Raw genomic sequence first — 110,154 nt, forward strand, 5'->3', positions numbered from 1 at the left:
CGATCGCGGACAACCACACGGTGGCGTCCATGGCGAAGCTCGCCGTCATGTCCGAGCGGACGTTCGCGCGCAAGTTCGTCGCGGAGACCGGCACCACCCCGAACAAGTGGCTCTCCCTGCAGCGGGTGCTGCACGCGCGCAGGCTGCTCGAGGAGACCGACCTGGACGTCGACGCCGTCGCCGCCAGGTCAGGCTTCGGGACAGCCGCTCTCCTGCGGCACCACTTCCATCGGGTCGTCGGCGTCGCACCGAGCGATTACCGACGCACATTCGCCTGTCGTTAGGCGCGTGAAGACCTTCTCGGAGATCTCCCGCAACGTCTCGACCTCGGCGTCGGAGAGCTGGTCGAACACCAGCGCCCGCACGGTCTCGGCGTGCGCGGGCGCGGCCGCCTCGATCGCCGAACGGCCCAGGTCGGTCAGCACCACGAACGAGCCGCGTCCGTCGCTGCGGCAGTTCTCCCTGCGCACCAGTCCGCGCTTCTCCATCCGGGCCACGTGATGTGAGATGCGACTCTTCTCCCAGTGCAGGGACCGTGCGAGCTCCAGCACCCGGACGCGTTCGTCCGGCGTGTCCGTGAGCTGCACCAGCACGGCGAAGTCGGCCATCGAGATGTCCGAGTCGACCGACATCTGCCTGCTCAGGTGCGCGTTGAGCTCCCCCTGCATGCGGACGTAGGCACGCCACGCCCGCTGCTGCTCAGGTTCCAGCCATCGTGTCACGTGTTCAGCATACGGGAATAGTTGACACATCATCCACGTTCGGGCAAGGTGGATGACACTTCAACCAAATCGACCGACCGAAGGACTGACCACCATGACCACCGCCACCAACCTCTCCGAGCTGACCGGCGCCTACGTCATCGACGCCTCGCACTCCCGCATCGGTTTCGTCGCCCGCCACGCGATGGTCACCAAGGTGCGCGGTGCGTTCAACGAGTTCGACGGCAAGATCAACATCGATGGTGACAAGCCGGAGAACACCACCGCCGAGGTGACCCTGAAGGTCGCGAGCATCGACACCCGCAACGCGCAGCGCGACGGTCACCTGACCACCAACGACTTCCTCGACGTCGAGAACTACCCGGAGATCAAGTTCGTCTCGACCTCCGCGAAGCAGATCGACGACGACAACTTCGAGATCACCGGTGACCTCACCATCAAGGGCGTCACCAAGAGCATCACCATCCCGTTCGCCTTCGAGGGCGTGGCCGTCGACCCGTTCGGCAACACCCGCGTGGGCTTCGAGGGCTCGCACACCATCAACCGCAAGGACTACGGCGTGACGTGGAACGCCGCGCTGGAGACCGGCGGCGTCCTGGTGAGCGAGAAGGTCGTCCTCGAGTTCGAGATCTCGGCGATCAAGCAGGGCTGAACGACCACCACTGGGCACGGGGCGCGGCGACTTCGCCGCGCCCCGCTCGCATTTCGCGAAAAGTAAGCCCGATCGTCGTAGTGTGCCGCGTGCCGTTGGTCCCCTCGGGTCAGGGACTTTGGGCTACCGTGACCCAATGGCGACGCGTGTTTTCCTCGTCGACGACCACGAGATCGTCCGCCGCGGCATCGCGGACCTGCTCGGCGAGGAGTCCGATCTCGAGGTGGTCGGTGACGCGGCGTCGGTCACGGAGGCGCTGGCCAAGGTGCCAGGAGCCCAGGCCGACGTGGCGGTGCTCGACATCAGGCTCCCCGACGGCAACGGCATCGAGCTGTGCCGCGAGCTGCGCAGCCGCCTCCCGAACCTCCAGTGCCTGATGCTGACGAGCTTCGCCGACGACGAGGCCCTGTTCGACGCGATCATGGCGGGGGCGTCCGGCTTCGTGCTGAAGCAGATCCTGGGCGCCGACCTGGTCAACGCCGTGCGCACCGTCGCGGCAGGACAGTCGCTGCTCGACGCCCGCACGACGTCGGCCCTGCTGAACCGCATCCGCCGCGAACGCGAGGAGGGCGACCCGCTGCGCATGCTCAGCGAGCAGGAGCGCACGGTCCTCGACCTCATCGGCGAGGGCCTGACGAACCGGCAGATCGCCGAGCGCATGTTCCTCGCGGAGAAGACCGTCAAGAACTACGTCTCGCACCTGCTGGCCAAGCTCGGCATGCAGCGCCGCACCCAGGCCGCGGTGTTCGCGTCGCAGTTCCGCAAGGACGGCGAGAAGCCCCGTTAGTTCAGCGGCACACGCCAGACCACGCAGGCACCGCCTCCCTCGGTTCCGCGCGCCGCGAGCGTGCCGCCGAACTTCTCCGCGCGGCGAGCGAGATTGCGCAGACCGCTGCGCGCCGCGTCGGGCGGGATGCCGATCCCGTTGTCCTGCACGGTGATCACGACGTCCTCACCGGCGTCGATCAGCACGGTCAACTCGGTGGCCTGAGCGTGCCGGACGGCGTTCGTCACGGCCTCGCGCACCACGGCCTCGACGTGCTCGGCGAGCTCCGGCGGCACCGAGTTGTCGACGGTGCCGGACATCCGCACGGACGGCGACAGGTGCGTCGAGGCGGTCAGGCCCGCCACGAGGTCGAGCAGCCGGCGGCGCAGTGACGTGTTGTCGGCCGAGTGCAGGTCGAAGATCGACGTGCGGATCTCGCGCACGGTCTCGTCGAGCTGTTCCACGGCTGTCCGCAGGCGTGCGGCGATCTCGGGCTCGGTGATGCGCCGCATCGTCGCCTGCAGCGTGAGGCCGGTGACGAACAGCCGCTGGATGACGTGGTCGTGCAGGTCGCGGGCGATGCGGTCGCGGTCCTCCAGCACGTCGAGCAGGCGCTGGGAGCGTTGCTGCTCGGCGAACTCCAGCGCGACCGCGGCCTGGTCGGCGAACGACGCCAGCACCGGCACCTGGTCGGGCAGGAACCGCGTCTCGCCGCCCTTGCGCAGCACCACCAGCGCGCCGGTGACGACCGCGCCCGACCGCAGCGGGACGGCGAGCGCCGGTCCGAACCCCGAGCCCAGGTCGTCGACCAGCTGCGGGACACCGGACCGGATCACCTCGGCCACCGCGTTGTCGGAGGCGTTGAAGTCGTCGACCCTGGTGCCCGCGCTCGCCGCGACCGTCAGCGGCTCGTGCTGGCCGTCGCCGAGCACGACGAGGGCCGAGTCGGCGTTCGCCAGCTCCACCGTGCGCTGGGTGATCAGGCGCAGCGCGTACTCGCCGGACGCGCCGCCGAGCAGTTCGGAGTTGACCTCGCCGATCGCCTCCAGCCACCGCTCGCGCATCCGCGACTTCTCGAACAGCCGCGCGTTCTCGATCGCGATGCCCGCGGCCGCGGCCAGCGCCTGCAGCACGGCCTCGTCGTCCGCGGTGAACTCGGCGGCGTCGATCTTCTCCGTCATGTAGAGGTTGCCGAACACCTCGTCGCGCACGCGCACGGGCACGCCCAAGAAGCTGTGCATGGGTGGGTGGTTCGGCGGGAAGCCGACGGACATGTCGTGCTTGGCCAGGTCGCGCAGCCGCAGCGGGGTCGGGTCCTTGATCAGCAAGCCGAGCAGGCCCTTGCCCTCTGGCAGGTGGCCCATCGTCGCGCGCGTTTCCTCGTCGACGCCGACGTAGACGAACGCGGCCAGGTCGTCGCGCGTGCCGAGGACGCCGAGCGCGCCGTAGCGGGCGCCAACGAGGTCCACGGCGGCCTGGACGATGCGCTGCAACGTCGAATCGAGCTCCAGCCCGGACGCGACCGCGAGCACGGCGCCGAGCAGCTCCTGCATGTGGTCGCGCGTGGTGACGATCTCGTCCATGCGGTCGCGGACCTCGTCGAGCAGCTCGTCGAGGCCTCGGCGACCAAGCGCGTCAGACACGCGGACTAGATTCGCACATTTTCATCCGTCGCACGGGGCTGACCGCCCGTCGCGCCGTGACGACCGCCCATCGCACGGCCCTATGAAGTGGGGACCTTCGGCCGTGGACGGCTCCCCGCGTCCGACCGGACAGTGTGGGCATGACGATCGCCGTGCCCGACTCGCTCGGACTCGCGGGTGAGGACGTGCGCGGCGTCCTCGCGCTCGCGAGAGCCTCCGCGCCGGGCGTGCGCTTCGAGGTTCGTCCCGAGCAGATCGAGCTGCACACCGCCGGCCCGCACAGCAGGGACACCCGGATCGCCTGCGGTGTCGTCCTGCTCAACGTCCGGCTGGCGTTGCAGGGCCACGGAATCCGTCCACTGGTGACGCTGTTGCCCGGCCAGAGCGCCAACGACGCCGCCGCGGCCGTGCGGCTCGGCGGCTACCAGGAGCCGGATCCGGACGTGCTGGCGTTGCTGCACGCGTTGCGGACGAACCGTCGCACGTGGACGACCTACCCCGAACTTTCGTGCTGGCGCGGACTCCTGTCGCGCGCGGCCGAGGTGGAACGCGCCTGGCTGCACGTGAAGGACGGCGCCGAGCTGGTGCTGTGCACGTTCAACCAGGGGGCCGCGGCGGAAATCCGTGCGGGGCAGGCGATGCAGCGCGTGGCGTTGACGGCGGGAACGATGGGGATCGCCGTCGGCCCCGCACTGGACCCGATCAGCCTGTCCGCGCTGCGCGCGGACCTGCGCCCGTGCCTCGGCAACACGCTGGTGCCGCAGATGGTCCTGCGGCTGGGTGCGGGGATGAACACGTGCCCGTCCCGGGCCGCGCGGGGGTCATGACTCGCGACGCGGGACGGGCACGGTTCCCCTCTACCCGGAGGTCGTGATGAACTTCGTCGGGTCGGCGACCGGTGACTCGACGACCAGGTCCTTGTACTCGTCCTCGATGCCCTTGTTGTGGATCTGGATCGCCACCGGCGCCTCGCGGCCGGCTGGTTCCTTCTTGTCCTCGAACTTCAGGACCTCCTGCGCCTTGCACCTGGCCGCGCCGTCGGGCAGCGGACAGCACGCCATGCGCGCGATTCCGGTGTCACCGTTGGCGAGGATCTCGCACTGCGCCCACTTCTTCACGTCCCAGTTCGGGTGCGGGTACTTGGTGAAGAGGCCCTTGCCGCCGTTGTTGTGGCCCGGCCGGTAGTCCCACGCGCCACCGTTGGGCGGCTGGAACTGGATCGCGCCGAGACCGTTCAGCGGCGGTGTCTGGATCTTGCCCCAGATCAGCACGGTCGGCTTGTGGTTGCCGGAGACCTGACGCACCTTGAAGATCCAGCGGAAGCTCTTGTACTGCTGCTTGTTGTAGTAGATCCAGCCGCGCGAGGCGTTCTTCTGGCTGTGGATCGCGCCGTTCTTCACGACGAACGCGTCCTTGGCGTGCATGGTCCAGCCGTCGAGGGTCTTGCCGTCGAAGATGGGCACCAGCACGGGATCCGCGGCTCTGGCCGGGGTCATCCCCGCGACGAGCGCCAGCACGAAGGCAGCGACTATCCACAATGGACGACGAAGCATCTGTTACCGTCCTCGGCTCCGAGGTTTTCGGCAGCGACGGTGCACTCACCGTAGAACCGAGTCATCGGAGCAGTCAACGGAAACGCGTGTTTCTGAAAACGGACAACCCTAGCGCGACAACACCGCCCTCCACAGCAGCCGGGCCAGTTCCGGGTGACAGATGTCGTTGTGGGCACCGGCGATTCCGTCGATGCGGCGGATCACCGACGTGCAGTCGACGTTGTGCACCTGCCCCCTGGTCAGTTCGCCGGGAGATCCGATGTTGTGGCCGTGGGCGTAGGTGCCCTGCACACCGTGCGCGCCGATGGCGCCGTACTTCGGGTACTCGTCCAGGTCGACCTGCCGCCCCGACCGCGCGGCCAGCGGGTAGAACCGTCCGATGGCGTAGTCGTGCGACGAGGTCGTGACGATGATCGGACCCGGCACGCGGCCGAGCACGCCGCGGAAGTAGCCGGAGCCGGGTTCACCCGGCAGCCGTTCCGCGAACGACCAGAGCGACATCGCGCCCTGCACCAGGGTCAGCGTCGCGGGCTGCACCGCGTTCGCCATCGCGGCCGCGGTGATGCAGCCGAAGCTGTGGCCCATCAGGTGGATGCGCGCCTGCGGGGCGGCCTGGGCGACCTCGCGGGCGATCCGCGCCGCGCCGCTCTCCCCGAACACCTTCGCGCGGCGCTTCATCTTCCAGAACGTCAGGATCCGCAACGGCGACAGGATCCCGCCCAGCGCCGGATCCTCCAGGCACGCCCGGTAGAGCTGCTCGGCGTCGAAGGCCATCCCGTCCTCGCCCGGCAGGTCGGGAACGGAGCTCTCCAGGTAGTCGTAGGCCTGCTTGACCGCCGCCGACATCCGGCACGGGTGCTGCCGCGCGGCTTCGACGATCGTGCGCACCGCGGCGGTGCGACCGGCGCCTCCCCCGAGCCGCTGAGCCTGCGCCTTGATGAACTCGTCGGAGCGGACGTCCTCGTCGCCCCACGCCTTCGACGGCCAGTGCAGGCCAACGAGCAAGGCCTTGAAGCCGCCGGGAAGCCGGTGCGCCGCCTCGCGTTCGGCGCGGCAGTCGGCCATGGTCTTCACCCACTGCCCGTACTGCTGCCGGGCGGCGGGCACGTCGCCGTTCCACCCGTGGATGAAGAAGAACACGTCGGTGACGCCGCGGCGGGCGTCGTACAGGACGTCCGCGCTGTCGCGCCCCCGCTCGTTGCCCGTCTCGTCGAAGCAGACGAGGTGATAGCTGATGTCGTGGCCTGGCACGGATTCTCGGGACATCGCGGATCACCACCACACAAAAGCGCGCCCTACTGTTCTCCGGTTATCGGAACTGAGGCGGCTCATGTGTAGCCTCTGCGATCAGGAAAACCCGTTCGGACCAGGGGATTCACCCCGATTGCGCCGGTAGTGTCGTGCCGCGCGGACCCTGTTGCCACACGCCGGCGAGCACCACTCGCGCCGCGGGTGGTCCTTGACGAAGTACAGCACGCAGCCCGGCGCATAACAGGCGCGCAACAGCACCCGGTTGTCGCCGGTGAACAGCTCCACGGCCTCGGCGGCGATGGCAGCAAGCGCTTGCCGGGCGAGCGGACCCTCGCTTGCGTTGTCCCGCAACAGTTCCCCGTCGCTCACCGCCAGCTGAGGCCACTGCCGCGCACTCCTCGCCGCGCGGTTCACCTCGGCCACCGCGCGCTCCAGGTCACGATTCCGCGCGATCGCACGCGTGTCCTCGGTGAGCACGCCGGCGAGATCGCGGAGTGCTTGCCGCAGCGCCCGGAACGCCGTGAGGTCGTCCTCGTCCGCGGGCACGCCCAGGAAGTCGCGAAGCCCACGGACCGTGGTCAGGTCGTCGTGCACCTGCGACCGGTTGGCCCAGATGGTGTTCATCAGCAGGACCGGACGTGGTTCGTCGGGCGTCAGCACATCTAACGGTAACACAGGCTTGCATCCGTTAGGCATCCGTTCTAACGTTTGCAGCGTCGCCCAACCGTTGGAAGGACTCCCGTGAATCTCGTCCCCCCGTTCGACGCCGACACCGCCCGGCTCAAGGTGCAGGCGGCCCAGGACGCCTGGAACACCCGCGATCCCCAGCGGGTTGCCCGCGCCTACACCCCGGATTCGGTGTGGCGCAACAGGTCCGAGTTCATCCGCGGCACCGGCGAGATCATCGCGTTCCTGACGAAGAAGTGGGAGCGCGAGCACGAGTACGCGCTGCGCAAGTCGCTGTGGGCCTACGGCGACAACCGCATCGCCGTGCGCTTCCAGTACGAGTGGCACGACGACGAGGGCCAGTGGTGGCGCAGCTACGGCAACGAGAACTGGGAGTTCGCGCCGTCGGGCCTGATGAGCCGCCGCGAGGCGAGCATCAACGACGTGCGGATCTCGGCGGAGGACCGCCGCATCGACCCCAGCTCGACCTACGACCTCCCGACGGAGTGACGAGATGCACGTCGAAGCGCTGTGGCGCTACCCGGTGAAGTCACTGGGCGGCGAACCGCTCCAGCAGGCCGAGTTCACCACCGACGGCGTGGCGGGCGACCGGCTCGTCCACGTCCGGGGCCCGCGCGGGGTCCTGACCGGACGCACCCGGTACGGCCTGCTCACCATCCCGGCCTCCACCGGCCCCGACGGCCCGCTCGTGGACGGACATCCTTGGGACAGCTGGGAAGCCCACGCGCTGGTGCTCCCCCACGGCGGCCGGCTGACCCGCTACACCGGGCCGGAACGCTTCGACGTGCTCAACGTTCTGGTGGCCACGGACGGCCAGGTCGAGGCGGCCGGCGTCGACGTGCGGCGGCTGCGGCCCAACATCCTGATCGGCGGTGTGGAGGCCGGCGAGGAGGACGGCTGGCCGGGGCACGCGCTGGTGATCGGTGACGTGGTCATCGGGATGTTCCAGAAGCGGGCGCGGTGCGTGGTCACGACGATCGACCCGGACACCGGGGCGCAGGACCTCGACGTGCACCGGCGGATCCGGCGCGAGTTCGGCGGGGTGCTGTGCCTCGACAGCTGGGTGGTCCGGCCGGGCGTGGTCGACGTGGGTGACACCGTGGAGGTGGTGCCGACCGACGAGCTGCCCGACCGCGTCGGCGGGTGGATCGTCGGGGCTCCTTACGCCGTCTGAACCTCCAAATGTCCGATTGAGGAACATCGGAGCACTTGCCAGCCTGGCGACCGGGGAAACACTTCGTCGCCTTGGGGGACTTCGTGCTGCGTCACCGGCCACGGTTGATACCGGCGAAATCGCACCGCGGCCGGCGAGGCTTGTTCGTGGCCTTCGCCGGCCTCGGCCTGCTCGCAGGCTGTTCCACCGCACCGGACACCGGCGCGGACGCTCCGCGCGCCGCGGTCGACGCCTACGTCCAAGCACTCAACGCCCGCGACGCACAGGCTCTGTCCCGTCTGGCTCCGCCGGGCAACGACGCGACCGACGACATCCGCCGGCGAATCGACACCAACGGCGGCCGGGACATCCGTCTCACCAACGCCGACATCTCCAGCGAGACCACCCCGGACGTTGCAGCGGCGCGGCTCACCGGCACCAGCTCGGCCGGTGACTACAGCGAGCGCATCACGTTGGCCCGCACGGACGGCCGCTGGTACGTCGTGCTCGGCGAAGCGCGCCAGAACCCGTCGAAACAGCCCGCCGGCACTGAACCGTAAGCCGCCGGACCCCCGCGGTGAGTCGAAGATCTCCGTACACTCCGGACCGTCATCCGGACTTGGGGGATTGGGGGCCGCCGTGAGCGGAAGCAGGGTGTTGGTGGCGGGGGCGAGCATCGCGGGACCCGCGCTCGCCCACTGGCTGCGCAGGCGCGGAGCCGAGGTAACCGTCGTCGAGCGCGCTCCCGGGCTGCGGCCCGGCGGTCAGGCGGTGGACGCGCGCGGGGTGGCCAAGGAGGTCATCCGGCGGATGGGGCTGGACGCGGCGGTGCGCGCGGCGTGCACCGACACCGCCGGCGCGCACACCGTGGACATCGACGGGAACGTGGTGCAGACGTTCAGCGCCGAGGACGACGGCGGCGACGGGTTCATCGCGGACATCGAGATCCTGCGCGGGGACTTCGCCCAGGTGCTGTACGACGACACCCGCGACGGCGTCGAGTACCTCTTCGGCGACCGCATCGCCGAGCTCGGCCAGGACGCGGACGGGGTCGACGTGACCTTCGCGAGCGGCGGACGGCGGCGCTTCGACCTCGTGATCGGGGCCGACGGGCTGCACTCGTCGTTGCGCGCGATGGTCTTCGGGCCGCACGAGCGGTTCATCCGGCACCTCGGGCTCGTGCTCGCCTTCTACAGCGTGCCCAACGAGTTCGGGCTCGACCGGTGGTACGTCGAGTACCAGGAGAAGGGGTCCGGGCGGTCCGCGGCCCTGCGGCCCATCCAGGACGCCACCAGGGGAATGGCCCTGTTCTCCTTCCCCGCGGCCGAGTTCGACGTCGACCACCGCGACGTCGAGGCTCAGAAGCGGTTGCTGCGCGAGCAGGTGGCCGACCTCGGCTGGCTGACCCCGCGCATCCTCGCGCACCTCGACGACGCCCCGGACTTCTACCTCGACCAGGTGGCCCAGGTGGTGATGGACCGCTGGTCGGACGGACGGGTGGGGCTGATCGGCGACGCGGCGTTCTGCTCGTCGCCGATGTCCGGGCAGGGCACCGGCCTCGCCCTGGTCGGCGCCTACCTGCTGGCGGGCGAACTGGCCGCCGCCGGGTGGGACCCCGCGGCCGGGTTCGCCGCCTACGAGGCGCGGATGCGGTCGTTCGTCGAGGACAACCAGGAGATCGGCCGGCTGCACGTGCAGATCCGCGGCGGCGCGGAGCCCGACATGGAGACGCTCATGCCGCTGGTCGACCGTGCGATCAACGGCATGGAGCTGCCCGAGTACGCCTAGACGTTGCGGCGGTACTGGCCGCCGACCTCGAAGAACGCCTCCGTGATCTGACCGAGCGTGCAGACGCGGGCGGCGTCCATCAGCACGGCGAACACGTTCTCGTTCGTCTGCGCGACCTCGCGCAGGCGGGCGAGGGCCTTCTGCGCCTCGTCGCGGTGTGCCGACTGGAACGCACGCGTGCGCTCGACCTGCGACGCCTTCTCCTCCTCGGTGGCGCGGGCGAGCTCGATCTTCACGACCTCGCGCTCGCCGCCCTCGGGGAGGAAGGTGTTGACGCCGATCAACGGCAGCGAGCCGTCGTGCTTGCGCTGTTCGTAGAGCATCGACTCGTCCTGGATGCGGCCGCGCTGGTAGCCGGTCTCCATCGCGCCGAGCACGCCGCCGCGCTCGGAGATGCGGTCGAACTCCATCAGCACGGCCTCTTCGACGAGGTCGGTCAGCTCGTCGATGACGAACGAGCCCTGCAACGGGTTCTCGTTCGCGGACAGGCCCCACTCCTTGTTGATGATCATCTGGATGGCCATCGCGCGGCGGACCGACGACTCCGTGGGAGTGGTGATCGCCTCGTCGTAGGCGTTGGTGTGCAAGGAGTTGCAGTTGTCGTACAACGCGCACAACGCCTGCAGCGTCGTGCGGATGTCGTTGAAGTCCATCTCCTGCGCGTGCAGCGAACGGCCCGAGGTCTGCACGTGGTACTTGAACTTCTGCGAACGCTCGGCGGCGCCGTAGCGGTCGCGCATGGCCACGGCCCAGATCCGCCTGGCCACGCGGCCGATGACGCTGTACTCGGCGTCCATGCCGTTGGAGAAGAAGAACGACAGGTTCGGCGCGAAGTCGTCGATGTGCATGCCGCGCGCCAGGTACGACTCGACGTAGGTGAAACCGTTGGCGAGCGTGAAGGCGAGCTGGCTGATGGGGTTCGCGCCGGCCTCGGCGATGTGGTAGCCGGAGATCGACACCGAGTAGAAGTTGCGGACCTGGTTCTGGATGAACCACTCCTGGATGTCCGCCATCATCCGCAACGAGAACTCGGTGGAGAAGATGCAGGTGTTCTGGCCCTGGTCCTCCTTGAGGATGTCGGCCTGCACGGTGCCGCGCACGTTCGCCAGCGCATAACGGCGCAGCTGCTCGTACTCCTCGGCGGACGGCTCGCGGTCGTGCTCCGCGCGGAACTTGTCGACCTGCTGGTCGATCACCGTGTTCAGGAAGTACGCGAGGATCGTCGGCGCCGGGCCGTTGATCGTCATCGACACGGACGTCGTCGGCCCGACGAGGTCGAAGCCGTCGTAGAGCGCCTTCATGTCGTCCAGCGACGCGATGGAGACGCCGGAGGTGCCGATCTTGCCGTAGACGTCCGGCGGGGTGTCGGGGTCACGGCCGTAAAGCGTCACCGAGTCGAACGCGGTCGACAGGCGGGTGGCCGGGCTGCCCTTGGACAGGTACTTGAAGCGGCGGTTGGTGCGGAAGGCGTCGCCCTCGCCCGCGAACATGCGCGCCGGGTCCTCGCCCTCGCGCTTGAACGGGAAAACGCCCGCGGTGTACGGGAAGTAGCCCGGCAGGTTCTCCTTGCGCAGGAACCGCAGCAGCGAGCCTTCGTCGTCGTAGCGCGGCAGGCTGACCCGGCGGACCTGGTTGCCGGACAACGTCTCCCGCGTCAGCTTGGTGTGGATCTCCTTGTCCCGCACCTTGAACACGAGCTCGTCGCCGGAGTACTGCTCGCGGGTCTTCTCCCAGCCGCTCAACAGGTCGGCGGTGTCGCGGTCGACCCCGCGCTCGGCCTCCGCCGCCAGTTCCGCGATGTCGGCGGTCGCCTTGCCGGCCGCCTCCAGCGCCTTCTGCGCGGCGGTGAGCCGGGTGTGCGCGCGGACCGCCTCGACCTGCTCCTCGGTCCTGCGGTGGTAGGCGCGCACGGTGTCCGCGATGTCGGACAGGTAGCGGGCACGCGACGCGGGCACGATCGTGGACGCCGACGTCGACGTCTTGCCGTTGACCTTCGGCAGCGAGCCTTCCTCCACGGCCAGGCCGTGTTCGACGAGACCGTCGCGCAGGAACTGGTACAGCGCGGTGACGCCGTCGTCGTTGAACGTCGCGGCGGACGTGCCGAACACCGGCATGTCCTCCCACTTGGCGCCGAACGCCTCGCGGTTGCGCACCATCTGCCGTGCCACGTCGCGACGCGCGTCCTCGGCACCGCGGCGCTCGAACTTGTTGATCGCCACGGCGTCGGCGTAGTCGAGCATGTCGATCTTCTCGAGCTGGGACGCGGCACCGAACTCCGGCGTCATCACGTACAGCGAGAAGTCCACGAACGGCACGATGGCCGCGTCGCCCTGACCGATACCGGGCGTCTCGACGATGACCAGATCCGCACCGGAAGCCTTGCACGCCACGATGGCCTGCTCCAGACCGTCCGGGATCTCGCTGCCCGCACGGCGCGTGGCCAGCGAACGGAAGAACACGCGGTCGCCGTCGAGGCAGTTCATCCGGATGCGGTCGCCGAGCAGCGCGCCACCACCGCGGCGCCGGGTCGGGTCGACGGCCAGGACCGCGATGCGCAGCTTGTCCTGCTGGTCGAGCCGGAAGCGGCGCACCAGTTCGTCGGTGAGCGACGACTTGCCCGAGCCACCGGTGCCGGTGATGCCGAGAACCGGGACCTTGCGGGTGGTCTCGATCGGGCCCGCGATACCGGCCTCGATGTGCGTGATCGCGCGCGCCAGGGCCTCGTCGGCACCCGTCAGCAACGCCTCGTGGCTGAACGGCTCGGTGAGCGCGTGGTCGCACTCCTCGATCATCAGGTTGATCATGCGCGCGAGACCCAGCGTCTGCCCGTCCTGCGGCGAGAAGATCCGCGCGACACCGCGCGAGTGCAGCAGCTCGATCTCCTCGGGGACGATGACGCCGCCACCGCCGCCGTAGACCCTGATGTGCCCGGCGCCGCGCTCGTTCAGCAGCTCCACCAGGTACGAGAAGTACTCGACGTGCCCGCCCTGGTAGGCGCTGATGGCAACGCCCTGCACGTCCTCCTGGATCGCGGCGGTGACGACCTCCGCCACCGACCTGTTGTGGCCGAGGTGGATGACCTCCGCACCCTGCGACTGCAGGATGCGCCGCATGATGTTGATCGCCGCGTCGTGGCCGTCGAACAGGCTCGACGCGGTCACGAAGCGGACCGGGTTCACCGGCCGGTGCAGTGAGGTCGCCATGAGAATAGTTTGACTTCCTACTATTGGACGTGCAACCGAGGGTGGTTCACGTCTCTGAATCGAGCAGGAACGCCCGGCCCCGCCCACCCTGCACCAGCGGTCTCGACCAGGAGTCGACGACGACTGCGCCGAACAATTCCATATGTTCGAGAAAACGAAACCGCGCGTATCCGAGAATGCGCTCCGCACTTATGCACCCCTGCCGGATCCAGCAAGCACGAATGTTTTGGATTCCACCACACGGGTATGCGCACGCGCGCGTAGCGACACCCTCGGCAACAGGGCCGAAAGTCCCGGAATCGAACCGGATGGCCGCCATCGGCAGCACTCGTCTCGTACACCCCCACCTGCACTGAAGTAGTCCGTTCGGACCCATACGTTGCTCCCGTGAAGGCGCCCGTTTCGCACGAAACGAGGTACCGCCCGGCAACTTTTCGCCATATCTTTTGCTTCGCGCCGACAGGGGGAGGTCACCCGCGCAATCCCGGTTGACCGCATTCAATCCACCACACAAACCGCTGCTGGAGCGCGGACGGTGCCGCGCGCCCTGAAACCCTGGGAAACCGCCATGGCCGCACGTACGAAGTGGATCGCGTCCGTCCTCGCCACGCTGACCGCGGTGGCGTTCTCCGGCGTCCTACCCGCCGCAGGAGCCGCGGAGGACGCAGCCAGACCCGGACACAGACACGGGCTGATCAGAGGTGACGTCGCCCGGCCGACACCACCGGCACCACCGAAGCTGCGGGTGGTGAACGGTCCGATCAAGCCGCGAACATCGCTCACCGCCGCCACCGACGAGGTGGCCCTGCGCGTGCTGGTGATCGCGCTCGACTCAGCGGACTTCGGCCTGCCCACCTGGAAGGCCGTGCTCGACCGGATCGGCAGCCCGTACGACGTGCTCACCGCACGAACGGAGCAGCTGACCGCCGCACGCCTGGTGCGACCGGACGGCACCGGCCGCTACAACGCCGTCCTGCTCACCGACAACGCGCTGCTCCAGCCCGACGGGTCCGGCGGCTACGTGAGCGCGTTCGACCCCGCCGAGTGGCAGGCGCTGTGGGACTACGAGCGCACCCACCGGGTTCGCCAGGTGTCGCTCTACACCTCCTGGGGGACCTTCCCCGAGGACTACTGCCTGCGTCCCGGGATCGAGGGCGGCGTCGGCGCGAGCGGGCTGAACGCCACGCTCACCGGGTCCGGTGTGTTCGACCGGCTCGCCCCCGACGCGGTCGTACCCATCACGTTCTCCTATGTGTACCGCTCGACCCTCGCACCCGGTTGCGCGGCACAGCCGACGCTGACGGTGGACGACCACGTGCTCGGCGTCGTCAGCACCTCGACGGACGGACGTGAGCGCGCCGCGTTGACGTTCTCCTCCAACGAGTTCCTGCCGCAAACCGACATGCTCGGCTACGGGCTCGTCCGCTGGGCCACGCGCGGCGTGTTCACCGGCGAGCTGCGGCACTGGATCAACGTCGACGTCGACGACTGGTTCAACAGCACCGACCACCTCTACCCGGACGGCCACCTGGAGACCGATCCCGGCTTCCGGCTGAGCGGCACCGATGCCGCCGGAACCAACGCCCAGCAGAACGCGGTGCGCTCCGGCTACCCGGCAGCCGCCGGCTTCACCCTGAACCTGCCCTACAACGGCGGGGACCTCACGCCGAACGCGCCGTCCCGCTGCTCGGTCACGGGCACGCCGGACGCGCTCACCAGCTACTCGAAGTGCCTCGCGAGCAACTTCCGGTGGGTCAACCACACCGTGACGCATCCCGAGCTGAACTTCACCGACTACGCCACGAGCCGCCGGGAGATCGCGGACAACCTCACCATCGGCAGGCAGGCCGGGCTCACCGTCCCGGCCGACGTCCTCAAGACCCCCGCCTACTCCGGGCTCGGCGTCTACAACCCGGACCCGGACGCACCGGACACCGAACCGCCGGTCGACTTCGGCCTGCGGGCATCCAACCAGGCGATGCTCACCGCCGCCGCGGACGTCGGTGTCCGCTACCTGCACGGCAACATGTCGTTCGCCAGCCACCGCCCCTCCTGCTTCAACTGCGGCATCCGGCACCCGCTGCGCCCCGAGCTGCTCGTCGTGCCCGACTGGCCGACCAACATCGGCTACCAGGTGACGACACCGGCCGAGGAAACGTTGCTGTACAACAGCCTCTACGGCCCCAACGGCCGATTTCCCTACCACGACCACGACCTGAGCTACCCCGAGCTGCTGAGCTACGAGTCCGAGGTGGCGCTGCAGCACGTGATGACCGGGTCGGCCTACAGCCACACGCTGCACCAGGGCAACCTGCGCCAGTTCTCCTCCGGCCGCAGCCTGACCTTCGACTGGCTGCGGGCCGTCGTGGACCGCTACAGCGCCAGGTTCGCGGTGCCGCTGCGCAACCCCGACTGGCCGTCGCTGGCACGGTACGTCGACGCCCGAACGAGCCACTTCGCCGAGATCCGCGGCGGCGCCGACGCCGTGTGGGACCGCTCCACCAACACCGTCACCAGGACCAGCACCACGACCGGGTCGCTGTTCCTGACCGGCGTCACGCATCCGTCCGGGACCACGGACCGCTACGGAGCCGACGTCATCACCCAGCTGCCGATCACGGCAGGCCGCACGATCGTCGCCACGGCGGTGCCCAGACCATGACCTCGAAGGTGATCGGTCCGCTGCTGGCGGCCATCGCGCTCGCCATCACGACCATCACGGTGCTCAGCCCGCCCGGCACCGACCGGGCGGGCGGTGCGCCCGAGCCCGCGAGCCCCGTGCCGTATCCCCTGCCCGCCAAGCGGTTCGTGCCCGTCCGCGCGGCCCAGGCACCGGCGGGCTCCGGCCGCCGCGGCGACCTGGTGGCGTTGCGGCAGCTGGTGATCACGACCGGCAAGGGCGACTTCGGCCTGGACACGTGGAAATCGGTGCTGGACACCATCGGCACGCCCTACGACGTGCTGAACGCGAGCGCCGAACCGCTGACGCCCGACCGGCTGGTCCGGCCGGACGGCACCGGCCGGTACAACGGCGTGCTGCTCACGAGCAGCGCGCTGCTCAAAGCCGCGCCGGACGGGACGTACGCGAGTGCGCTGAACCCGGGACAGTGGGAGGTCCTGTGGGACTACGAGCGCACGTACGGCGTCCGGCAGGTGTCGCTGAACACCCACCCGAGCACGTCCCCCGAGGACCTCTGCCTGCGGGTGGGTGACGAAGGCCCCGTCGGCGACACCCCGGTCGAGATGGCGCTGTCCCCGGCGGGCAGCGCCGTCTTCGACCACCTCAGGCCGGACGCCCGGATCCCGCTCGTCCGGGCGTATGTCCACCGGACCCGGCTCGCGGCCGGGTGCGACGCCGAACCGGTGCTGCTGGCCGGGGACGCAGTCGTCGGCGTGCGGAGCAGGGCACCGGACGGCAGGGAACGGCTCGCGGTGACGTTCTCGATCGGGCCGGACGACACGACCGCGGCCCTGCTCGGTCCGTCACTCGTGCGGTGGGCGGCGCGCGGTGTCCTGCTCGGGGAACAACGGCACTGGTTCACCGTCGACGTCGACGACTGGTTCAACTCCACCGCGCGCAAACATCCCGACGGCAGGACCGACATGTTCCGGCTGAGCGGCACCGACGCGAAGGCGGCGAGCACACAACAACGTGATCTCCGCCAGCGCCACCCGGTCGCCGGGGAGTTCACGCTCACGTTGCCGTTCAACGGAAGCAGGCTGAAGACGGACGCACCGGCGTCCTGCGACGACCGCACCACACCGGACTCGCTCAGCAGCTGTTCCCGCGAGCTGGTGCGGGAGTTCCGCTGGGTCAACCACACCGCGACCCATCCGCAGATGAACGACACCTCCTACGAGGTGAACAAAACCGAGATCACGCAGAACCTCGCGATCGCCGCCGAGGCCGGGCTGCCCGTTCCCGCGAGCGTCCTCAAGACGCCCGAGTACTCGGGACTGGGCGTGTACACACCGGATCCGAACTCGCTCGACGCACCGACCGACTTCGGCCTGACCGGGTCGAACCGGGCGATGCTCGACGCGGCGCACGACTCCGGCGTGAAGTACGTGCAGGGCAACATGTCCTTCGCCGGTCATCGGCCCAAGTGCGGCAACTGCGGGATCTACCACCCGTTGCGGCCGGAGCTCCTCGTCGTGCCGGACTGGCCGACGGCCATCGACTTCGAGGCCACGACACCGGACGAGCAGATCGCCCTCTACAACCGCCAGTACGGCCGCGACGGCAAGGCGCCCGACCACCGCGACCACGACCTGACCTACGAGCAGGCGGTCGACGCGGAGGCCGAGGTGGCGGTGCGCCACCTGATGAGCGGCTCGGTGTACGCCCACACGCTGCACCAGGGCAACCTGCGGGAGTACGCGCCGGGACGGTCGCTCGCGTTCGACTGGATCAACGCCACCGTGGCGAAGTACGCGGCCCTGTACCGGGTTCCGCTGCTGGGTCCCGACTGGCTGACCCTCGCCCGGTACGTGGAGGCGAGGACCGCGCACTTCGCCGCACTGGGATCGGGACGTGACGCGGTGTGGGACCGCAGCACCGGCGCGATCACCTACGTGCCGAGCGCCGCGGGAAGTCTCTTCCTCACCGGAGTCCGGCAACGCGAGGCGACCGAGGCCGACCAGAGCGGCGAGGACGAGAGCGACACGTACGGGGCCACGTCGGTGGCGAAGATCGGCTTGGCGGCGAACCGGACCGCGGTGCTGATGGCGAGTCCACGCCCATGACGGAACCGTTGCGCGTCGCTCTCGTGTCCGAGGGGTGTTACCCGTTCCACCCCGGCGGGGTGAGCCTGTGGTGCGACCAGCTGATCAGGGGCATGCCCCAGCACGCCTTCACCGCCGTCGCGCTGACCGTGGACGGCACCGAACGCCCGTGGTGGCCCTCCCCCGCCAACCTCACCGAGGTGGTGACCATGCCGCTGTGGGGTAGACGCCCCCGGCGCGCGCGACGCAGGCCCGCCGGGTTCGACGAAGTGCACGAGGCCTTTCTGAGGTCGTTCATCCCGCACACCGACGACAGCCCCGAGAAGTTCGCACGGGCGTTGCGCCGGATCTTCGAGCTGGCGCAGACGTCGGACGTCGGCGCGGCGCTGGTGTCGAACGACTCGGTGGCACGGCTGGTGCGCGCCGTGCAGGACTGCGGCGAAGGCCCGATCTCGTTGCGGGACGCCGTGATCGCGACCGACCTGCTCGAACACTCGTTGCGGCCGTTGGTGTACCCGCCGATCCGCGTCGACGTGTGTCACCTGGCGATGAACGGGCTGAGCGCGTTGGTGGGCATGGCGGCCAAGTGGGCGTACGGAACGCCGTTGCTGATGTCCGAGCACGGCGTGTACCTGCGCGAGCGATACCTCGGTGCGATCGGGGAAACGCTGGCGCTGCCCGCCAAGGTCGTGCTGCTGAGCTTCCAGCGAGCGCTCGCCGGTGCCGCCTACCGCGCCTGCGACATGCTCACGCCGCACTCCGACTACAACCGGCGCTGGCAGCGGCACAGCGGCGCGGACGACAGTCGCATGTGGACGATGTACAACGGCATCGACCCGGCCGAGTTCCCGCCGGCCCCGGGAGAACCGGACGTGCCGACGATCGTGTTCGTGGGCCGGATCGACCCGCTCAAGGACCTGCACACGTTGATCAGGGCGTTCGGCGAGGTCCGCCGCGCGCTGCCGGAGGCGCGGCTGCGCGTCTTCGGTCCGGTGCCAGAGGCCAACAAGGACTACCACGCGAGCTGCGTGCGGCTCGTCGAGCAGCTCGGGCTGGCGGGCAGCGCGGTGTTCGAGGGGCTGGTGCCGAGCCAGGTCGACGCCTACCACGCGGGTCACGTGGTCGCGCTGACCAGCGTGTCGGAGGGCTTTCCCTTCACGGTTGTCGAGGCGATGTCCACCGGCAGGCCACCGGTGTGCACCGACGTCGGCGGGGTCAGCGAGGCGGTGGCCGACGCGGGACTCGTCGTGCCGCCACGGGATCACGAGGCGGTCGCGCGGGCGTGCGTGCGGCTGCTCACCGACAACGTCCTGCGCCGCCGGCTGGGCGGGCTCGCGCGGCAGCGGGTGGTCGAGCGCTTCACCGTCCAGCGCTGGAACGACAGCTACCGCGCGAGGTACGCCGAGCTCACGGGGATCACGCGATGATCATCGACGAGCTGGTGGACCGCGTGGCCGGACTGCTGCCGGACCCGGTGGACGAGCTGCAGGTGGCCGCACTGCTGGAGAGCCAGGGCATCACCGACCAGGTCGCGGTGGACCGCTACGGGCGCACCGACGTGTTCGCGCTCGGGCAGGAGGTGTTCGAACGGCTGCCGCGTGGCAGCGTTGCCGTGCAGGACGACGCCCCGACTGGAACGTGGCTGCACGCCGTGCGCGGACCGCTGTACCTGTTGCCCACGACCGCCTTTCCCGCCGTGGCCGCCGTGCTGGGCGGTCCGGCCGCGGTGCGCGCGATGGTCGTCGCCACCGTCGTGAGCTGGGTGTGGGGATCGGGCGCGAGTGCCGTGGCGCACCGGCTGCTCGGTGGCGGAGCCGCGGCCACCGCGACCCGGTCGTTGCGGTGGCTCGGTGCCGCCGGAACCGCTGTCGCGACCACGACGGCGACCGTCGCGCTGGGCTGGCGGTCGGCGTTGTTCGTGCTGGCGTTGTCCGGTCTGCAGTTCGCGATCGGCGTGCTCCTGTTCCACCGCCGGGAGAAGCTGCTCGCCGTCGCCGTGCTGCCCGCCGGTGCCGGAGGAGTGATCCACCTGGTCTCCGGTGCAACGGCGGCGGTGCTGGTGCTCGGCGGCACGACGGTGCTGCTCGCGGTCGTCGGTGCGTGGCGGGCGGGACGCGGCACGCGCGATGCCGGTGGTGTGCGGCTGCCACGGGCCCGCACGCTGCTGGGTGCCGCGGTGCCCAGCAGCGGGTACGCGGCGTTGTGCGCGACCCTGTTGCTGCACACGGATTCCCGGTACGCGCTCAGCGCGCTGGACCTGGCGGTCGCGGCCGCCCCGCTCGTGCTCGGGATGGGCGTGGTCGAGTGGCGCGCCAACCGGTTCTTCGAGGTGGCATCGGAGGAACTGCGTCGCTGCGCGCTGCCGCACGACTTCGCACCGGCCGTCCGCCGCCGGCTGGTGCGGGAACTCGGTTTGTGCCTGCTGGCACTCGGTTCGGCCGCGCTGGTGCTGCTCGTGGCACTGCGCTGGGCAGGCGAGCTCACGTCGTCGGGTGCCCTGCTGATCGACGGGCACGTGCTGCTCGGCGGCGCGTTCTTCCTGGGGTTCGTGCTCGTGCGGACGTCCGGCGCGGCGACGGCGCAGCTGATCGTGGCGGCCGCGCTGCTGGGCAACGTGGCGGCGGTCGCGCTGGGCGCCGATCCCGTGCCGGTCTTCCTGCTCACCTGCGCCGCGTTGTCGATCTTCTTGCTCATGGCGCTCCGCGGGAGCGCCGGACAGGTCCGCCACTACCGATGAGGAAGTGATCCCCCATGCATGCGGTGATACTCGCCGGAGGAAGAGGAGTGCGGCTGCGGCCGTACACCACGGCACTGCCGAAGCCGCTCGTGCCGATCGGCGAGGAGTACGCGATCCTCGACATCATCCTGCAACAGCTCGCCAGGCGGAACTTCGACCGCGTGACCCTCGCGATCGGCCACCTCGGCTCGCTGATCCGCGCGTTCGTCGGCGACGGGTCGCGGTGGAACATGCGGGTGGACTACGCGGAAGAGAAGGCGCCGCTGTCCACCATCGGGCCGTTGCTCAACATCGTCGACCTCCTGCCGGAGCACTTTCTGGTGATGAACGGCGACGTGCTCACGGACCTCGACTACACGGCACTGCTGGACCACCACATCGAGTGCGGTGCTCCGCTGACGGTGGCCACCTACCAGCGAAAAGTGAAGATCGACTTCGGCACTCTGTCCACTGAGGAGGGACGCATCGTCAGCTTCGTCGAGAAGCCCGAGCTGTCCTACGGCGTGAGCATGGGCGTGTACGCGATGACCCGCAAGACGCTCACCCCGTATCCGCGCAACGTCCCCTTCGGACTGGACGAGCTGGTGCTCGACCTGCTGGCCCGCGGCGAGGAGCCGGCCGCGTTCGAGTTCGGCGGGTACTGGCTCGACATCGGCCGCCCCGACGACTACGACGAGGCCAACAGGAACTTCGAACGGCTGCGACCGGCGCTGCTGCCGGAAACCGTTCGCACCAGGGCGATGGACGTGACGTCGTGACGGTGCTGCTGTTCGGCGCGTCCGGGTATCTCGGTCGTGCGGCGGACGTTGCCCTGAGCGAGCGCGGCGCTCGGGTGGTCCGGGTCGGCAGAACGGCGCCGCGCGAGGACGGCTGGGTCCGGCACGACCTCGTGCACGGCAGCACCGACGAGCTGCTGGGTCTGCTGCGCTCGGCCGAGCCCGACGTCGTCGTCAACTGCACGGGCCTGCTCGACGGCCCGGCGGCCGAGCTGGTCACCGCCAACGTGACGCCGACAGCGGCACTGCTCGACGCGATCCCGCAGGCGGTGCCCCGCGCCCGGCTCGTCGTGCTCGGGTCGGCCGCCGAGTACGGGAAAGTCCGCGAGGGCGACGCGGTGGCCGAGGACGCGGCGACGAACCCCGTGTCCGCCTACGGGATCACCAAGCTCGCGAGCACGTTGCTGGTGCGGGACGCGGTGGCGGCCGGACGGCTCGACGCGGTGGCGTTGCGGGTCTTCAACCCGATCGGCCCCGGCCTGCCCGCCGGCACCGTGCTCGGGCGGGCGGCGGAGAGGATGCGCGCGGCGGTGCGGGAGGGCAGCGACGTCACGCTCGGCCCGCTCGGCTCGTACCGCGACTTCGTGGACGTCACCGACGTGGCGGCCGCGATCGCGGACGCCGCCCTGGCGCCGGAGGTGCGTGAGCCGGTGCTCAACGTCGGCAGCGGGCAGGCGGTGGCGGTGCGTCAGGTGGTGGCGATGCTGGCCGAGGTGGCGGGGTTCCGGGGTGAGGTGCGTGAGACCGCTCCGGTTCAATCGCGGTCGGGCGCCGTCACGTGGATCGCCGCGGACACCACCCTCGCCCGCCGGGCCCTGGGCTGGTCGCCTCACCACGACCTGACCGCCTCCGTCCGCGCCCTGTGGCAGAACTGATGTCCCGCAACGCGAAAAGCACGTCCGGGACCGTCCCGGACGTGCTCCTCGTGCCGGACTCAGGCCTGGTTGGCGCGGTACCAGTCGAACGTCCGGCGCACTCCCTCGTCGAGGGAGACCTTCGGGCGGTAGCCGGTCAGACCCCGCAGCAGCGTGAGGTCGGGGCAGCGGCGGGCGACCGATCCGGGTGGAGCGTCGGCGCGGTGCACGACGGGCGCGTGGCCGGAGATCTTGAGCACCAGCTCGGCCAGCTCGCCGATGTTCGTCTCGGCGGTGTCGTCTCCGATGTGGACGATCTGGTTCACCGCCTCGTCGGTGCGCATCAGTCCCACCACCGCTTCGACGGCGTCGTCGACGTGGCAGAACGCCCGGAACTGGTCGGTGCCGTAGACGACGAACGGGTCCTCGCGGCGCAACGCGCGCAGGCACAGCTCCGGGATGACGTGGTCAGCGCCCATCCGCGGCCCGTACACGTTGTGGAAACGCCCGATGACGACACCGACGCTCTTCGCCCGGCCGGCGTGCACCACCGCCGCCTCCCCCAGCATCTTGCTGATGCCGTAGGCGAACCGGGGCGCGGTGACGTCCTCCACGACGAGCGGCACGGTCTCCGGCGTGGGCACCGGTACGAGCCCGGTCCCGACGCCGCCCGCGTAGGTCTCGCTGGTGGAAGCGAAGAACAGCTTCTGGGGCGGCGTGATCCAGTCCAGCGTGTTCAGCACGGCGAGCGTGTTGATCCGCACGACCCGCGCGGGATCGCGTTCGACGTTGCGCACGCCCACCACCGCGGCGAGGAGGTACACGTGGTCGAAGTCGTGCGGCAGCGCGGCGAACGATGCCGGGTCGGTGAGGTCGGCGGAGATCACCGGCACGTCCAGCGCGGCGAGCTCGGGATCGCGGCGGCCGCGGGAGAAGTCGTCGACGACCGTCACCTCGTGGCCGTCGGCGAGAAGTCTCCTGGCGAGGTGCAGTCCGATGAACCCGGCGCCGCCGAGCAGCAGGTTCCTCATCGCGCCACCGCCGGCTCGTACCCGAGGGCGGCGTAGTGGACACCGTGCGCGGTCACCTGGCTCTCGTCGAGCACTCGCCACGAGTCGTAGACGAGCCGCACCCCCGATCCCGGCAGCAGCCGGTCGACGTCGAGCTGCCGGTACTCGGGGTGGTCGGTGATCACCAGCACGGCGTCCGCGCTCGCGAACCCCGTCGCGAGGTCCACCGGGTCGCCGCCGAAGTTCCTGATCACCTCGCCGCCGACGAGCGGGTCGTGCCCGAGCACCCGCACGCCGGCCTTCGCGAAGCCGGGCATCATCGACGCGATCGGGGTGCCGCGCATGTCGTCGGTGGGTGGCCAGCCCTTGTAGGCCCAGCCGAGCACGAGCAACCGCTTGCCCTGCGGATCGCCCATCAGCTCGACGACCCGTTCCGCGACGTGCACGGGCAGGTCCTCGTTCACCTCGCGGGCCGACCTGATCAACGGCGGCACGTAGCCGGCCTGCTCGGCGGCGGACAACAGCAGGTACGGGTCCTTGGACAGGCAGCCGCCGCCGACGTAGCCCGGCTTGCAGATGTCGGGACGCGGGTAGTCGGCGTTGGTCGCCCTGATCACCTCGAGCGGGTCGAGCCCGAGCCGTTCGGTGAGCCGCGCGACCTCGTTGCCGAACGAGTAGATGACGTCGGTGTGGCAGTTGTTGACGAGCTTCACCAGCTCGGCGGTCTCCAGCGTCGACACCGGCACGAGCTGCGCGGACAGCCCGCCGAAGAGCTGCAGCCCCAGCCGCAGGCTCTCCTCGTCGAGACCGCCGACGACCTGTGGCAGCTCGACCAGCTCCCGCAACGCCTGCCCCTGGATCGTGCGCTCGGGTGCCATCACCAGCCGTGCCGACCCCCACGCGTCGGCCAGCCGGGGCAACACCACCGACCGCGTCGCGCCGACCGGGACCGTGCTGCGCACGACCACCAGCGTGTCCGGCGAGCACTTCTTCGCGATGTGCTCGGCCGCCGCGGCGAGGTTCAGCAGGTACGGATCGCGGCCGGTCTCCCCGACCGGCGTGGACACGCAGATGATCGCCGCGTCCACACCGGAGTCCGGCAGGTCGTGCGACAGGAAGATGCGTTCGCCGACCCAGCGCTGGAACACGTCCTCGACGCCGGGTTCGAAGATGTGCGGCCGCCCGGCCCCGAGCGTCTCCAGCAACGCCGGCTGGGTGTCCACGCCGTGCACCTCGTAGCCGCGGCCCGCCATCGCCGCGGCGAGCGTGAGCCCGACGTACCCCATTCCGATGATGCCCACCTGACGGAATTCCTCGCCTGTCACGATCGGCTCCTCCCTGCGGTCAGTCGCACGGCGCCGCGATGGTGTCGAGCGCGCGCACCGTGACATATCCTTCGAATCCTTCTTCGCGATAACGACGGCACGCTTCGGAGACGTTCTCCGCGCGTGTCGCGTAGTCGACCGCCAACACGGTCTTCCCGGCTTCCTTCAGCTTCCGCGTCGCCGCCAGGTTCTCGGCGCAGAAGTCCGCGGTGCACGGTTCGTCGGTCGCCCGGAAGAAAAGCTCTTCCACCCCGATGCCGTCGATCGCGCCTACGTAACCCGAATACTGGCGCAGTTCCGGAGAATTCTGCGGATAAACCGCGAACGCCGGGTTCGCCCGCTTCACGTACCCGCTGATCCGCACGATCAGGTCGACCATCCGGCGCGCCAGTTCCGCACGGTCGGCCGCGGGCACGAGCGCGAGATCGATCTCCTCGTACGCGAGCGGCGTGTCGAGGTAGATCCCGTCGAAGCCGGCACCCAGAGCCCGGTCGAGCCGAGGCCGCACCGCCAGCTCCCACCAGCGCGGTTCCCAGTAGCGGACGAAGTGCTCGCCCGGCCAGCTCTGCCACTCGTTGAGCAGCAGCGCCTCGGTGCGGATCGCGGCGAAGTCGGGCCGGAACTCCTCGATCGAGCCGATCTCGAAGTACGCCAGCACCCGTTTTCCCGACGCCTTCAGCGCCCCGATCTCGTCGGCCCGGAAATAGGACGACCCGCCGTCACGGGCGAGGTCGACAACCGCGGTCCGGAACGGCGCGGCGGCCAGCGCGTCGAGCCGCCCGTCCGGATAGCCCTGCAACTGGTAGACAAAACCACCGACACGCGCAGAATCACCCGAACAGCCGGTGAAAACGAGTGCGCACATCATCAGCAAAACGACGACGAGCGCTCGGAAAAGACGGCGCCTCACACGCCCACAGTACCGATCCGCTTCTCTTCATCAATGCGCCGCCCGGGCTATTCCGGGCGGCCACCCGAGAAAGTGGACAAGCCGGGAGGAATATCGCCGTGAATTTTCCGAACGGTCAGCGAGCCGCTCCCCACTCGTGAGCCAGCGCGGCCGCCTCACCACGGGAACCGACCCCGAGCTTGTCCAGGATGTTGGCCACGTGGAACTTCACGGTGGACTCGCTGATGTGCAGGTCGGCAGCGATGTCGCGGTTGCGCCGCCCGCGCGCCAGCTGCCCCAGCACCTCCAGCTCCCGCGCGCCCAGCACGGTCAGCGGGTCCTCGCGCGGGCTCTCCGGCGACCCGAGCGGGATCTCGATCGTCACGATCGTGCCCCAGCCGGGCACGGCGTCGATCTCCCCGCGGCCGCCGAGCGGTCCCAGGCGTTCGGCGATGCGGCGCGTGTCGAGGTTGCCGCAGGTCAGGGTGCCGGGACCGTCGTCGCGCACGGTCGCGCGGAGCACCGTCGCGGTGACCTTCCAGCCGACGTGGACGCGGTGGACGCCGCGCTGGTCGTCGAGCATCGCGTGCACGGTGGAGCGGACCACGGCACGGGCGGTGGAAGCGACGTCGGCCGGCAGTACGCGGTCGGCCCCCTCCTCCGCGCCCGGTGTCCCCAGGTCCAGTCGCACGCCCCGGCCGCGCAGGACCCTGCGCAGGGACTCGGCGAGCCGGTCGAAGGCGTCGCCCGCCCGTTCCTCGGAGAGCGACCGGTCGAGTTCGGCGCGCGAACGCAGTTCGACCAGGGCGGTGACGGCGAGGTCGATGGCGCGAGTGCGGGCGGAGAAGTCGTCGGCGGAACGGTCGCGCAGCACGCCCAGCAGGGCGGTCAGCGCGGTGCCGTAGACGTCGCCGAGGTCGGAGATCGCCACGGCACGGGCCGCCGCGGCCGCCCGCGACACGGCGAGCGTGGCGGGCACCGCCTCGTTGCGCAGACCCTCTCGGTGTGCGGTGACCAGGTCCCACAACGCCTCGGCCGCTTTCAGGTGCTCCTCGGGCACCGGGGTGTCCTCCGTGCGCACGAGGACCATCAACGCCGCCGGCTCGCTCGCGTCGCTGGACACCGCCAGCACGGGCACCTCGACACCGGCCATGACCGCCCTGCCCTGCCAGCTTCCCCGTGCGGGCACGAGCGGCCGCAGTGCGGCGAGATCCGCGATGCTCACCGACGAACCGGGCGGGCCCGGCGACACGCCGCGGACCTTGAACGGCGCGAACGAGCAGTTGGCGGAGAGTTCGGCGAGCGCCTGGTGGGGCACGGGCCCGGCGAACGCGGCGGACAGCCGCGGCAGGGTCTCGCTCAGCGGTGCCCGGATCACCTCTACGGCCGTCAGCAGGTCCATGACCCCAACGTAGTCCGTGCGGGGCAGGACGCGGCTAGTCGTTCGGCCAGTGGGAACTAGCTGAAGTGATGGCCATGACCTGATCTCTCGCTCTCCAGGATGAGAACCACATCCCAACAGAGGAGCGAGAAGATGAAGGCGATCACGTACGCCGAGTTCGGTGGCCCGGAAGTCCTGCGCCTGGAGGACGTCCCGGACCCGCACGCCGGACCCGGACAGGTGCGGGTGAAAGTCGTGGCGGCCGGGGTCAACCCGCTCGACTACAAGATCCGCAACGGGTGGATGCCGCAGCTGGCACCCGTGTTCCCGGTGATTCCCGGTGTCGAGGCAGCCGGTGTAGTCGACGAGGTGGGGGAGGGCGTCACCGGGGTCTCCGCGGGTGACGAGGTGCTGATCCAGACCTTCACCGGCACGTACGCCGAGTACGCCCTGGCCACCGACTTCGTGCTCAAGCCGGCGAACCTCGACTGGGACGTGGCCGCCGCGCTGCCCGTGGCCGTCGAGACCTCGGTCCGCGTGCTCGACGCTCTCGAGCTCGGGGCGGGCGAGACGCTGCTGCTGCACGGGGCCGCGGGTGCGGTCGGCGCCGTCGCGGTGCAGCTCGCGGTGGCCCGCGGCGCCACGGTCATCGGCACCGCCTCGCCGGGCAACCACGACTACCTGCGCTCCCTCGGGGCGATCCCGGTCGCCTACGGTGACGGGCTCGCCGACCGCGTCCGCGCCGCCGCCCCGCAGGGCGTCGACGCCGTGTTCGACGCGGCCGGGCAGGGAGACCTGGAGGTCTCGATCGAGCTGCGCGGCGGCACCGGCCGGATCGTCACGATCGCCGATCCCCGCGCCGCCGAGTTCGGCGTCCCGTTCTCCGCGGAAGGCCGCCCGTTCGGCGCGGAGTTCGCCGAGCACGTGCGCCTCGCGGCCGACGGCGGCCTCCAGGTGCGGATCGCGCAGAGCCTCCCGCTGGAGGACGCGGCGAAAGCGCAGGAGCTCAGCGCGAGCGGGCACGCCGGAGGGAAGCTGGTGCTGCGGTTGTCGTCGTGAGGCGATAATTGACGCATGACTCAACGTGTCGCGGTGACCGGAGGCAGCGGCAAGCTCGGGCGTGCCGTCGTGGCCGACCTGATCGAGCACGGGTGGGAGGTCCACAACCTCGACCAGGTCGCGCCGCCCGCGCACCAGGGCTGCGAGTTCACCCGCGTCGACCTGACCGACTACGGCCAGGTCGTGGAGGCGATCAGCGGCATCGACGACAGGTACGCCGGGCTGGACGCCGTGGTGCACCTCGCGGCGATCCCCGGTCCTGGCGTCGCGCCCAACGCCAAGACGTTCCACAACAACGTGACCAGCACGTACAACGTGTTCGCCGCGGCACGGCTGGCGGGCGTGCGCAACGTCGTGTGGGCGTCCAGCGAGACGGTGCTGGGCCTGCCGTTCGACACTCCCCCGCCGTACATCCCGATCGACGAGGAGTACGCGGGACGCCCGGAGACGTCGTACTCGCTGGGCAAGCTGGTCGACGAGACGCTCGCCCAGCAGTTCTGCCGCTGGGAACCGGAGATGAAGATCATCGGTTTGCGGTTCTCGAACGTCATGGAGCCGCACGACTACGAGCGCTTCCCGTTCGACGCGGATCCGTTGGCGCGCAAGTGGAACCTCTGGTCCTACATCGACGCACGCGACGGTGGTCAGGCCGTGCGCAAGGCTCTCGCGCACGACGCGACGGGCTTCGATGTGTTCATCATCGCCAACGCCGACACGTGCATGACGACACCGAACGACGAGCTCGTCGCGAAGGTCTATCCGGGCGTGCCGCTCAAGAGGGAGTTCGGTCCTCACGAGACGCTGCTGTCGATTGAGAAGGCACGGCGGGTGCTGGGGTTCGAGCCCGTTCACACCTGGCGGTCGTGACGGCCCTGGCGAGCTCGGCCAGCTCTTCCGCCGCTCGCGCCCTCGGCCGCGCCTGACGAAGGTGGCCCAGGGCGCGGGCGAGCAGCAGTTCGGCCTGCTGTTCGCACCACTTCCGGCCGCCCGCCTGCTCGACGCGGGCGGCCAGCTCGGAGGGCTGTGCGTCGGTCGCGTAGACGTCAACGCCCGCGTTGATCGCGGCGACCACGGGCAACGTGCGGCGGCGGTGCGCGAGGTCGTCGTAGAGCGGGCGGCCGCTGACGGGTGCGCCGCCCCAGATGGCCTGCACGTCGTCGACGTGCTTGCGGGCGAGACCGACGTCGTCGCCGAACTGCCTGAGGTGGTCGGCCTGGCTGCGGGACGCGCCCGCGGCGAGCGCGCCGAGTTCGCACGCGCAGGCCGTCAGCGCCGAGTTCTTCGCCGCCGCCACGCCCAGGTACTCGGCTATGTCGACGTCGTCCCGTTCGTCCATCTCGACTTCCTGGACGTAACCGTCCACAACGGACAGCAACGCGGCGTTGAGGATCATCACCTCGGGCTTGGCGAGGTGCGCGAAAGCCAGTGAGATCAGGGCGTCCGCGGTCGAGACGACCCTGTCGTCGCCGAACTCCACCCACGCGCTCGGCTGGTGGCCGCGGCTCAGCGCACGTGTCATCAGGTCGGCGTGCAGCTCTTCGTGCCGGTGGGCGAGTTCGAGCGCCAGCGCCACGTTGATCGCTCGGGTGGCATCGCCGATGGCGTCGGCGGCGAGCAGCGCGAGTGCGGCGGTCGAGCAGTCGGACCGGTGGTACTCGACGACCTCGCGGGTCTCGCCGGGCAGCGTGGCGAACGCGGCCTTGAGCGGCGTGTCGATCATGGCGCGGCTCCACGCCAGTACGTCCCGCGGCGGCGCCACCACGTCGATGCTCGTCATGCGCTTCCTCTCAAAAGGCAGGAATGACGCTAAACCCGCAGCTCAGGCGTGGAGGCGGAATTGCCACTGTCGTGTTGAGAAGGGGCACGATCCGGCGAGCGCGACTAGGTTGATGTTGAACGGGTTGTCGCCACCATCACCCGATGAGTGACCGTCGTTTTCCTGAGGGGCTGACCGTGCGTTACACCAAGCTCGCCGGCATGGACGTGTCCGAGATCTGCCTGGGCATGATGAGCTACGGAGATCCGTCGCTGGGGACCCATCCGTGGTCGATGCCGGAGGACGAGTCCCGGCCGTTCATCAAGGCCGCGATCGATGCCGGGATCAACTTCTTCGACACCGCGAACGTCTACTCGGCCGGTTCGTCGGAGGAGATCACCGGGCGTGCGTTGAAGGACTTCGCCCGGCGCGACGAGATCGTGCTCGCAACCAAGGTGCACGGCCGCATGGGCCGCGGCCCGAACGGCGCGGGATTGTCGCGCAAGGCGATCTTCGCCGAGATCGACGCGTCCCTGCAGCGGCTCGGCACCGACTACGTCGACCTGTACCAGATCCACCGCTTCGACAAGACGGTTCCGCTGGAGGAGACGCTCGAAGCGCTGCACGACGTGGTGAAGTCCGGCAAGGCCCGCTACATCGGTGCCTCGTCCATGTACGCATGGCAGTTCGCCAAGGCGTTGTTCACGCAGAAGCAGAACGGCTGGACGCGGTTCGTGTCGATGCAGAACCACTACAACCTCCTCTACCGCGAAGAGGAGCGCGAGATGCTGCCGCTGTGCGCGGACCAGGGCATCGCCGTGATCCCGTGGAGCCCGCTGGCCCGCGGCCGCCTGACCCGTGACTGGGACGCCACGACGGCCCGCACCGAGACCGACGAGTTCGGGTCCACCTTGTACGTCGAGTCGGACCGCGCGATCGTCGAGCAGGTGGCGTCCGTGGCCGCTGCCCGTGGCGTGTCGCGTGCTCAGGTCGCGCTGGCGTGGCTGCTGCGCAACCCGGTGGTCACCGCGCCGATCGTCGGCGTGACGAAGCCCCACCACCTCGACGACGCGGTGGCGGCACTGGACTTCGAGCTGACCGACGACGAGGTGCGGCTGCTGGAATCGGCGTACGAGCCGCACCGCATCGCCGGGCACGCCTGAGGAAGCTCAGGCCGGCTGCTCGCGCAGCTGGGCCAGCAACTCGTTCTGGCCCACCAGCAACTCGGTCAGGATGCGTCTCGCGGCGGCGAGCAGCTCCGCCACGTCGGCACCCGCGAGGGCGTACACCACCGTCGATCCCTCGCGGGTCGCCGTGACGATCCCGGACCTGCGCAGCACGGCGAGCTGGGCGGACAGGCTGGACGGCTCCACCCTGATCTCGGCGAGCAGCTCCCACACCGCCTTCGGCCCGTCCTGGAGCAGCTCCAGCACCCGGATGCGCACCGGGTGCCCGAGCATCCGGAAGAACTCGGCCTTCGCCTGGTACAGCGGGACCGACACGGGTCACCGCACTCCGTGCTCGGCGGCCAGGCGCCGGAGGTTGGCGAGGTCGGCACCGTGCACCTCGGCGGCGTACGCGTCCTGCCGTTCCACCGCCTGGCGCACGGCCTCCTCCGCCTGCTCGATGCGGGCGAGGAGGTTGTCCCTGAACTCGTTCACGCCATCACGACCTGTCGAATTGAAGAAGTCTTCAAATCAGCAGGTTACCCCAGTGCTGAGACCTCGATGAAGTCCGGGATCTGGGCCTTGAGCGCCCCGTTCGGCTGGAACCGGTAGAACAGCACCGCCGTGCTGCACGCCGAGTTGCCGAACCAGGCGTGGTCGCAGGTGATCTGCGGGCCGAGGAAGCTGTCGAGGTTCTTCACCGCCCGCAACGCCTTCTCCGGCGTACCGTCCGAAGTGGACAGAACGCGGGCCAGCGTCATCACGTCCGCGAACGAGACCACCGCGCCCGCGACGGGTTCGTCGTGGCCGGCCTCCTTCATGGCCGTGCGGTATTCCTCGATCTCCGCCCGGTTGGCCGGCGGCGCGGACAGCGGGTCCGTGGGGTGCCAGAAGTCGGCGGACAGCTCGACGCCGATCGCCTGGTTCCCGACGGACTTCGGCAGCCCTGTGCACGACGCCGCGAGGATCCGCCCGGCGTAACCGGCGTCCCGCAGCGCCCGCACGATGTGCGTGCACTGCTCCTCGGTGGCGGCGATGCTGCCCGACGCCTCGGCGGTCCGCACGGTCTGCGCGAGGCCGCTCCAGTCCGGGTGGTCCGCCGGGTAGTAGACCGACCGGTAACCGAGCCCGAACCGCTTGGCGGCAGGGACGAGCACGGTGTCGGTGAAGGCGCGGGTGGCCGGCGACTCCGGCAGCAGCCACGCGACCGTCTTCACCTCCTGGTCGGCGTAGTACTTGAGCGCCGCCGTCCCGTACGCGACCGCGGCTGCGCCGAAGAAGAAGGCGTTCTTGTGGGTCATCAGGCCAGGCGTGAACTGCACGTGCCCGACCAGCGGGATGGCGGCCTCGTCGAGCGTGGGCATGGCGGCGTCGGCGCCGGTGTCCACGCCCTGCACCACCACCTGCACCTCGTCGCGGACGAACTTGTCGGCGCACCGCGCGGACTGCTCCGGCGTGCCGTCGGTGGGGCAGGTGACGAGCTCGAACGGGCGGTTGCGGACCCCGCCCCCGCGGTTGAGGTGGGCGACGGCGACCTCGGCGCCGATCTGCAGCTCGGGCACGGCGAACGCGCCGGAGGAGTTGTTGAGGTAGCCGATTTTGAAGGGTTCACCGCTGGGACCGGTGTGCGGCTCGGCGGCGCATCCGGTGACCAGCAGGAGGACGGCGGCAACGGTCCGTGAACGCATGGCCGCTGATGTTCACCAGGTGAGACGCCACCGTTAAGTCGGGTTCCCTCGACAGCTACGGCGGGCGTGGTTGAGAGTTCCGCAGACGCGGATATAAGCTCCAATTCGTGCCGAATCTGCGGATCAGCGAAGCCGCCGCGTTGCTCGGGGTCAGTGACGACACCCTGCGCCGGTGGATCGACCAGGGGCGTTTGCGGTCCGTGGTGCTCGACAACGGGCGCAAGGGCGTCAGCGGGACGGAGCTCGCCGAGTTCGCCCAGCACATGACCGAGGTGGCCGAGCCGGGCACGACGGTCGCGGCGTCGGCGCGCAACCGGATGAAGGGCATCGTCACGCGGGTCATCAAGGACGGGGTCATGGCGCAGGTCGACATGCAGGCCGGGCCGTTCCGCATCACGTCGCTGATGAGCCGCGAGTCCGCGGACGAGCTGGGCCTCGAGGTGGGCAGCGTCGCGGTCGCGTCCATCAAGTCCACGCACGTCGTCGTCGAGATCCCGGAGGCCTGAGGTGAAGAGGGCGCTTGCGCTCGTGCTGGTGCTGGCGGGCTGCTCGACCGCCCAGCCGAGCGCGTCGACCGGCGAGATCACGGTGTTCGCGGCGGCGTCGCTGACGGAGTCGTTCCAGAAGCTGGGCCAGGAGTTCGAGGCGGCGCATCCCGGCACGAAGGTCGTCTTCAACTTCGGTGGCAGCTCGGCGTTGGCGCAGCAGATCAACCAGGGGGCGCCGGCCGACGTGTTCGCGTCCGCGGCGCCCGCGAACATGAAGCAGGTGACCGACACCGGGGCGATCACGGCGGCGCCGGTGACGTTCGCGAAGAACACGCTGCAGATCGCGGTGCCGCGGGGCAATCCGGGCAAGGTCACCGGTCTCGCGGACTTCGCCAAGCCGGACCTGAAGATCGCGTTGTGCGCGGAGCAGGTGCCGTGCGGGGCGGCGGCGAAGAAGGTGTTCGCCGCGGCAGGCGTCACGGCCGCACCGGACACGCTGGAGCAGGACGTGAAGGCCGTGCTGACCAAGGTGTCGCTGGGTGAGGTCGACGCGGCGCTGGTCTACCGCACGGACGTGAGGGCCGCGGGCGCGAAGGTCGAGGGCGAGGACTTCGCGGAGGCTGCCGGCGCCGTCAACGACTACCCCATCGCGCCGCTGGCCAAGGCACCCGCCGCGGCCAAGGACTTCGTGGACTTCGTGCTGTCGGAACGGGGTCGCGCGGTGCTGACCGAGGCGGGCTTCGCGGCGCCGTGAGGTCGAGGCTCCCGGTCGTCCTCGTCCTGCCCGCGGTCGTCGGGCTCGCGTTCCTGCTCGTGCCGCTCGCGGGGCTGCTCGTCGAGGCGCCGTGGACCTCCTTGCCCGCTCAGCTCTTCAGCACGGAGGTTGTGCAGGCGCTGCGGCTGTCGTTGGTCTGCGCGTCGCTCGCCACGGTCGTCTGCCTCGTTCTCGGTGTGCCGCTCGCGTGGCTGCTCGCGCGCAGCGAGCTGCCGGGACGCGGGCTGCTCCGCGCGCTCGTCACGGTTCCGCTGGTGCTGCCGCCCGTGGTGGGTGGTGTGGCGTTGCTGCTGGTGCTCGGACGCCGCGGGGTGGTCGGTCAGCACCTCGACCAGTGGTTCGGGATCTCGTTGCCGTTCACCACGGCCGGTGTCGTGCTCGCGGAGGCGTTCGTGGCGATGCCGTTCCTGGTGATCTCGGTCGAAGGCGCGTTGCGGGCGGCTGATCCGCGCTACGAGGAGGCTGCCGCCACGCTCGGCGCGTCCCGCTGGCTGACGTTCCGCCGGGTGACCCTGCCGAGCGTCATGCCGGGAGTCGTCGCGGGAACGGTGCTGTGCTGGGCGCGGGCGCTCGGCGAGTTCGGCGCGACGATCACGTTCGCTGGCAACTTCCCCGGCAGGACGACGACCATGCCGCTGGCCGTGTACCTGGCGCTGGAGACCGACCCGGACGCCGCGATCGTGCTCAGCATCGTGTTGCTGCTCGTGTCGGTGGCGGTGCTGGCCGGGCTGCGGGACAGGTGGATCCGCACATGACCCTGCACGCCGCACTCCGCGTCCAGCGCGCCGGTTTCCGCCTCTCGCTCGACCTCACCGTCGAGCCGGGCGAGGTCGTGGCGCTCCTCGGCCCCAACGGCGCCGGGAAGACCACCGCACTGCGTGCCTTGGCGGGACTGGAGGCCGGGGGTGCCATCAGCGTCAACGGGTCCACTTGGGACGGTCTGCCCGCCGAGAAACGGCCCGTTGGCGTGGTTTTCCAGGACTACCTGCTCTTCGCGCACATGAGCGTGCTGGACAACGTCGCGTTCGGGCTGCGTGCTCGCGGCACCCGCAAGGCCGAGGCCAACGCGATCGCGCTGCGGTGGCTCCACCAAGTCGGGCTCACCGAGTTCGCACGGGCCAAGCCGCGCACGCTGTCCGGCGGCCAGGCCCAGCGCGTGGCCCTGGCCCGCGCGCTGGCCACGTCACCTCAGCTGCTCCTCCTCGACGAGCCGCTGGCCGCCCTGGACGCGAGCACCCGGCTGCGCGTGCGGTCGGAGCTCGGCAGGCACCTCATCGACTACCCCGGCCACACGCTGCTCGTCACGCACGACCCGTTGGACGCGATGGTGCTCGCCGACCGCCTCGTCATCCTGGAGAACGGTCGCGTCGTCCAGCAGGGCGCGCCGCGTGACGTGGTCCGGCAGCCGCAGACCGACTACGTGGCGCACCTGGTCGGCCTCAACTTCTACCGGGGTGTCGCTGATGGCACCGAGGTCCGGCTGGACGACGGCGGCACCCTCACCATCGCCGAACCCGCGGAAGGGCCGGTGCACGTGGTGTTCCCGCCGTCCGCGGTCAGCCTGTTCCCCTCGAAACCCGCCGGCAGTCCGCGCAACACCTGGCAGGCCGTGGTTTCGGGGATCGAGCAGCACGCCCACACCACCCGCGTGGACCTCGACGGCTCCCCCGCCGTGCTCGCGGACGTCACCACGGCGACAGTCGCCGAGCTGCGGTTGCAGCCCGGCGACTCCCTCTGGGTTTCTCTCAAAGCGACCGAGATCCACACCTATCCGCGGTAGCTCACACGAACGCGCTCTGCCCGGTGATCGCCTTGCCGACGATGAGCGTGTTCATCTCGCGGGTGCCCTCGAACGAGTAGATCGCCTCGGCGTCGGCGAAGAACCGCGCGACGTCGTAGCCGAGCACGATGCCGTTGCCGCCCAGGATCTCCCGGCTCCAGGCGACGACCTCGCGCATCCGGGAGGTGACGAACGCCTTGGCGAGCGACGAGTGCTCGTCCTGGAAGATGCCCGCGTCCTGCAGCCTGGCGAGCTGCACGAGCATGCCCCACGAGGCGGTGATGTTGCCCAGCGACTTCACCAGCAGGTCCTGCACCAGCTGGAAGCGGGCGATGGGGCGGCCGAACTGCCTGCGCTCCCCCGCGTAGGCCAGCGCGAGCTCGTAGGCACCGATCATCACGCCGAGCGCCTGCCAGGCGACGCCGCCGCGGGTGGCACGCAGGATCTCCGCGACGTCGCGGAACGAGTTGATGCGCTGCAACCGGTTCGCCTCGGGGACGCGGACGTCGGTCAGGGTGATCTCGGCGTTCTCGACGATCCGGAACGCGATCTTGCCCTCGATCTTCTCGGCGACGAAGCCGGGCGTGCCCTTTTCGACGACGAAGCCCTTGACGTTGTTGTCCTCCTCGTCGCGGGCCCACACGATCACGTAGTCGGCGAAGGTGGCGTTGCCGATCCACTTCTTGGCGCCGTTGAGGATCCACGTGTCGCCCTCGCGGCGCGCGGTGGTGCGCATGCCGCCCGCCACGTCGGAGCCGCCGAGCGGTTCGGTCATCGCGAACGCGCCGATCTTGTCCATCGCGGCCATGGCGGGCAGCCAGCGGTCGCGCTGCTCCTGGTCGCCGCCCGCGTAGATCGAGTACATCGCGAGTCCGTTGTGGACACCGAAGAACGTGGCGACCGACGCGTCCGTGCGGGTCAGCTCCATCGCCAGCATGCCGGTGAGCAGGTTGCTGACGGCGGCCGGGTGTTCGCCGTAGCCCTCGTACGACAGCGCGGTGAGGCCGGCGCCGCGGAACTTGCCGATCAGCTCGTGCGGGAACTCGCCCTTCGCCCAGTACTCGTTGACCATCGGCTTGATCTCGGTGGTCATGAACTCGCGGGCGCTCAGCAGGATCTTGCGCTCCTCGTCGCTGAGCAGGGCCTCGTAGTTGTAGAAGTCGGCGACGAGCTGGTCTTCCAGGCGGTGCATGTCAGTTCTCCTCCAATGCCGTCAGAACGGCGAGCTGCTTGCGGTCGCGCGCCTCGGCCAGTGCCGAGTACGTGGAGGAGCCGTAAGCGTCTTCCACTGCTTCGATGAGCTTTTCGGGGTTGTCGGACGGGGTGCCGAGCTCCAAGCCCTGCATGGACTTGCCGATGTGCTCGGCGAGGTGCCGGTAGCCGCCGGGGCCGCCACCGAGGTGGGCGCCGAGGAACGGGCCGACGGTCGCCCAGCGGACGCCGAGCGAGTTGGTCACGACGGCGTCGAGGTCCTTCGGCGTCACGACACCCTGTTCGACGAGGTAGGCGGCTTCGCGGGAGAGCGCGGCCTGCAGGCGGTTGCCGACGAAGCCCGGGATCTCCTTGCGTTCCACGACGGGCGTGCGGCCGAGCGAGCGGTAGAACTCGACGGCCTTCGCCACGGACTCCTCGCTCGTCTGCTCGCCCGGCACGACCTCGACCAGCGGGATGACGTGCGGCGGGCTGAACGGGTGTCCGATGAGGACTCGCGAGCCGTCGATGCCCTTGGTGAACGCGGTCGACGGGATCGCGGACGACGAGCTGAGCAGCAGGGCGTGCTCCGGTGCTTCGCGGACGAGCTCGGCGAACAGGTTCTTCTTGAACTCCAGGTTCTCCGGGCCGTTCTCCTGCACGAAGTCGGCGTCCCGCACGGCTTCCGCGACGTTCGCGGCCACCTGCACTCCGTCGGGAACGACCTCAGCGAGGTCGGGGCGCGGGTCGGTGACCTTGACGGTCAGGCCGTGCTCGGCGAACAACCGGGACCACGACAGGCCGATGACACCAGCTCCGACGACAGCGACGGTTGTCATGACGCCTCCAGGTAGTTGTGCACCGGCTTGGCAGGAGCGAGCGTCAGGTCGGTGATGATGTGGCTGGCGGACACGACCTCCAGCACGGGCAGGTCGGCGAGCGGCGCGAGGACGTGCTGGAACAGCTGGAGCCGCGCCGGGCCGGTGTAGGCCTGCTTGACCACCACGTCGGTGATCTCCGTGCGCACGAGTTCCTGAACCCGCAAGGAACCGTCGTAGTCCGGGATGGTCTTCAGCATGAACGTCGGAACCGTGATCTCCGCCTCGGCCTGGCGACGGTCGAGCTCGAAGTGCTTGTAGCCCATGGTCGCGGTGGCCACCCGCAGCGTGCCGTAGTCGAGAGTGCCGACCAGCGCGCCGTTGTCGGCGTACAGCTTCGGCGAGCCCATCACCTTCGGGTAGGCGCTGACCTCGCGGCCGGATGCGGTGGCGGCGAAGCTGTCCAGGTACATCGCGTGCAGGTACTCGCCGCGCTCGCCGTCGAAGACGACCTGGATCGCCTGGCCGGCCTCGGTGTAGGGCCCGTAGCCGGTGACGTCGTTCATCTTCATGACCTCGAACCGGACGAGCGGCTCGTCGATCTCCAGCGGCTCCGGGACGACGGCCTTCAGCGCGTCGATGTCGGTGCGGTAGACGATGTTCAGGTACTCGCGGTCGTGGAACCGGGGCTGTACCGCGGGGAACGCGGGAGCGGTCAGGGGTGTGATGCCGAGGTTCATGTCAGCGTCCTGTCCACTGTGGAGTGCGACGCTCGGCGAACGCGGTCATGCCCTCGCGGACGTCGGCCGTGGTCATGAGCTTCGCGATCTCGGTGCGTTGCGCGGCCCACGGATCGGCCGACCGCACGACGTTCTTCACGGCGGCGAGCGCGAGCGGTGCGTTCTCCGCGATCTTCTCGGCCAGCTGCAGCGCGACCGCGGCGGCCTCACCGTTCGCGACGACCCGGTTGGCCAGCCCGAGTTCCCCGGCGCGACGGCCGTCGACGGGCTCGCCGGTGAGCAGCAGCTCCATCGCGAGGTGGTGCGGAATCCGCTGCGGCAGGCGGACGACTCCCCCGCCGGCGGCGATCAGCCCGCGCTTGACCTCCGGCAGCCCGAACTTCGCGTCCTCGGCGGCGACGATCAGGTCGCAGCCCAGCGCCAGCTCGAACCCGCCGCCCATCGCGAACCCCTCGACCGCGGCGATCAGCGGCTTGCTCAGCTCGGCCTCGGTGAGCCCGCCGAACCCGCGGCCGGGGATCTCCGGCGACTCGCCCTTCAGCGCGGCCTTGAGGTCCATGCCCGCGCTGAACGTGCCGCCCGCTCCGGTCAGCACTCCGACGCGCAGCTCGGGGGTGGCTTCCACTTCGTCCAGCGCGGCGGCCAGCTCCGCGGCGACGGCCGCGTCGACGGCGTTGCGGGCCTGCGGCCGGTCGATCGTGATCAGCAGTGCCGATCCGACGCGCTCGGTGCGCACGACAGTCATCTCAGGCTCCGATCTCGGCGAGAACTTCGGCGGTGTCCTGGCCGGGCAGCGGGGCCAGGCGGCGGACGGAGGCGGGCGTGGCGGAGAACCGGACCGGGATACCGATCGAGCGGACGGCGCCCTCGGTGGGGTGCTGCACCTCGTCGAGCAGGTGGCCCTCGCGCACGTAGTCGTCCTCGTGCGCCTTGTCGAGCTCCAGCACCGGTCCGAACGGGATGCTGTGCTTCGCGCACACCTCGGCCCACTCCTCGGTGGTCAGCGCGGACGCGCACTCGTCGACGAGTCCCATCAGGTCGTCGCTGTCGCCCGGCTCGATCCGCTCACCGGCGACGCGCGGGTCCTCGACCAGGTCGGGCCTTCCGGCCGCGGCGAAGAAGTCGCGGAAGTTCTGCGGGTTGTAGGGGACGACGCAGGCGAGGCCGTCCTTGGTGTGCACGGCGTGGTGGCCCTTGGCCATCGACAGGTTGAAGCCGGTCGGCCCCTCCTCCGGCACGAACGCGTGCCCCGCGAGGTGCTCGACGAGGTTGAACGCGATCATCGTGTCCGCCATGGGGATCTCGACGCGCTGGCCGTTCCCCGTCCTGTTCCTGTGCACCAGCGCGGCGAGCACGCTGTAGGCGATGGTCAGCGACGACACCTTGTCGCCGATGATCGTCGGCAGGTAGACGGGCCGCCCGATCGCGCGGTTGGCGATGTCGACCAGCCCGGACGCGCCCTGGATCGTCTCGTCGTAGGCGGCGATGCCTGCGCGGTCGGAGTCGCCGCGGAAGCCCTGGGCGTGGGCGTAGATCAGGCCGGGGTTGCGCTCGGCGACGTCGGCGTAGTTCAGGCCGAGCCTGCTCAGCGCGCCGGGGCGCATGTTGGTGATCAGCACGTCGGCCGTGTCGATCAGCTTGAGGGCCTTCTCGCGGTCGTCTTCGTCCTTGAGGTTGAGGGCGACACTGCGCTTGTTCCGGTTGACGTTGAGGCTCAGCGGCGTCATGCCCGGCGTGGTGCGGTAGCGGCCGTTGCGGACGGTGTCCACAGGCGACTCGATCTTGATCACGTCGGCGCCGAGGTCTCCGAGGATCTGGGCCGCGTACGGGCCCATCACCACGGTCGAGAGGTCGATCACCCGCACACCGTCCAGCGGACCGGCGGTGATGTCCTTCATCGTTCGTCCTTTCGCACCTGTTCGTTCTTGCACAACCGAAGTTAGGTGTGCCCGGCGAGAAAGGGAACGATCATGTCGCGAACAATGGTATGACCACAGCGGTCATACCATTTTCTATTTGCTGATGGGCTCCGCGAAAACGTCACGGGCGGCCTCGATGATTTCTTCCAGGTCGCCGCCGGCCCCGCGGTCGTGCCGCCACAGCAGCCCGGTGTCGAGCTGCGCGCGGAAGTCCTCGAACGGCAGAACCGCCATGTTCTCCAGGCGATATCCCCGCATGGCGCTCTCCTCGTCGAGCATCGAGACGCTGAACCCGAGCCCGCTGGACACGATCTCCGAGGTGCCCTGATACCCGGTGTTGCTGAGCTGAATCCGCTTTTTGATGCCCAGCTCGTACAACTGCCGGTCGAGCTGGTCGAAATACGCGGGCATGATTTCTTCCGGCGCCTTCGCATAGGCGAGATCGGTGAGATCCGCCAGTTTGACCGATTCACGGCCTTCGAACTGATCCGCCGGAACCACGGCACCAAGCCGTTCCGTCATGACGTGCAGCGTGTCGAGCGAGGCCTCCTGCACCGGCAACCGCGCCAGCGTGAGCGCGAGCCGCCCGTCCTTCACCGCAGCGACGAGATCCGCGGTCGTCCCCGGCCACCGCTTGACCTCGAACCGCTCCTCGACCCGCTCGGCGAGCAGGTTCAGCCGCTCCCGCAACGCGGGGTGGATCCCGGCGGGCATGCCGACGAACACGGTGACACGCGCGGGTTTCGTGGCCTGGTCGAGCCGCCACCGAATCGACCCGACCCGGTCGAGCACGTCCCGCGCGATGGGCAGCAGCGCGGCGCCCGCCTCCGTCAGCTCCACGTGGTGCGTGCTGCGGTCGAACAGTCTGCGCCCCAGCTCGTGTTCGAGGTCCTTGATCCGCTGGCTCAGCGGAGAGGCGGCCATGTGCAGCTTGCGCGCGGCCGCCGAGAAGTTGAGCTCCTCGGCGACGGCCACGAAGTACCTGAGGTGCAGCAGTTCCACGTGACCCACACTAGGCCGCGCCCTATCCTCGGGAGGCGTGAAACACGTCGTCGATCACTACTTCGAGCTGTTGTCGGCCGATGTGCTGCCATCGGACTCGTTCTGCCTCACGGCGGTGCGAGGCTTGACCGTCGACGAGGCACTCGAACGCTTCGACGGCTATCCGGGTTGGGATGTCTGCGACCTGGCCGAGGTGGGACAGCGGGCAGCCGCCGTCTACCCGGACGAACTGTTCACGGTCATCGCGGACCAGGTGGACGGCTGGGTGCTGCTCGCGGAGAACAACGGCTGGCACGGGGCGAAAACCTCGGTGCTGCAACGGTTGTCGGCAGGCACGGTGGTCGCCTCGGCGTTCTGGAACGTCAACCTGGACAGCACCATCAGCCTCGCCCGCGACGGCGAGGTGCTCGCCGCGTTCGACTTCGTCATCGACAAGGAGCCTCCCGAGGTTCTCCTGCCACATCTGGAAGGGTTGACGTTCACCGATCCGTACCGCATGACAGCGGAGGCACTCGCGTTCGTCGAAGGGGTTTCCGGCGTGCGGCTCACCGCGGAGTGGGCGACCGGCAGGCACCCCGCGTCGGTCATCGCCGACCTGTGGCGCTTCCGTCAGTCCGACCCCGTGGGCTGGCTCGACATCAACGCACCGGAGGTTCGGGCAGCGCTGAACGTTCTCGACGCGGAAAGCGTCCGGGCGGCCGCGGAAGTGGTGGTGGCTCGGGCGTGCGAGGGTGTCGAGACCGCGGACACCTCGTTGCCGGAGGCGTACCACCGGGTGCTGGAGCTGCGTTGGGAACGAAGCACGCCGCCCGACCCGGCGATGGATCCGATCGCACAACTCAACGCGAGCGTCGTTCGTCGCAACACCGTGCCGGTGGCGGAACGCACGGCCGAGGCTCGCGCGCACGCGATCGCCGCAAACCTTGCGCTGCAAGAGGAAGATCCTGCCGTTGCCCTGGCATCTGCCATGTACAACTTCTGCCAGGCCGATCGCGCGCGATGGCCGGCTCTCGTGACGGAGGTGCGTGCGCACCTGTCCTGACCGTCAGGTGGTCAACCCCGCCAGCTTCCTGGAGGCTTCGGACTCGCCCCACCGGAACCCGATCCGCCGCGACAGCTCCACCGCCTCGCGGTACGACGCCTCGGCTTCCTGCGCCCGGCCCGCCAGCTCGTGCACGATCCCGCGATCGAGCAGCACCCCGGCCTCGATCTGCCGGTCCCCCACCGACCGAGCCAGCCGCAGCGCTTCCTCCGACAGCTCCAGAGCGCGGTCCAGCGAGCCCATCTGCCGGTGCGCGTCGGCCATGTTCGCCAACGCGTGCAGCTCGCCGGACCGGTCGCCGCACGCGCGGAACGTCGTCAAAGTCTCCTCGTAGCAACCCAAAGCCGCCTGCAGGTCACCCCGGGCCGCGTGCACCAGCCCGAGGTTGGTGCGCACGTAGGCCGCGCCCTGCGAGTCCGAGAGCTCCTCGCGCAACGCCAGGGAGGCTTCGAGCGAGGTGACGGCGGCGGGCAGGTCGCGCCGGCGCCAGTGCACGATGCCGAGGTTGTTGAGCGTCACGGCCTCGAGCTGCCGATCGCCCGACGAGCGGGCCAGGGCGAGCGCCGCCGTCCAGTGCTGCTGGGCCTCGGCGAACTTGAAGCCGCGCTCGCAGGCCGCGCCGAGTTCCTTCAGCGCCAACGCTTCCGCGCGCGTGTCGCCCAGGGTGCGCGCGGCTTCCAGGGCGAGGGTGTTCAGCGCTGCCCAGTCCGCCACCTCGGAGCGGCGGCGGAAGTACCAGGACAGGCCAGCCGCGAACGCGATCGCGTCCGCCGGGGAGGCCTGGTGGGCGGCGGCGAGCAGGTTGTCGCGCTCCTCCGCGAGCCAGAGGTCGGCCGGGTTGTCCGCCAGCGCTTCCAGGTAGTGCTTGTGCAGGCGTTCCAGCGCCAGCGACCGCTCCCCCGGCGACTCCGAGCCGCGGCACCGCTCCCGCGCGAACAACCGCAGCAGGTCGTGCAGGGCGAAGCGGCCGGGCACCGGTTCCTCGACGAGGTGGGCGTCGGCCAGTTCGGCGAGGAGTTCCTCGACGTCCGGCACGTCGGTCAGCGCCCGTGCGGCCGCGACGGAGAAGTCCGGGCCGTCGAGGAGGCCGAGCAGCCGGAAAACCCGTGCCACGGCTGGAGATCCGAGTTCCGCGTAGCTCACCTCGAACGCCGACCGCACCGCGACGTCGCCGACCCGGAGCTCGTCGAGGCGGCGCGCCTCGTCGGCCAGGCGCGCGGCCAGCAACGGTGCTGTCCACTGTGGACGGGCAGCGAGCCGGGCGCCCGCGATCCGCAGCGCCAGGGGCAGTCCGCCGCACCAGCGCACGAGTTCCGCCGCGTCGCCGACTTTCCCGGCGACGCCCGCGAGCAGCTGGAAGGCGTCCTCCAGCGGCAGGGCGCCGAGCTTCACGTAGGACGCGCCGTGCAGCGCGGTGAGCGGACGGCGTGACGTGATGAGCACCGCCGAGCCCGGCCCGGTGGGCAGCAGGCGGGTGACCTGGGCCGCGGTGGCAACGTTGTCCAGCACCACGAGCAGCCGGCGTGACGCCGTGAGGGAGCGGTAGCGCAGGGCTTCCTCGTCGCCGGGGCGTTCGCCGAGCGCGCGCAGGAACTGGCTCAGGATCCGGTCGGAGGCGCCGTCGGAGAGGTCGGCGTAGAGCTGGCCGTCCGGGAACTGCGCGGCGATCTCGTGGGCCGCGCGCACGGCGAGGGCCGACTTGCCGATGCCCGCCTGCCCGGTGATCACGCACACCGCGACCCGGTCCTGCCGCAGCTGCGCCCTGATCAGGCTCAGCTCGCGCGACCGCCCTGCGAACGTGACCACGTCCGGCGGCAGCTGCCGGATCGCCGACGCGCCAACGGGTTTCGCGCGCAGGATCTCGGCCTGCAGCCGCCGCAACGACTCCCCCGGCTCGACGCCCAGCTCGTCGGAGAGCACCCGGCGGCACTCCTGGTACGCCGCGAGCGCCTCGGCCGGCCGGCCCGCGCGGTGCAGCGCGACCATCTGCTGCTCGCGCAGGCGTTCGTTCAACGGGTGCTCGCGCACCCACTCGCCCAGGTCCGCGACGATCTCGACGTGCCGCCCGAGGTCGAGCTCGGCCTCGGCGCACTCGACCCGCGCGGCCAGCCGCAGTTCCTCCAGCTGCGCGACGACTCCGCGCAGCAGCCCGGACGCGGCGAGGTCGGCGAGCGCGGGCCCGCGCCACAACGCGAGCGCTTCCCGGTAGCGCTGCGGGGTGCGTTCCCTGCGGGCCACGTCGAGCAGCTCGGTGAACCGGGTGAGGTCCAGCTCGGCGGGGTCGATCGACATCAGGTAGCCGGGCGCCCGCGACAGCAGCCGCGAGCCGACGATCTTGCGCAGCTGGTAGACGTAGACCTGCAGGTTCTTCACCGCGGTCTTGGGCGGCGCGTCGTCCCACAGCACGCTGATCAGCCGGTCGACCGACAGCACCCGCCCCGGCTGGGCGAGCAGCAACGCGAGCACGGCCCGTTGCTTGGGCGGCCCGAGGTTCAGGCGCACGCCATCGTCGGCGTAACACTCCACCGGCCCGAGCACCCGGAACTCCACAGCTCCCGATCGTAACTACCGATCGCATACCGGACACATGCCGTGCGCATTGACGTTTGATCCATGACGAAAACCTCACTGGCCCTGGTGGTGGCACTCGGCGCCCTGGCGGCCTCCCTGTCCCCCGCGCAGGCCGCCGAGCCCTACACCGAGAGCCCGTCCCAGTCACATGCCGTCCGTTCGGGCAGCGGCTACGACGTGATGGTCGGCGGCGTCAAGAGAGCCACCGTCCACGTCAGCGATCCCGCGTACACAGTCCGTTCGACCTCATCGGCCGATGGCTCGCTCACCGCCGTGATCTCCGACTTCAACGGCACCAGCGGCTCTTCCGTGCAGACGTTCGACCGCTACGGCAAGTCTCGCTTCACCGCCCGTGGCGCCATCACGTCGGCCGTCTTCCACGGCTCCACGCTGGCCTACGCCGACGGCGAGAACGTCGTGGTGGACGGCGTGACCGTGGGCAGGTTGGCGGGCCGCGCGCCCGAACTGCTCGGCTTCACCTCCGACGGCACCGGCCTGCTCGCCGTGCAGCACCCGGACGCGGCCGACGACAGCACGTACGTCGGCTCGCTGGTCCGCTTCGACCTGAAGTCGGGCGCCGCGAAGCCGTTGATCACGTCCGGCCAGGAGGCGCTCTACCGCGACTTCAAGCTGGTCGACGTCAAGGGCGAACGGCACGTCAGCTTCATCAAGCACAACGAGATCTACCGCTGCGGCGGCGCCGAACCGCAGTACCTGGGCCTGGCCACCGAGAACGGCGAGATCCGCTCGCTGATCGGCGAGACGCGCCACCACTACCGCAGCGCGGTGTGGAGCACCGACGGCGCGCGCGTCGCCTACGAGGTCATGGGTTGCGTGTCCGACAAGACCCGCGGCCCTCACCAGTTCGACGCGTTGAACGGCGTCTACGTGCGCGACCTCGCCACCCACAAGGCGTCGCGCGTCGTCGAGAGCCTGTCGTTCAACTACGCGCTGACCGGCATCGACGGCTCCGTTCCCGTCATCGGCAGCCCGCAGAAGGGCTACCTGAAGGCCTCCGGCCTCTCCGCCGCCTCGCTCGACGGCGAGGTGACCACGATGGGCCGCCTCAACCGCGCCGAGTACATCCACCAGCTGTGGGACACCCGCAACGAGTTCAACGGCAACTCGTCCTGCGGCCCGACCAGCGCGGTGATCGACCTCGTCACCTACCAGCTGCCGAACGAGTTCGGCGTCCAGGTCTCCCAGCCGTCCTCGCACTGGTCGAAGTGGGGCCGCTACATCACCGACGAGTTCACCAACCGCGGCACCACCTTCAACCGCGCGATGAACGACTGGTCGCGCACCGGCAGCTGGAAGGGCGCCCACGGCTGGATCACCGGCTACTACTGCGGCGGCAACCCGGCCCGCCCGTGCGCCTCCTGGGACTCCGAGCGCGACTTCCTGGCCCGCAACGGCGCCGCCGTGCAGCAGGGCAACTTCACCCCGGCCCAGGTCCGCGCGTTCCTCGACCAGGGCAAGTTCGTGATCATGAGCGGGACGTGGGGGTCGACTGCGGGTCACCTGTCCGTGGTGATCGGCTACCACGACAACGGGTCGTTCTACGTCCACGACACCTATGGGGCGGGCACGGACGGGAGCTACGACGGGGCCAACCAGCTCTACACGTGGAACTACATCGCGCCTGTGCAGATGTGGGCGGCCTGATCTGATCGCCGGTCCCTCCTGTCTGCGGGTACCGCAGGCAGGAGGGACCGGACCGTTCCACTACTTGACGCCAGCCGTCAAGTACTTGCTACCATCCGTCAAGTGGCGACCACCTCGGAGCACGTGCACCTGCGCGACGACCTGATCCGGCTCGTCACGAGCCGCCTGCTCGACCCTCTGGAAATCCTGCTGCCCCAAGCAGACCTGGACGACCTCCACGACCAGGTCCGCATCGACGCCGAGATGTGGGCGGCCCAACTGCTGGGCGACGACGGCAAGCTGGCCAAACAGGTCGCGATCCGCCTGATGGCCGTGCTCTACCCCGGCGACACCCCGTTCGACCCGCCCGACTCGTGGTGGGCCACACCGCTCGGCCGCGTCACCGCACGCCGCGCCGGCCACCCGAGCAAGGAGAACGTGTCGTTCGGCGTGGCCGGCGCGATGCTCGGCATCACCCGGCAGGGAGTCCACGACCTGGTGAGCCGCAACAAGCTCAGCCGCCACCCGGACGGCGGCGTCACCGTCGACTCGATCCGCGCCCGCCTCGACCAACGGAGAGAACTGTGAACCTCGCGGCCCACGACCACGGCGGCGACGGTCCGCCGATCCTGCTGCTGCACGGCGCGGGTGGTGACAGGTCGGCCTGGCAAACGGTTGCGCCGCAACTGAACGGCCGGGCTGTTGCCGTCGACCTGCGCGGGCACGGCCAGTCGCCGGACGGGCCGTGGGAGTGGGAGGCGGTGCTGGACGATCTCGAAGCCACGACGGTCCACTTCGGACTGGGAAACCCCGCCGTCGTCGGGCATTCGCTCGGCGGCATCATCGCCGGCATGTGGGCGCGCAGGCACCCGGAGTGCCCCGCGGTGGTCAGCCTGGACGGGCACCGGTCCGCCGCAACACATCCGGGCAACTACGCCGGGCTCGGCCCGGAGCAGGTCGCGAAGGACCTGGCCGCGCTCAACGCCATCTTCTCCGCGCAGCAGGAGATGATCACCCGGCCGAACCGCGAGATCACGTCGGCGCTGCGCGACGCGCCGGAGTTCCTCAATGCGCTGCCGACCTTCGCCCAGGTCACCAGCCCGTTCCTGCTCGTGCTGGCCACCAGGAACCTGCCGGTGCCACCGGATCTCATCCCGTTGATGGACGCCCATCGCGCAGGATTGCGCCGCGACCTGCCGATCGTCTGTCCCAACGTGGAAGTTCAGGAGATCGACGCGACGCACGGCATGGTTCAGCAGCAGCCCGCCGAGGTGGCCGCGATCGTCAACGCGTTCATCGCGCGCTGAAGAGGCGGTCCAGCGCCTTGCGGGCGCGGACCGGGGCCGAGCTGTCGTGCTCGAGCTGCAGGAAGTGGTTGAGCGCCAGCATGATGCCGATGATCTCGTAGATCAGCTGCTCGACGTCGGTGTCGGCGGGCAGGTCGCCGTCACTGATGGCGCGGCGGGCGTGGATGCGGAGGTCCCTGCGCCACAACGCGTTCATGCCGGCCAGCGCCTCCCGCACGCGGCCGCTGCGGCCGTCGAACTCGGTCGTGGCGGCGGTGAAGAAGCAGCCGCCCGGCAGGACCTCGCGTTCGAGGTACGACACCCAGGCCTCGCAGACCGCCTTGAGCCGCGGCAGGCCGGACGGGAGCTGTTTGACGCGCTGCGGCACCTCGCGGGCGAACACCGCCGCCGCCTCGTCGACCACCGCCAGCTGCAGGCCCTCCTTGGTGCCGAAGTGGCCCAGCAGACCGGCTTTGCTCATGCCCAGCTCGTCGGCGAGCCTGCCGATCGTCAGGCCCTCCAGACCTTCGGCGGAGGCGATGGCGAGGCTCCTGTCGAGGATGCGCTGCCGCGTTTCGAGGGTGTCGGCGACAGAACGACGTGGGCTCACGCACACATCCTAGCCTCTTTAGCTACCGACCGATCGGTTGCTATATTCGGCCGCGCCGTCACCTCGCCGAAGGAGCACACCTTGTCCGGATCCCGTGTCGTCGCGCTCGGCCACCACCAGCCACAGCGGGTGCTGACCAACGCCGACCTGGAGAAGATGGTCGACACCAACGACGAGTGGATCCGCCAGCGCACCGGCATCGCCACCCGCCGCATCGCCGACGACGAGTCGGTCACCGACATGGCGGCGGCAGCGGCGGCCAAGGCCCTCGCGGCGTCCGGCCTGGCACCGTCCGACATCGGTCAGGTCATCGTCGCCACCTGCTCGGCGATCGACCGCTGCCCCTCGATCGCCGCCCAGGTCGCCGGCCGCCTGAGCATTCCCGCCGCCGTCTGCTTCGACCTCAACAACGCCTGCGCCGGCTTCTGCACGGCGCTGGCCACCGCCGACCACACCGTGCGAGCCGGTGCCGCCCGGCACGCGCTGGTCATCGGCGCCGAGAAGATGTCGGACCTGGTCGACTGGACCGACCGCGCCAGCTGCATCCTGCTCGGCGACGGCGCCGGTGCCGCCGTGATCAGCGCCGCCGACGACGCCCGGATCGGTCCCGTCACCTGGGGTTCCGACCCGACGCGCAACAACGCCGTGCGACTGCAGGACACCTGGCAACCGCGCTTCGCCCAGGAGGGTCAGGCCGTGTTCCGCTGGGCCACCAGCGAACTTCCCGCCGTCGCCGCGCAGGCGTGCGAGCGCGCGGGCATCGCCACCACCGACCTCGCCGCCATCGTCACCCACCAGGCCAACCTGCGGATCATCGAGGCCATGACCCGCAAGCTCGACCTGCGCGACGACGTCGTGATCGCGCGTGACGTCGTGGACTCCGGCAACACCTCGGCCGCGTCCGTGCCGCTCGCACTGTCCAAAATGGTCGAACGTGGCGAGCTGCCGTCCGGTCAGCCGGTGCTGCTCTTCGCCTTCGGCGGCGGGCTCTCGTGGGCGGGCCAGGTCGTCACCCTCCCGTAGGAAACTCCCGGGAAACAGGCCGGTGTGGCAGCTCGGGAGCCCGCCGAGCCGCCACACCGTTGGTGACGCACGAGAAGGAGGTTCGCCCACCGGCGCGGGAACGAGCGCATCGCCGCGTGGCGTCATCGGTCCGCCACCTGGCCAACGCGAGCGACGTCGGAGTTCGCCGTCCCCGCTTGCCCTGTGCCGGCGGGCGAATTCCTCCTGACCGGGTTAAGGCCTCGCGCGTCCTCCGCCCACTCGCACCATCTCCGGCCTCGACCGCGAATGCCTCCGCCGCTGCAAAGGCGGGGACATCGACGACGAGACGGACGGGGGAACGGATGATGCGCGGGCGGCGACTGGTTCGGGAACCGGGATCGCGGTGGTGGGCAGGGATTCCGGTGCCGCGGCGACCTTCGTCTCCTCGGCCGGCTGGGTCCACACCGTGAGGCTCTCCTCGACCTTGTTCTGGCGGAACAGTTCCGGGGTCTCGGTGATGATCCGGCCCGGCTGCTCCAGACCCACGATGCCGACGAGCTTTCCGTTGGCGATGAAGCCCGTGAGTCCGTTCACGTCCGTGGTGTCGGTGCCCAGGACGGGCAGACCGGCACCCTGGACGCGCATGCCGTACTGCTCGGTCCAGAAGCGCGGAACCGGCGTGTACGTCTTGGCGTGGTTGCGCCCCACCAACAGGTTCTCGGCGGCGGCACGGCCTCCCTCGACCGCGTTGAGCCAGTGCTCGACGCGGCGCAGGGCGCCGTTGAAGCGCATGTTGGGCCAGCGGGCCACGTCACCGCAGGCCACGATGTTCTCGGCGCCGACCACGTGGTTCGTGGCGTCGCACAGCACGCCGTCGGAGATGTCCAGACCGGAACCGCGCAGCCAGTCGACGGCCGGTGCCGCGCCGACGGCCAGCACGACGCAGGAAGCGAAGAAGACCTGACCGTCGGACAGGTGAATGCCGATGCCGCCGGGCTGACGCACCCAGTGCTTGATGCCGACACCGGTGGCCAGCCGCACACCGTGGTGGATGTGCGCCTCGGTGATCTTCTTGCCGATCTTGTCGCCGACGACACCGCCGAGCAGCGCGGGCGAGCGCACGATCAGTGCGACGTCGCGGCCCATGTGCCGGACCGAGCACGCGAGCTCGCAGCCGATGAAGCCACCGCCGATGACGGCGACGAGACCCTGCGACTGCCGGATGTTCTTGCGGATCGCGACCGCGTCGTCCAGCGTCCGCAGCACGTGCACCCGCGGATCGTGGCGCGGAGCCCCGCCCATCGCCTTGGCGTCGACACCGGTGGCGATGATCATGCCGTCGTACTTGATCTCCTCGCCGCCGGGGACCCAGACTGACTGCTTCTTCGGGTCCAGGTGCAGGGCAGGGGAGTTCAGCCGCCACTCGGCGTCGAGGTCGCCGGAGAACGACAGCAGCGAGTCGTCGGGGTGCCATTCACCCGTGATGATCTGCTTGGACAGGCATGGGCGGTGGTACGGGAGGTGCCGCTCGGCGGACAGGATGGTGATCTGCCCGTCGAAACCCATCTCCCGAAGCCGTTCCGCGGAACGGACTCCTCCGAGCCCGCCGCCGACGACCACGATCCGTTCGCTCACTTCACTCGCTCCCTGATCTCGATCGCGCGCATCGGGCACGCGCGCTGTGCCGCTCTGGCCTGAGCGAAGTGCTCCTCCGGCGGGCGGCGGTTGTAGGTCAGGCGGTTGTCTTCGATCAGCTGGAAAACATCCGGGGCCTCCGCCTGGCAGGTGCCGTAGCGGTGGCATTTCTCGTTGTTGACGCTCACGTCCATCGCGTCGCCCTCGCCGACACCGGGCTCCTTGCCGCGCTCGGAGTCGAGCATGCCGATGCGCATCAGCACCTCGGGCGGCAGGAAGCGGGCCAGGGCCAGGGTCGCGGTCGGGACGAGGACGGTGAGGCCGGCCAGCCAGAGAACGGACAGGTTGCCGTTCGCGATGGCGCCGAACCAGGAGTGGACCACGGTGGCCGCCACGACGATGTACGCCGTCTGATGGAACCTCAGCCACTTGCGGTAGAAGACTTTGTGTCGCATGGAGGCCAGCACGGCGATCGCGAGCATGACCTCGAGGCCGATGATGCCGAGTGCGTGCCGGAAGAGGCCTCCGTCGACGAACGGCAGCACCAGCTTGACGAAGCTGAACGTGCCGGTCTGGATCAACGTGAAGGCGAAGGCGTGGATGCTGCCGAACGCGATCGTCAGCGACGCGAGCACCATGTGCCCGTTCTTCAGTCCCTCACGGCCGGTGAGCTTCTCGGCCCATCCGGTCGCGATGAGCACGCCCCAGGACAAAGTGGCGCACATCATGACGTAAGCCAGCCTGGCGGACAGCTGGGCCATCTTCTTGACGCCGGAGTCGAACTCGGACGCCTGGGCCACCAGGAGCGGAATCTGGCTGGACAACAACTCTTCCTCCGGAAAGAACTTCTCGCGGGAACCCGCCCGGCCCTGTCGTGCAGGAGTGGACACTTTCAGGGCCGGGCGGGTGGGAACAGGTCCGCGTTGGAGTGCCTCTGACCTTGGGACACCACCTCCGTTTCCCGTTGTCTCACGGGGTCTTGCGAACTACCGCACCGGTCGTCGCGGGCGGAGTACTCGGAGCAGGAGGATCGTGAGGACCGCTCCCGCGGCGGTGACCGAGATGATCACCCACATGTTGGGACCCTCGTTGGAGGCCAGGGTCGCGTTGATGATGCCGCCGGCGGGCACGGGCTCTGCGAAGGCGGGATCGCCTGCGAGACCGGTGCTCTCCAGCAACGTCATGTGCTTCATCACCACGTCGATGCCTGCCTGAGCGAACCCGCGGATCACGTCGTTGCGGGTCTGCGTGCGCACCTTCGCGATGAAGGTGAAGACCTGACCGTGCGCGGCGCGCAACCTGGCGACGAACGCCTGGTCGAACGCGTCTCCCTCCAGACCGTTCAGCTCGTCCATCCACGACTGCTGCGCGGGGTTCGGCACGTCGGGGGTGGTCAGGTTGAACTGGGCGGCCGTCTTCTTCGTCAAGGTGTCCAGCATCATGTGGTCGAGCATGATCATCTTGCCGATCTGCTTGACCCGTGCGTTCGACGCCTTGGTGGCCGTGAGCTCACCCATGGGCATCTCCCACAGGCCTGCCTGACGCACCTTGTTCAGCAGTTCTCGGTCGTTCGCGGTCAACGGACCCGACGGGGTGTCCTGCACTCCACCGGTGTCCGCGGGTTGAGCAACAGCTGCGAACGGAGCGGTGAAGAAGAGGAACAACATCGCCAAGACGGTGGCGAGGGCTCTGGTCATCGTCTTGATGTCCTCGATGTTCGGGGGAAGTCGGTAGGGGCTGGAGATCGAGCAGTGGGCTCAGTAGCCGGGCGCGGCCGACGTCGGTGTGGACTGCGGTGTCCCACCGGCCGGCGACGTGGGGGACGTGCTCGGCGTGCTGCTGCTCTTCTTGCTGTTGTTCTGCGCTTTCCCGCCGGTGATCTTGGCGCCGTTCGGGGCGGTGACCCACCAGGTCCCGCCCTTTCCCTGGCCCTTCATGTCACCGGCGACCTTGTCCTCGGCGTAGGTGTATTGCGGATAACCGGCGATGGTGAGCTGCTTGGTGCCGTCCGGCCTGGTCAGGACCCCCATGGAGATCGGGTCCACTCCGGTGGCCATCGGCGTCTTGTCCGCGAGGACCGGCTTCCAGGACTTGAGGCACTCACCCTCGCAGTTGGACTTGGACGGCTTGGGCACGTCCTTGTCGAAGCGGTAGAGCGGAAGCCCGTCCGCGTCGGTGACGAACCACCCCATCTGCTCGGTGTTCGCGATGAAGTACATGTTCGCGCCGCTCAGATCAGCGTTCTTGGCCTGCAGGCCACCGGTTGCCGCACCGCCGGGAGGGGTCGAGGAGCTGCCACACGCCGTGAGGCTGATAGCCAGTGCCGCCAGGGCGGTGATGGCTCGTCCACGTCGCATCGGCAGGTCCTTTCTCGGCTGGGGTACCGAGGAGTACGGACACGATCCGGCAACGGTTCACGAACTTCGTGAGGAATATTTGCCTCTCGACTTGAGACGGTTCATGGGGCAAGGATGTCCCCCGTGGCGCGGCATAGACGTCAACGTGAGTTAGACGAACAATCACCAAGACCGGGATCCCTCGAGGAAGAGTTGATCCGTCGGCTGTACGAGGAATTCGGCAGTGCCCTGCTGGGACACTGCATGAGGTTGACGGGCCATGATCGTCAATGGGCCGAGGACATCGTGCAGGAAACCCTGGTCAGGGCATGGCGCAACGCCGAGAAACTCGAGCGTGACCCCGTGCTCTTGCGGTCGTGGTTGTTCACGGTGGCAAGGCGGTTGGTCATTGACGACAGACGAAAGAGAAGCGTCCGTCCGCAGGAGTTCGAACTGACCCCTTCGGACGAATCGCCGTCGGGTGGCGAGGAGGATCGCACCCTCGCTGCGATCGTCGTCGCCGAGGCGATGAACGGTCTCTCCGAGGAGCACCGGGAGGCTATTCTCGAGACCTATCTGCGGGACCGCACCGTCGGGGAGGCCGCGGCGGCACTGGGTGTGCCACCGGGAACGGTCAAGTCGAGGGTGTACTACGCGCTCCGTGCGTTGCGGCGTGCGTTGCACGATCGGGGAGAGACGCGGTGACAACGGCACCAGATCACCTCGACGTCGCCGCCTACGTGCTCGGCATCCTCGATGCCGATGAGGTGGAGGCGTTCGAGAACCACCTGACGGAATGTCGCAGGTGCGCTCTTGACCTGCGCGACTTCGCGGTGGTGCCGGACCTCATCGACGAGGCCGACGCGGGCGGAATGCTGCGCGGAACAGCTCCGGAACGCCCGGACGGCAAGTCGGTGCGGGTCATGCTCGACGCGGTCGCGGCCCGCAGGAAGCGCAGACGGTGGTTCGTCGCCCAGGGTGTCGCGGCCGCCGCCGCCGGCATCGTGGCGGTGACGGCGGTCGTCACGACGCTGGTCGTGCGCGGCAGCGATGACGGGTCCAACCAGGCCGCACCTTCCAACCCCGGCACGACGACGTCGCAGACGCGGGTGGCGAACAACTCGACGGACTCGTCGATGAAGGTGCAGCAGCAGGACCCGAACAGCGGTGTGTTCACCAAGATCACCGCCTCTGACGAGCCCTGGGGCACCTCGATGGACATCGAGGTCAGCGGCATGATGGGCCCCAGCAAGGGGTCGCTCGTCGCGGTCGGACGCGCGGGTCGCGTCGCCCAGGTCACGTCCTGGTACGCGCCGGAGCCGGTGGCGGGTGACAAGAAGACCATCCGGCTGCAGGCCAACGTGGCCATGCGCTGGCACGAGATCGCGACGTTCCGGATCCAGGACGAGAACGGCAAGGTCCTGCTCGAGGTCGTCGCGTCCTGACGCTTCCCGACACCAGCCCACTGCCCCCGCCGGATCCGTGAGATCCTGTGGGGGCGGTTGTCGTTTTTGGGGAGGCTGTGCACGTGGCGATAGGCCCGTCAGCGGTCGAGCGTTGGCTCGATCTGTCCACAGAGGAGCTGCGCGCTCAGGTCAAGCAGCTCGTGTCCGCCCGGCTACCGGGCGATCACGCTGTGTGGCAGGCGATCCGGCGTCATCCAGCGCTCGTTCCACGCGTCCGCGGTGTCCTCTCCGGACTCGCCGCGACGGCGGCGGGCAGCAAGGACGAGGCCATGCAGAAGGTCTGGATCTCGAAGGCGCGCGCGGCGCTGGACCAGGCCGCTCCGGCGGTCGTGAAGACCGCGCGCAAGCCCGTGGTGAAGGAGGATCCGGCACCGGAAGCGGAGCCGGAGCCCGTCATCGAGCTGAAGCAGCCGGAACCCCAGCAGAAGCAACCACCCAGGCCGGCACCGACGATGCTCTTCCAGGAGCCCAGTTAGCCATGGTCGTCTTCGGATCGCTCATCTCCCTCTCGGGATTGCTGATCCTGCTGTTCCGCAACGCGAGCCTGGGCGGGCTCAGCCCCACCGTCGTCGGCTGGGTGATGATCCCGCTCGGCCTGGTGTTCGCCGTGCTGGGTGTGCTGCGCAACCGTCGCAAGCGCGCCCAGAAGGGTCCCGGCCCCGTCGGCAACCCGATCCAGCGCGCGAAGGCGTTGCCGCGGCTGTGGAAGGCGTGGCGCAGCGGCCGGTACCCGGAGCTGCCGCGCAGCCAGGTGATGCTGTGGGCGGTGGCGCTGGTGTACCTGGTGTCGCCGATCGACCTCGTGCCGGAGCTCCTGCCGGTGATCGGGGTGACCGACGACGCCGGTGTCCTGGTGTGGCTGCTCAGCAGCCTCTCGATCGCCTCAGGGTCGTTCCTGCGCTGGGAGAAGGACCATCGCGACCCGAGTCGCGGGATCGAGTCCCCTTGAGGCCTCCTCGCGCATGATCTCGGCCAGGCCGGGCGACGTTTCGGTCACCGATCGAAATCCGAGGCGTTCGTAGTAGGGCGCGTTCCACGGCACGTCCCGGAACGTGGTCAGCGTCAGGGTCTGCCCGGTCCGCCGGACGTGCTCGATCAGCGCCGCACCGATCCCCTGGCGCGCGTGCGAGGGGTGCACGCTGATCTGGTGAACGTGCCTCGCGCCGTCCACGTCACCCACCGCGATGAACGCCACCGGCACGCCTTGCTCGCCCACCGCGACCCAGACTTCGTGCTCTGCCAGTGCTTCCAGCGACATCGGGTCGTCGTCGGCGATCTCGGGCATGCCGACGTCCCTGAACGGTTCACCGGAGGCTTTTTCGATCTCTCGGAGGTACGGGAGTTCGGCTGGTTGGGCGAGACGGATCAACACGCGCGCAATCCTGGTAGGTCGGACGCGAACCCCGCACCTGAATAACGTTAAAGTCCGACCTGATGCGAACCAAGACCGTGCGCGTCCTCCTGGTCGAGGACGACGATGGCGACGCCCTCCTCGTCGAGGCACTGCTCGAAGAGGCGAGGGCGCCGTTCATCCTGACGCGCGCCCGCTCACTCGCGGAGGCGGAGCGCCTGCTCAGCGACGCCGAGTGCGTGCTGCTCGACCTGGGCCTGCCCGACGCGCAGGGCCTCGACAGCCTGCACCGGCTGCTGAGCAAACCCGACGCGCCCGCGATCCTCGTGCTGACCGGGTTGAACGACGAGCGCGAGGGCATCGACGCGGTGTCGGCCGGTGCGGAGGACTACCTCATCAAGGGCCAGGTCGACGGCGAGCTGCTGCTGCGCGGTGTCCGGTACGCGGTCGAACGGCGACGCGCCGACGACGCCCAGTTCCAGCTGCGCGAGGCGAAGCTGCTCGCCGCGGAGCGCTCCCGCCTGGAACGCGGCCTGCTCCCTCCCCCGCTGCTCAAGAGCTCCGACCTCGACCTCGAGGTCCGCTACCAGCCCGGCGGGCAGCGCATGCTGCTCGGCGGCGACTTCTACGACGCGGTGGGCCTGCCGGACGGGTCGGTGCACGCGATCATCGGCGACGTCTGCGGTCACGGCCCGGACGAGGCCGCGCTCGGCGTCTGCCTGCGCATCGCGTGGCGCGCTCTCGTTCTGGCCGGCGAACCACCGGAGAAGGTGCTGCGGACGCTCGACCAGGTGCTCGTCGCGGAACGGCACGGCGAGGGCATCTTCACCACGGCCTGCGTGGTCACCGTGGCACCTGACCGGCGGTCGGCGCGCTACTTCCTCGCCGGGCACCCCGAGCCGTTGCTGGTGGTGGGCCAGCAGATCCTCGACCTGCCGCAGTCCAAGATCGGCGTGCCGCTGGGCGTGCTGCCGGACTACGCGTGGACCGGTGTGGACGTTCCGCTGCCGCCCGGCTGGCAGCTCGTCTGCTACACGGATGGCCTGATCGAGGGCCGGGTACCCGGTGACACCGATCGGCTCGGCGTCGAGCGCCTGTGCGAGATCCTGCGCGAACACCTGCGGCGGGGTCCCGACTGGCTGGACCCCCTGATCGCGGAGGTGACGGAGCTCAACGGAGGGGAACTCGACGACGACATGGCCGTGCTGCTGTTGAAGGACCCCAGGTGAAGCTGCCGGAGAGGCTGCCTGCGAGCAGGCTGCTGATCGCGATCGTCACGATCCTGCTGGCCATGACCGCTGCGGCCATCTCCTCGACGGTCATCGCGCTCGACTCCCTCGACGACGCGCGCAAGCAGTCGATCGAGCGGATCGCGCCCGCGGAACGCAGGGCGAAGGACCTGAGTCGCGCGCTGCTCGACCAGGAGACCGGCGTGCGCGGGTACGTGCTGACCGGCGAGCAGGGCTTTCTCAGTCCGTACCTCGACGGGCAGACCTACCAGGTGCAGGCCGAGCAGGCCGTGACCAGCCTCGTCGGCGACGTCGGCGGCCGGGTGAGCCGCATCGACGAGCTCTCACGGCAGTGGCGGGCGGAGTACGCGGAACCCGTGATCGCGGGCACCCGCCAGTCCGGCCCCGGCACCGCGCCCGGTGGGGCCATCGACCGCGGCAAGACCCTGTTCGACCAGCTCCGCGTCGAGCTCGACGCGCTGCAGGTCGACATCGGCAATCTCGGTGAGACCGCGCGCCAGGACGTGGAGCACGCCGCGAAGGTCGTCCTGTGGCTGGTGATCGGCATGGGTGTGCTGCTGGTCGCGGTGATCGGCGGGCTGTCGTTGCTGCTGTACCGCCTGCTGGTCGCACCGCTCGCGGAGCTGGCCGAGCAGGTCCGGCAGGTCGCGTCCGGCGACTTCGAGCACGAGATCGACGCGCACGGGCCGCGTGAGACGGTGATGCTCGGCGAGGACGTCGACGCCATGCGCCGGCGGATCCTGCAGGAGCTCGCCACGCTGGACGCCGCTTCCACCGAGCTGCAGCGGTCGAACTCGGAGCTGGAGCAGTTCGCCTACGTCGCCTCGCACGACCTGCAGGAGCCGCTGCGCAAGGTGGCGTCGTTCTGCCAGCTGCTGCAACGACGCTACGGCGGGAAGCTCGACGAACGCGCGGACCAGTACATCGAGTTCGCCGTGGACGGCGCCAAGCGGATGCAGGGGCTGATCAACGACCTGCTGGCGTTCTCCCGCGTCGGCCGCATCACCCGCGAACGCACGCTGGTCGACCTCGGCGAGGTCGTGCGCCAGGTCGTGGACAGCTTCTCCGAGCGCATCGAGGAGACCAACGCCCAGGTCGTGGCCGGGGAGCTGCCTTCAGTGCGAGGTGAGGCGACTCTGCTCAGCGCGGTGTTCCAGAACCTGATAAGCAATGCCCTGAAGTTCCGGGGCTCCGTGGACCCGGTCGTCAACATCGAGGCCGAGCGTGACGGGGACATGTGGCAGTTCACCGTGCACGACAACGGCATCGGAATCGAGCCGGAGTACGCTGACCGGATCTTCATCATCTTCCAGCGCCTGCACCCGAAGGACGCCTATCCGGGCACGGGCATCGGGCTGGCGATGTGCCGGAAGATCGTCGAGTACCACGGCGGGACCATCTGGCTGAAGACCGATGCGGGCGCCGGCACCACGTTCCAGTTCACCTTGCCCGTCGCCCCAGAAGACCTGGTTGAGGAAACACATGAATGACGCATCGTTGAACGTGATCGACGTCCTGCTCGTCGAGGACGACCCCGGCGACGCGCTGATGACGCAGGAAGCCTTCGAGCACCACAAGATCCGCAACACCCTGCACGTGGTGAAGGACGGCGTGGAGGCCCTGGCGTTCCTGCGGCGTGAGGGCGAGTACGCCGACGCGCCGCGGCCGGGCCTGATCCTGCTCGACCTGAACCTGCCCCGCAAGGACGGCCGCGAGGTGCTGGCCGAGGTGAAGGCGGACGCCGAGCTGCGGTCGATTCCCGTGGTGGTGCTGACGACCTCGGACGCGGAGGAGGACATCCTGCGCAGCTACAGCCTGCACGCCAACGCGTACGTCACGAAGCCGGTGGACTTCGAGAGGTTCATCGAGGTGGTTCGTCAGATCGACGACTTCTTCGTCACCGTGGTGAAGCTGCCGCGCTGATGACGGCTGCGCCGAAGTCGAGGCAGGAGCGGCAGATCCGCGCGTCCGCCCGCTCGTGGACGGGCTTGGTCTCGCCGCAGAACGAACACTCGGCGGTCTCACCGACCTGAGCACCGGCGACGCAGAGGTCGCAGATCATCGTGCTCGGTCCGGCGATCATCTTGTCGACGTCGTTGCCGCTGCGATCGCAGAACGAGCACAGTTCCGTGCGCTTCGAGTGCTCGACGATCTGGTGCACGCGCTGATGGCTCATCTTCAGCGCTTCCGCGATCTCGCGCATCGACCCGCCCGCGCGGTGCAGGCGCAGCACGCTGTGGTGGTAGACGGCCTTGGCGATGTCCGCTTGGTCCTGTGCGGCCGCCGCGGCGGTGCCAGCCTTGCGCGCCGCCGCCAGCAACTCCTCGTCCAGCGTCATGGCGTCTAGGGTAGCTAGACGCGTCTAGTGTGTCTAGACAGTCGGTCAGTCGACGCCTCGGACGATCAACGGATCGTCGTCGGCTTGGACGACCCACTCCTGGTCGTCTCGTGGTTCGGGGACGACAGGCGCCCAGAGCCCGTCTCCGCCAGGCCTGATGGTCACGTTCGGCGCAGTCATGCTTTTTGGCTACCCGTTTGCGCGGAACGTATGCCGGACAGCATGGTCGTGATGGCGTCCATGACCCGCGCGGTCGCCTCGTCCAGCACCTCGGCGGTCAGCTCGAGGTCGTAGAGGTCGGACAGGTCGACGGGCGCGCCGGCGACGACCTCGATCTTCTTGCGCGGCAACAACCTCGGCAGGATCGTGCCCCTGGGCAACAGGTCCTGCGTGCCCCACTCGGCGACCGGGATCACGGGCACCTGGCTCTCCAGAGCCATCCGCGCGACGCCGGACTTGCCCTTCATGGGCCAGTTCTCGGGATCGTTCGTGAACGTGCCCTCGGGGAACACCATCACGCACTCCCCCGCCCGCAACGCCTCCACCGCGGGCTTCAGCGCCTCCGCGGCCTTGACCGTCCCGCGTTCCACCGGGATGTGCCCGCCGGAGCGCATGACCCAGCCGATGACCGGGGTGCGCCACAGCGACGCCTTCGCGAGCACGCGCGGCACCCGGCCGGACATCAGCGAGAACACGACGGCGGCAACGGTGTCCGCATTGGACAGGTGGTTGAACGCGAGGATCACGCCGCCGCTGCCCGGCACGTGCTGCCTGCCGCGCACCCGCAGCCGCACGAACAGCACGACGATCGGCCACAGCACGTCGATCGCGAGCGAGAACCAGAATCCCCTGCCTCTGCGAGGCATCTTCCAGGTCCAGGCGGCCAGCTCCAGCGGTGTCACGGTTGATATTCGAGCACGCCGCCGTTCACCGTTCGGGTCAATTCGCCACGTTCGACCAGAACGTCGAGATGGGCGGCCGTCTCACCGATCGCCAGCACCTGGTTGAACATGTCGAGGTCGTCGAACCGGCGCTGGCGGCGGGTCCAGCCGATCTTGCGGGCGGTCTCGAACGCGCTGCCGCTCACGGCCTTGAGGATCTCCTCCAGGCGCTGTTCGTGGTGGTGCAGCAGCTCGTCCACGCGAGCGTGCGAGCTGTCCGTCACGGGGCCGTGAGCGGGCAGGAGCCTGAGGTCCGGCAGCTCGCGGGTGAGCCGGAGCGACGTCATGTAGTCGCCGAGCGGCAGTTCGGGCCGCAACGGCTCGAAGCCGATCGACGGCGTGATGTGCGGCAGCACGTGGTCGCCGGAGAACAGCACCTTCGCGGTGTGGTCGACGAACACGACGTGGCCGCGGGTGTGGCCGGGCGTCGGGATGACCTCCAGCTTGCGGTGTTCGAGGTCGACGGTGCTGCGGACGAGCCACTCGTCGGGTTCCTCGTAGTCGCGCAGCGCCTCGCCGCGATCGACGTGGTGCATGATCCTGATCCACGTCTCCGCCAGCTCGGTCGCACCCCATTTGCGCAGGTCGTCGACGTGCTGGTCGGTCTGCCCGTGCAGGATGTGCCGCAGCGACGGCTGCTCGCCGAGGCCGAGCCCGATCTTGGCGCCGAACATCCGCCGCAGCGACACCGCCATCGTGAAGTGGTCGCGGTGCACGTGCGTGACGAGGAACCGCCGGATGTCCTCGAAGCCCTTGTTCAACGTGCCCAGCGCGGCCTCGAGCTGGTCGCGCGCCTCGTCCAGCGCCCAGCCCGAGTCGACCATGACGAGGCCGTCGCCGTCCTCGATCGCGTAGACGTTGACCGCGCGCAACCCGTCGTTCGGCAGGGGCAGCGGGATGCGGTGCACTCCTGGTGCCACCTCGAACGCGCCCGGTTCACTCCACACGCCCGCTCACCTCATTGTTAGCGATTGTTAGCGCCTGCAAGTAATTCCTACCGGACGGTAACACGGTATTCGGGGTGCTTGTCGATGTACTTCGCCACGAACGGGCAGATCGGGGAGACCTTGAGGCCGCGGGCCTGCGCGTCGTCGAGCGCGAACTTCGCGAGCTCGGCGCCGAGGCCCTGACCTGCGTAGGCCTCGTCGACCTCGGTGTGCGTCAGGGCGATGACGTCGCCGATGAGCTGGTAGTCGAGCTGCCCTGCCAGCTGGCCGTCGACGTGGAGCTCGTAGCGGCTGTCGGTCTCGTTGTTGGTGACCATGTCAACCATCTTGCCGGGAACGCTGGAAAAATGGCGCGCATGGACGTCTACCTGCTGATCCTGGGCGACCACCTGCCCAACCCGTGCACGGGCGAGGAGGTGTCCCAGGCCGACCGCCTGCGGGCGATGGTCGAGCAGGCGGTGGTGGCGGAGGAGTCGGGCTTCGCGGGCGTCGCGATCGGCGAGCACCACTTCACCCGCTACATCGTGTCGGCGCCGGAGCTGCTGCTCGCCGGCGTCGCGGCACGGACGTCCACGCTGAAGCTCTCCACCGGGGTGACGCTGCTCGCGCACCGCGACCCGGTGCTGGTCGCCGAGTCGCTCGCCACCCTGGACGTGCTGTCGAACGGCAGGGCCGAGCTGATCGTGGCGCGCGGGGTCGACCAGCAGACCGACGCGGCGTTCGGCGTGCGGCCGGGTGAGCTGCGGGAGCGGTTCGAGGAGCACCTGCGGTTGCTGATCAAGCTCCTCAAGGAGCCGGCGGTGAGCTGGGACGGCCGGTTCCGCGGACCGTTGAGCCACGTGACGACGACACCGCGGCCGGTGCAGGCGCCGCGGCCGACCGTGTGGATCGGATCGGGGTCGGCGGTGTCGGCCGATCTGGGCGCGGAGCTGAAGATGCCGCTGATGCTGCCGTCGACGCTGCGGGATCCCCTGATCTACGCGGAGGTCGTGCAGCGGTACCGCGAACGCTTCCCCGGCGGACGGGTCGGCGTGCCCAGCCATGTGTTCGTGGCGCACGAGAACGCGCGCGAACGGTGGCGGCCACACCTCGCCGAGTACGCGCGGTTCGCCGATCCGTGGCGCGGGGACGGTGACGTCGACGTGGACGCGATCATGGACGGCGCGGCGGTGTGCGGGACGCCGGACGAGGTGGCCGAGCGGCTGAACTCGTTGGCGGAACAGCTGTCCATCGACACGCACCTCGTGATGGTGGACATCGGCGGGCTGCCGCACGAGTCGGTCGTCGAGACGATTCGCCTGTTCGGCACGGAAGTTCTGCCGAAACTTGTTTAACGCGAGCGGTGCCAAGGGTTAACACACGTCCGTCAGGATTGTCGTGTGGGCATCACGGTCATCGGCATCACGCATCCTGGGCAGGTCGGGGAGCTTCCCGGCGGCACGAACGTGCTGGTGCTGGCCGATGACGGAACGTACGCCGATGAGTTCCTCGACACCGACTTCCGTGCGCATCAGCTGGTGGTGCGCGCACACGGGCGCGGGTCGGCTTTCTTCGGGGTGGCGGACAAAGCCCGTGAGTTGGGTGCGGATCGGGTCCTCTTCGGGGGTGCGCACGACACCGCCGCCTCCTTCACCACCGGAGAGGATCCCGTACTCGTGCTCGGCGTGCGACCGCCGGGTGGCCCGATCGCGTGCAACGCGGCGTTCCTCGAACGGCTCGACCACTGGCCGCGGCCGGCCCGCGCGTACCGCGAGGACGTCGACCACTGGCTCGCCGAGAACGCGTTGCGCGAAGGCCTGCGCGTCGAACTGGTTTCATGGCGAATGGAACCAACCGTCCCAATGCGACGGAAGTTGACGGCCTAGTCATCGGAAGGCGGAAGACACTGTCCCGCCTGTGAAATACCGTTTCCTCCGCACCGCATGCGCGCGCATACGCAGTGCAGCTGAGAGTTCTCTCAGCGTGGCGGCCGGGGGCGGGTCACCGGGGTTAATCTCAGGGTCATCTCAGTGGAAGACCTGACCCTTCGGTGTGCCCGTGTCGCCGAAGATGGTGCGCACGAGACCCACAGGAGGGGACAGACAGTGAGCGCGTCCGATGGAGTCGCGGCAAGAGCCGTTGACGTGTGGAAGGAATACGGGTCCGGCGACGCTGCCGTGACCGCGCTCGCGGGGGTGAGCGTCGAGCTGGAGAAGTCCAGGTTCACGGCGATCATGGGGCCGTCGGGGTCGGGCAAGTCCACGTTGATGCACTGCCTCGCGGGCCTGGACGACGTGACGCGGGGCGAGGTGTGGATCGGTGACACGAAGGTCACCGGGCTGAAGGACCGCGGTCTCACGGAGTTGCGGCGCGACAAGGTCGGCTTCATCTTCCAGCAGTTCAACCTGCTGCCGACGCTGACGGCGGAGGAGAACATCACGCTGCCGCTCGCGATCGGTGGCAAGAAGGTCGACCGCGCGTGGTTCGACGTCGTCGTGGACACGGTCGGGTTGCGCGACCGGCTCACGCACCGGCCGACGCAGCTGTCGGGTGGTCAGCAGCAGCGCGTGGCGTGTGCGCGTGCGCTGGTGTCGCGGCCGGACGTCGTGTTCGCGGACGAGCCGACCGGCAACCTGGACTCGCAGTCCGGTGCGGAGGTTCTGGGGTTCCTGCAGCGGTCCGCGCGTGAGTTCGGGCAGACGATCGTGATGGTCACGCACGACCCGAACGCCGCGTCGTACGCCGACCGCGTCATCTTCCTCAAGGACGGCCTCATCGTGCGCGAGCTGCTCTCGCCGTCGGCCGAGGAAGTTCTGGACACGATGAAGCACCTTGACGGTGTCGTGGTGCCGCATGTTTAAGGCCACTATCAAGAGCTTGCTGTCGCGCAAGCTCCGCTTGGTGCTGTCCGCGCTCGCGGTGGTGCTGGGCGTGATGTTCGTGTCCGGCTCGTTCGTGCTGACCGACACGCTGCAGCGGTCGTTCACCGACCTGTTCTCGTCGGCTTTCGCCAATGTGGACGTTTCGGTGTCGCCGAAGACGGAGAAGGGCAAGGAACCCCAGCCGATCACGCCGCAGGCCGTCGCCGACGTGAAGTCGGTGCCGGGCGTGGCATCGGCCGTCGGGGACGTGCAGGGCTCCGCGCGGCCGATCGGCAAGAACGGCAAGGTGATGACCACGTCCGGGGCGCCGCGGTTCGGCTCCAACTGGACGGGCACCGGTCAGGAGAAGATCCGGGAGGGCAGGGCACCGCAGGCCGACGACGAGGTCATCGTCGGCGCGTACCTCGCGTCGTCGGGTCAGTTCAAGGTGGGCGACGACATCGCGCTGCTCACGCTGGAACCCAAGAAGACCTTCAAGATCACCGGCATCTACGAGTACGCGGGCGGGCGCGACTCGCTGGGCGGCGAGCTGTCGGTGGCCTTCACCGAGCCGGTCGCGCAGCAGTTGTTGCTGGGCCGCAAGGACGCGTTCTCGTCGATCACCGTGACGGCGGCGAACGGCACGTCCGAGGACGCGCTGCGGGACGCCGTCGCGGCCAAGCTCGGCTCCGCCTACGAGGTGAAAACCGGTGCGGCACTGGCGAAGGAGCAGGCCGACCAGGTCAACGAAGGCCTGAAGTTCTTCAACTACGTGCTGCTCGGGTTCGCCGGCATCGCGTTGTTCGTCGGCATCTTCATCATCCTCAACACGTTCTCCATCATCGTCGCCCAGCGCACGCGTGAGCTCGCGCTGCTGCGGTCGATGGGTGCCTCGCGCGGCCAGGTCATCGGGTCCGTGGTGCTGGAGGCGTTCGTGATCGGCCTCATCGCGTCCGTCGTCGGTCTCGGGGCAGGGATCGGCATCGGCGCGTTGCTGGCGAAGATCTTCAGCTCGGTGGGCGGGACGAACCTCCAGCTCGCGGGCATCGGTGTGCCGATGTCCGCGGTGATCTCGTCGTTCGCGGTCGGCATCGTCGTCACGGTCGTCGCGGCGGTCATGCCGGCGCTGCGGGCGTCGCGGATCGCACCGGTCGCGGCGATGCGCGAGGCGGCGACGCCGGACCGGCCGCTGACGAAGGTCACGATCATCGGCGCCCTGGTGGCCGCCGCGGGTGGCACGGCGCTGGGCTTCGGGTTCAAGCAGGCGTCGCTGCCGTTGATCTTCGGCGGCATCCTGGTGGCGTTCGTGGGCGTGGCGCTGCTGACCCCGCTGCTGTCCAAGCCGATGGTGTCGCTGATCGGCCGCCTGCTGTCGTGGTCGATGCCGGGACTGCTGGGGCGCCGCAACTCCGCGCGCAACCCGCGCAGGACCGCGATCACCGCGGCCGCGCTGATGGTCGGCATCTCGCTGATCACCGGCGTGAGCGTGGTGCTGACGTCGGCGACCAAGTCGATCGAGAAGCTGGCCGCCGGCCAGATCCAGACCGACCTGATCATCTCCGGCGAGGGCCAGATGGAGGGCATGCCCGCGACGTTCAAGCCGGAGGTGCTGAAGAAGGTCGAGCAGACCGACGGCGTCAGCTCGGCGTTCGGCTGGTCGTCGGACGGCGTGCTGCAGGGCGAGGACCAGCTGTTCGCGGTCGCCGTCTCGGACGTGCCGGCGATGAAGCAGATGTTCGGCCTCAAGCCCCACTCCGGTGAGATCGCGCCGCTGCGCGACGACCAGCTGGCGTTGTCGGAGGCGCAGGCCGCGGAGAAGGGCTGGTCGCTCGGCACGAAGGTGACCCTGCAGCTGGCCAGGGCGAGTGAGCCCAAGACGTTCACCGTCGGGTTCATCTGGGCCAAGACGCAGGTGTTGCAGGGCGCGCTGGTGCTGCCGGCCTCCGCCGGGAAGGACTTCCGGTCCGACGGCATCGGCCAGGCGTTCCTGCAGGTGAAGCCGGGTGCGTCGGTGGCGGACGTGCAGAAGCGCGTCGAGCCGCTGTTCGCCGACAACCCGGAGATCTCCGTGCAGGACCGCAGCGCGTTCGTGAAGCAGACGACCTCGCAGTTCGACACGGTCCTGCTGATGATCCAGATCCTGCTGGCGCTGGCGATCCTGATCGCGGTCCTCGGCGTCATCAACACCCTGGCGCTGTCGGTGATCGAGCGGACCCGCGAGCTGGGTCTGCTGCGGGCCATCGGCATGCGGCGGGCGCAGGTGATGCGGATGATCACCGTCGAGTCGGTGGTGATCTCGGTGTTCGGCGCGGTGCTCGGCCTCGCGGTCGGTGTGGCGCTCGGGCTCGCGACCGTGCAGGCGTTGAAGGACCAGGGCATCACGGAGATCGGGTTCCCCTGGATGACCATGGTCCAGTACCTGGTGGTGGCCGCGGTCGTCGGTGTGATCGCGGCGATCCTGCCCGCGATCCGCGCGGCTCGGCTGAACGTGCTGGACGCGATCGCCTACGAGTGAGCGAGTACGAGTCGTGACCAGGTTTCCACCAGCCACGACTCGTACTCCTCGATCGTCTGCTCCGTCGTCCTGGTGAGCAGCAGGTAGGTCTCGGCCTGGCCGAGCACCGCCCCCGTCCGCGCGACCCAGTCGATGTTCTCGTTCGAGATCAGGCCGTCGGCGGCCAGCTTCCGGAAGAAGCCGCCGATGGCCTGGTGCGTCTGCGCACGAGCCGCCTGCGCGCGTTCCGCGATCTCCGGCTCGATCGCCTCGGCCTGTTGTGCCACTTGGAGAAGCGCCCCCGTGCGGGCCATCAGCTGCGCGCTGATCGAGGCCATGCGCGCGATGCGTTCCTCGACCGTCGGCGCGTTCATCGCCTTCTGGAACCAGTCCCGGTCGGGCACGGCCACGCGGTGGTAGTCCCCCGCGATCGCCACGTCGAGGCAGCGCTGCAGCAGCACCGCCTTGGTCGCGAACCGCACGTACACCGTGCGAGCCCCCACCCCCGCGTGTTTCGCCACGTCGGCGAGCGTCGTGGCGACGTAGCCGCGGTCGGTGAACAGCTCGGTGGCCGCCTCGATGATCCGGACCTCGGTGTCCGCCCGGCGCGCCGCTCGCAAATCCCTGTTGACGTCGTCTGGCACATGTTGCAGTCTAACTGCATACATGCAGTCTCACTGCAATCAGGGGTAACGATCATGAGCACACCGCTGCTGGACGGCATCCACCACTTGAAGCTGCCGGTGTCCGACCTGGAGAAGTCACTGGACTGGTACACGACGAACCTCGGCTACGAGCTGGCGGTGAACTTCGTCGAGCAGGGCGTGCGGATGGGCGTGTCCATGGACCACCCCCGCGGCGGACCGGAGCTCGCGCTGCGGCTCAACCCCGATCGCACGGCCGCCGCAGCGGGGTTCGACTACTTCGCCATCGGTGTGCCGGGTCAGGAGGCCATCGAGGGTCTCGCGGCACACCTCACCGAACACGGCGTCGACCACGCCGGAGTCCTCAGGACGCCGGTCGGCTGGGTGCTGCTGGGCGTGCACGACCCGGACGGCCACGAGCTCCGGTTCTACACCGTGCCGATCGAGCTGCCCGAGGGCTTGCCGCGTCCCTTCACCAGGGAGTCGTGACCGCGGGCGCGGTGCCGGGCCGTCGCACGCCGGCACCGCGCCCGACAGGGGTCAGGCGTGCGGACAGGTGTCGAGGTACGCCGAGATGAGCGTGTTCGGCGCGGGCGCCGGACACAGGAACTGGTCGTAGCGCAGGTCGTTGTCGACGAACCGCTTCAGCCACGACAGCGTGTACTTGCGGACCGTGACGTTGTCGCTGCGCGGATCGGAGTGGTCGCCGCCGCGCAGCTCGACGAAGGCCTTGTCGGGTGCGGCCGTGATCGAGTTGTAGAACGGCAGCGAGTGCTGCGAATCCGGGGCGGTGGGGTCGTTCTGGCCGCCGACCAGCATGGTGGGCACCCCGACGGTCGACCAGTTCTTGGTGGTGTGCCAGCCGGCCAGCGGGATCGAGGCCTGCAGGGCGGGACGCGTCGCGGCGGCGCGCAGGGCTCCGCCGCCACCCATGGAGTGGCCCATCACGGCGAGGCGCGAGGCGTCGACGCGCGGGTTGGTGCGGACGACGTGGTCGAGCGCCGCGAGCAGCTGGCGGCCGCGGCTGTCGGGGTCGTCCCAGCCGGACAGCGTGTTGATGGTGATCACCACGAACCCGTAGGACGCGAGCCGCGGACCGAAGTGCGCGACGGACGTCTGGGTGGCGGTGAAACCGGGTGAGATGGCGACAGCACCGAACGTGAGGTCACTGGTCGGCGTGTAGACGGTGCCGCCGCCGAAGTTCGACTGGCGGGCGACGGTGGCCGACGTGACGGCGAAGGTGCCACGAGCGGCCTCGACCGATGCGGCCGTGGGAGCCGGGCCGCGTTCGTAGGGGTTGGCCGCCGCGTTCGCGGTGGCCGGGACGAGTGTCAGGACGAGCGCCGCAAGCACGGCTTTGATGCGCACGACGATGTCACCTCAATTGGTTGCAGGGGTACCAATTTGCGACAGCTCCCCAACGCTACCGCTCAGTAGCCAATTCGGCTTTCGGCCACATGGATGGTTGCGGAAACGTTTCGACGCCGTTCCAACGGACGTCACCGGCCCGTCCCCGGTCACCGAGCGCAGCCGATCGCCGAATTGTCGTCCGATGGAGTCGCTGAAGAAGCGGTATGCGGCGAATCGGATGGCGCACAAGGGTGATCGCGTGCCCACTCGGAGACAGTTCCTCGTTCTGAGCTCGACGGTGGCGTTGACCGGTCTGCTGTCCGAGACTCCCGCGTCCGCCGCCGAAGCCGCGCAACCGTACGCGTCGTACTGGCACCCGGCCACGATCCTCGACTGGGATCCGTCGACCGACCGGGACGCGCGGTACAACCGCAGCACGGTGCCGCTGGCGCGACGGGTCGTCCCGGCACGTCCGGCCAACCCGCACGCCCACGCCGGTGAAGCGCGCGTGCAGGCGTTGGTGGCGTACGCGCCGACGAGCAACAACCCGTCGCAGGGCTCGCTCGACATGAACTACTACGCCACGAACTACTGGCAGTACATCGACGAACTGGTGTTCTGGGGCGGTTCCGCGTCGGAGGGCCTGATCCTCGCGCCGAACCCGACCGTCACCGATGCCGCGCACCGCAACGGTGTCCGCGTGATCGGCAACGTGTTCCTGCCGCCCACCGCCTACGGCGGCCAGATCCAGTGGGTCCGCGACTTCGTCCGGCGCGAGGGCGACAGGTTCCCGGTGGCGGACAAGATGATCCAGGTCGCGCGGCACCACGGGTTCGACGGCTGGTTCCTCAACCAGGAGACCGCCGGCGGCGACACCCGGCTCGCGAACGACATGCGCGACTTCATCGTCTACTTGCGCAGGAGCGGGCTGCGGGTCATCTGGTACGACGCGATGACCGACTCCGGCAGCGTCTCGTGGCAGAACGCCCTGACCGCGCGGAACAAGATGTTCTTCGAGCAGTCCGACGAGATGTTCCTGAACTTCTGGTGGAGCACGCAGGGCCTCGCGAACTCGGCGGCACTGGCCGGGCAGATGGGCCGCAGCCCGTACGACCTCGCGTCCGGTGTGGACGTCGAGGCGAACGGCTACAACACGAGCGTCGGCTGGGCCTCGGTCTTCCCCGAGGGCAAACCGCACGTCACGTCGCTCGGCTTCTACCGTCCCGAGTGGACGTTCAAGTCGTCGACCGGTCCCGCCGACTTCTACGCGCGGGACAACAGGTTCTGGGTCGGACCGAACGGCGACCCGTCCAACACCACGTCGACGGCGAGCTGGAAGGGCATCGCGCACCACATCACCGAGCTGACGCCGATCACCTCGCTGCCGTTCGTGACGAACTTCAACACCGGGCACGGCAGGAAGTTCGCGGTCAACGGCACCGTGCGGTCCTCCCAGGCGTGGAACAACCTCTCGCTGCAGGACGTGCTGCCGACGTGGCGGTGGAGCGTCACCGGCGCCGGGACGAAGGTCGTGCCGTCACTCGACTGGGACGACCCGTACGACGGCGGGACGGCGCTCAAGATCACCGGAACACCGGTGTCCGCCAACGACGTCCGGTTGTTCGCGACGTCGTTGCGGCTGACCGGGAACAGCCAGTTCGAGATCGTGCACCGCACCGGCACCGGGCCCTCGCGGCTGCAGGCCGTGCTGCGGATCGGCAGCGCCGAGAAGGTCCTGGACCTCGGTGGCGTCTCCGGGGCGTGGCGGCGCAGCGTGTTCCCGCTCGGCGAGCACTCCGGCGCGACGCTGACGGAGATCGCGCTGCGGGTCCTGCCCGGCGGCCCGATCACCGCTCTGATCGGCCGGATCGGTGTGACTGACCCGGTCATGACCCCGCCGACGGCACCGGCGAACGTCCAGGTCGTGCAGGTGAGCCGCACCAACGCCACGACGGTGTCGGCACGGCTCACCTGGACGCGCTCGCCCGGTTCCGTCCGGCAGTACCGCGTCTACCAGGGGACGGGTGCCGGGCGCATCTTCCTCGGCGGCACGACGAACGACGCGTACTTCGTGCCCGCGATCCCGCTGGCCGCGGGGGAAACCGCGCAGATCGAGATCGAGGCGGTCAGCGAGGCGTTCGACGTCTCAGCGCCGGCCGGGGTCCCGATCACTGGTACACCCTGACGTAGTCGAGCACCATGTCCTGCGGCAGCTGCGTCCCCGGTCCCGGCGGGCCGGGGAAGTCGCCGCCCACCGCGTTGTTGATGATGATGAAGAACGGGTGGTCGTAGACCCACGGTCCGCGTGTCGACTCCAGCTGGTTCCTGTCGACGGTGAAGAAGCGGTTCCCGTCGACGCTGAACGTCATGTGGCTGGAGTCCCACTCGACCGCGAACGTGCGGAACGCCGACCCCGCCGCTGTGCTGAGGTCGAGCGGCTGCCCGAACCCGCCCGCGCCGTTGTAGGCGGGCGCGTGCAGCGTCGAGTACACCCGGTTCGGTTCGCGGCCGACGTGCTCCATGACGTCGATCTCGCCGCAGTTCGGCCACGGCGTGCGCTGGTCGAAGAAGTCCGCGCCCAGCAACCAGAACGCAGGCCACAGCCCCTGCGTCGTCGACACCTTGACGCGTGCCTCGACCCGGCCGTAGGTGAAGCTGAACCTGCCGTGCGTGTTGAGCCGCGCCGACGTGTACTGGCACGTCGTGCTGCCGCTGATCGGATCCCGTGGGCACGTGCTGCCCGGCGTGACCTCCCTGCGCGCCTGCAGCACCAGGTTGCCGTTGCCGTCGTGCCGGGCGTTGTTGTTGTTCGTGTAGTACTGCAGCTCGTTGTTCACGCCCGGCCCGGTCTCCGCCTGCCACTTCGAGGCGTCCGGCCCGGTGCCCGCGGGAGCGTTGAACTCGTCGGCCCACACGAGCCGGCCGGGGAACGACGGGTCCGGTGGCAGCGGCGGAGCGGGTGTGGGGTTGCCTCCGGTGCCGTAGACCTGGAACTCCCACAGCGAGTAGCCGTAGCCGTTCGACCTCGCCGTGCCGAACATCCTGACGTACCGGCCCTGGCCGCTGACCGTCAGCGTCTCCTTGAAACCGCGGCCCGTCGTCGTCGAGTAGATCTCGCGCCAGTTCGCGTTGTCGTCGGACACTTCGAGTTTGTAAGCCGTCGCGAAGGCCGGGTCCCACTGCAGCACGACCTTCGAGATCCTCGCCGGTGCTCCCAGGTCGACGGAGATCCAGCCGGGATCGACCCAGCCGGTCGTCGCACTGGTCGCCCAGCGGGTGGCGGGATCGCGGTCGAACGCCTTGGCCGGGACGCACTGCCCGCAGTTCGCGTCGTCCTGGAACGTCGACGCCGCGCCCTGTTTGCCGTACGAGAGCAGGGTTTCCGCGGTTCCGGTGTCGCGCGTGCCGAACACCTGGAACTCCCACAGCGAGTAACCCCACTGGGTGGCGCGTTCGGTCAGGTCGAGCCGGACGTACCTGCCGGTGCCGTTGACGGTGAGTGTCTGCGTGCCGCCCGGCCCGGTCGCGGTGCTGTACAAATCGTTCCAGGTGTTGCCGTCCGGAGAGATCCTGAGGCTGAACGCCTTGGCGTGCGCGGTTTCCCACGCGAGCGTCACCTGGTCGACCTTCGCCGTCGTGCCGAGATCCATCTGGATCCATTGCGGGTCGCCGAACTCGCTCGACCAGCGGGTGCCCAGGTCGCCGTCCACCGCCGCGGCCGGGGTGAAAGCAGCGTTCTCACTGCTGGAGGCCGTGACGGGACGGCCTTGCGAGAGCAGCGGACCGGCGGCAGCCGCGTGGACCGGGACGAGCAGGGAGGCCGCGACCAGTGCCGCGGCGGCGAGCGGGAGTCTTCCTCGTTGAAGCCTGCCTGACATGGATGCTCCTAGGACGGAGAACGGGACCGTGAGAGCGCCCTGGAGGATTCCGAGCGTCGGCGCAGCGGGCAGGCGATGTCAAGAAAACCGGTACTACTGAACATTTCTTGCGGATTGACGCCCCCAGACGACTGGGCCATGCTCGACTGACGTGAGAGCGCTCTCCTAACCGCCCGCCCCCTGCAGCGGAGAGGAGGCTTCAATGAAGAAGCCCTTGTCCCAGCTGGCCGCCGTCCTCGCGCTGGCCGCCGGCGTGCTCAGCGTTCCCGTTACCGCGCAAGGAGAACCCGTCCGCGTCGCCGAGTTCGTCGCGGACTGTCAACTCAGTCACCGCCTTCCCGACGACCCGATCGTCCTGCCGAACCTGGCCGGTGCCTCGCACTTCCACGACTTCTTCGGCAACCACTCGACGAACGCCCGCTCGACCCTGCAGTCGCTGGAGGGGCAGACCGGAAACTGCAACCCGGCCGCGGACATCTCCTCGTACTGGGTTCCGACCATGTACCGCAACGACACCGCGATCGCCCCGACCGGCATCACCTTCTACTACCTCGGTGAGGGCGTGAACAACCCGGCGGCGATCCAGCCGACGCCGTACGGGCTGAAGATCGTGGCGGGCAACGCCAAGGCCACCGGCGACCACGACAGCATCGCGCGCTGGTCGTGCCTGCACGCGGGTCACGTCAACCCGTCGAAGAACTTCGTGGAATGCCCGGCGGGCACGATGCTGGAGACCTACCTGGACTTCCCGCAGTGCTGGGACGGCCGCAACCTCGACTCCGCCGACCACAAGTCGCACATGTCCTACCCTGTCGCGGGCGGATGTCCTGCCACGCACCCGGTTCCGGTGCCGAAGCTGCGGATGGTGCTGCGGTATCCGGTCAACGGCAGCACGGCCGGGGTCAGGCTCTCGTCCGGCACCGGGCAGACGATGCACGGCGACTTCTTCAACGTGTGGCCGCGTGCCGAGATGGAACGCCGCGTCCGCAACTGCATCAACGTGGTGATGAAATGCGATCACGCCGGCAACCACGGCTGATCGTGCTCCTGCTGGCAGGCGTCCTCCTCTCGGCCTGCCAGCAGGAACCACCACCACCTCAGAACACTTACGGCACAACGGAACGCGCGTTCGTCGAACTGGCGATCGCGACCGACGAGCAGGCGTTGAAACTCGTGGAGCTCGCCGGAAAGCCCGAGCTGGTGGAGAACCGCCTGGCCGAGCTCGCGGAGTTGCGGAAGCTGCTCGACGCGCCGTACGTGAACAACCACGCCGGCCACGACATGCCCGGCATGCCGACGGATGCGGAGATCCAGCTGGCGGCGACCGATCCGGACGCGCTCGAGCAGTTCGTCCACGCGCATCTCACCGAGTCGCTGGAGGTGCTGCGCTCGGCGGGACCCGCGATCACCCACCCGCCGACCGCCGAGGTGGTCGAGCTGATGGAGCGCCACCGCACGGCCGAGCTGGCCGTCAGGTAGTGCGCAGCCGGATCGGCATGTCCCTGGCGACGGCCCACGTCCCCGCCAGCGCGATCAGGAACGCCAGCACCGACACGGCGTGCCAGCCGGAGCCGAGCAGCACCGGCACGTTGCGGATGAACGGCAGGTTCCCCGATCCCGGGATCCCCGCCGTCGTGACGACCGCCAGCGCGAGCCCGACCGGCACCGAGAAGATGCCGCCCGCACCGAACCGGTCGAACGCCGCCGCGCAGAACATCCCGACCGCGCACCAGACCAGGAACATCAGGAAGTACGCGAGCGGTGTGCCGTGCTCGTCCGCACGCCAGTCCATCACCGCGTAGATCCCGCCCTCGACCACGAACCCGAGCCACGCGACCAAGGCCATCGCCAGCGCGAGCACCACCGAGAACCCCGATGCGGCAACGAGGAACTCGCGGCGGGTGCGGCCGTGCGCGACCGCGATCGGCAGCAGGTTGTGGATCACGTAGACGCCGACCCAGAGCAGGAACCAGCGCGCGATCTGCGACGTGACGACGTTCCACGCGCTGATCTCGACACCGCGGAACGCCGAGACGATGAACGTGACCACGACGGCGAACGCGAACACGCCCGCCGCCACCAGCGCGCTGTACGCGGTCAGCGTCTTCGCCAGGACCCGGAAGATCTTCACCGCTTGCCTCCCACCGGTTCGGTGAGGTGGACGAACAGGTCCTGCAACGCGATCGGGCCGAGCTCCAGCCCGAGCTGACGCGCGCGGATCAGCTGCTCGTCGTCCAGGCTCCCGTAGACCATCGCGGCCTTGGTGCGCCCCAACGACCTCTCGCTCAGCACGGTCAGCCCGGCGGTGAACTCGTCGACGTCGGCGGCGTTGCCCGTGACCTCGGTGCCGCGCGAGCGCAGCACGTCCGCCTCCTCCTGCAGCACCAGCCGGCCGTTGTCGATGATCACGACCTCCTCCAGCAGTGAGGCCAGCTCCTCGATGAGGTGGGTGGAGATGATGATCGTGCGCGGGTGGGCCATGAAGTCGTTGAGCAGGGCGTCGTAGAACGCGTACCGGGTTGGCGTGTCCATGCCGAGGTGCGACTCGTCGAGCATCGTGAGCGGCGAGCGGCTGGCGAGCGCGATCACGACGCCCAGCGCGGACCGCTGCCCCAGCGACAGCTCGCCGACCTTGGTCTTCAGCGGGATCTTGAACAGCTCGACCAGGTCGAGCGCGTACGCGTTGTCCCACGTGTCGCGCCAAGCCGCGCCGTACTCCAGCACGTAGGAGACCTTGTCGCCCTTGTCCGCGGCGTCGGCGCTGTGGCGCACCAGGCACACCTTCCCCATCGCGGCGGCGTTCTCGAAGACCGGCTCACCGTCGAGCCGCACGGAACCGATCGGCCTGCGGTACCCGGCGAGCGCCGACATCAGGCTGGTCTTGCCGGAGCCGTTGCGCCCGAGCAGGCCGTAAATCTTGTTTCCCGACAACGAAAAGCTCATGTCGTCGATGGCGGTGACGTCCCCGTAACGCACCGTCAAGCCCTGCACGTCGACGCGCATCACACGGCCCCCTTCTCGTGCTGCTCGATGCGGCGGATGACGTCGGCGAGCGGAATGCCGATGGCCCGCGCCTCCGCGACCATCGGGTCCACGACCTCGCCGAAGAAGGTCTCCCTCCCCTGTGCCCGCAGCATGTCGCGAGCCTGCGCGCTCACGAACATCCCGATCCCCCTCTTCTTGTAGAGCACCTTCTCGTCCACGAGCTGCTGAAACGCCTTCGCCGCGGTCGCCGGGTTGATCCGGTAGTAGGCGGCGTACTGGTTGGTCGACATGACCTGCTCGTCCGCCTTCAACGCACCGCTGAGCACGTCCGCCTTGATCCGGTCGGCGATCTGGCGGTAGATCGGGCTCCGGTCGTCGAACATCGCTACTTCCTTGGTTCGTTACTCATGTAATGAACCATAGCAGTAGCGGCGTAGGATTGGCACGTGGTCGGGGTCGCGATCCTGTGCGCGGTGCTCGCCGCCGGGTGCAGCGCGCTCGGCGCGATGTGGCAGCACGCCGGTGTGCGGGAAGTACCCGGCCTGAAGCTGACCTCGGCGTACCGGCTGATGTCGTCACGCCGGTGGGTCTACGGGTTCCTGATCCTGCTGGCGTGCGCGGTCCTGCAGGTCCTCGCACTGGCTCTCGCACCCGTTTCCGTGGTGGCTCCGTTGAACGCGCTGGCCATCCCGATCATCGCGGTGGCGCGGGCGCGGAGGATCACCGGACTGCTCGCGGTGGCGGTGCTGGTCGCCACCGCCGGCATCGTGGTGTTCGTGTCGATCACAGCGGGCGAGGCCGTGCCGACCGAGGTGTCGGCGAAGGTCGCGTTGCAGGCCGGGCAACTCGTGCTCGCGGGAGTGCTCGTCTGCACGGTGGTGGCGACCTTCCAGACAGGGGCGGTCCGCGCGCTGGCTCTCGCCGTGGGCGCCGGGATCGCGTACGGGCTCGTCGCCGTGCTGGTCCGCGACGTCACGACCACGCTGCCGCGGATCGAGTGGCTCTCGTTGACCGGACTGGCCGTGGCCTTCCTCGTGGGGGCCTGGTTCATCCAGCTCGGGTACGCCGCGGGGCCGCCGGACGTCGTCGTGGCCGGGCAGACCGTCGTGAACCCGATCGTGGCGGCGTGGATCGGCATCAAGCTGCTCGGCGAGGGCACCGGCATGAGCGGGCTCACCCAGGCAGGTCTCGTGATCAGCGCGATCGGCGCGGTGACCGGCACCGTCGTGCTGGCGCACTACCACCGTGTCAGGGTGGAGGCATGACATTCGTCGTCACGGGTGGCACCGGCTCGCTGGGCAGGCATGTCGTCGCCGCGTTGCCGGGCGCGAAGGCCGTCTCGCGGTCCACTGGCACGGATCTGTTGCGCGGCACGGGTTTGAGTGCACTGCGCGCGGACGTTGTGGTGCATTGCGCCACGTCGTTCCGCCGCGAGGTCGACATGGCACGGGCGGTGCTGTCGGCCAGGCCCGCGCACCTCGTCTACATCTCGATCGTCGGCTGCGACCGCGTCCCGCTCCCGTACTACAAGCAGAAGCACGCGGCCGAGCGCCTGATCGCCGGCTCCGGTGTGCCGCACACGATCCTGCGCGCCACGCAGTTCCACTCGTTGCTGCGCCGCATGTTCGACAGCACGTCGAAGCTGCCGCTGATGCTCGTGCCGGGCTTCGCGTTCCAGCCGGTCGACGAGGCCGAGGTCGGCGTGGAACTGGCCTCGCTCGCCCAGGCGGCGCCGTCCGGCATCGCACCGGAGATGGGCGGCCCCGAGATCCGTGAGGCCGTCGACTTCGCACGGATGTACCTGGCCGCAACGGGAAAGAAGCGCACACTGGTGCCGTTGAAGGTGCCGGGAGCGACGTACCGCGCCTACCGCGCGGGCGGGAACCTGACTCCCGGCCGCGCGGTGGGCGAGCGGACGTTCGCGGACTACCTCAGCGGATAGAGGCGGGACGCAGGTCGGTCCAGTTCTCCTCCACGTACGCCAGGCAGGCGTCGCGGCTGTCCTCGCCGAAGACCTTGGTCCACCCGGCGGGCACCTCCGCGAACGTCGGCCACAGCGAGTGCTGCTGTTCGTCGTTGACGAGCACGAAGAACCGGCCCTGCGGGTCCTCGAACGGGTTGGTCATGACTCTCCTCGATCCTTTCGTGCTACCCCACGTGTGCCGCGAGCTCCGGCACGGGTTCGGTGGTCGTCCGCGGCCTGCGCAGGACGGACTCGAGAATCTCCCCGACCCGCACCGCGGTGTTCGAGAGCAGCGACGACGTGATGCCGTGGGTGTGTTCCGTCCCGCCCTGCAGGTAGATCCCGCCGCGGATCTCGTCGGTCGTGACGACCCGGTAGTCGCGCGTGACCCGCAACCGGCCGTGCTCGTCGCGCTCGCAGTGGTCGGCGAGATCGCCGAGCAGCCTGACCGGGTTCGCCGGCCGGTACCCGGTCGCGTACACGATGACGTCCGCGTCGATCGGCAGCCTCCCGCCGTCGGCGAGCGACTCGATCACGCACTTGCCGTCGGCGTTCACGTCGGTGAGCCGCGAGGTGTTGTGCAGCAACAACCTCTGCCTGCCGACGACCTTCTCCCGGTAGACCCGCCGGTACAGCTCCTCGATCAGGTCGTGGTCGACCACGCCGTAGTTGGTGTTGGCGTGGTAGCCCATCAGCCGCTGCTTGACGTCCTCCGGCGCCCGGTAGAACTCGTCGACCGCCTCCGGGTCGAAGATCCGGTTCGCGAACGAGCTGTCGTCGGCGGGGCTGTACCCGTAGCGGGCGAAGACCCCGTGCACCTCGGCCTCTGGGAACCGGTCGTGGAAGAACGCCACGGCCTCGGCCGCGCTCTGGCCCGCACCCACGACGACGACGTGCCGCGGGTTTTCGAGGGTGCCGACCTTGTGCAGCAGGTCGCGGTTGTGCCAGATCCGCTCGCCCGCCTCGACGCCGTCCGGCAGGCACGCCTCAAGGCCGGTCGCCAGCACCACGTTGCGCGTCCTGACCAGCTCGTCGCCGACGGCGATCTCGAACCCGTCGCCGTCGGCGCGGATTCCCTGCACCTCGGCGCCGTACGACACGTGGTGCGCGACCCTTTCGGCCGCCCACTCGAAGTAGTCGTGGAACTCCTTGCGCAACGGGAAGAGGTTCTTGTGGTTGACGAAGTCGATCAGCCGGCCGCGGTCGCGCAGGTAGCACAGGAAGCTGTAGCTGCTCGTGGGATTGCGCAGCGTCACCAGGTCCTTGAGGAACGACACCTGCATGGTGGCGTCCTCCAGCAGCATCCCCCGGTGCCAGCCGAACTTCGGCTGCCGCTCGAAGAAGCGCGCCCGGACGGGCCGCGAGTGTTCTTCCACCGCGATCGCGAGAGCGAGGTTGGACGGGCCGAAACCGATTCCGGCCAGGTCTAACACCGGGTTCATCGCGATCCTCCTGGCACCCTGGGCGTCGTAAAGTAACCCTAACTTAACTAAGGCATACCTTAGCTAGTGCATTCGGACGTGATCTACGCCGCTGGCGGGTGACTTGACCGGAACTCAAGGGCTGACGATCAGGCGCGTGGTGGCGAGCAGAGCGCTCGCGGTCAGCCCGAACATGGCGTGGAAGCTGTCGCTGAAGTGGCTCGGCGAGGCGAACCCCGCCTCGGCGGACGCCCTGGTCAGGTCCGCGCCCCTGCTGACGGCGCCCGCGACGTGCACCATCCGCGCCCACAACCGGTACCGGCGAAAACTCGTGCCCGCGCCGGCCGGGAAGAGGTGCAGGAACCGGGAGGTCGACAGGCCGACCCCGGCGGCGACCTGTGCGGCGTTCAGGCCGGGGTCCGACCGCAGGAGCGCGATCGCGGTGCGGATCCGGTCGTCCGCGGTGTCGGTCAGGCCCGGTTCGAGGTAGAGGAACAGCATCCGGCCGTCCGAGATGACCTGGTGTCTCGTTCGCGCGGGGATCAGCACCCCGCGGACGTCGCGTTCGCCGTCGCCGGTGCGGAGGGTGAACGGGCCGTCGACGCCGTAGGCGAAGCAGTCCACCGAGCCGGAGTGGGCGTCCAGCTTCAGCGACGGCCCCAGGTAGGCGGCGTGACCGAGCCGGACCCAGATCGTCGCCCGGCAGCACGTTTCCGGAAGCGCGGACTCCTCCACGCCGCCGATGATTCCACGGTGCAGACCACGATCATCGTCATCACCGCGGTGTTCTTCCTCGGCATGGGCGTCTACGCGCTCGCCGCCCCCGCCGCACTCGCCCGGCCGTTCCGCATCGTCGTGGACACACCGGAAAGCCGGTCCGAGATCCGCGCGGTGTACGGCGGGTTCGGCATCGCGATCGCCGCGGTGCTGACCGCCGCGGCCCTCGGCACCGGCGGCATCCGGACGGGCGTGGTCGTCACGGTCGGCGCGGCGCTGGCGGGGATGGCCCTGGGCCGCCTGATCTCCAGGCTGGCCGACAGGGCCACGCCGTTCTACCCGATCTGGTTCTACTTCTGGGTGGAGGCGGTCACCGCCGCGCTGCTGTTCAGCTCCGCGATCTGGTGATCAGGTCGCGGAACCACTGCGCGCTCTGCTTCAGGGTGCGCTGCTGGGTGTCGTAGTCGACGCGGACGATGCCGAACCGCTTGTCGTACCCGTACCCCCACTCGAAGTTGTCCATCAACGACCAGGCGAAATACCCGCGCACGTCGGCACCGGCCCGCACGGCCTCAGCCACCGCCTCGACGTGCGCGGCCAGGTAGGCGACCCGGTCGAGGTCCGCGACGAACCCGTCCTCGTCGGCGGTGTCGTCGAACGCGGCGCCGTTCTCGGTGATCACCATCGGCACGCCGTAGTCCTGCTGGAGTCTGACCAGCAGCTGCGTGAGGCCGGACGGCACGATCTCCCAGCCCATCGCGGTGACCGGCCTGCCCTGCGGCACCACCTCGGGTGCCGCAGGGTCGTCAGTCGCCTTGAAGACGTGCGACGTGTAGTAGTTGACGCCCAGCACGTCCAGCGGCGTCGAGATGATCTCCAGATCGCCGTAGCGGGCCGGGATCTTCGCACCGCGTGCGGCGATGTCGGCCAGCACGTCCTCCGGATAACGCCCGTGCACCAGCGGGTCCAGGTAGATCCGGGTGCCCAGGCCGTCGGCGCGGCGGGCCGCGTCCACGTCGCGCGGGTCGTCGGAGGCGGGCGACGAGACGCCCATGTTCAACGTGATGCCGAGGGACCGCACGCCCCGCGTGCGCAGTTCCTGGGACGCCAGGCCGTGAGCCAGCAGCAGGTGGTGGACGGCGCGCACGGCCTCGCCGAAGTTCTTGCGACCCGGCGCGTGGCGGCCCGTGTCGTAGCCGAGCATCGCCGAGCACCACGGCTCGTTCAGCGTCGTCCACGTCGGCACGCGGTCGCCCAGCGCGTCGTGCACCAGGCCCGCGTACTCGGCGAAGCGGTAGGCGGTGTCGCGGTGCGGCCAGCCGCCCGCGTCCTCCAGCTCCTGCGGCAGGTCCCAGTGGTAGAGCGTGAGCCAGGGCTCGACGCCCTTCTCCAGCAGCTCGTCGACGAGGCGGGAGTAGAAGTCGACGCCCTTGGGGTTCACCGGGCCGCGGCCGCCCGGCTGGACGCGCGGCCACGACACGGAGAAGCGGTACTTGTCGACGCCCAGGCGCGCGATCATCGCCACGTCTGCCGGCATGCGGTGGTAGTGGTCGCAGGCGACGTCGCCGGTCTCGCCGTTCTCGACAGCGCCGGGACGACGGCAGAAGATGTCCCAGATGGACAGTGTGCGGCCGTCCTCGTCGTACGCGCCCTCGATCTGGTACGCCGACGTGGCGACGCCCCAGAAGAAGCCGGCCGGCAACCCCTCAGACATGCACTTCCTCCAACCAGCACGCCACTCGGCGGCGTTCGTCGACCGAATCCAGCGACGGCATCCGCTCGCCGCACACGTCCATCGCCTGCGGGCACCGCGGGTGGAACGGGCAGCCGGTGGGCATCGAACGCAGGTCCGGCGGCGAGCCGGGGATGCCGCGCAGCTCTCGGCGAGGACCGCGCAACGCCGGGAAGGAGCCCAGCAGGCCCTGGCTGTACGGGTGCTTGGCGGCGCGGTAGATCTCCGCCGCCGGTGCCTCCTCCACGACGCGGCCGCCGTACATGATCGCGATGCGGTCGGAGAACTCGACCAGCAGCGAAATGTCGTGGGTGATGAAGATGATCGAGAAGCCGAGCGTCTCGCGCAGCCTCATCATCTGGCCGAGGATCTGCCGCTGCACCACCACGTCCAGCGCCGTCGTGGGCTCGTCCATGATCACGATCTCGGGTTCCAGCGCGAGGGCCATCGCGATCATCACGCGCTGCCGCATGCCGCCGGAGAGCTGGTGCGGGTACGCCGAGAGCCGGTCGATCGGGATGCCGACGAGCGACAGGAGTTCGCGACCCCGGTTCGTCCGTTCCTGACGGGTCAGCCCTGGCCGGTGCGCCCGCAGCACGTCGTCGATCTGCGCGCCGACCGAGATGACCGGGTTCAGGGCGTTCATCGCGCCCTGGAACACGATTGCGATCTCGCTCCAGCGCAGCGCCCGGAGTTGCTTCTCGGTCAGCGCCAGCAGGTCGTGGCCCTTGAACCGCACCTCGCCGGACGGCACCCGTCCCGGTGGCTGGAGCAGCCTGGTCGCGGCATAGGCCAAAGTGGACTTGCCGCTGCCGCTCTCCCCCGCCAGGCCGAGGACCTCTCCTGCTTCCAGCGTCAGGGAGACGTCGTGCACGGCCCGCAGCGAGCCGTAGTCGACCGAGAGGTCGCGGATCTCCAGCACCGGGCTCATGCGCGCACCTTCCGCAGCCGGGGATTCGCGTACTCGTCGATCCCGAAGTTGATCAGCGCCAGCGCCGTGCCCAGCAACGCGATGCACAGGCCGGCGGGGACGAACCACCACCACGCGCCCTGGCCGAGCGCCTGGTTGCTCTGCGCCCAGAACAGGATGGTTCCCCAGTTCCAGGTCGACAGCGACACGACACCGACGAACGACAGCGTGATCTGCAGCATCACCGCGAAGATCACCGTGCCGACGAACCCGGACGCGATCACCGCCATCAGGTTCGGCAGCACCTCGAACACGATGATCCGCCAGGTGCGCTCACCAGACGCCCGTGCGGCCTCCACGAAGTCGCGGCGACGCAACGACAACGTTTGCGCACGCAGCACCCGCGCACCCCACGCCCACGCGGTCAGGCTGATCACCGCCGCGATCAGCACGGTGTCCGCGGACGGCAGCATCGACGCCACGATGATGATCAGCGGCAGCGCCGGGATCACCAGGAAGACGTTCGACAGCGCGGACAACGCCTCGTCGGCCGCGCCACCGAGGAACCCGGCGGTCACACCGACCAAAATGGACAGGAACGTCGCCAGCACACCGCAGACGAGCCCGACGACCATCACTCCCCTGGTGCCCACGAGCACCTGCGAGAAGATGTCCTGGCCGGTCATCGTCGTGCCGAACCAGTGCGCGCCCGACGGCGGCGACAACAGGTCGTCGCTCATCGCCGACGGGTCGTAGGGCGCGATCCAGTCGCCGATCACCGCGATGAGCGTGAAGAAGGCCAGGATGCCGAGGCCCAGCTTGGTCTTGAAGTTCATCGCGGTCTCAGCCCTCCCGCCGGGTGCGCGGGTCGAGCAGCAGGTAGCCGACGTCCGCGAGCAGGTTCGCCACCAGCACCGCCAGCGTGATCACCAGGAACACCCCCTGCATCAGCGGGTAGTCCTTCGCACCGATGCCCTGGAACAGCACGTAGCCGAGGCCCGGATAGGAGAACACCATCTCCACCAGCAGCGCGCCGCCGACGATGAAACCCAGCGAGAGCGCGAAACCGGAGATCGACGGCAGCACGGCGTTGCGCGCGGCGTAGGCGAACATGATCCGCTTTTCCGACAGGCCCTTGGCCCGCGCGACCAGCACGTAGTCCTCCGCGGTGACGGTCACCATCATGTTGCGCATGCCGAGGATCCAGCCGGCCACCGAGCTCACGACGATCGTGATGCCGGGCAGCACGGCGTGCTCCAGGACGCTGCCGACGAACTCGCCCGACCACTCCGGCACCAGACCCGCCGCGTACCCGCCGGACGCCGGCAGCAGCGGGAACGTCACGGAGAACACCGAGATCGCGATCAGCCCGAGCCAGAAGTACGGGATCGACGACAGGAACGTCGTCACCGGGATCAGCGTGTCCATCCACGAACCGCGCTTCCAGCCCGCGTAGACGCCCATGAGCGTGCCCAGCAGGAACGCGATGATCGTCGTGACGCCGATCAGGCCTAGCGTCCACGGCAGTGACTGCGAGAGCACGTCGGCGACCGGCGTCGGGAAGAACGTGAACGACAGCCCGAGGTCACCGCGCAGCAGCGCACCCCAGTAGTCGACGTACTGCTCCCAGATCGACTTCTTCTCGTCCAGCCCGAACAGGACGTACAGCGACGCCATCGCGTCGCTGTTGAGCCGCCCGCCGAGCTTGGTGATCATCGCCTGCACCGGGTCGCCAGGCAGCAGGCGCGGCAGCAGGAAGTTCGCTGTGATCGCCGCCCACAGCGTGATCAGGTAGAACAGCGCGCGCCGCAGCAGGAACGTCATGCCGCTGACCCCACAGTCTCCACGTAGAGCCAGCACGCCGCCCAGTGGCCGTCGCCGACGTCCGACCGGGGTGGCGCGTCGGTCCAGCAGCGTGCCTGGGCCTTCGGGCAGCGCGCCGCGAACTGGCAGCCCGCCGACACCGCGGCGACCTCCTCGACCGGCGCGTCCAGCGCGACCACCGACCGTTCCGGATCGGGCGCGGACTCGATCAGCAGCTGCGTGTACGGGTGCGCGGGCTGCTGCGTCACGGACTCGCTGTCGCCGCCCTCGACGATCTGCCCGCCGTACATCACGAACGTCTCGTCGGCGAAGTACCGCGCCGACGCGATGTCGTGCGTGATGTAGAGGACGGCGAGTTTGAGCCGTTCTTTCAGGTCCAGCAACAGGTTCAGCACACCGAGCCGGATCGAGACGTCCAACATGGACACCGGCTCGTCGGCGAGCAGCACCTCGGGGTGGGCCGCAAGCGCCCGCGCGATGGCGACGCGCTGCCTCTGGCCGCCCGAGAGCTCGTGCGGGTAGCGGCTCAGGAAGTCCGCGGGCAGCTGCACCCGCTCCATGAGCTCCTCCGGCGTCTCCGGCCGTTTGTGGATCTTCAGCGGGCGGGTGAGGTGGTAGCGGATCGTGTGGATCGGGTTGAGCGAGGCGAACGGGTCCTGGAACACCATCTGGACCTTGCGCCGGTACTCCCGGACCTGTCGCACCTTCCTGCCGTCCAGCAGGATCTCCCCCTCGGTGGGCTGCACCAGCCGCGCCAGCAGCTTCGCCACCGTCGACTTGCCCGACCCCGACTCGCCGACGAGAGCGGTCACGCGCCCGCGGCGCAGGACGAGGGAGACGTCCTGCACCGCGCGCACGCGCTTGTAGGTCTTGACCAGACCCTTCGCTTCCAGCGCAACCTCATTCATGTCAGGCGGCCGGCCTCAGCTTCATGACGATCTGCAGCGCGTTCGGCAGCGTGGCCTGCGGCGGACCGTACGGGTCCTCCTCCGACGGCCAGCCGACCCAGCTCTTCGTGCTGTACTCGGCACCGATCGGACCGGCGGAGGTCGGGATCGTCGGCACCTGCTCGACCATGATCTTCTGCAGCACCGCGAGGCTGCGGGCGCGCGTCGCGTCGTCCGCGGCGTTCGCGTACTCGGCCAGCGCGGCCGTGGCCTCGGGGTTGTTGTAGCGGCCGAAGTTCACCGCGGCGGTCTGCCCGATCGGCTTGATCTCCGCGCCGTCCATGATGTTCTGGTACATCTCGTACGGCGTGGCACCGGTGTTCGTCCAGCGCAGCGAACCCTGGAACGCGCCGTTCGCGAAGTCGGTCGTCCACGCGTCCGCCGTCTGCGTGCGCACGGTCGCCTCGATGCCGATCTTCTTCAGGTCGCCCTTGATGATGTCCAGCACCGTCAGGTAGTCCGACCAGCCGGACGGGTTGGTCAGCTCGATCGTCACCGGCTTGCCGCCGGGCGCTTTGAGCACGCCACCGTCCAAAGTGAACCCTGCCGCGGTCAGCTTCTGCTTCGCCTTCTCGACGTTGACCTCGAATCGCGCGGACTTGTACTCCGGCGCGATGAACGACTCTCCGGCGGGCAACGGCATGCCGGTCGGCGACTCGAGCTTCGGGAACAGGCGCGCCTCACCGCGGACGAAGATCGCCTCGCGGTCGATCACGTCGCTCATCGCCGACCGCAGCGCGGGGTTGTCGAACGGTGCGACCGTGGTGTTCAGCCACAGGCCGTGGATGCCGAGACCGGCGGGGAACCACAGCTTGTGGTTCTTCGGGTCCTTGTCGACGTAGAGCTTCTGGTAGTCCGGGATGAAGACGTACGACCACTGGCTCGCCCCCGACGCCAGCGCGGTGGTCTGCGCGGTGTTGTCGTTGTACGAGGTGTACTGGATCTCCGGCACCTTCGGCAGTTCCTGCCAGTACTCGCTGCGCCGGGTGACCGTGACGGTCTGCGAGGTGAACGACTTCACCTGGTACGGGCCGGTGCCGACGGGGTTGGGATTGGTGTAGGTCGTCGGGTCCGCGACGGTGCTCCAGATGTGCTGGGGCACGACCATCGCGCTGATCACCTTGTTGCGGTTCACGAACTGCGGCGAGGCGAACGTGACCTCGACCTTGCCGTCCGGCGTCGCCGTCGCGGTCTCGACCTTGAGCGAGTCGCGGTTGTTGAGCGCGGGCCACTTCTTCAGGATCTCGTACGAGAAGGCGACGTCGGCGGCCGTGAGCGGCTTGCCGTCGGACCACTTCACGTTCTCCCGGATCGTGAAGGTGACCTTCTTGTAGTTGTCCGCCCAGTCCCACTTCGTCGCGAGCCACGGCACCGGGTCCTGCGCGGGCCGCGTGTTGTTCACGAACGCGAGAGGCTCGTAGATCACGTAGCGGTAGCCGAGCGAACCCGCCGCCGACGTGGGCAGGAACGGGTTGTGGTTCTCGGTCAGCGGCCCGTTGGGCATGCCCACGGTCAACACCCCGGAGGCCTTGGTGGCACCACCGGAGGAGCAACCTGTCGCCGCGAGCGCCAGTGCCAACGCGACGATGATTGTTCTGCGCATGGGGGAATCTCCCGATACGACGGCGCGTGAGAGCGCTCTCTCACGCGTACGGCGAACTAGCCAGACCGCATGCGGCCTGGCCGGCTCGTTCAGTTGTGGTGGGTCAGGGCGCGGATTCGCGCACGATCAACGAGGTGGGCAGCACCAGCGGGTGATCGGGCATCGGCTGTCCCTCGAGCGTGGAGAGCAGCATCCGCGCGGCCGCGGCGCCCATCTCCTGCAGCGGCTGGCGGATCGTCGTCAGCCGGGGTTCGGTGTGCCCCGCGACGGGGACGTCGTCGAAGCCGACCACGGACACGTCGTCGGGAACGGTCCTGCCTGCTTCCCGCAGCGCGCGCAACACCCCGACGGCCGAGAGGTCGTTGTGCGCGAACACCGCGTCGAACGGGACGCCACTGGCGATGAGCTTGTCGACGGCGACTTCACCGCCTTCCGTGGTGAAGTCGCCGTCGACCACGAGGTCCGGGTGCAACGTCAGGCCCGCTTCCGCCAAAGCGAGCCGGAACCCGTCCAGCCTCGCCTGCGTGCACCCGAAGTGCGGTGGTCCGGTGACGACGGCGAACCTGCGGCGGCCGGCCGCGACGAGATGCCGTGCGACATCCGCGCCTCCCTGCCGGTTCGTCGTCGTCACCGAAGGGAACTCCGGGTGCGAGCCGCGATCGTCGATCATGACGACCGGCAGTCCCGCCCGGTAGAGCGTGGAGATGTAGTGCAGGGCGTCCGGCGGCTCGACCACCAGCAGCCCGTCGAAAGCGTTGGCGGACACGTGGTTCGCGAACTGGTTGAGCGACTCGGGCCCGCGGTTCAACGTGTAGAGCAGCAGCCCGTACCCGTCCGCCTCCAGCGTGTCGACGACGCCCTGCATGACCTCACCCATCCACGGCCAGGTCAAGCTCGGCGCCAACATGCCGACCGTGCGAGTCCGCCCCCGCGCCAGACCAACCGCACGCGCACTGGGCACGTACCCGATCTCGTCGATGACCTTGCGAACGCGCTGCGCGGTGGTGGCGTCCACGTCCGGCTTACCGTTCAGCACACGTGACACGGTCGCTTTGGACACCTGGGCGCGTTGGGCGACCTCCGCGATCGTGACACGCATGCCGAACTTCCTTTCCGCCGCCTCCGAAACCGGTTCCGTAACCGGTTCCGACGAGGTGTGACGGAGTCAACAGCCTGACGTGAGCATCAGTCAAGACTCTTGCCGGAACTTCATGGGAGCGTTTCCACGGCCGGTGACGTCTTCCCAGCTCAGCGCTGATCAACCTGGCCGAATTGAGACACCTTGATCGAATCCGACTTCCCCGGTGTCGTTCGACTGAACGGAGCATTCCTCGGCGCAAACGGCCGGTTCGGCGATCGTGCAGAATCTGGGGCATGGGGGTTGTCACGGCAGTCAGCCGCAGCGAGCAGTACACGTTCACCAAGCCGGTGCGGTCGAGCATCACGTTGCTCGAAGGGCTCGGCGTCGAGGGCGACGTTCATCAGGGCGTGACGGTCAAGCACCGCTCTCGGGTGCGGCAGGACCCGACGCAGCCGAACCTGCGTCAGGTGCACCTGATGCATGCCGAGCTGTTCGACGAGTTGCGGGAGAAGGGGTTCTCGGTCGCGCCTGGGGAGATTGGGGAGAATGTCACCACTCGGGGGATCGATCTGCTCGGGCTGCCCACGGGGACGTTGCTTCATCTCGGGGCGGACGCCGTGGTCGAGGTGACCGGGCTGCGCAATCCCTGCGTGCAGATCGAGAACTTCTCGGCCGGGCTGCTCAAGGAGGTCGTGGGCAAGGGGGCCGACGGGGAGCTGGTTCGGCGCGCTGGAGTCATGTCCGTTGTGGTTGCGGGCGGGGTGGTGCGGCCTGGGGACGAGATCCGGGTCGTGTTGCCGCCTGAGCCGCATCGGCCGCTTGAGAAGGTGTGACGGAGCGTTGAGGTGTGCGGCTTGCGCACGCAGGTTCCGGTTCCAGCGTGGTTGCGTCGGCATTGACGAGCCGGGTCATTTCATCGCCGCTTCGCGACGATTGCGATTGGGGCTTGACTTCGGGGCCCTTGCGAGGCGCAGATCGGCCTTCAAAAGCCGGGCATGAAAGCGCCCGGCCGATCCGGACACGGTAGCACCTCGCACCCAAAGTCAAGCCCCAATCGCGAGCGTGCGTGGTTGCGTTTTGGCGATCGGGTTCCGGGAATTACCGCTTGAACAGCGCTGCAATGCCCCTGCACGGCTCGGCTTCGCCATCGCGGTTGATACGGCTCACTTCGCATCGCGGTTTCGGGGTGTGCCTCGGCTTTGCCATTTGGCAATGCGTGGCATCGGGGGCCTTACGGCTTGCGTCGCATAGCCACAGCGGGATGGTGCTCGTCCTCGTATAGGGCGTTGCCTGTGCTGGTGTCGGCGCTTGGTCAGCGTGATCGCTGTTGTCGCTGTCGCGGCTTTCCGGCCCTGGCCGGGTTGTGGGCATGGTTGTGCCACGGCCGTGGTGGTGCTGCACGGCCGTGGCGGTCGATGTGGTGGTGGTGCGAGCTGCTCACGTCGCCCGGCTGATCTGGGGTCAGGCGGCGGTGTGGAGCAGGTTGCGTCTGGGTTTTCGCAACGGATCCAGCCAAGCCGGCGGATAGAACACCGGCACTCCCTGCTCCATCTTCACTTCCCAGCCGCTGCGATGGATCAGCGTGTGGTGGTGACGGCACAGCAGCACACCGTTGTCGATACGGGTGTCGCCGCCGTCGGCCCAGTGATGGACATGGTGGGCATCGCAATGCTTCGGCGGACGACTGCAGCCAGGGAACGCACAGCCGTGATCACGCGCGACCAGCGCGCGGCGGATCCCGGCGGTGAACAGCGGCGACCGGCGACCCACATCGAGCGGCTGCGACCGGCGACCCACATCGAGCGGCTGCGACCGGCTGCCCATCACCATCGGGATGATCCCCGCAGAGCAAGCCAGCTGACGCACTTCCTCGACCGGGATCCGCTCGCCGTTGTCCAGCACCGCGTGACCGGTCTGCGCGGCCAGGTCCTCGTAGGCCATCGTCAAAGTCAGGGTGACTGGTTCGCCGCCGTGTTCGGGCAGCTGATCGGCGCGCAGCATCAGGTCGATCAGTTCGGCCAGGGCGTCGCCCTGGCGCTCGTCACGCGAGCGCGGGTCCGGGCCTTCGGCGGTGCTCGGGCGGGGCTTGGCCAGCGGGTCCAGCAGCGTCGCGAACTTCGCGCCGGTGACCGCGTCCATCGTCGCCGCGAGCTTCCAGTCCCCGGTCTTGCTCTGCCGCAGGGTAAGCCGGTTGCCCGCGGGCTCGGGTTCGGGGTCGCGCGGTTCGGGGTCGTTCTGGAACAGCGCGTAGGTCAGCGTCGTGCCGCGAGCGCGCACCTCGGCGGGCGCGTGCTCGCGGGCGTAGTCCACCACCTGCGCCTCGACCTGTGCGGCCAGGCGTGGTTCGGCCTCGGCGGGCAGGGTCTTCATCACCTCGGCGACCGCCGCGACGTGCTCGATCGACAACGTGCCCTCGGCCGCCGCCGCGGCGGTCACCGCCAGTCGTGCGGCGACCTCACTGCCGGTCGGGGTGATCTCACTGCTGAGCAGCACGGCCTGCTCGACCCACCGCCGGGCGGTCGCCGGATCCCAGCGGAGGGCGTGCCGCAGCACCTGCGGCAGAGTTTTGTAGCCGAGTTCGGCGGCCGCTCCGCGCCGGTTCAGCTCGGCGATTTCCTGCATCACGGAATATTCGCGGGCCCGGATTTCCGCCACCTTGCCGACGATGCTGCGCAGCAGCTCGCCGGTCGAGAGGAGGGGAAGTCGGGGGTCGCTCACGTGTTCGACTCTACCGCAAGATCACGAGGATATTACGGTCGAAAATGAACACCATCGAGTGAACCGGGTTCCGCGCCACCGATTCAAAACCGCGAAGCGGCAATTTCAGAGAGCCCGGCTACCAAAACGCAGCCACGCACGCAATCGCAATCGTCGCGAAGCGGCGATGACGCAACCAAAGCACGGAAAAGCACCCCGAAGCCGTTCAGTCGTTGCCGAAGTGGTCGTCGAGGATCACCGAGATCGTGCGCGGTGCCTCGACCACGGCCAGGTGTGCCGCGTCGCCCACGATGTAGAGCTCGGAGTCCGGCAGTTCGTCTGCGATGGCGCGGGCGCACTCCGGCGGCGTCGCGTGGTCCTGGGCGGCCGCGATCACGACGGTCGGGACGTCGATCTTGGCCAGGTCGGGGCGCAGGTCCATGTCGCGGATGGCCTCGGCGCATGCGATGTAGGACGGGACGTCGACCTTCAGCAGTTCGGAGCGGAAGTGGGCCACGACGGCCGGGGAGAACGAAGGGGTGAACCAGCGCGCGACGATCGTGTCGGCCAGGGGTTCCAGGCCGAGGGTGCGGGCGGTTTCGACGCGTTCGTCCCAACCGGACTTGTCCGGGTGCCAGGCCGTGGTGCACAGCAGCGCCAGGCGGGAGATGCGGTCGGTGTGCGCTGCCAGCCACATTCCGATCATGCCGCCGAGGGAGACGCCGCAGTAGTACACCTGGCGGAGTTCCAGGTGGTCCAGCAGGTCCACGACGTCGGCAGCCAGCGTCTCGATCGTGCACGGGCCCTGGGTCGGGGCGCTCGCGCCGTGGCCCCGGTGGTCGAAGCGCAGCAGGCGGAACGGAAGTGCGAAGTCGCGCCACAGTTCCGTTGTGGTGCCGAGTGCGTTGGCCAGCACCAGCACCGGTGCGTCGGCCGGGCCGGTCAGCGTGTGGTGCGGGATCACCGGGGGTCACCTCCCTCGCTCAGGGTGCGAGTCTGCAATGTGTTTTCCCTGGCCGCATGCCGAATTCACCTCGAATTGGCGCCGGACGGGCTCCGCCGGAAGCGTGATGTGGTGTGGTGGAACGGTCTTGGCGGTGCCGTCGCTTCGCGTCGTGCAACAAACCACCGGCCTGGCCCCCGCCGTAACACTGTTATGGGGAGCAGAATGGACCCTTGTTCTTGCCACCGATGTCACCGGGGAGCCGATGAACTCCGTTGCTCCGTTCGCACACGAGGCCCTGTTCTACCGGGACGAGGACGACTTCCTCGCAGGCACGGCCAGATTTGTCGCGGACGGCGTGAGCAACGGCGAGCCCGTGCTGGTGGCGGTGCCGGAGCCGAGCATCGCTCTGCTTCGCGGGCAGCTGGGTGATCAGGCCGACCAGGTGCACTTCATCAACATGACCGAGGCCGGGCGCAACCCCGGGCGGATCATTCCGGGTGTGCTGATGGCGTTCAGCGCCAGTGCGCCGCAGCAGCGGGTTCGCATGGTGGGCGAGCCGATGTGGCCAGGGCGCAGCGAACTCGAATACCCGGCGTGCGTGCAGCACGAGGCGTTGATCAACACGGCTTTCGAAGGGCGCAAGGGGACGTTGCTGTGCCCGTACGACGCGGGCGCGCTGCCGGGGCACGTGCTGGCGGACGCCAAGCGCACGCACCCCGTGGTGATCGACGGCACCAAACGGGTCGCGAGCGAGTGGTACACCGACCCCGCCGGCCTCGCCGACATCTACAACGTGCCGTTGCCGCCGCCGCCCAAGTCCGCGGAGGAGCACGCGTTCTCCGTCGGCACGCTCGCGCACATGCGCAAGGTCGTGGCGGCGTACGCGCACGGGCTGCTGCGCCGGGAGCAGGTCGAGGACCTGGTGCTCGCGGTGAACGAGCTCGCGACGAACAGCATCCTGCACGCGTCGGGCCGCGGGGTGCTGCGGATGTGGCGCGAGGACGGCACGGTGGTGTGTGAGGTGAGCGACTCGGGCACGGGCTTCCCGCCCTCGTTCACCGGGCTGTCCGGCTTCGGGATCGTGATGGTGAACCTGTTGTGTGACCTGGTTCGCACCCACACGAGTCACAACGGCACCACCGTTCGGGTGTACTTGGGGCGGTAGAGAGTCGCCGCCATCTCATAGAAATGCGCACGTCACGCGAACCTGGTTGCCTTGCACACCTATGACGGACCACCTCTCCCCCCTCGACATCGCTTTCCTCGCCATGGAGGGCAACAGCAACCCGCTGCACCTCGGCGCGGTGGCGACCTTCGCGCCGGCCACGCCGGTGCATCCGGCTCGCATCGCCGCCGTGTTGTGCGAGCGCGCGCTGGAGATCCCGCGGCTGCGCCAACGTGCCCGCACCTCGTTGCTGGGCGGCGCGCGCTGGGTGGAGGATCCCGGCTTCGCGCCTGAGGATCACGTCTTCACGCACCACGTGCGCGGCCGGGAACGGTTCGCCACCCTGGTCTCCCACCTCATGGCCCAGCCGCTCGACCTCACGCGACCACCGTGGGAGCTGCACGTCGTCACCGGTCTCGCGGGTGGGCGGTTCGCCGTCGTCGCCAAGCTGCACCACGCGTTGTGCGACGGCATGAAGGCCGTCGGCCTGGGGCTTCAGCTGTTCGACGCGTCGCGGCTGTCCATTCCGGACGCTCCGCGCGAGTCGTCGAGGTCGATCATCCCGTCGATCCCGTCGCTGCGCGGGATCAAGGACACGCTCGACATCGCCTCCTCGGTGCTGATGAACACCCGCCCGCCGACGCTGAACTCGCCGGTGCTCACCGCCTCGACCAGGCCTCGCCGCGTGGTGATGTCGCGTCTGGATCTCGTGGACGTTCACCGCATCCGCCGCGCACACGGCGGCACGGTGAACGACGTGTTGCTGGCACTGGTCACCGGTGCGTTGCGGCACTGGCTTTCCGCGCACGGCAGCGCCACCCCGTCGTCGGTCGTGCGGGCGCTGATTCCGGTTAACCAGCGCTCACGCTCCGGCGACGCCTCGGCCGGTAACCAGATCTCCGGGTTCCTCGTGTCCCTGCCGGTCGGCGAGCCGGACCCGGTGGAGCGCCTGCGTTGTGTCCGCGAGCAGATGGAATCGGCCAAGGCCGCCGGGCCCGATCGCGGCGCGGGAGCGTTGCCGCTGCTCGCCGACAAGGTGCCGCCGCTGGTGCACCGCCTGGCCGCTCCGGTCGCCGCCCGCTGCGCGCCGCTGCTGTTCGACACGCTGGTGACGTCCGTTCCGCTGCCTTCGGTGCCGCTGTCGCTGGACGGCGCCGCGCTGTGCGAGCTGTACCCGATCGCGCCGGTCGCCCCCGGCCACGCGGTGGGCGTCGCGTTGTCGGTGTACCGGTCCTCCGTGCACGTCTGCCTGCACACGAACCAGGCGTGGATGTCCGACGCGCAGTGGCTCGACGGTGTGCTGCGCCGCGAGCTGGCGTCCCTTCAGGACGCTCGCGAGCTGGTGGGTTTGCCGAGGTAGAACGGCGGGCAAACCCTGTGCCATGAGCAACACCGTGGTTCTCGACGTGGACGGCACGCTGGTCGACACCAACTACCACCACACGGTGGCGTGGCTGCGCGCGTTCCGGAGCGTCGACGTCACCGTGCCCGCGTGGAAGGTGCACCGCTCGATCGGCATGGGCGGCGACCGCCTGGTGGCGGCCGTGGCGGGCGACCAGGTGGAGCGGGACCACGGCGACGTGGTGCGCGACGCGTGGGAGCGGTGCTTCGACGAGATGATCGACGAGATCCAGCCGTTCGAGGGCGCGCACCGGCTGGTCCGCGCCGCCACCGAACTGGGGCTCGCCGTGGTGCTCGCGAGCTCAGGCAAGCGCAAGCACGTCGAGCACTACCTGAAGCTGATCGATCCCGGTGACATCGTCTGGACGTCCGCCGACGACGTCGACGACTCGAAGCCGGCACCGGACCTGATCCAGGTGGCGCTGCGCCGGGTCGAGGGCTCCCGCGCGGTCGTCATCGGCGACTCGGTGTGGGACTGCGAGGCCGCGGGACGGGCGGGGCTGCCGTCGATCGGACTGCTCACCGGCGGGTTCGGCGAGGACGAGCTGCTCGGCCGAGGGGCCTCGGCGGTGTACTCGGACCTGGACACGCTGCGCGCCGAACTGACGGACCTGCCGTTCGCCGAGTTCGAGGAACCCGAGGCCTGAGGTCAGGGCCGGGGCGGGTCGGACTTCTTGGTCGGCTTGCCCGGCTCGCGGTCCTTGGTCGGCTGGACCGGGTCCTTGGGCGGCTCCTGCGTCGGCGTCGCACTGGACCCCGTGGAGCCCGTTGAACCCGGAGCATTCGATGAAGTCGGCGCGACGCTCGGCGACGTGCTGCCCGCGCTCGAGCTCCCCCGCTGCGGCGCACCGGGCACGTCCGGCGTCTGCACCACCGTCACCGTGGACGGCCCCACCGTGATCACGTGGGTGGACGGCCCCGGCAACGGGTGCTCGTCCGCCGCGGGCGCCTCTCCCCCGCCACCGAGGTTCGCCACCGCGACGGCCACCGCCGCCACCGCCACCGCCGCGGCACCCGTGATCGCCAAACGCTTGCCCCTGCGTGGCTTCGGGACCTCGGGATCTGCGGTCACCGCGGCGTCGGGTAACAACGCCGGCAGCCCGCGGCTCGCCTCGTAGGCAGCCGACAGCGACCGGGCGCACTGTGCGGCCGTGGGCCGGCGTGCCGGTTCCATGTCCGTCATCGCGGACAACAACGACACCCAGGCCAACGGCAGGTCGATCGGGATCCTCGGCGGCCTGGCCAGCCGGGCCAGCGCGGCCTCGGCGTCGCCACCGGGGTACTCGGACCGGCCGGTCAGGCATTCCAGCAGCACCAGCCCGAGCGAGTACACGTCGGCAGCGGGGCCGACGTCCGAGCCGCGCACCTGCTCCGGTGCCAGGTAACCGGCGGTCCCGACGAGCACCCCGGACGTCGTCACGCGGGTGACCTCCGGCACCAGTGCCAGGCCGAAGTCCGCCAGGTAGGCCTGCTTCTCCTCGTCGTCGAGCAGGATGTTCGACGGCTTGATGTCGCGGTGCACGACGCCCAGGCCGTGCACGTGGTCCAGCACCGCGGCGATCTGCCCGCCGACCCGCGCCACGAACCGGGGCGGCAGCGGTTCGCGCATGCGTTGCCGCAGCGTGCCGCCGGTGATCTCGCGCATCACGAAGTACGGGCGGCGCGACACGGAACCGGACGCGTACACCGGGATGAGGCCGGGGCACTCCAGCGACGCCAGCATCGTGGCCTCGCGTTCGAGGCGCAGCTCGTCGTCCGGCAGGCCGGGGCCGGTGAAGATCTTGATCGCGACCGAGGACGTGGTCGAGCGGTCGTACGCGCGATAGACCTCGGCCATGCCACCGGAACCGAGCAACGAACCGACGACGAAGCGGTTGTCGATCACCGCCCCCGTCAGGTCGCCGTCCCAAGGTTCGCTCATCGGCCTCCGCTCGTCCGAAGCAACCTAACGGGTCGCGTGGAATTCCGGCTACCCGGCCGTCGGAGAAGATCAAACTACGATCAGCCCCGCCTCGATTTCTCGCACCAGGGCCTCGTCGCGTTTCATCTGCGCAAGATCAGTCGTCGCAAGGACGACGTAGCCGAGCGAAGTCCACAGGTCCTCGGTGCGCGGCACCGCCGAACCCTCGCGATACGGCAGAACCGCACGCTGGAAGCTGGGCAGCAACGACTCCAGCTCGTCGAGCCGCTCCGCGTTGCGAAGCTCGCCCGCCGCGGGTGAGGACAGATAGACCGACTTCACGTGCTGGTGCTGCGTGTACCGGCCGACCGTCGTGTCGCCATCCACTCGGTGGCGGACCATTCGGGTGATCTGGCTCTCGCGGACCCCCAGGAACGTCAGCTCCTGCTGCTCGGCACTGGCCAGCCGCGCGCCGATCTCGATCAGCCGAGGGCCGTCGGCGGTGATCATCACCTCCACGTGCGCGGGACCGTTGCGCACGCCGGTCGCGTCCAGCACGCGGCACACGTACTCGAACAGCTCGTCCACCACGGGGTCGTCGGCGGGGACCAGCGTGTTGGACAGGTAGATGCCGAGCCGGTCGCCGCGGCACTCCTTGGCGTAGCGCCAGACCGCGGCGAGGCCGTGCCTTCCGTCGATCGAGTAGGTGTCGACCTCGTACTCGGTGCCGACCGCGAGCTCCTGCACGAGCACGCGGTCGTTGCGGAGGTTCAGCTTGTTGACGCTGCCGAGGATCCTGCCGAACTTGGCCCGCCAGTCGTCGCCCGGCCGGGCCACGAACACGTCGTCGGTGCCGCCGCTCTCCTGCGGCTTCAGCACGATCGGCGCGTCCTCGAGGCCCTCGCGGCGCAGCCACGCGGCGACCTCGTCGGCGTTGTCGGAACTGATCTGGCGCAGGTGCGGGACGTCCGCGGTCCGCAGCGCCACGGCCATCTGCCACTTGTCGCGCCGTGCGGACGACAGCGTCAGCACGTTCGAGCGGCCCGGCACGATCAGCTCGGACAGCGTCTCCGCCGTCTCGACACCGGTCTCGGTGCCCGGCACGACGGCGATCGGCTCGTGGACGGACAGCTTCGCGGCCAGCACGTCGAGGTCACCCGCGACGTGGACCTCGCGGTAGTTCTCCGGAATCCACGTCTTGGCGAGCCCGGCGGGTGGCTCGGGGGTGGTCAGCACGGCGATCGCCTCGACGCCACGCTCGGCGAACGCGGGCGCTATGCCCTTGCCGGCCGAGTACGGATCCACCACGACGATGCACGCCACCGCTGCTCCTCCAAGATCGTAAAGGTATTTACCGAACGAGGAGGACAACAGCAGCGGCGTGACCAGGCATTCCTGTCTCGATTGGGTCGAGACGACCGTCACTCGAAACGCAGCGTCTCGCGCGCGGAAGCTGTCACCAGACAGCCAGAGGAGCTCCGCCACCACCGGGCGAGCCGCGCGCGCAGATCCGTCCCGCCGCTCAGCGCCTGCGCCACGAGCTGCAGGCCGAGCAACTCCGCCACGATCTGCTCCGCCGCGTGCCGCACGTTCACCTCGGCGCGCAGCTCGCCGTTGTCGCGCGCCTGGGACAACAGGTCGCGCACCACGGCGATCCAGCCGACGACCTGCGCGGCAGCCGCGACGTCGAAGAACACCGCCTCCCGCAACAGCTTCGAGCTCACCCGCACGGTGAGATCGGTGTCGAGCCTGCGGACGAACTCGAACGACATCGAGATCAGCGCCTGCATCGGCGACTCCTCCTTGGCGAGCTGTTCGTCGCGCAACCGGTGCCACAGCAGCGACTGCTCCTCGATGATCGCGACGCCGAGTGCCTCCTTCGACCGGAAGTGGCAATAAAGCGCGCCTTTCGAGACGTCGGCCCGCGCACACACGGCGGTGAGGCTGGACCCCGTGAACCCCTCGCGGTCGAACACCTCGGCAGCGGCACGCAGGAGCTTCGCCCGCGTGCGCGTCGATCGCTCGCGCTTGACGCTCATGCCTCTGTCCGCGCGGCACCGGTCGCGACGGCGACCGCCAGCGTGTCGGGCATGTGCCAGTACTGCTCGATCTGGCCCAGGTGCACCGAGAGCACGGCGGCGAACCGAGCGTCCGCCTGCTCACCGGTGGCGAGCACCCGCCAGCGCGCCCAGCCGACCACGGCGGCGTCACCTCCGTCGACGATCACCTGGCGCACCGAGAGCTGCTCCAGGCCGAACGTGGCGAACAGGGTCAGGAACTGGGCCTCGACCTCGCGAGGGGTGCGCGGGCCGGGTGCCCATCGGGCGCCGTTCGGGTCGGGCGCCTCCCATTCCACGGTCGGTGCGCACAACCGCGCGATGCCCGATGCGTCCTGTGCCGCTAGTCGCGCCAGGAACACCTGCACCACTTCGACCGTCGAGAGCATTTTCCCTACCTTCTCATCCCGGTGATTGCTGCGGCAACGATCCCGGCTCAGTCACACTAGCGAGACGCTCGAAATGTGAGACCACACACCCCGATGGACCAGCTGTGTTTACCCCAAACATCCGATCGGACGATTCCAGTGGTACCTGAACTTTCAACGACCGTCGGTATCACCACTTTGCACGGCCCGAACTCTGAAGCTATCGGGCAGGGTGGTTGTTGCACCCGCCATCACACCGAAACGGAGCAGAACCGTGCTCAAGGCAGTCCATCAAGCCCACGAGCACCAGGACACCCCGCCGATTACCGCCTTGATTCCACAGGCGCGGCGAGAGCAGGGCCTCACCCAGCGCGAACTCGCGGACCTGTTGTGCGAGATCTCACAAAACGACAGCGTCACCCGTGAAGAAGTGTCGAGATGGGAACGCGGCAAACGCATTCCCGGCCCCTACTGGCGTGCCTGGATCAGCGCGGCGCTGGATGTGCCGCACGCCGAGGTCGACCGGGCCGCGGTGGTCGAACGGGAATCCCGCAGGACACGCAACTCAGACCACTCCCACTAGCGGAGTGCGGGCAGACGGCAGGGGTCTGCCCGCCCGCGGAAAAGAGGGAGGGCGGCGTCACAGCGTCACTCGTACGGGGCACGCGATGGCGTCGCCCTCCCCACAAGTCCCAGGTGGTAAGGACCTTTGGCCCCCTGTGCGCTCGCGCACAGGGGGCCAAACTGCGTAATGTGGCCCCCTTAGTGAACACCGTTGGAACGTTGCTGTTACTCGCCGGAAGCTCGTTCGGCAGCACCCCAGGGGTATCTCCTGTGAAAGTGAACGAGATCGCACTCGGGGCGAGCGGATTCGTCGAACTGCGCAACACCGGCTCCACCACCACAGACGTCGGAGGATGGACGATCCAGGCGTGCGCCGGACGCACTCCGCGAATTCTCGCCACCATCCCACCCAACAGCGTGCTGCCACCGGGTGAATACTTCGTGATAGTCGGGAGCGCGTTCAGCGGAACGGTCCCGAACGGTCTCGTCGTGGACAGCGTGGACGGCACCGGCGTAATCGCCCGAAACCGGTACGGAGCGCACGCCGACAGCGTCGGACTGAGCTCCTCGTCACCGTGCAGCGAAGACGGCGCCGCGCAGCCCTGTGCCGATTCCGCACTGGGCCGCGACGGCGAGTCCCGCGACACCGACCACAACTCGATCGACTTCAGCTGCCGCATTCCTTCTCCAGGAGAAAACAATCTGTAACCTATCGGAAATGGCCCCTTTCGAGTCCGAACGAATGCGAGCAAAGTCAGTCCCGGCGGCAAGACAGGCTGTTCCCCAGGCCAGATGTGCCGCCTGCGAGAAATACCCCGAATTCACTTCTCGAAGGGACAAGACAATGCGTCGTCTGCTGGGCGGAGCCGCTTCGCTCGCATTCGCGAGCATGATCGCGTTCTCGGGTCTGGCGACCGCCGCCGACGAGCCCGAGGCGCCCGAGGTCATGCAGCTTCCGTCAGTGCTGATCAACGAGGTCTCCACGATGGGTCCGAACGGCCCGCTCGACGAGGCCATCGAGATCGTCAACCTCTCCAGCGAGCAGGTCCAGCTGACCAACTGGGTCGTGAAGATCTACAACCAGCGCAACGAGGTCATCCAGACGATCCCGCTGACCGACGTCACCGGCCAGCCGCTCACGCTGGCTCCGGCCAACAACGTCGGCAGCACGCTGGTGCTGACGGGCGCCGAGTTCTCCGGCACCACCTCGACGCCGAACGTTCTCCCCGTGCGTTTCCTCGGTGACGAAGGCATCCCGACGCTCGGCGGCGTCGCGATCTTCGGCAGCATGGCCCCCACCGCCTTCAAGATCGACGGTGTCGCATTCTCCGCTCCGGTGACCGCGGCGAAGGAAGGCGTGCACGCGCAGCCCGAGAACCAGCGCACCGCGCAGCTCGCGGGTTCGAACACGCGCAACCTGCTGAACCAGGACACCAACAACAACCAGCGCGACTTCTCGCTGCAGGAGCGCACCTTCTGATCAACTCGCTCTGACCACTGAGCGGGTGCACACGAAGTGCCCGGGCCGCCGCCCCTCGGCGTCCCGGGCACGTCCGTGCGTGGCGCGAAGTCGCCAACGGCGACTAACCGCCGCTTCCTGCTGTTTCCCAACGATTTCCCGGCCCCTCATCCTGCTGTGACCTGATCACCGTGGGAGGGCGCCGTGATTCGACACGTTCTGGCACTTGCCATCGCCGCCGCGACGCTGGGTGCTCCGCCCGCGTCCGCCGCACCACCGTCACCGCCGGCACAGACCTCCGAGGCCTCGCACCGGATCACGCTCATCACCGGTGACGTCGTCGACTACACCGAACGCTCGGACGGGCGGAAGGTCGCGCAGATCCACGCCGCTCCGCGCGACGGCGAGCAACCGATCTTCCACACGATGACGACGGCAGACGGCCTGCACGTCTACCCGTCGGACGCGATGGGAGCCATCACGTCGGGCACCGTCGAACGCACCCTCTTCAACGTCACGAAACTCGTGCACACCGGCCAGTCCGACGACCACACGACCACGGTCCCGGTGCTGCTGACCGGCGGCTTCTCGGCCAACGCGCACACCCGCATCCGCAGCATCAACACGTCTGGCATCCGGGTCGAGAAGACGAAGGCACGCGAGTTCTGGCGTTCATTGGACATGAGCGCGAAGTCGGGCGTGCGGGTGAAGTACGACCGCCCGATCCACATCACGCTCGACCAGACCACCAGGCAGATCGGTGCTCCCGCGGCCTGGAGCGCGGGCTTCGACGGCAAGGACGTCACGGTCGCCGTCGTGGACACCGGTATCGACGCGAACCACCCCGATGTCGCCGGGAAGATCACCGCGGCGGAGAACTTCTCCAGCGAGCCTGACGTCGTCGACCGGCACGGCCACGGCACCCACGTCGCCTCGACCATCGCGGGCACCGGCCAGGGTTCCGCCGGCAAGTACCAAGGCGTTGCCCCCGCGGCGAAACTCGTGATCGCCAAGGTGTTCAACGGCGCGGGTGAGGCCGACACGTCCCAGGTGCTGGCCGGCATCGAGTGGGCGGCCCGCTCGGGCGCGAAGATCGTCAACCTCAGTCTGGGTGGCGAGGTCACCGACGGCACGGACGAGCTGAGCGCGCTGGTCGACCGGCTGTCCGCCGAGACGGGCGTGCTGTTCGTGGTGGCCGCGGGCAACAACGGCCCGGCCGGCCGCTCGGTCACCTCGCCCGGTGCCGCCGCCTCGGCGCTCACCGTCGGCGCGGTCGACCGGCAGAACAAGCTCGCCCCGTTCAGCAGCACCGGACCACGCATCGGCGACGCGCTGGCGAAGCCCGAGATCAACGCGCCAGGAGTCGGTGTCGTGGCGGCGAGGGCGGCGGGAACGGGCATGGGCGCTCCCGTGAGCGACACCTACACGGCCGCGTCGGGCACGTCGATGGCCACCCCGCACGTCGCGGGCGCGGCCGCGCTGCTCGCCCAGCAGCACCCCGACTGGACGGCGCAGACGTTGAAGAACGCGCTGGTCACGAGCGCTGTCGACGTCGGCATGCCGTGGTACGAACAGGGAGCGGGCCGGCTCGACGTGGCCAGGGCGATCAAGCAGACCGCCACCGCCACCGCGTCGGCGAGCTTCGGCCGCTACGACCGCGGCGCACGTGGCGTGCTGACCAGGGAACTGCAGTACGTCAACGACTCCGCCGCCCCGCTGACGCTCGACCTCGCCCCGGACATCAAGGGCTGGGACGGGAAGTCGACGACCGGGTTCAAGCTCAACACCACGAAGCTCACCATCCCGGCCAACAGCAAGGCATCGGCCGTGCTCACCCTCGATCCCGAGGTCGGCCCCGCCGGTGTGTACGGCGGCGTGGTCACGGCCACCGCGACCGGGGTCAGTCTCCGCACGCCGGTCAGCGTTTACGAGGCACCGCAGACGTTCCCGGTGTCGGTGCACGTGCGTGACGCCGCCGGGCGCCCACCGGCACCGGCGCTCGGTCAGCTGATCGACGACTCCAACGGCGGCGACGACGTCAACGACCCGTTCGACGAGATCGTCAGCTACTACTTCGAGGTCGTCAACGGCGAAGGCGTCGCCAACGTGCCGAGCGGCCGCTATTCCGCGATCTCGTGGGCGACCGAGAACACGGCCGGTGTGCGCCGCTGGTCCGCTCTCGCCGCGCCCGAGCTGACCGTCACGGGCGCCTCCGAGGTCTCGCTCGACGGGCAGAAGACGGTGCCGATCGAGGTCGTGCCACCCGGTCCTGCCGAGCTGCGCGACCGCACCGTGACGATGCGCCGCGTCCTGCCCGCGGACGGCGAGAAGCAACCGTTGATCATCGAAACGGCCGCTGTCCTCGGCACGGCACCGTGGGAAATCCGCGCCACTCCCGCCGTCGCGGCGAAGAAGGGCGCGATCTCGTTGCAGGACAACGTGACGCTGCAGACCTCGACGGTCACCGCGACGGCGGGCGGCAGGACGCTGGTCACCGACGGCGACGTGGGCGTGCTGTCCGCGAAGTGGGCGGGCGACCGCGACCTGACCATCGGCGGGGACACCGCGCTGGTGAAGATCAAGCCCGACACCCCTGCGAACATGGTGAAAGCGGCCAACACCGCCGCCACCACGGCCGCGCAGGCCGGCAAGAAGGCGATCGTGTCCTATGTGGACTCACCAGGTGCGCTCGCGCTCACCGGGCTGTCCAGCGCGGCGCTGCCGTCGTTGAGCGTCAGCAACGCCGACGGCGAGTTCCTCGCGAAGCAGACGGCGCTGAAGCTGAGCATCAAGCCCGGCCCGGAGGCCGTGTTCAACCTGAGTTACCTCGACGCCAACGGAATCCCGGCCGACCACCGCAGGACCGTCGACCCCGCGAAGCTGATCAAACGCCAGACCTCCTACCACACCGACAAACCCGGTCTGTCAGTGCAGAAGACGTGGTACCCGTTCCCGACCGGCCTGTGGCAGTCGATGATCCTGCGCGGCACCACGTTCACGCCGCCCGCCGCGTGGACCGAGTACATCGGGCCGGGCGACGACAGGATCGTGTGGAAGCGGCACGTGACGCTGAGCGGCCTCGACGCCAAGGGCCAGCGCGCCGCGATGACCATGTTCCAGGAGAACGTGTTCCGCGAGGGCGCCGCTCCGGCCACCGAGCGGTGGTTCGCGGGCCCGATGCACAGCACGGCGGTCGAGCTGCAGTCCGACCACCCGGCCCGTTACCCGGCCGCGGGCGGCGCGTGGCGGCAGCTGTGCTCGAACTGCCGGGCGGGCGACACGTTCGTCCCGGCGCTGCAGTGGACCGACGGCACCCCGGGCCACTACACAAACCCCTACCAGAACAGCAAGTTCTTCACGACGACCAAGGTCAGGCTGTTCCGCGGTGACACGGAGATCCCCGCCACCCAGGAACCGCTGGCGTTCTACCCGACGTTCCAGATGGTCGCGGAGAAAGCGTCCTACCGCCTGGAGACGGTCGAGACCCAGGCACCGGGAGCGGTGGCGGGGGCGATCAACCCCGTGCTGTTCACGCTCGCCCCGCGCACCGAGACCACCTGGACGTTCCAGTCCTTCCGCTCGCAGAACCCGCCTCCGCTCGGGTACTCGTGCCACGGCGGGCAGGCGACCTGTCAGTTCCAGCCGCTCATCCGGCTCCGCCACGACCTGCCGCTCGACCTCATGAACTCCGCACCGGCCGGCAAACCGTTCGTCTACCACGTGCGCGCCTCCTCCACCGGCGCACCCGTGACGCTGGTGAAGGTGCAGTGGTCGGCGGACGAGGGCAAGACGTGGCGGCAGGCCGCGATCGAACCGAGCGGCGACCGCTGGCAGGTCACCGTCGACAACCCCGGCGGCGACGTCTGGCTGCGCACCGAGGCCAGGGACGGCGCGGGGAACACGGTCACGCAAACGATGCAGAAGGCGTTCCGGACTCACTCCGGCGGTTAGGGCCTGTATCGGGGTCCCGTTCGATGAGAGTCGCGTCTGAGGTGGTTTCTGGTGGTGCGGCCGGACGACTCGCATACCGGTGTTGTATGTGGGTCGTCCGGCCGTGCCGCCAGGGGCCGCCTCAGGCCCGGCTATCGCGAACATGGACCCCGATACAGGCCCTAACGCGGGGGTAGCAGGGAACTCGCGCCTCGCGCCGCAGCGCGCAGACCCGCCTGAAAACGGGTCTGCGCGCCCAGCTCCGTCATCAACCTGTGCAGCCGCCGCTGGAACGTCCGGTAGCTCAGCCCGAGCTGTTTCGCGATGCTGCGATCCGGCAGCCCGGTCGCGAGCAGCGCCAGCAGCCGCGCGTCCGCGATCGAGACCTCGTTGCTGGTCGGCTGGCCGGGCAACGACAACGGCACCGCGTCCTCCCACAGCCGCGCGAACAGGGCCCCGAGCGAGTCCAGCAACGCCGACCGGTGCACGATCACCGCGCTCTCCAGCGTCGTCTCCGTGCTGTGCAACGGGATCAGCCCCAGGTGCGCGTCGGCGAGGATCATCTTCGTGGGCGCCTCGGCGACGACCCGTGCCTCCTCTCCCAGTGACAGCCCCATTTCGAGGTCGGCGCGCAGGTCGTGCATCTCCAGGGCCTGGCGCTCGTAGATCCCGCGGAACCGCACACCCCGGTTCAGCAGCTCCTCCTCGACGGGGTGCAACGCCGTGGGCGCCTTGGCGTACGGCGGCTTGTCCACGAAGCAGACCTCGTGCCGGGCCGTGCGCATCACCTGGTCGACGCGGCGCGAGATCGCCTCCGGCCCGTGCACGACCTCGACCAGGTCGGCGGGAGCGCGCACACCGGCCGCGCGTTCGTACCGCACCTGCAGCTCCCCGGCCAGCAACCGGTCCCGCCGCAGATCGTCCTCCCTGCGCAGGAAGTGCGTCGCCAGCGCGACATCCGGGGCCACCGCCGTGTGCAGCCCGTTGACCTGGTGGACGAACCCGAGCTCGGTCAACGACTTCAGCGCGGTCCGCACCGTCCGCTCCGCCAGTTCCGTCGCAAGACAAAGCTCCGTCACACCGAGTTGGTACGAGTCCACGAGCGTCTCGTAGACCGTGAGTTCCGCCGGACGCAAACCGAGCACGCAAGCCAGTATGCCGACTTCGGGCAGCCGTTGACGCGGGGCCGGAACGAGGTGTAGACATCGGTTGAAAAGGTTTACACAACCTTCTCATTCCGCCGCCGCCGCTGGCAGTTGTACCAACGCACGCGTGCGAAAGGACGGCAGATGGAGCCCAACCGCCGCGACTTCCTCAAAGTCGCCGGTGCCACCGCTGGTGTCACGATGTTGCCGGGGTCGTTCCTCTCCACGCCGGTCGCGTCGGCACAGGCCCACCTGGCGATCCCGATAGCCGAGTCGCCGTGGGACCAGGTGCCCGCGATCCTCGCCAAGATCGTCCCGCCCACGTTCCCCAGCGCCAGGTTCGACATCACCGCCTACGGCGCGGTCGGCGACGGCAAGACCAAGAACACCGAGGCGTTCCGGAAGGCGATCGAGGCCTGCACCAAGGCGGGTGGCGGCCACGTCGTCGTGCCGAAGGGCAGCTTCCTCACCGGCGCGATCACGTTGCTGAGCAACGTGAACCTCGTCGTCTCGGAAGGCGCCACCATCAAGTTCTCCACCGATCCCAAGGACTACCCGCTGGTCTTCACGCGGTGGCAGGGCATCGAGTGCATGAACTTCTCGTCGTTCATCTACGCCCGCAAGGCGGAGAACATCGCGATCACGGGACCGGGCCTGATCGACGGCCAGGGCCCGTCCGGCCCGTGGTTCGACTACGACGGCAAGCGGCAGCCCGACTGGGAGCAGCTGCAGAAGTGGGCGGTGGACAACCGGCCGGTGACGGAGCGGAAGTTCGGCCTTGGCCACTACCTCAAGCCGAACATGATCACGCTCTACGAGTGCAGGAACATCCTCGTCGAGGGCGTGCGGCTGCGGAACTCGGCGATGTGGAACGTGCACCCGGTGCTGTGCAGCAACGTGACGATCCGCGACATCTTCGTCTACAGCCGCGGCGGCATGGTCGACGGCTGCGACCCCGAGGCCTCCCAGTACGTGCACATCACGGGCTGCCGGTTCGACTGCGGTGACGACGGCATCGCCATCAAGGCCGGCCGTGACATCGACGGCCGCCGGGTCGGCGTGGCGAGCGAGAACATCGTCATCGAGAACTGCTCCTTCGAGGGCCGCTGGGGCGCCCTGACGGTCGGCAGCGAGATGTCCGGCGGCGTGCGGAACGTGTTCTTCCAGGACTGCACGGTCAAGAAGGGCTCGTCCTACAAGCCGTTCCACGTGCTGTACATCAAGACGAACAAGCGACGCGGCGGCACCGTGGAGAACATCCACGCCCGGCGGATCAAGGCGACCGACGTCGACCGCGAGGCGATCATGGTGACGCTGAACTACAGCCTCACCGGTCCCGGCTACGGCCCGATCGTGAACCCGAAGGTGCAGAACATCACCGCCGACGGCTTCACCGTCAACGGGGTCAAGAAGACGGCCGTCACGCTCGACGGCCTGGCCGAGTCGCACATCAGGAACGTCGCGATCTCCAACAGCACCTTCACCAACGTCACGACCGCCAAGCCCAGCATCAGGAACGCGGACGGCACCACCTTCACGAACGTCACCATCAACGGCAAGAAGGTCTGAGGAGAGCATCCCCGTGTCCTTGTCACGTCGTGATTTCGCGCGTGTGTCCGGCCTGACCGCCGCTGGTCTCCTGCTTCCGGCAGGCGTTGCGGCAGCCGAGCCCACCGGGTTCGGGAAAGACCCGTGGCGGGAGGTGCCGCTGATCCTGGCGTGCATCCGCCCTCCACGCTTCCGCAGGAAGGACTACGACGTCACCGCGTACGGCGCGAAGGGTGACGGCCTCACCAAGAACACCGAGGCGTTCCACCGCGCGATCACGGCGTGCCACCAGGCCGGTGGGGGACGTGTTGTCGTTCCCGCGGGCACGTTCCTCACCGGCGCCATTAGACTTCTGTCCAATGTGGAGCTCCACGTCAGCGAGGGCGCCACGATCAAGTTCTCCACGAACCCAGACGACTACCTGCCGCTCGTGCTCACCCGCTGGGAGGGCACGCTCTGCTACAACTACCAGCCGTTCATCTACGCGTTCGAGCAGAAGAACATCGCCATCACCGGTCGCGGCACGATCGACGGCGACGCGACCAACGGCCCGTGGCCCGAGTGGCGGGCCGGCGCCACCCCGTTGCTGCGGCAGATGGGCGAGGACGGTGTGCCGGTCGAAGAACGGATCATGGGCGTGGGCAAGAACCTGCGGCCGAACATGATCCAGTTCTTCCGCTGCCGGAACCTCCTCGTCGAGGACGTGCTGATCCGCAACCCGGCGATGTGGTCGCTGCACTTCGTGTTCTCGCAGAACATCACCGTGCGGCGGATCGAGATCTACTCGACGAACTCGCAGGGTGACGGCGTCGACCTCGACTCGTCGTCGTACGCGCACGTGCACGACTCCAGGTTCAACACCAACGACGACTGCGTCGTGGTGAAGTCAGGACGGGATGCCGACGGACGGCGGGTCGGCATCCCGTCCACCCACATCGTGGTGGAGCGCTGCAAGTTCTCCGGCCGCTGGGGTGGCATCACGATCGGCAGCGAGATGTCCGGCGGCGTCTCGAAGGTGTTCTGCCGCGACTGCGAGATCAACGCGCCCGACTTCCCCGGCCGCTACCCGGTCAAGCACGCGCTCTACATCAAGACCAACCAAGACCGCGGTGGCGTGATCGACGGGGTGCACCTGCGCAACGTGCACGGGCAGAACGTCGAGCGCGAGATCCTCTTCGTCTCGATGTACTACCAGAACGGTGGCACCAAGGGCTTCTTCCCGCGGATCGACAACGTGACCGTCGACAGGATGCGGATCAACGGCGGCCGGGTCGCGGCGACGTTCCGCGGCTTCCCGCAGTCCCACATCAGGAACGTGCTGATCTCCAACTCGGCGTTCACCTCGATCACCGAGCCCAACCTGATCGAGCACACCGACAACCTCCTGTTCCGCAACACCACGATCAACGGGGTGGTTCCGGCATGAGACACCTGCTGGCGTTGTTGCTGATCGCCGCCGGGCTCTCCGCGGGCTCACCGGTCGCGGTCGCGGGGTCCGGCCTGTCGTGGAAAGCGGTGAACTCCCCGTTCTCGCTGGACTTCCAGGACGGCAGGCGGACGCTGACCGGGCAGCGCGAGACGTTCTACCGGCTCGCGGACGGCACGCAGCACTCGTTGACGAAGGTCGTTGCGCAGAAACGGGTTCCCGGCGGTGTGCGGTACGTCGTGGCGACCACGGAGGCGTCCAGGACCGCTTCCGTGGTCGTCACCCGGACCGGACGCGGCCTGCGGGTCGGGTGGACGCTGGAGCCCTCCACCGGCGTCGCGCAGGTGTCGGCGAACCTCACCGGGTCGCTGGAGGAGCACTTCCTCGGCGGTGGCGCCCACACGATGTTCGTCGACCTGCAGCGGAAGGTGTTGCTGAACAAGGCCGTGTTCGTCGGTGCGTCGAACTTCGGCAAGTGCAACAAGAACGGCGCGCCTTCGACGTTCTTCATCTCCAGCGCGGGCTACGGCGTCTACGCGGACACCAAGGCGATCGGGCGGACGGCGTTCCCCGGTGCTCTGGCCGACGACCACTGCGCGGACAAGCCGGCGCCCTGCCCCGTGACGTTCGGCGTGCCGGACCGGATCCAGTTGTGCTTCAAGACCTCCCGCCTCGACTACGAGGTCTACGCGGGCTCACCGGCACAGGTCAACTCGGCGTACTTCCAGCGCGTCGGCACGCCTGCGCTGCCGCCCGCGCGGCAGTTCGCGCTGACGAAGTGGCGGGACAAGTACAACCACTCCGACGAGATCGTCGAGGACGTGACGCAGTTCCAGGCGCGCGGAGTTCCGCTGAACACGCTGTGGGTCGACAACCCGTGGGAACAGGGGCCTGTCGGCGCACGGCCGACGTACGCGTGCATCGGCGCGTTGAAGTTCGACAAGACGATGTACCCGGACGCCCAGGGCACGATCAACTGGATGCGCGATCGTGGCGTGAACATGGGCGTGTGGGTGGCGCCGTTCCTGAGCAAGATGTCCGACGGCAAGGAATGCCCGCACGACTACCCCGCCGGTTCGTTCGCGCAGTCCGACCGCACCAACGTGTGGGACATCGACCTCACGAACCCGGTGGCGCGCGCCCACTACGAGGCGAAGCTCGAAGCCGTGTTCCGCATGGGGGTCAACTTCGTCAAGGGCGACCGGTCTTCAGTCTCAGCTGAGTTGACACAGTTCGTGTCGCGGAGCAAGTGACACACCCT

General features: G+C 69.0%; 110 protein-coding genes (1 of these 110 running past the window's edge). 55 read left to right on the forward strand and 55 right to left on the reverse strand.

The features are described from left to right. Positions 1 to 284, forward strand: the 3' portion of a protein-coding gene (locus IEZ09_RS18340) for a helix-turn-helix domain-containing protein (RefSeq protein WP_189254933.1). 661 nt of this gene lie to the left of the window's left edge; the window shows 284 of its 945 coding nt (coding positions 662–945); its start codon lies off the left edge, out of view; it ends in the stop codon at positions 282 to 284. Here IEZ09_RS18340 and IEZ09_RS18345 read toward each other — a convergent pair. Next, entirely contained in the window at positions 189 to 722 is a 534-nt protein-coding gene (locus IEZ09_RS18345; RefSeq protein ID WP_189254934.1) for a MarR family winged helix-turn-helix transcriptional regulator, read from the reverse strand. The two genes, IEZ09_RS18340 and IEZ09_RS18345, sit on opposite strands and share 96 nt — an antisense overlap. A 94-nt stretch (positions 723 to 816) precedes the next feature. Between IEZ09_RS18345 and IEZ09_RS18350 the strand changes: the two genes are divergently transcribed. Next, on the forward strand, positions 817 to 1,374 hold the full coding sequence (locus IEZ09_RS18350) for a YceI family protein (RefSeq protein ID WP_189254935.1): 558 nt from the start codon (positions 817 to 819) through the stop codon (positions 1,372 to 1,374). 136 nt (positions 1,375 to 1,510) lie between these two features. Continuing rightward, positions 1,511 to 2,161 (forward strand): response regulator transcription factor, encoded by a 651-nt coding sequence (locus IEZ09_RS18355; protein WP_189254936.1) that lies wholly within the window; start codon positions 1,511 to 1,513, stop codon positions 2,159 to 2,161. Here the strand turns inward: IEZ09_RS18355 and IEZ09_RS18360 are convergent. Continuing rightward, positions 2,158 to 3,723: a GAF domain-containing sensor histidine kinase gene (locus tag IEZ09_RS18360; protein ID WP_189255033.1), complete on the reverse strand. Its 1,566-nt coding sequence runs from the start codon at positions 3,721 to 3,723 to the stop codon at positions 2,158 to 2,160. The genes IEZ09_RS18355 and IEZ09_RS18360 overlap by 4 nt on opposite strands. A 200-nt stretch (positions 3,724 to 3,923) precedes the next feature. On the opposite strand from IEZ09_RS18360, the gene IEZ09_RS18365 reads away from it, so the two are divergent. Continuing rightward, positions 3,924 to 4,610, forward strand: a complete 687-nt coding sequence (locus IEZ09_RS18365) for a hypothetical protein (RefSeq protein WP_189254937.1) — start codon at positions 3,924 to 3,926, stop codon at positions 4,608 to 4,610. Between the two features lie 30 nt (positions 4,611 to 4,640). Here the strand turns inward: IEZ09_RS18365 and IEZ09_RS18370 are convergent, their stop codons facing one another. From IEZ09_RS18370 to IEZ09_RS18380, 3 genes are all read right to left on the reverse strand, one after another. Next, positions 4,641 to 5,321 (reverse strand): 3-keto-alpha-glucoside-1,2-lyase-like domain-containing protein, encoded by a 681-nt coding sequence (locus IEZ09_RS18370; protein WP_229812683.1) that lies wholly within the window; start codon positions 5,319 to 5,321, stop codon positions 4,641 to 4,643. Positions 5,322 to 5,444: 123 nt separating this feature from the next. Further along, positions 5,445 to 6,602: a hypothetical protein gene (locus IEZ09_RS18375; protein WP_189254939.1), complete on the reverse strand. Its 1,158-nt coding sequence runs from the start codon at positions 6,600 to 6,602 to the stop codon at positions 5,445 to 5,447. Positions 6,603 to 6,683: 81 nt separating this feature from the next. Continuing rightward, the gene (locus IEZ09_RS18380) at positions 6,684 to 7,211 is read right to left on the reverse strand and encodes a CGNR zinc finger domain-containing protein (RefSeq protein ID WP_189254940.1); all 528 of its coding nucleotides are present in this window, start codon (positions 7,209 to 7,211) and stop codon (positions 6,684 to 6,686) included. Positions 7,212 to 7,328: 117 nt separating this feature from the next. On the opposite strand from IEZ09_RS18380, the gene IEZ09_RS18385 reads away from it, so the two are divergent. The 4 genes from IEZ09_RS18385 (at position 7,329) to IEZ09_RS18400 (ending at position 10,215) form a co-directional block, all read left to right on the forward strand. After that, the gene (locus IEZ09_RS18385) at positions 7,329 to 7,763 is read left to right on the forward strand and encodes a nuclear transport factor 2 family protein (protein ID WP_189254941.1); all 435 of its coding nucleotides are present in this window, start codon (positions 7,329 to 7,331) and stop codon (positions 7,761 to 7,763) included. A gap of 4 nt (positions 7,764 to 7,767) precedes the next feature. Next, the gene (locus IEZ09_RS18390; RefSeq protein ID WP_189254942.1) at positions 7,768 to 8,448 is read left to right on the forward strand and encodes an MOSC domain-containing protein; all 681 of its coding nucleotides are present in this window, start codon (positions 7,768 to 7,770) and stop codon (positions 8,446 to 8,448) included. Between the two features lie 146 nt (positions 8,449 to 8,594). Further along, entirely contained in the window at positions 8,595 to 8,987 is a 393-nt protein-coding gene (locus tag IEZ09_RS18395) for a nuclear transport factor 2 family protein (protein WP_189254943.1), read from the forward strand. A 79-nt stretch (positions 8,988 to 9,066) separates the two neighbouring features. After that, positions 9,067 to 10,215, forward strand: coding sequence for an FAD-dependent monooxygenase (locus IEZ09_RS18400; RefSeq protein ID WP_189254944.1), 1,149 nt, complete (start codon positions 9,067 to 9,069; stop codon positions 10,213 to 10,215). On the opposite strand, the gene icmF is transcribed toward IEZ09_RS18400, so the two are convergent. After that, a complete protein-coding gene (icmF, locus tag IEZ09_RS18405; protein WP_189254945.1) occupies positions 10,212 to 13,418 on the reverse strand; it encodes a fused isobutyryl-CoA mutase/GTPase IcmF in 3,207 nt (1,068 codons plus the stop codon). The genes IEZ09_RS18400 and icmF overlap by 4 nt on opposite strands. Before the next feature lie 568 nt (positions 13,419 to 13,986). Between icmF and IEZ09_RS18410 the strand changes: the two genes are divergently transcribed. Genes IEZ09_RS18410 through IEZ09_RS18435 form a run of 6 tightly spaced genes read left to right on the forward strand, consistent with a single transcriptional unit; the run spans position 13,987 to position 22,531 of the window. Beyond that, complete coding sequence (locus IEZ09_RS18410; RefSeq protein WP_189254946.1) at positions 13,987 to 16,080, forward strand: Agd3-related carbohydrate-binding protein; 2,094 nt, start codon at positions 13,987 to 13,989, stop codon at positions 16,078 to 16,080. Then, positions 16,077 to 18,164 (forward strand): Agd3-related carbohydrate-binding protein, encoded by a 2,088-nt coding sequence (locus tag IEZ09_RS18415; RefSeq protein ID WP_189254947.1) that lies wholly within the window; start codon positions 16,077 to 16,079, stop codon positions 18,162 to 18,164. Before IEZ09_RS18410 ends, IEZ09_RS18415 begins: the two co-directional genes overlap by 4 nt. Further along, positions 18,161 to 19,570, forward strand: coding sequence for a GT4 family glycosyltransferase PelF (gene pelF, locus IEZ09_RS18420; RefSeq protein WP_189254948.1), 1,410 nt, complete (start codon positions 18,161 to 18,163; stop codon positions 19,568 to 19,570). Before IEZ09_RS18415 ends, pelF begins: the two co-directional genes overlap by 4 nt. Further along, positions 19,567 to 20,880, forward strand: a complete 1,314-nt coding sequence (locus IEZ09_RS18425) for a hypothetical protein (protein WP_189254949.1) — start codon at positions 19,567 to 19,569, stop codon at positions 20,878 to 20,880. The genes pelF and IEZ09_RS18425 overlap by 4 nt, the downstream gene beginning before the upstream one ends. Positions 20,881 to 20,894: 14 nt before the next feature. Then, positions 20,895 to 21,638, forward strand: a complete 744-nt coding sequence (locus IEZ09_RS18430; protein ID WP_189254950.1) for a nucleotidyltransferase family protein — start codon at positions 20,895 to 20,897, stop codon at positions 21,636 to 21,638. Beyond that, complete coding sequence (locus tag IEZ09_RS18435) at positions 21,635 to 22,531, forward strand: NAD-dependent epimerase/dehydratase family protein (RefSeq protein ID WP_229812684.1); 897 nt, start codon at positions 21,635 to 21,637, stop codon at positions 22,529 to 22,531. The genes IEZ09_RS18430 and IEZ09_RS18435 overlap by 4 nt, the downstream gene beginning before the upstream one ends. A gap of 59 nt (positions 22,532 to 22,590) precedes the next feature. Here the strand turns inward: IEZ09_RS18435 and IEZ09_RS18440 are convergent, their stop codons facing one another. The 4 genes from IEZ09_RS18440 to IEZ09_RS47725 all read right to left on the reverse strand — a co-directional run bounded on the left by IEZ09_RS18440 (position 22,591) and on the right by IEZ09_RS47725 (position 27,136). After that, positions 22,591 to 23,541: an NAD-dependent epimerase/dehydratase family protein gene (locus IEZ09_RS18440; protein WP_189254951.1), complete on the reverse strand. Its 951-nt coding sequence runs from the start codon at positions 23,539 to 23,541 to the stop codon at positions 22,591 to 22,593. Further along, positions 23,538 to 24,845, reverse strand: a complete 1,308-nt coding sequence (locus tag IEZ09_RS18445) for a nucleotide sugar dehydrogenase (protein WP_229812685.1) — start codon at positions 24,843 to 24,845, stop codon at positions 23,538 to 23,540. Before IEZ09_RS18445 ends, IEZ09_RS18440 begins: the two co-directional genes overlap by 4 nt. 19 nt (positions 24,846 to 24,864) lie before the next feature. Next, positions 24,865 to 25,755 (reverse strand): glycoside hydrolase family 191 protein, encoded by an 891-nt coding sequence (locus tag IEZ09_RS18450; protein ID WP_229812686.1) that lies wholly within the window; start codon positions 25,753 to 25,755, stop codon positions 24,865 to 24,867. A gap of 115 nt (positions 25,756 to 25,870) precedes the next feature. Continuing rightward, positions 25,871 to 27,136, reverse strand: coding sequence for a helix-turn-helix transcriptional regulator (locus IEZ09_RS47725; RefSeq protein ID WP_189254953.1), 1,266 nt, complete (start codon positions 27,134 to 27,136; stop codon positions 25,871 to 25,873). 132 nt (positions 27,137 to 27,268) lie between these two features. Here IEZ09_RS47725 and IEZ09_RS18460 point away from each other — a divergent pair, with 132 nt between their 5' ends. Both IEZ09_RS18460 and IEZ09_RS18465 read left to right on the forward strand, forming a co-directional pair. Continuing rightward, entirely contained in the window at positions 27,269 to 28,174 is a 906-nt protein-coding gene (locus tag IEZ09_RS18460) for an NADP-dependent oxidoreductase (protein WP_189254954.1), read from the forward strand. 15 nt (positions 28,175 to 28,189) lie between these two features. Further along, positions 28,190 to 29,041 (forward strand): NAD-dependent epimerase/dehydratase family protein, encoded by an 852-nt coding sequence (locus IEZ09_RS18465; RefSeq protein ID WP_189254955.1) that lies wholly within the window; start codon positions 28,190 to 28,192, stop codon positions 29,039 to 29,041. Here the strand turns inward: IEZ09_RS18465 and IEZ09_RS18470 are convergent. After that, positions 28,947 to 29,951 carry a polyprenyl synthetase family protein gene (locus IEZ09_RS18470; protein WP_189254956.1) on the reverse strand — a complete coding sequence of 335 codons (1,005 nt, stop codon included), beginning with the start codon at positions 29,949 to 29,951 and terminating at the stop codon, positions 28,947 to 28,949. The two genes, IEZ09_RS18465 and IEZ09_RS18470, sit on opposite strands and share 95 nt — an antisense overlap. 176 nt (positions 29,952 to 30,127) lie before the next feature. Between IEZ09_RS18470 and IEZ09_RS18475 the strand changes: the two genes are divergently transcribed. Then, a complete protein-coding gene (locus IEZ09_RS18475; RefSeq protein ID WP_308202410.1) occupies positions 30,128 to 31,093 on the forward strand; it encodes an aldo/keto reductase in 966 nt (321 codons plus the stop codon). A gap of 6 nt (positions 31,094 to 31,099) precedes the next feature. Here IEZ09_RS18475 and IEZ09_RS18480 read toward each other — a convergent pair whose 3' ends face one another. The 3 genes from IEZ09_RS18480 to IEZ09_RS18490 are packed head-to-tail and all read right to left on the reverse strand — an operon-like array spanning position 31,100 to position 32,784. Next, positions 31,100 to 31,432 carry an ArsR/SmtB family transcription factor gene (locus IEZ09_RS18480; protein WP_189254957.1) on the reverse strand — a complete coding sequence of 111 codons (333 nt, stop codon included), beginning with the start codon at positions 31,430 to 31,432 and terminating at the stop codon, positions 31,100 to 31,102. A gap of 3 nt (positions 31,433 to 31,435) precedes the next feature. Beyond that, positions 31,436 to 31,591 (reverse strand): hypothetical protein, encoded by a 156-nt coding sequence (locus IEZ09_RS18485; RefSeq protein ID WP_189254958.1) that lies wholly within the window; start codon positions 31,589 to 31,591, stop codon positions 31,436 to 31,438. A 44-nt stretch (positions 31,592 to 31,635) separates the two neighbouring features. Continuing rightward, complete coding sequence (locus IEZ09_RS18490) at positions 31,636 to 32,784, reverse strand: ABC transporter substrate-binding protein (protein ID WP_189254959.1); 1,149 nt, start codon at positions 32,782 to 32,784, stop codon at positions 31,636 to 31,638. 107 nt (positions 32,785 to 32,891) lie between these two features. On the opposite strand from IEZ09_RS18490, the gene IEZ09_RS18495 reads away from it, so the two are divergent. Genes IEZ09_RS18495 through IEZ09_RS18510 form a run of 4 tightly spaced genes read left to right on the forward strand, consistent with a single transcriptional unit; the run spans position 32,892 to position 35,827 of the window. Beyond that, positions 32,892 to 33,290, forward strand: a complete 399-nt coding sequence (locus IEZ09_RS18495; RefSeq protein ID WP_189254960.1) for a TOBE domain-containing protein — start codon at positions 32,892 to 32,894, stop codon at positions 33,288 to 33,290. A gap of 1 nt (position 33,291) precedes the next feature. Then, complete coding sequence (gene modA / locus IEZ09_RS18500) at positions 33,292 to 34,026, forward strand: molybdate ABC transporter substrate-binding protein (protein WP_189254961.1); 735 nt, start codon at positions 33,292 to 33,294, stop codon at positions 34,024 to 34,026. Continuing rightward, the gene (modB, locus tag IEZ09_RS18505) at positions 34,023 to 34,802 is read left to right on the forward strand and encodes a molybdate ABC transporter permease subunit (RefSeq protein WP_189254962.1); all 780 of its coding nucleotides are present in this window, start codon (positions 34,023 to 34,025) and stop codon (positions 34,800 to 34,802) included. The genes modA and modB overlap by 4 nt, the downstream gene beginning before the upstream one ends. Then, a complete protein-coding gene (locus IEZ09_RS18510; protein WP_189254963.1) occupies positions 34,799 to 35,827 on the forward strand; it encodes an ABC transporter ATP-binding protein in 1,029 nt (342 codons plus the stop codon). The genes modB and IEZ09_RS18510 overlap by 4 nt, the downstream gene beginning before the upstream one ends. 1 nt (position 35,828) lies before the next feature. On the opposite strand, the gene IEZ09_RS18515 is transcribed toward IEZ09_RS18510, so the two are convergent. From IEZ09_RS18515 to IEZ09_RS18540, 6 genes are all read right to left on the reverse strand, one after another. Next, positions 35,829 to 37,019, reverse strand: a complete 1,191-nt coding sequence (locus IEZ09_RS18515; protein ID WP_189254964.1) for an acyl-CoA dehydrogenase family protein — start codon at positions 37,017 to 37,019, stop codon at positions 35,829 to 35,831. Position 37,020: 1 nt separating this feature from the next. After that, positions 37,021 to 37,857, reverse strand: a complete 837-nt coding sequence (locus IEZ09_RS18520; protein ID WP_189254965.1) for a 3-hydroxyacyl-CoA dehydrogenase NAD-binding domain-containing protein — start codon at positions 37,855 to 37,857, stop codon at positions 37,021 to 37,023. Continuing rightward, positions 37,854 to 38,576, reverse strand: a complete 723-nt coding sequence (locus IEZ09_RS18525) for an acetoacetate decarboxylase (RefSeq protein WP_189254966.1) — start codon at positions 38,574 to 38,576, stop codon at positions 37,854 to 37,856. The genes IEZ09_RS18520 and IEZ09_RS18525 overlap by 4 nt, the downstream gene beginning before the upstream one ends. A 1-nt stretch (position 38,577) precedes the next feature. After that, positions 38,578 to 39,321, reverse strand: a complete 744-nt coding sequence (locus IEZ09_RS18530) for a crotonase/enoyl-CoA hydratase family protein (protein ID WP_189254967.1) — start codon at positions 39,319 to 39,321, stop codon at positions 38,578 to 38,580. A gap of 1 nt (position 39,322) precedes the next feature. Continuing rightward, positions 39,323 to 40,474, reverse strand: coding sequence for a CaiB/BaiF CoA transferase family protein (locus IEZ09_RS18535; RefSeq protein WP_189254968.1), 1,152 nt, complete (start codon positions 40,472 to 40,474; stop codon positions 39,323 to 39,325). 114 nt (positions 40,475 to 40,588) lie between these two features. After that, the gene (locus IEZ09_RS18540) at positions 40,589 to 41,497 is read right to left on the reverse strand and encodes a LysR family transcriptional regulator (protein WP_189254969.1); all 909 of its coding nucleotides are present in this window, start codon (positions 41,495 to 41,497) and stop codon (positions 40,589 to 40,591) included. Between the two features lie 37 nt (positions 41,498 to 41,534). Here IEZ09_RS18540 and IEZ09_RS18545 point away from each other — a divergent pair, with 37 nt between their 5' ends. After that, positions 41,535 to 42,539 (forward strand): DUF6461 domain-containing protein, encoded by a 1,005-nt coding sequence (locus IEZ09_RS18545; protein ID WP_189254970.1) that lies wholly within the window; start codon positions 41,535 to 41,537, stop codon positions 42,537 to 42,539. Positions 42,540 to 42,542: 3 nt separating this feature from the next. Here IEZ09_RS18545 and IEZ09_RS18550 read toward each other — a convergent pair whose 3' ends face one another. Continuing rightward, on the reverse strand, positions 42,543 to 45,089 hold the full coding sequence (locus tag IEZ09_RS18550; RefSeq protein WP_189254971.1) for an AfsR/SARP family transcriptional regulator: 2,547 nt from the start codon (positions 45,087 to 45,089) through the stop codon (positions 42,543 to 42,545). A gap of 63 nt (positions 45,090 to 45,152) precedes the next feature. Here IEZ09_RS18550 and IEZ09_RS18555 point away from each other — a divergent pair, with 63 nt between their 5' ends. From IEZ09_RS18555 to IEZ09_RS18565, 3 genes are all read left to right on the forward strand, one after another. Next, a complete protein-coding gene (locus tag IEZ09_RS18555; protein ID WP_189254972.1) occupies positions 45,153 to 46,775 on the forward strand; it encodes a C39 family peptidase in 1,623 nt (540 codons plus the stop codon). Between the two features lie 102 nt (positions 46,776 to 46,877). After that, entirely contained in the window at positions 46,878 to 47,342 is a 465-nt protein-coding gene (locus IEZ09_RS18560) for a hypothetical protein (protein WP_189254973.1), read from the forward strand. Beyond that, positions 47,339 to 48,061, forward strand: coding sequence for an alpha/beta fold hydrolase (locus IEZ09_RS18565; protein ID WP_189254974.1), 723 nt, complete (start codon positions 47,339 to 47,341; stop codon positions 48,059 to 48,061). Before IEZ09_RS18560 ends, IEZ09_RS18565 begins: the two co-directional genes overlap by 4 nt. On the opposite strand, the gene IEZ09_RS18570 is transcribed toward IEZ09_RS18565, so the two are convergent. Then, the gene (locus IEZ09_RS18570; protein WP_189254975.1) at positions 48,048 to 48,650 is read right to left on the reverse strand and encodes a TetR/AcrR family transcriptional regulator; all 603 of its coding nucleotides are present in this window, start codon (positions 48,648 to 48,650) and stop codon (positions 48,048 to 48,050) included. The genes IEZ09_RS18565 and IEZ09_RS18570 overlap by 14 nt on opposite strands. 81 nt (positions 48,651 to 48,731) lie before the next feature. On the opposite strand from IEZ09_RS18570, the gene IEZ09_RS18575 reads away from it, so the two are divergent. Next, on the forward strand, positions 48,732 to 49,673 hold the full coding sequence (locus IEZ09_RS18575; RefSeq protein ID WP_189254976.1) for a beta-ketoacyl-ACP synthase III: 942 nt from the start codon (positions 48,732 to 48,734) through the stop codon (positions 49,671 to 49,673). Positions 49,674 to 49,886: 213 nt separating this feature from the next. On the opposite strand, the gene IEZ09_RS18580 is transcribed toward IEZ09_RS18575, so the two are convergent. From IEZ09_RS18580 to IEZ09_RS18595, 4 genes are all read right to left on the reverse strand, one after another. Beyond that, positions 49,887 to 51,269 (reverse strand): NAD(P)/FAD-dependent oxidoreductase, encoded by a 1,383-nt coding sequence (locus IEZ09_RS18580; RefSeq protein WP_189254977.1) that lies wholly within the window; start codon positions 51,267 to 51,269, stop codon positions 49,887 to 49,889. Next, entirely contained in the window at positions 51,266 to 52,093 is an 828-nt protein-coding gene (locus IEZ09_RS18585; RefSeq protein WP_229812687.1) for a 4Fe-4S domain-containing protein, read from the reverse strand. Before IEZ09_RS18585 ends, IEZ09_RS18580 begins: the two co-directional genes overlap by 4 nt. A gap of 162 nt (positions 52,094 to 52,255) precedes the next feature. Further along, the gene (locus IEZ09_RS18590) at positions 52,256 to 52,966 is read right to left on the reverse strand and encodes a DUF4142 domain-containing protein (RefSeq protein WP_189254978.1); all 711 of its coding nucleotides are present in this window, start codon (positions 52,964 to 52,966) and stop codon (positions 52,256 to 52,258) included. Positions 52,967 to 53,026: 60 nt separating this feature from the next. Then, positions 53,027 to 53,626 carry a COG4315 family predicted lipoprotein gene (locus tag IEZ09_RS18595; RefSeq protein ID WP_229812688.1) on the reverse strand — a complete coding sequence of 200 codons (600 nt, stop codon included), beginning with the start codon at positions 53,624 to 53,626 and terminating at the stop codon, positions 53,027 to 53,029. A gap of 114 nt (positions 53,627 to 53,740) precedes the next feature. On the opposite strand from IEZ09_RS18595, the gene IEZ09_RS18600 reads away from it, so the two are divergent. The 4 genes from IEZ09_RS18600 to IEZ09_RS18615 all read left to right on the forward strand — a co-directional run bounded on the left by IEZ09_RS18600 (position 53,741) and on the right by IEZ09_RS18615 (position 56,020). Then, entirely contained in the window at positions 53,741 to 54,310 is a 570-nt protein-coding gene (locus tag IEZ09_RS18600; RefSeq protein ID WP_030468711.1) for a sigma-70 family RNA polymerase sigma factor, read from the forward strand. Further along, positions 54,307 to 55,050 carry an anti-sigma factor family protein gene (locus IEZ09_RS18605; protein WP_189254979.1) on the forward strand — a complete coding sequence of 248 codons (744 nt, stop codon included), beginning with the start codon at positions 54,307 to 54,309 and terminating at the stop codon, positions 55,048 to 55,050. The genes IEZ09_RS18600 and IEZ09_RS18605 overlap by 4 nt, the downstream gene beginning before the upstream one ends. An 83-nt stretch (positions 55,051 to 55,133) precedes the next feature. Next, positions 55,134 to 55,547, forward strand: a complete 414-nt coding sequence (locus tag IEZ09_RS18610) for a hypothetical protein (protein WP_189254980.1) — start codon at positions 55,134 to 55,136, stop codon at positions 55,545 to 55,547. 2 nt (positions 55,548 to 55,549) lie between these two features. After that, complete coding sequence (locus IEZ09_RS18615; protein WP_189254981.1) at positions 55,550 to 56,020, forward strand: YkvA family protein; 471 nt, start codon at positions 55,550 to 55,552, stop codon at positions 56,018 to 56,020. Here IEZ09_RS18615 and IEZ09_RS18620 read toward each other — a convergent pair. Then, on the reverse strand, positions 55,955 to 56,440 hold the full coding sequence (locus IEZ09_RS18620) for a GNAT family N-acetyltransferase (protein ID WP_229812699.1): 486 nt from the start codon (positions 56,438 to 56,440) through the stop codon (positions 55,955 to 55,957). The genes IEZ09_RS18615 and IEZ09_RS18620 overlap by 66 nt on opposite strands. Positions 56,441 to 56,505: 65 nt before the next feature. Here IEZ09_RS18620 and IEZ09_RS18625 point away from each other — a divergent pair, with 65 nt between their 5' ends. The 3 genes from IEZ09_RS18625 to IEZ09_RS18635 are packed head-to-tail and all read left to right on the forward strand — an operon-like array spanning position 56,506 to position 59,595. Continuing rightward, positions 56,506 to 57,651 carry a PP2C family protein-serine/threonine phosphatase gene (locus IEZ09_RS18625; RefSeq protein ID WP_189254983.1) on the forward strand — a complete coding sequence of 382 codons (1,146 nt, stop codon included), beginning with the start codon at positions 56,506 to 56,508 and terminating at the stop codon, positions 57,649 to 57,651. Beyond that, complete coding sequence (locus IEZ09_RS18630; protein WP_229812689.1) at positions 57,648 to 59,162, forward strand: sensor histidine kinase; 1,515 nt, start codon at positions 57,648 to 57,650, stop codon at positions 59,160 to 59,162. Before IEZ09_RS18625 ends, IEZ09_RS18630 begins: the two co-directional genes overlap by 4 nt. Continuing rightward, positions 59,155 to 59,595, forward strand: coding sequence for a response regulator (locus IEZ09_RS18635; RefSeq protein ID WP_189254984.1), 441 nt, complete (start codon positions 59,155 to 59,157; stop codon positions 59,593 to 59,595). The genes IEZ09_RS18630 and IEZ09_RS18635 overlap by 8 nt, the downstream gene beginning before the upstream one ends. Here IEZ09_RS18635 and IEZ09_RS18640 read toward each other — a convergent pair. Genes IEZ09_RS18640 through IEZ09_RS18655 form a run of 5 tightly spaced genes read right to left on the reverse strand, consistent with a single transcriptional unit; the run spans position 59,570 to position 62,215 of the window. Next, entirely contained in the window at positions 59,570 to 60,010 is a 441-nt protein-coding gene (locus IEZ09_RS18640) for a ClpX C4-type zinc finger protein (protein ID WP_189254985.1), read from the reverse strand. The two genes, IEZ09_RS18635 and IEZ09_RS18640, sit on opposite strands and share 26 nt — an antisense overlap. A gap of 45 nt (positions 60,011 to 60,055) precedes the next feature. Further along, complete coding sequence (locus IEZ09_RS47460) at positions 60,056 to 60,190, reverse strand: hypothetical protein (protein ID WP_268247630.1); 135 nt, start codon at positions 60,188 to 60,190, stop codon at positions 60,056 to 60,058. Continuing rightward, a complete protein-coding gene (locus IEZ09_RS18645) occupies positions 60,187 to 60,912 on the reverse strand; it encodes a lysophospholipid acyltransferase family protein (RefSeq protein WP_229812690.1) in 726 nt (241 codons plus the stop codon). Before IEZ09_RS18645 ends, IEZ09_RS47460 begins: the two co-directional genes overlap by 4 nt. Then, on the reverse strand, positions 60,909 to 61,898 hold the full coding sequence (locus tag IEZ09_RS18650; protein ID WP_189254986.1) for an MBL fold metallo-hydrolase: 990 nt from the start codon (positions 61,896 to 61,898) through the stop codon (positions 60,909 to 60,911). Before IEZ09_RS18650 ends, IEZ09_RS18645 begins: the two co-directional genes overlap by 4 nt. Before the next feature lie 47 nt (positions 61,899 to 61,945). Then, the gene (locus tag IEZ09_RS18655) at positions 61,946 to 62,215 is read right to left on the reverse strand and encodes a GNAT family N-acetyltransferase (RefSeq protein ID WP_229812691.1); all 270 of its coding nucleotides are present in this window, start codon (positions 62,213 to 62,215) and stop codon (positions 61,946 to 61,948) included. A gap of 30 nt (positions 62,216 to 62,245) precedes the next feature. On the opposite strand from IEZ09_RS18655, the gene IEZ09_RS18660 reads away from it, so the two are divergent. From IEZ09_RS18660 to IEZ09_RS18675, 4 genes are all read left to right on the forward strand, one after another. Beyond that, positions 62,246 to 63,232: an LLM class flavin-dependent oxidoreductase gene (locus tag IEZ09_RS18660; protein ID WP_189254988.1), complete on the forward strand. Its 987-nt coding sequence runs from the start codon at positions 62,246 to 62,248 to the stop codon at positions 63,230 to 63,232. 45 nt (positions 63,233 to 63,277) lie between these two features. Next, entirely contained in the window at positions 63,278 to 63,763 is a 486-nt protein-coding gene (locus IEZ09_RS18665) for a hypothetical protein (protein ID WP_189254989.1), read from the forward strand. A 258-nt stretch (positions 63,764 to 64,021) separates the two neighbouring features. Further along, complete coding sequence (locus IEZ09_RS18670; RefSeq protein WP_229812692.1) at positions 64,022 to 64,738, forward strand: ABC transporter ATP-binding protein; 717 nt, start codon at positions 64,022 to 64,024, stop codon at positions 64,736 to 64,738. Further along, positions 64,731 to 67,253, forward strand: a complete 2,523-nt coding sequence (locus tag IEZ09_RS18675) for an ABC transporter permease (protein ID WP_189254991.1) — start codon at positions 64,731 to 64,733, stop codon at positions 67,251 to 67,253. The genes IEZ09_RS18670 and IEZ09_RS18675 overlap by 8 nt, the downstream gene beginning before the upstream one ends. On the opposite strand, the gene IEZ09_RS18680 is transcribed toward IEZ09_RS18675, so the two are convergent. Further along, positions 67,244 to 67,876, reverse strand: a complete 633-nt coding sequence (locus IEZ09_RS18680; protein WP_189254992.1) for a TetR/AcrR family transcriptional regulator — start codon at positions 67,874 to 67,876, stop codon at positions 67,244 to 67,246. The two genes, IEZ09_RS18675 and IEZ09_RS18680, sit on opposite strands and share 10 nt — an antisense overlap. A 54-nt stretch (positions 67,877 to 67,930) precedes the next feature. On the opposite strand from IEZ09_RS18680, the gene IEZ09_RS18685 reads away from it, so the two are divergent. Further along, the gene (locus tag IEZ09_RS18685; RefSeq protein ID WP_189254993.1) at positions 67,931 to 68,365 is read left to right on the forward strand and encodes a VOC family protein; all 435 of its coding nucleotides are present in this window, start codon (positions 67,931 to 67,933) and stop codon (positions 68,363 to 68,365) included. A gap of 51 nt (positions 68,366 to 68,416) precedes the next feature. On the opposite strand, the gene IEZ09_RS18690 is transcribed toward IEZ09_RS18685, so the two are convergent. Beyond that, the gene (locus tag IEZ09_RS18690) at positions 68,417 to 69,244 is read right to left on the reverse strand and encodes a poly(ethylene terephthalate) hydrolase family protein (RefSeq protein ID WP_229812693.1); all 828 of its coding nucleotides are present in this window, start codon (positions 69,242 to 69,244) and stop codon (positions 68,417 to 68,419) included. Between the two features lie 241 nt (positions 69,245 to 69,485). On the opposite strand from IEZ09_RS18690, the gene IEZ09_RS18695 reads away from it, so the two are divergent. Further along, a complete protein-coding gene (locus IEZ09_RS18695; RefSeq protein ID WP_189254994.1) occupies positions 69,486 to 71,411 on the forward strand; it encodes an endo-beta-N-acetylglucosaminidase in 1,926 nt (641 codons plus the stop codon). On the opposite strand, the gene IEZ09_RS18700 is transcribed toward IEZ09_RS18695, so the two are convergent. After that, positions 71,395 to 73,104: a discoidin domain-containing protein gene (locus IEZ09_RS18700; protein WP_189254995.1), complete on the reverse strand. Its 1,710-nt coding sequence runs from the start codon at positions 73,102 to 73,104 to the stop codon at positions 71,395 to 71,397. The two genes, IEZ09_RS18695 and IEZ09_RS18700, sit on opposite strands and share 17 nt — an antisense overlap. Before the next feature lie 202 nt (positions 73,105 to 73,306). Between IEZ09_RS18700 and IEZ09_RS18705 the strand changes: the two genes are divergently transcribed. Both IEZ09_RS18705 and IEZ09_RS18710 read left to right on the forward strand, forming a co-directional pair. Beyond that, positions 73,307 to 74,143, forward strand: coding sequence for a DUF1996 domain-containing protein (locus tag IEZ09_RS18705; protein ID WP_189254996.1), 837 nt, complete (start codon positions 73,307 to 73,309; stop codon positions 74,141 to 74,143). Beyond that, positions 74,116 to 74,583, forward strand: a complete 468-nt coding sequence (locus IEZ09_RS18710; protein ID WP_189254997.1) for a hypothetical protein — start codon at positions 74,116 to 74,118, stop codon at positions 74,581 to 74,583. The genes IEZ09_RS18705 and IEZ09_RS18710 overlap by 28 nt, the downstream gene beginning before the upstream one ends. Here IEZ09_RS18710 and IEZ09_RS18715 read toward each other — a convergent pair. From IEZ09_RS18715 to IEZ09_RS18725, 3 genes are read right to left on the reverse strand one after another with little or no spacing between them, the layout of a single operon-like run. Further along, a complete protein-coding gene (locus tag IEZ09_RS18715; protein WP_189254998.1) occupies positions 74,576 to 75,235 on the reverse strand; it encodes a hypothetical protein in 660 nt (219 codons plus the stop codon). The two genes, IEZ09_RS18710 and IEZ09_RS18715, sit on opposite strands and share 8 nt — an antisense overlap. Continuing rightward, complete coding sequence (locus tag IEZ09_RS18720) at positions 75,232 to 76,107, reverse strand: ATP-binding cassette domain-containing protein (protein WP_189254999.1); 876 nt, start codon at positions 76,105 to 76,107, stop codon at positions 75,232 to 75,234. The genes IEZ09_RS18715 and IEZ09_RS18720 overlap by 4 nt, the downstream gene beginning before the upstream one ends. Then, positions 76,107 to 76,472, reverse strand: coding sequence for a GntR family transcriptional regulator (locus IEZ09_RS18725; RefSeq protein WP_189255000.1), 366 nt, complete (start codon positions 76,470 to 76,472; stop codon positions 76,107 to 76,109). Before IEZ09_RS18725 ends, IEZ09_RS18720 begins: the two co-directional genes overlap by 1 nt. 63 nt (positions 76,473 to 76,535) lie before the next feature. On the opposite strand from IEZ09_RS18725, the gene IEZ09_RS18730 reads away from it, so the two are divergent. Continuing rightward, positions 76,536 to 77,354, forward strand: a complete 819-nt coding sequence (locus IEZ09_RS18730) for a DMT family protein (RefSeq protein WP_189255001.1) — start codon at positions 76,536 to 76,538, stop codon at positions 77,352 to 77,354. Then, positions 77,351 to 78,031, forward strand: coding sequence for an SDR family oxidoreductase (locus IEZ09_RS18735; protein WP_189255002.1), 681 nt, complete (start codon positions 77,351 to 77,353; stop codon positions 78,029 to 78,031). The genes IEZ09_RS18730 and IEZ09_RS18735 overlap by 4 nt, the downstream gene beginning before the upstream one ends. On the opposite strand, the gene IEZ09_RS18740 is transcribed toward IEZ09_RS18735, so the two are convergent. From IEZ09_RS18740 to IEZ09_RS18750, 3 genes are all read right to left on the reverse strand, one after another. Further along, positions 78,021 to 78,215, reverse strand: coding sequence for an MbtH family protein (locus tag IEZ09_RS18740; protein WP_189255003.1), 195 nt, complete (start codon positions 78,213 to 78,215; stop codon positions 78,021 to 78,023). The genes IEZ09_RS18735 and IEZ09_RS18740 overlap by 11 nt on opposite strands. Positions 78,216 to 78,237: 22 nt before the next feature. Continuing rightward, on the reverse strand, positions 78,238 to 79,494 hold the full coding sequence (locus IEZ09_RS18745) for a lysine N(6)-hydroxylase/L-ornithine N(5)-oxygenase family protein (RefSeq protein ID WP_189255004.1): 1,257 nt from the start codon (positions 79,492 to 79,494) through the stop codon (positions 78,238 to 78,240). A 114-nt stretch (positions 79,495 to 79,608) separates the two neighbouring features. Continuing rightward, positions 79,609 to 80,208: a helix-turn-helix domain-containing protein gene (locus tag IEZ09_RS18750; RefSeq protein WP_189255005.1), complete on the reverse strand. Its 600-nt coding sequence runs from the start codon at positions 80,206 to 80,208 to the stop codon at positions 79,609 to 79,611. An 18-nt stretch (positions 80,209 to 80,226) separates the two neighbouring features. Here IEZ09_RS18750 and IEZ09_RS18755 point away from each other — a divergent pair, with 18 nt between their 5' ends. Next, a complete protein-coding gene (locus IEZ09_RS18755) occupies positions 80,227 to 80,598 on the forward strand; it encodes a DUF4345 domain-containing protein (RefSeq protein ID WP_229812694.1) in 372 nt (123 codons plus the stop codon). Here IEZ09_RS18755 and IEZ09_RS18760 read toward each other — a convergent pair. The 7 genes from IEZ09_RS18760 to IEZ09_RS18790 all read right to left on the reverse strand — a co-directional run bounded on the left by IEZ09_RS18760 (position 80,579) and on the right by IEZ09_RS18790 (position 88,305). Next, the gene (locus tag IEZ09_RS18760; RefSeq protein WP_189255006.1) at positions 80,579 to 81,904 is read right to left on the reverse strand and encodes a GH1 family beta-glucosidase; all 1,326 of its coding nucleotides are present in this window, start codon (positions 81,902 to 81,904) and stop codon (positions 80,579 to 80,581) included. The two genes, IEZ09_RS18755 and IEZ09_RS18760, sit on opposite strands and share 20 nt — an antisense overlap. Then, positions 81,897 to 82,853, reverse strand: a complete 957-nt coding sequence (locus IEZ09_RS18765; protein WP_189255007.1) for an ABC transporter ATP-binding protein — start codon at positions 82,851 to 82,853, stop codon at positions 81,897 to 81,899. Before IEZ09_RS18765 ends, IEZ09_RS18760 begins: the two co-directional genes overlap by 8 nt. Then, a complete protein-coding gene (locus IEZ09_RS18770; RefSeq protein WP_189255008.1) occupies positions 82,850 to 83,668 on the reverse strand; it encodes an ABC transporter permease in 819 nt (272 codons plus the stop codon). Before IEZ09_RS18770 ends, IEZ09_RS18765 begins: the two co-directional genes overlap by 4 nt. A 7-nt stretch (positions 83,669 to 83,675) precedes the next feature. Beyond that, positions 83,676 to 84,656 (reverse strand): ABC transporter permease, encoded by a 981-nt coding sequence (locus tag IEZ09_RS18775; protein ID WP_189255009.1) that lies wholly within the window; start codon positions 84,654 to 84,656, stop codon positions 83,676 to 83,678. Continuing rightward, entirely contained in the window at positions 84,653 to 85,564 is a 912-nt protein-coding gene (locus IEZ09_RS18780) for an ABC transporter ATP-binding protein (protein ID WP_189255010.1), read from the reverse strand. Before IEZ09_RS18780 ends, IEZ09_RS18775 begins: the two co-directional genes overlap by 4 nt. 1 nt (position 85,565) lies before the next feature. Beyond that, positions 85,566 to 87,206 (reverse strand): ABC transporter substrate-binding protein, encoded by a 1,641-nt coding sequence (locus tag IEZ09_RS18785; protein ID WP_189255011.1) that lies wholly within the window; start codon positions 87,204 to 87,206, stop codon positions 85,566 to 85,568. A 103-nt stretch (positions 87,207 to 87,309) separates the two neighbouring features. Beyond that, positions 87,310 to 88,305: a LacI family DNA-binding transcriptional regulator gene (locus IEZ09_RS18790; RefSeq protein ID WP_189255012.1), complete on the reverse strand. Its 996-nt coding sequence runs from the start codon at positions 88,303 to 88,305 to the stop codon at positions 87,310 to 87,312. A gap of 275 nt (positions 88,306 to 88,580) precedes the next feature. Between IEZ09_RS18790 and IEZ09_RS18795 the strand changes: the two genes are divergently transcribed. Next, positions 88,581 to 89,120 (forward strand): MOSC domain-containing protein, encoded by a 540-nt coding sequence (locus IEZ09_RS18795; protein WP_189255013.1) that lies wholly within the window; start codon positions 88,581 to 88,583, stop codon positions 89,118 to 89,120. A 628-nt stretch (positions 89,121 to 89,748) separates the two neighbouring features. Here IEZ09_RS18795 and IEZ09_RS18800 read toward each other — a convergent pair. Together IEZ09_RS18800 and IEZ09_RS18805 are read right to left on the reverse strand one after the other, a co-directional pair. Beyond that, positions 89,749 to 91,005 (reverse strand): HNH endonuclease signature motif containing protein, encoded by a 1,257-nt coding sequence (locus IEZ09_RS18800; protein WP_189255014.1) that lies wholly within the window; start codon positions 91,003 to 91,005, stop codon positions 89,749 to 89,751. A 205-nt stretch (positions 91,006 to 91,210) separates the two neighbouring features. Continuing rightward, on the reverse strand, positions 91,211 to 91,948 hold the full coding sequence (locus IEZ09_RS18805; RefSeq protein WP_189255015.1) for an alpha/beta fold hydrolase: 738 nt from the start codon (positions 91,946 to 91,948) through the stop codon (positions 91,211 to 91,213). Between the two features lie 244 nt (positions 91,949 to 92,192). On the opposite strand from IEZ09_RS18805, the gene IEZ09_RS18810 reads away from it, so the two are divergent. The 3 genes from IEZ09_RS18810 to IEZ09_RS18820 all read left to right on the forward strand — a co-directional run bounded on the left by IEZ09_RS18810 (position 92,193) and on the right by IEZ09_RS18820 (position 95,143). Then, on the forward strand, positions 92,193 to 93,095 hold the full coding sequence (locus IEZ09_RS18810; protein WP_189255016.1) for an anti-sigma factor RsbA family regulatory protein: 903 nt from the start codon (positions 92,193 to 92,195) through the stop codon (positions 93,093 to 93,095). Positions 93,096 to 93,156: 61 nt separating this feature from the next. Continuing rightward, positions 93,157 to 94,455 carry a wax ester/triacylglycerol synthase family O-acyltransferase gene (locus tag IEZ09_RS18815; protein WP_189255017.1) on the forward strand — a complete coding sequence of 433 codons (1,299 nt, stop codon included), beginning with the start codon at positions 93,157 to 93,159 and terminating at the stop codon, positions 94,453 to 94,455. Positions 94,456 to 94,477: 22 nt separating this feature from the next. Next, a complete protein-coding gene (locus IEZ09_RS18820) occupies positions 94,478 to 95,143 on the forward strand; it encodes an HAD family hydrolase (RefSeq protein ID WP_189255018.1) in 666 nt (221 codons plus the stop codon). A 2-nt stretch (positions 95,144 to 95,145) separates the two neighbouring features. Here the strand turns inward: IEZ09_RS18820 and IEZ09_RS18825 are convergent, their stop codons facing one another. The 4 genes from IEZ09_RS18825 to IEZ09_RS18840 form a co-directional block, all read right to left on the reverse strand. Further along, positions 95,146 to 96,417, reverse strand: a complete 1,272-nt coding sequence (locus IEZ09_RS18825; protein WP_189255019.1) for a serine/threonine-protein kinase — start codon at positions 96,415 to 96,417, stop codon at positions 95,146 to 95,148. 69 nt (positions 96,418 to 96,486) lie between these two features. Beyond that, a complete protein-coding gene (locus IEZ09_RS18830) occupies positions 96,487 to 97,719 on the reverse strand; it encodes an ATP-grasp domain-containing protein (RefSeq protein WP_189255020.1) in 1,233 nt (410 codons plus the stop codon). Positions 97,720 to 97,817: 98 nt separating this feature from the next. Next, the gene (locus IEZ09_RS18835) at positions 97,818 to 98,435 is read right to left on the reverse strand and encodes a ScbR family autoregulator-binding transcription factor (protein ID WP_189255021.1); all 618 of its coding nucleotides are present in this window, start codon (positions 98,433 to 98,435) and stop codon (positions 97,818 to 97,820) included. Next, entirely contained in the window at positions 98,432 to 98,842 is a 411-nt protein-coding gene (locus tag IEZ09_RS18840; protein WP_189255022.1) for a nuclear transport factor 2 family protein, read from the reverse strand. The genes IEZ09_RS18835 and IEZ09_RS18840 overlap by 4 nt, the downstream gene beginning before the upstream one ends. 253 nt (positions 98,843 to 99,095) lie before the next feature. Here IEZ09_RS18840 and IEZ09_RS18845 point away from each other — a divergent pair, with 253 nt between their 5' ends. From IEZ09_RS18845 to IEZ09_RS18860, 4 genes are all read left to right on the forward strand, one after another. Beyond that, positions 99,096 to 99,404, forward strand: coding sequence for a helix-turn-helix transcriptional regulator (locus IEZ09_RS18845; RefSeq protein WP_308202409.1), 309 nt, complete (start codon positions 99,096 to 99,098; stop codon positions 99,402 to 99,404). A 251-nt stretch (positions 99,405 to 99,655) separates the two neighbouring features. Next, positions 99,656 to 100,093 carry a lamin tail domain-containing protein gene (locus tag IEZ09_RS18850; RefSeq protein WP_268247631.1) on the forward strand — a complete coding sequence of 146 codons (438 nt, stop codon included), beginning with the start codon at positions 99,656 to 99,658 and terminating at the stop codon, positions 100,091 to 100,093. 136 nt (positions 100,094 to 100,229) lie between these two features. After that, on the forward strand, positions 100,230 to 100,865 hold the full coding sequence (locus IEZ09_RS18855; protein WP_189255024.1) for a lamin tail domain-containing protein: 636 nt from the start codon (positions 100,230 to 100,232) through the stop codon (positions 100,863 to 100,865). A 183-nt stretch (positions 100,866 to 101,048) separates the two neighbouring features. Further along, positions 101,049 to 104,795 (forward strand): S8 family serine peptidase, encoded by a 3,747-nt coding sequence (locus IEZ09_RS18860; protein WP_189255025.1) that lies wholly within the window; start codon positions 101,049 to 101,051, stop codon positions 104,793 to 104,795. 161 nt (positions 104,796 to 104,956) lie between these two features. Here the strand turns inward: IEZ09_RS18860 and IEZ09_RS18865 are convergent, their stop codons facing one another. Further along, positions 104,957 to 105,919, reverse strand: a complete 963-nt coding sequence (locus IEZ09_RS18865; RefSeq protein ID WP_229812695.1) for a helix-turn-helix domain-containing protein — start codon at positions 105,917 to 105,919, stop codon at positions 104,957 to 104,959. Positions 105,920 to 106,063: 144 nt separating this feature from the next. On the opposite strand from IEZ09_RS18865, the gene IEZ09_RS18870 reads away from it, so the two are divergent. From IEZ09_RS18870 to IEZ09_RS18880, 3 genes are read left to right on the forward strand one after another with little or no spacing between them, the layout of a single operon-like run. After that, positions 106,064 to 107,488 (forward strand): glycoside hydrolase family 28 protein, encoded by a 1,425-nt coding sequence (locus tag IEZ09_RS18870; protein ID WP_189255026.1) that lies wholly within the window; start codon positions 106,064 to 106,066, stop codon positions 107,486 to 107,488. Positions 107,489 to 107,501: 13 nt separating this feature from the next. Then, a complete protein-coding gene (locus tag IEZ09_RS18875; protein ID WP_229812696.1) occupies positions 107,502 to 108,893 on the forward strand; it encodes a glycoside hydrolase family 28 protein in 1,392 nt (463 codons plus the stop codon). Then, positions 108,890 to 110,146, forward strand: coding sequence for a TIM-barrel domain-containing protein (locus tag IEZ09_RS18880; RefSeq protein ID WP_189255027.1), 1,257 nt, complete (start codon positions 108,890 to 108,892; stop codon positions 110,144 to 110,146). Before IEZ09_RS18875 ends, IEZ09_RS18880 begins: the two co-directional genes overlap by 4 nt. The last annotated feature ends 8 nt before the right edge of the window (positions 110,147 to 110,154 follow it).

This window comes from Lentzea flava, assembly GCF_014648475.1.
Taxonomy (GTDB): Bacteria; Actinomycetota; Actinomycetes; order Mycobacteriales; family Pseudonocardiaceae; genus Lentzea; species Lentzea flava.

Bases quoted from the DNA above. Each gene is read 5' to 3' on its own strand.
- IEZ09_RS18350 (WP_189254935.1), top strand. From the start codon at position 817: ATGACCACCGCCACCAACCTCTCCGAGCTGACCGGCGCCTACGTCATC.
- IEZ09_RS18355 (WP_189254936.1), top strand. From the start codon at position 1,511: ATGGCGACGCGTGTTTTCCTCGTCGACGACCACGAGATCGTCCGCCGC.
- IEZ09_RS18360 (WP_189255033.1), bottom strand. From the start codon at position 3,723: ATGGACGAGATCGTCACCACGCGCGACCACATGCAGGAGCTGCTCGGC.
- IEZ09_RS18365 (WP_189254937.1), top strand. From the start codon at position 3,924: ATGACGATCGCCGTGCCCGACTCGCTCGGACTCGCGGGTGAGGACGTG.
- IEZ09_RS18375 (WP_189254939.1), bottom strand. From the start codon at position 6,602: ATGTCCCGAGAATCCGTGCCAGGCCACGACATCAGCTATCACCTCGTC.
- IEZ09_RS18380 (WP_189254940.1), bottom strand. From the start codon at position 7,211: ATGAACACCATCTGGGCCAACCGGTCGCAGGTGCACGACGACCTGACC.
- IEZ09_RS18390 (WP_189254942.1), top strand. From the start codon at position 7,768: ATGCACGTCGAAGCGCTGTGGCGCTACCCGGTGAAGTCACTGGGCGGC.
- icmF (WP_189254945.1), bottom strand. From the start codon at position 13,418: ATGGCGACCTCACTGCACCGGCCGGTGAACCCGGTCCGCTTCGTGACC.
- IEZ09_RS18410 (WP_189254946.1), top strand. From the start codon at position 13,987: ATGGCCGCACGTACGAAGTGGATCGCGTCCGTCCTCGCCACGCTGACC.
- IEZ09_RS18415 (WP_189254947.1), top strand. From the start codon at position 16,077: ATGACCTCGAAGGTGATCGGTCCGCTGCTGGCGGCCATCGCGCTCGCC.
- pelF (WP_189254948.1), top strand. From the start codon at position 18,161: ATGACGGAACCGTTGCGCGTCGCTCTCGTGTCCGAGGGGTGTTACCCG.
- IEZ09_RS18425 (WP_189254949.1), top strand. From the start codon at position 19,567: ATGATCATCGACGAGCTGGTGGACCGCGTGGCCGGACTGCTGCCGGAC.
- IEZ09_RS18430 (WP_189254950.1), top strand. From the start codon at position 20,895: ATGCATGCGGTGATACTCGCCGGAGGAAGAGGAGTGCGGCTGCGGCCG.
- IEZ09_RS18440 (WP_189254951.1), bottom strand. From the start codon at position 23,541: ATGAGGAACCTGCTGCTCGGCGGCGCCGGGTTCATCGGACTGCACCTC.
- IEZ09_RS47725 (WP_189254953.1), bottom strand. From the start codon at position 27,136: ATGGACCTGCTGACGGCCGTAGAGGTGATCCGGGCACCGCTGAGCGAG.
- IEZ09_RS18460 (WP_189254954.1), top strand. From the start codon at position 27,269: ATGAAGGCGATCACGTACGCCGAGTTCGGTGGCCCGGAAGTCCTGCGC.
- IEZ09_RS18465 (WP_189254955.1), top strand. From the start codon at position 28,190: ATGACTCAACGTGTCGCGGTGACCGGAGGCAGCGGCAAGCTCGGGCGT.
- IEZ09_RS18470 (WP_189254956.1), bottom strand. From the start codon at position 29,951: ATGACGAGCATCGACGTGGTGGCGCCGCCGCGGGACGTACTGGCGTGG.
- IEZ09_RS18490 (WP_189254959.1), bottom strand. From the start codon at position 32,784: ATGCGTTCACGGACCGTTGCCGCCGTCCTCCTGCTGGTCACCGGATGC.
- IEZ09_RS18510 (WP_189254963.1), top strand. From the start codon at position 34,799: ATGACCCTGCACGCCGCACTCCGCGTCCAGCGCGCCGGTTTCCGCCTC.
- IEZ09_RS18515 (WP_189254964.1), bottom strand. From the start codon at position 37,019: ATGCACCGCCTGGAAGACCAGCTCGTCGCCGACTTCTACAACTACGAG.
- IEZ09_RS18520 (WP_189254965.1), bottom strand. From the start codon at position 37,857: ATGACAACCGTCGCTGTCGTCGGAGCTGGTGTCATCGGCCTGTCGTGG.
- IEZ09_RS18525 (WP_189254966.1), bottom strand. From the start codon at position 38,576: ATGAACCTCGGCATCACACCCCTGACCGCTCCCGCGTTCCCCGCGGTA.
- IEZ09_RS18530 (WP_189254967.1), bottom strand. From the start codon at position 39,321: ATGACTGTCGTGCGCACCGAGCGCGTCGGATCGGCACTGCTGATCACG.
- IEZ09_RS18535 (WP_189254968.1), bottom strand. From the start codon at position 40,474: ATGAAGGACATCACCGCCGGTCCGCTGGACGGTGTGCGGGTGATCGAC.
- IEZ09_RS18555 (WP_189254972.1), top strand. From the start codon at position 45,153: ATGACGAAAACCTCACTGGCCCTGGTGGTGGCACTCGGCGCCCTGGCG.
- IEZ09_RS18590 (WP_189254978.1), bottom strand. From the start codon at position 52,966: ATGACCAGAGCCCTCGCCACCGTCTTGGCGATGTTGTTCCTCTTCTTC.
- IEZ09_RS18595 (WP_229812688.1), bottom strand. From the start codon at position 53,626: ATGCGACGTGGACGAGCCATCACCGCCCTGGCGGCACTGGCTATCAGC.
- IEZ09_RS18600 (WP_030468711.1), top strand. From the start codon at position 53,741: ATGTCCCCCGTGGCGCGGCATAGACGTCAACGTGAGTTAGACGAACAA.
- IEZ09_RS18615 (WP_189254981.1), top strand. From the start codon at position 55,550: ATGGTCGTCTTCGGATCGCTCATCTCCCTCTCGGGATTGCTGATCCTG.
- IEZ09_RS18625 (WP_189254983.1), top strand. From the start codon at position 56,506: ATGCGAACCAAGACCGTGCGCGTCCTCCTGGTCGAGGACGACGATGGC.
- IEZ09_RS18635 (WP_189254984.1), top strand. From the start codon at position 59,155: ATGAATGACGCATCGTTGAACGTGATCGACGTCCTGCTCGTCGAGGAC.
- IEZ09_RS18640 (WP_189254985.1), bottom strand. From the start codon at position 60,010: ATGACGCTGGACGAGGAGTTGCTGGCGGCGGCGCGCAAGGCTGGCACC.
- IEZ09_RS47460 (WP_268247630.1), bottom strand. From the start codon at position 60,190: ATGACTGCGCCGAACGTGACCATCAGGCCTGGCGGAGACGGGCTCTGG.
- IEZ09_RS18655 (WP_229812691.1), bottom strand. From the start codon at position 62,215: ATGGTCACCAACAACGAGACCGACAGCCGCTACGAGCTCCACGTCGAC.
- IEZ09_RS18660 (WP_189254988.1), top strand. From the start codon at position 62,246: ATGGCGCGCATGGACGTCTACCTGCTGATCCTGGGCGACCACCTGCCC.
- IEZ09_RS18675 (WP_189254991.1), top strand. From the start codon at position 64,731: ATGTTTAAGGCCACTATCAAGAGCTTGCTGTCGCGCAAGCTCCGCTTG.
- IEZ09_RS18685 (WP_189254993.1), top strand. From the start codon at position 67,931: ATGAGCACACCGCTGCTGGACGGCATCCACCACTTGAAGCTGCCGGTG.
- IEZ09_RS18700 (WP_189254995.1), bottom strand. From the start codon at position 73,104: ATGTCAGGCAGGCTTCAACGAGGAAGACTCCCGCTCGCCGCCGCGGCA.
- IEZ09_RS18705 (WP_189254996.1), top strand. From the start codon at position 73,307: ATGAAGAAGCCCTTGTCCCAGCTGGCCGCCGTCCTCGCGCTGGCCGCC.
- IEZ09_RS18710 (WP_189254997.1), top strand. From the start codon at position 74,116: ATGCGATCACGCCGGCAACCACGGCTGATCGTGCTCCTGCTGGCAGGC.
- IEZ09_RS18720 (WP_189254999.1), bottom strand. From the start codon at position 76,107: ATGCGCGTCGACGTGCAGGGCTTGACGGTGCGTTACGGGGACGTCACC.
- IEZ09_RS18725 (WP_189255000.1), bottom strand. From the start codon at position 76,472: ATGTTCGACGACCGGAGCCCGATCTACCGCCAGATCGCCGACCGGATC.
- IEZ09_RS18735 (WP_189255002.1), top strand. From the start codon at position 77,351: ATGACATTCGTCGTCACGGGTGGCACCGGCTCGCTGGGCAGGCATGTC.
- IEZ09_RS18740 (WP_189255003.1), bottom strand. From the start codon at position 78,215: ATGACCAACCCGTTCGAGGACCCGCAGGGCCGGTTCTTCGTGCTCGTC.
- IEZ09_RS18745 (WP_189255004.1), bottom strand. From the start codon at position 79,494: ATGAACCCGGTGTTAGACCTGGCCGGAATCGGTTTCGGCCCGTCCAAC.
- IEZ09_RS18760 (WP_189255006.1), bottom strand. From the start codon at position 81,904: ATGTCTGAGGGGTTGCCGGCCGGCTTCTTCTGGGGCGTCGCCACGTCG.
- IEZ09_RS18765 (WP_189255007.1), bottom strand. From the start codon at position 82,853: ATGAGCCCGGTGCTGGAGATCCGCGACCTCTCGGTCGACTACGGCTCG.
- IEZ09_RS18770 (WP_189255008.1), bottom strand. From the start codon at position 83,668: ATGAACTTCAAGACCAAGCTGGGCCTCGGCATCCTGGCCTTCTTCACG.
- IEZ09_RS18775 (WP_189255009.1), bottom strand. From the start codon at position 84,656: ATGACGTTCCTGCTGCGGCGCGCGCTGTTCTACCTGATCACGCTGTGG.
- IEZ09_RS18780 (WP_189255010.1), bottom strand. From the start codon at position 85,564: ATGAATGAGGTTGCGCTGGAAGCGAAGGGTCTGGTCAAGACCTACAAG.
- IEZ09_RS18785 (WP_189255011.1), bottom strand. From the start codon at position 87,206: ATGCGCAGAACAATCATCGTCGCGTTGGCACTGGCGCTCGCGGCGACA.
- IEZ09_RS18790 (WP_189255012.1), bottom strand. From the start codon at position 88,305: ATGCGTGTCACGATCGCGGAGGTCGCCCAACGCGCCCAGGTGTCCAAA.
- IEZ09_RS18795 (WP_189255013.1), top strand. From the start codon at position 88,581: ATGGGGGTTGTCACGGCAGTCAGCCGCAGCGAGCAGTACACGTTCACC.
- IEZ09_RS18810 (WP_189255016.1), top strand. From the start codon at position 92,193: ATGAACTCCGTTGCTCCGTTCGCACACGAGGCCCTGTTCTACCGGGAC.
- IEZ09_RS18815 (WP_189255017.1), top strand. From the start codon at position 93,157: ATGACGGACCACCTCTCCCCCCTCGACATCGCTTTCCTCGCCATGGAG.
- IEZ09_RS18820 (WP_189255018.1), top strand. From the start codon at position 94,478: ATGAGCAACACCGTGGTTCTCGACGTGGACGGCACGCTGGTCGACACC.
- IEZ09_RS18825 (WP_189255019.1), bottom strand. From the start codon at position 96,417: ATGAGCGAACCTTGGGACGGCGACCTGACGGGGGCGGTGATCGACAAC.
- IEZ09_RS18835 (WP_189255021.1), bottom strand. From the start codon at position 98,435: ATGAGCGTCAAGCGCGAGCGATCGACGCGCACGCGGGCGAAGCTCCTG.
- IEZ09_RS18840 (WP_189255022.1), bottom strand. From the start codon at position 98,842: ATGCTCTCGACGGTCGAAGTGGTGCAGGTGTTCCTGGCGCGACTAGCG.
- IEZ09_RS18855 (WP_189255024.1), top strand. From the start codon at position 100,230: ATGCGTCGTCTGCTGGGCGGAGCCGCTTCGCTCGCATTCGCGAGCATG.
- IEZ09_RS18870 (WP_189255026.1), top strand. From the start codon at position 106,064: ATGGAGCCCAACCGCCGCGACTTCCTCAAAGTCGCCGGTGCCACCGCT.
- IEZ09_RS18880 (WP_189255027.1), top strand. From the start codon at position 108,890: ATGAGACACCTGCTGGCGTTGTTGCTGATCGCCGCCGGGCTCTCCGCG.